Source organism: Cutibacterium avidum ATCC 25577, from assembly GCF_000227295.1.
GTDB lineage: Bacteria > Actinomycetota > Actinomycetes > Propionibacteriales > Propionibacteriaceae > Cutibacterium > Cutibacterium avidum.
This window is the reverse complement of record NZ_JH165054.1, coordinates 620,693-736,035: the sequence shown is the minus strand read 5'-3', so window position 1 is coordinate 736,035 and position 115,343 is coordinate 620,693. Positions and strand designations below refer to the sequence as shown.

Genomic DNA, 115,343 nt, shown 5'->3' with positions numbered 1-115,343 from the left:
CCCAGAATGACCTCTACCGGTTGGTGTCCTTCGTCCTCCAAGACCCGTACATGCAGCGTCGGTCCATTCGTGACGTCATCACCTTGGCTCGTCCCGACGCCACCGACGATCAGGTGCGCGAGGCTGCTCGTGCCGCCCACATCCTTGACGACATTGACGCCCTGCCGAAGGGTTTCGACACCGTCTTGGGGGAGGACACCGATTTCTCGGGTGGCCAGAAGCAGCGGTTGTCCATTGCTCGCGCCGTGCTCGCCGACGCCCCGATCCTCGTGCTGGACGAGGCGACGGCGGCCACCGATCCTGACTGCGAGGCGGAGATCCAGCAGGCCCTGGCCGCGCTGGCCCGGGGCCGCACCGTGCTCGCCATCGGTCACCACGCCGAGTCGGTGGCTGGCGCCGACGTCATCTGTGTCATGGAGAACGGTGGCATCGCAGCTTGTGGTTCGTCCGAGGAATTGGCGGATCAACCCTACTGGGCTCGTCTGTCGGCAGGACGAGTGATGAAAGGAGCCACCCGATGACCACGACCACAGATTCCCGCCTTTCTTGGGCGGGCGACATCCTGCTCCTGGACACCTTCCGACCCCTACTCACCGAGGAAGGAGCTGCCAAGTTTCGTCGTTCCCTGTGGCTGGCAGGTCTTCAGGGAGCCCTCGAGGGGGTTGGCCTGTTTGCCGTCATCCCGACGATCACGGCATTCGTCGAGGATGGGCCCTCGATGGGACTGACCTGGCAGGGCTGGGTGTGGGTGCTCGCGGCCTTGGCCGTCGCCGGGGCTGCCGTGACGTACTTCCAGTCGACGATCGGTTATCTCGCCGCGATGGACGTCATGGGCAAGCTCAGCGTGCGCATCGGTGACCAGGTGGCGAGCCTGCCACTGGGATGGTTCCGGTCGAATTTCCCCGGCCGCCTGTCCCGCCTTCTCACCCAAGGACTCATGCACCTGGGCGAGGGGTTGGCACATTTCACCGCCCCACTCGTGCGCGGTGCCGCGACGACCGTCGTCATGATGGTGCTCTCGTGGTTCTGGTCGTGGCAGTTGGGGCTGTCCCTGCTCATCTCGATGCCTGCGATGTATCTGATCATGATCGCGTCGCGGGCCTTGTGGCTGCGCGGCGAGTCGGCGGTCCAGCCGACCGAGCAGGAACTGGCTGCCCGCATCGTCGAGTTCTGCGAGACTCAGCCGGTGCTGAGGGCTGCCGGACGAGCCGAGGGCTATGAGCCGCTCCGGGATGCCCGTCGAGCCAATGAACGCGCTGCCCGTAAGTGTCTGGGGCTCGGTGTGACGGCGAACTTCCTCTCGGGTCTGGGGGCCCAGGTGGTCGCGGTCGTTCTTATCGTGCTGGCCGCTCGCATGGGCAACGACGGCACCCTCGCCCCGGTCGCGACGGTGGCTTTCGTCGGCGTCTCGCTGCGCTACGCCAAGGTGTTGGAGGACGTCGTCTCGGCAGCACTGTCCGTCGAGACTGCGCGCAAGCCGGTGAGCGAGGTGGACGAGATCCTCTCGGCGGAGGTGCTACCCAAGCCTGCGCACCCGGTCGAGCTCTCCGCTCCCGGGGAGGTGTCCCTCGAGGACGTCTCCTTTGGCTACGACAAGAATCATCCCGTCATCCATGACGTCACCTTTGCTGCTCCCGCTGGGGGATTGACGGCCATTGTCGGCCCCTCGGGGGCTGGCAAGACGACCCTGTTCCGGCTCATGGCGCGGTTCTGGGACGTCGACTTGGGGACGGTGCGTGTCGGCGGACTGGACGTGCGCGACCAGACGACCGAGCAGCTCATGAGTCAGCTCGCCATGGTCTTCCAGGACGTCTACCTCTACGACTCCACCCTGGCGGAGAACATTCGCATCGGTAACCCGGATGCCACTGACGAGCAGGTCTGGGAGGCAGGATCCTTGGCCGGGGTCGACGAGATCGCAGCTCGCCTGCCCGGTGGATGGGATGCCAGCGTCGGTGAGGGTGGTCGTCGTCTGTCGGGCGGTGAACGGCAACGGGTTTCGGTGGCTCGCGCCTTGCTGAAACGCGCCCCGATCCTGCTGTTCGACGAGGCCACCTCTGCGCTCGATCCCGAGAACGAGGCCCACGTCGAGGCCGCCCTGTCCCAGCTGCGCGAGTCCTCGACAATCCTCGTCATCGCCCACAAGCTCGACACCATCCGTTCGGCGGATCGCATCGTCGTCATCGACCGCAACGGTAGGGTTTGCCAGGTGGGAACCCATGACGACCTCATTGCCAGCGGCGGTGTCTACGCCGATCTGTGGCATGCCCGGGAGCGGGCCGAGGGGTGGTCGCTCGTGGGCCGTGAATGATCAGCAAACGGCCAGGGCGCAAGCCTGCGTTCACGCGACGTCAGGCGATTGACGCGGCCCTGGCCGAGGGCATCGAGACCTTCACCCTGAGGGCTGTCGCTGATCGTCTCGGGGTGAAGGCCACCGCCCTGTACCGGGAGTTCAGTTCTCGTCAGGAATTGCAGTTGGCCGCAATTGCGGAGATCGCGGTGGACATCGAGCCGGATCCCGACGTCTCCAATTGGCAGGACGCCCTACGTCAGGTTGTCGACCGCCAGTGGGCGTTGTGCGAGCGGTATCCAGAGGCTCCGCTGGTGCTCATGGCTCAGCCAGAGGCCTTCGGGGCAGCGATGCCTCGTATCGCGGCGATCGTGCAGAGACTGGCAGAGCTTGGTGTCCCCGGAGGGGTTGAGGGGGCTGCTTTCGCCTTCGACTTCGTCGGGGACACCACCTTGGAGACCTTTGTGTCGATCCAGCCCTATCTGACCGCTGATGAAGGAGGACGGACCGGCGTCGAGAGGATCGGGGAGATGACGGCAGGGCATCCGGATGTGTTCGGGGTGCAGTCGATGGGTGAGCGCGGCAACCTCGATCTCAAGGTTGAGTTCATCATCGCCGGCATGGAGCTCGGGCTGTTTCCCGGCTCGGTCGCACAGAAGTGATCGCATTCCCAGACCGCGAATCCTCCTGCAGCATCCCCATCCCGTGATCCCGCCTCGACAAGTCGAGGGCGACGACGGCCTGGTCTGGACTGATGGTATTCCTCAGGCGTGCAGATCGTCAGCGGTCTTGTCGGGTTGGACGCTCCACTCCGGTGGGACGTCGGCTCCGGACTTCTCGTCCTCCTCAGCCTTGGCGGCGGTCTCCTGGACGATGCCCGGAGTGTGGTGAACCGGGGCGTAGATGGCGTAGACCTGCATCGGCTCGTCGCCGGTGTTGATGACGTCGTGCCAGGTGCCGGCCGGGACCTGGACGGACCAGCCGTCGCTGACGTCCTGCTGGAAGTCGAGCTGATCCTCAGCCGGTCCCATGACGCAGCGACCCTTGCCGGAGTCCAGGCGCAGGAACTGATCGGTGTCGGGGTGGGCCTCCAGGCCGATGGACTCTCCCACCGGGATGGACATGAGCGTAACCTGCAGGTACTTACCGGTCCAGGCGGTGGTGCGGTAGTTCGTGTTCTCCTTCGTCGCGGTCTCGATGTCGAAGGCGTTCGGTTTGGGGCCGTTGTCGTTGATCTTCATGGTCAACGCTTCCTTTCCTGGTGAGATTCGTGCTGCGGGTGTGGGCCAGTGACCGGTCGCGCCGATCGGATTGGTATCTGCAAGGCAGTCATTGCCTCACAATCTCGATGGGTCCAGCCTATGTGGCCAGTGTGGCCAGACTATCCTGCCCACCCAACTGACGACATGTTCGACAATTCCAAGGGATCCAGGCCTCTCCAGAGGAGAGTACGTGCTGTGCCGGCCCACTTCGACATGGAGATCCACGGCGACGAGTTCCAGCCCGGCGTTCTCGCGGACAAGCAACCGGCGGTCTCCGACGTCCTGAGCACCTGGCGTGAGAGGTACAAAAGGCCGCCAGGGAGGAGTCTTGGCGCTGTGATCATGGCGAGGGCTAGGACTTCTTCTTCCGGGTGTCCCGGATCCCCTGGATGAGGATCGCGAGGATCCCGATCACCATGACCCACGCCATTTCCCCGACGGCGCCGTACCACGGCTGGACGAGGGCGGTGAGGGCGAGGACGATAAGAGCCCACGCGGCGAGGATGGGCGTCAGGATGAGCAAACGTGCAGCTCGCGTCTGGCCCGGTTTGCCTCCGCTGCGGGGGAACATTCGGTTCTCGCCAACCAGTTCCAGCAGGATCTCGCCGGGGATTCCGATGAGCAGGACTCCGACGAACATCCTCAGCGACCAGCGCCAACCGATGAAGATCGCCACGATCGCGAACGCCACAACCATGCAGACCGTGAACGCGACGGTGCCCGCAAGGATCCTCTCAGCGCGGGACGGTTCCTTCTCCTCGACGGTCATGACTTCCTCACACTCGCTCGCCAGCATCGTCACGCACGTGGCTGACGACCTGCTCCGACAAGGCCAAGTGTCCTCCAGGAAGGCTAACGACCAAACCGAGGGCTCCAGGCCGGACCGGGGATGCTGCAAGACATGTCAGCGGACATGGGGATCAGTTGCACCGAATCCGTCGCCTCCTATCTCGGTGAGGGTTCCGAGGCCGACGCTGGTTCCGATACGGATGATGAGGTCCATCCAGTCGATCATGATCCTTCCAAGATTCGGGCCGGGCGGTGCCAAGGGACAGTGAAATGTGTGGCATGTACCCGTTGGACAATGAAGGGGGGCAGGACACGCGGACGCGGATGCGCGAGTCTTGGGGTAAAGGCGCTCTGGCCAGCCCGAACAGCCTCAGCAAAAGGTGAGGTGGGACGACTCAATGGTCAGTGGTGCGGTGGAGGGCCTCTATTCTGACGCCATGTCCACACGTTCCTTGCCGGTTCTGATCGATTGCGACCCCGGGATTGACGATGCGTTCGCGCTGGCCTACCTGGCGTGCCGCGACGACGTCGAGACCGTCGGGGTGGTGACGACAGCTGGCAATGTCGGTCAGGACGACGTGCTGCGCAATGCCCTGGGGCTGACCGAGCTGCTCGGGATGGATGCCCCGGTGGCGCGTGGGGCGGACGCGCCCCTCGTCGAGCCGGTGATGACCGCCGAGGAGACCCATGGACCCCACGGTTTGGGGTATGCCCAGCTGGGGGACTGCGGACGTGACCCCGATGGGCGCAGCGGTGCGCAAATGTGGGTGGATCTTGCCCGGAAATACCCCGGCGAGCTGGTCGGCATCGTCACCGGGCCGCTGACGAACCTCGCGCTGGCGCTGCGGGAAGAACCGGAATTGCCGCAGTTGTTGCGGGGGCTGCACGTCATGGGTGGAGCGATCAATCATCGTGGCAACACCGGCCCGACGAGCGAGTGGAACATCGCGGTGGACCCGGAGGCCGGCCATGAGGTGTTCGAGGCATGGGGGAAGGCGTCCAAACGGGTGGTGCTTGGGGCGTTGCAGGCCACTGAGGTCATCCGTCTCGACGAGAGGGATCGTCGGGCCGTGGAGGAGCTAGGGGAACATCCGGTTGTGAAAGTCCTGGCCGACGCGCTGAGGTTCTACTTCGAGTTCCACGAGGCTGACGGGTTGGGATGGTGTGCATACTTGCACGACCCGCTCGTCGTCGCCAACGCGGTGACCGGGAGGTTTGCGACGACGCGGCCACTGGCCGTCGATGTCGAGCTGACCGGGACGCTCACCCGTGGTCAGACCGTGGGTGACGAGTTGGGGCGGTGGGGCAAGGAGCCCAACGTCGACCTGCTGTGTGACGTCGATGCCGAACGGTTTATTGAGCACCTCATCTCGACGTTGCGGGAGGGGCTGGGCGCCGGACGCTGAGATCAGGTGGCGTTTGGAACGAGCGGTCTGACGGGCCTCTGGTAAGAGCAGGCAGGATGCCTCATTGGACTACCTTGCAATGCAAGGTACAGTGTTATCCAAGCTACTTGGTTGAGGAGGAAAAGCGTGGCGGAACGACAACTGCGCAAGGGCGCGCTCGAACTCGTCGTCCTCGGGTTGCTGGCGAGCAAACCGTCCTACGGAGGGGAACTCGTGGACAGGCTCGAGAACGAGACGGATCTGGGCGTGTCCCAGGGGACGCTGTACCCGTTGCTCAACCGACTGCGTCGCGGTGATCTGGTTTCGACCGAGTGGCAGGAGTCGCCGTCAGGGCCTCCGCGCAAGATCTATCGCCTGACTGCCGCCGGTCGAGGCCACCTGACAGAGCTCATCGATGAGTGGTCGCGCATCGCAGCCGCCGTCGACCGTGTCACCAACGACAACCACAACACTTCTGGCAAGGAGAGATCATGAACCTCTGGACTCGAGACGATGATGGCGTGCGTAGCCTGTTCGGCATCCCCATCGGTGCGCCGTGGGGGAGCGGCTCCCGCATCGCGCTGCGCGGTTTCGAACCTGAGAACCCGCACCTGCTGGTGCCTCGAGCCGTGGGCATCGGATGGGATCTCAATCTGGGCGCCGTCGCCGTGCGCCTGGGGCTCATCCGCCCCGACGACTCCCTACCCGACCTCAACGAATACGTCCCCGAGAAACTTCGACGTGGTCTGGTGGCAGCGCCGTGGGTTGGGGCCGGTCTCGCCAGCAGCATGACACTCGGATTCGTCAAGGCTGACCGGGTGGCGACGTCGTGGTCCCTCGGTGGCAAACCCAACCGATATACGGGTGGTGTGATCGCAACCCTGATCACTGCCGGAGCCACCACGGCGGCAGCCCTCTACCCGCGCTGGGTCGGGAAGGAGGATGGAGCTGACATCGCGGCGACGGCCCAGGCCATGGGGATCCAGACCGTCATCATCATGGCCAATCTGGCTGCCCGCAAAGAGATTCGTCGTCCCGGGAGCCGTCAGCCCCTCGCGGTTGTCGGAGCAATGCTGGCGCCGGTCGTCATGGGTGGAGTGCTGGTCGGAACGGTCAAGGTCGCGCTGGACGGGGTCGCACAGGCACTCACACAAGGCGGGAAGGCGCGTCAGTTCGGGGAGTGAATGCGTCACATAGGATTCCACCGTGAAGTACCTCCGATCTGCGGCTGCGATCTCAGCATCCTGCTCATCGCAGTCGCGGTGGCGAGGTCCTTCAACTAGTTCATCCCGGTGGTCAACAACACCATGGTCGCCATCCTCGCCGTCGAGGTCATCACCGGAAAAGGGGCATGAAGAGAGCGGGCGACGGGAATCGAACCCGCGTGTCCAGCTTGGGAAGCTGGCGCTCTACCATTGAGCTACGCCCGCATGTCTCCCAGGGAGACTCGTCATAGCTTAGCGTACTTCGTCAGATCAGTGCGACTCACCCCGCCGGGCCAGTCAGTAATGCTGCGGAACGCGGCCGTAGATGACCGGGGCATCGAGGCGGCGGGTCTCGGGCGGCTTTGGACGCTGCGAATCCATCCACCGGCGCACCGACGGCAACCAGACGATGACACCGGCGGTGACGAGGAACGGCATTCCGATCCACGCCACCCAGTTCAGGGTCACGGCGGCACATCCGACCACGACGCCACCGATGGCGCCCCAGCGCACCCAGGGACGTCCTAGCCAGGTGTTGACCGCGAGGATTCCCGGCATGGCCACCATGCTCCCGGCGATGCACATCATCGCGGTCGCCAGCAGTACTGACGCCAACGATCCCGGTCTCGGATGGGTCCACGTCATGAGGTGGGTCGCCTGGATGAAGGTGCGCATGTGGATCGACTGCCACCACGCCACCAGGAGGGCAACTGCAGCAGCCACGGCTGCGACGTAGTACAGACCAGCTGCGATGTGCCCCAACGTGGCCGAGGTTTTCGCCTGAGTCTCCAGGTCCTCCGGGGGAGGAAGGGTGCCGATCGTCGCGGCACTGGTACGCACCGGCTGAGTCTCCTCTACGCGCGCCGACGCGTCTCCCGGCTCTGCATGGCGGGGCTGCGGGTCTGCGGGCTGTTCGATCACGATCCTCCTGACGGTGTGGCACCAAGCCTAACCGCACCTGGCGACGCAACCATGATCACGGATCGGGGACGTCGATCGGGAAGTCCTTGCATGACGACCGGCCCGATGTGGAAGCCGTCGTCGTGACGTGCATCGACGTCGTCGATCCAGTCGACATCATGGTGAGTACGGCTCCGGACTCGTCGCTCGCGTGGACCGTCGTGCCGTCCACCTGCTGCTCGAAGAATCCCACCTCGTCGAGGCGATCCTGCACGGAGTCGGCGATGTCACCCTCCCAGTGCGAGGCCTTGAGCAGAGGTTCCAGTCCCTCGTCAGTCGTCCACGTCACGGACCTGTATGCGCACTTCGACCCGGACGGCGTGAACCCGACCTTGCTGTCGTCCAGGCGCCAGGGATGCTCAGGATCACGGAAGGTCCCGGTGAGCTCGACGAGGACGCTCTCATACGTCACCGAGGCATTCTCGGCCGTCACCGAGGGGGTTTGGCGGGGGAGGGGGCAGACGACGTCGGCGCGCTTGCTGCCGGAGTGCTCGCCTGGCTCGGGGCATCCCCGTCCGAACAGCTGGTCATGGCGATGACGACCGCGCTTGCGACAGCGATGCGCACCGGAACTTCACGTGTCCTCACGGTCGATCATGGTAGGTGGTAGCTGTGAACCCAGCAATCAATCCACAGTCCTCGGACAGTCGCGAAATCCGCTTGTCAGGCGGATCTACCGAGTAAAGTGTGACGCTGTTCACGAAGGTTTCATCCACTCGTTGCCGAACCGTGGCCTGCTGTGGCCGTCACGTTGAGACCCCCCTTGGCGATGATCAAGCAGGCAAGGACCGTCTGCACACGTCAACCGTGAGGACATTCAAACATGGATTTCGTGTCACAGTCACGTACCAGGAATGCCGGCGCGTTCCTACTCGCGGCGGCCGTCACCGTCGCGTCGATGGCCGGTTTCGCGCCGGCCTCGCAGGCCGTACCGGAACCGAAGACCCTGCTCACCCCCGACACGACCTGGACCTACCTCGACGACGGCACCAAGCCGTCCGACGGTGCGGCCTGGGCCACCACCGGTTTCAAACCTGGATCCAACTGGAAGGCGGACGCCGGCAAGTTCGGCGCCAAGCGCGGCAAGCTCGCCCCACTCAGCGACGAGCACGCCCCGACCGTCCTGCTCAACCAGTACCTGCCCGGCACCGAGGACGACGTCCCGGGATTCTTCTTCCGCACCGAGGTCGACCTGACCGCTGACGAGGCCAGGAACACCGCCCTGTCCGGGGTCCTCAGCTACGACGACTCGGTCACCGTCTACGTCAACGGCAAGCGCATTGCTGGTGCTGACGACGAGGACGTCAAGAGCTGGAACTCCTACGGCGGCTCCAACAAGTCCGCCCCCAAGACCTTCAGCCTGGCTGAGGCCACCAACAAGGGCTCGCCCTTCGTCAAGGGCAAGAACATCATCGGTGTCGAGGTCCACAACGGCCGCGCCGAGAGCTCTGACGTGTGGTTCTCCGTTGACGAGGACGTCGTCCTGCAGCCTGCTGCCCAGGGCCCCAAGATCAAGGAACTGTCAATGCAGATCGGCAGCGACCAGCATGATCGCATCTTCACCTGGGTCTCCAACGAGGCTGAGCAGGAGCGTCTGCAACTTGCCGTCGCCCCGGCCAAGGAGGACGACGCCTTCCCGACCAAGCTTGTCGCCGACGTCCCCGCCACCACCTCCACCATCGACAAGGCGCAGTTCTCCGACTACGTCTTCCATCGCAGCGACGTCAAGGGTCTCAAGCCCAATACCAAGTACGTCTACCGCGCCGGATCCGAGCGTGGCTGGAGCAAGACCTACTCCTTCACCACCGACTCGATGGACCCGAACAAGGACTTCACCTTCCTCATGGTCGGTGACCCCCAGATCGGTGCCAGTGGTCGCTACACCAAGGACCCCAACATCCACGGTGACTGGTGGGTCAAGACCATGGAGCGCGCTGGGAAGGCCTACCCGAACTCGTCGATGCTGCTGTCCCTGGGCGACCAGATCAACGGGTTCACCGACTATGACGTCCTCGGAACCCAGTACGAGAACTTCTACCGTCCCGACATCCTGCGCACCCAGCCGCTGGTGACGACGATCGGTAACCACGACATCTCGCCGATCTACGAGAACTTCTTCGGACGCCCCAACGGAGACAAGAAGTACGGTGCCGGCAACTCCGAGCAGGCCAGCGGTGACTACTGGTTCAAGTTCAACGGCATCCTGTTCGTGAACATCAACTCCAACGACCTCAACTATGACGGCCCCAACGGCCACATCGAGTATCTGCGGAAGATCGACGCCGAGCACGGCAACGACTCCGACGTACGCTGGAAGTTCGTCATCCAGCACCACAACATGTTCTCCAACGCCTCGCACTCGCGGGACAAGGAGATTCCCGAGTGGCGCAAGCTGGTGCCGGTCGTCTCCGAACTCGGCTACGCCGGCGTCCTCAACGGCCATGATCACGTCTACACCCGCGCCCACCTCATCGACCCGAAGGTGAACCCTGTTGACGGTGATCGCACCGACGAGAAGGCCCTCAACGAGTACCACCCGCAGGACGGCGAGGGGTTCTACCTCACCGCCAACTCCGGCTCCGGTTCCAAGTTCTACGACGAGAAGCCGACCAGCTGGGACGACGTCTACAAGTACGTCGCCGTGCACAAGCAGACGATGACTCCGAACTACACTGCGGTCAAGGTCAACAACGACAAGATCACCTTCACCACCTACGCACAGGCTGTCCGCAGCGAGGGCCCGGTCGAGAAGGTTGACGAGATCACCCTCTACCAGGTCGACAGGAAGGCCCCGACCCTCAGGGGAGTCGAGGACACCATGATCGAGAAGGATGCCACCTTCGACCCGATGGCCGGCGTCAGCGCCACCGACAACCTTGACGGTGACATCGACTCCGCCAGCATCAAGGTGTCCGGAAACGTTGACCCGACCAAGGTCGGCACGTATCGGGTGACCTACCGCGTGACCGACAAGGCCGGGAACACTGCTACCGTCGTTCGCGACGTGACCGTGGTCGAGAAGGGCCAGACCCCGACCCCGCCCCCGTCCCCGAGTGGATCGGCCACACCTTCCCCGAGTGTCCCGGCCACCCCGATTCCCAGTCGTGTCGACAGCGTTCCGAGCGTTGCACCCACCCCTGCTCCCGCCAGCACTGTCGCTACTGGCGGTTCCACCGGCGAGGGGCCCCGTCCTGTCGCCCTGCCCCGGACAGGAGCGTGATCGATGACTGATGCGGTGTCGTGAGGGGATTCTCCTCATGTCCCGACCTACACCAAGGATGCGTGTGTAGCAGGCTCGGCCACCTCAGGGTGACCGGGCCTGTGCGTGTCTGACGAAAACCATCATGTCGGGAAGACCCTGGGCAATCCCACTGCTCGGCACCACTGCGGGCTGACAAATATCGTCAGCTCTGCGGGGCCCGGGCATCTGCAGGGCTGGGTCCGTTCCCGAGCTGACGGAAATCGTCACCGGTCTCAGCGGCGAGGCAGAAAGCCCTGCCCACGAACAGCCGCCCGGACCATCATGGTCCGGGCGGCTGTTCGTGGGCGTGAAGCTCAGCTCTCCTTCATGGTGCCGGTCTCGAGGAACCGGGTGTGCCACGAGTACGCCTCGCCGAGGAGCTGCGGGGTGTGCTTGAACTTGCAGTCACGCAGTGCACGCTCGTAGTAGTCCATCAGCATCGGACGGTAGTCCGGGTGGGCGCAGTTCTCGATGATCTTCGGGGCGCGCTGACGCGGTGCCAGACCACGCAGATCGGCGATGCCCTGCTCGGTGATGATGACCATGCCGTCGTGCTCAGTGTGGTCGACGTGAGAGACCATCGGGACGATCGCCGAGATGGCGCCGCCCTTGGCCGTCGACGGAGACACGAACGCCGAAATGTAGGCGTTGCGGGTGAAGTCGCCGGATCCGCCGATGCCGTTCATCATGCGCGAGCCCATGACGTGGGTCGAGTTCACGTTGCCATAAATATCGGCCTCGATCATGCCGTTGGCGCCGACGACACCGAGGCGGCGAATGACCTCGGGGTGGTTCGAGATCTCCTGGGGGCGCAGGATGATGTGATCGCGGTAGAAGGCCGCGTTCTCGTTCATCTTGTGCGCGTACTCGGGCGACAGCGAGAAAGCGGTGGCCGAGGCGACGTCGAGCTTCCCGGCATCGATGAGGTCGATCATGCCGTCCTGGATGACCTCGGTGTAGGAGGTCAGGTGCTCCAGGTCGGAGTGGAGAAGGCCGTCGAGAACGGCGTTCGGGATGTTGCCGACACCGGACTGCAGCGGCAGCAGGTTCTTCGGCATTCGCCCCTGCTTGACCTCGTTGTCGTAGAAGTCCAGAAGGTAGCCGGCGATCTTGCGGGAGTCGTCGTCAATCGGCTTGAACGGGGTGTTGCGGTCGGGGCCATCGGTCTCGATGATCGCCGCGACCTTGTTCTGGGGGACGTGGAGGAACTTGTCACCGATCCGGTCACCGGGGTGGGTGATCGGGATGGGCACTCGATTCGGAGGAAGCGCGAACCCACCGTAGATGTCGTGCATTCCCTCGAGGTCCTCGGACTGCCACGAGTTCACCTCGATGATGATCTTGTCGGCGACGTCACAGTACACGGCGTTGTTGCCGACCGAGGAGGTGAGGACGACGTCCCCATCCTCAGTGATTCGGGTGGCCTCAATGACGGCGTAGTCGACCTTTCCGAAAAAGCCCTGACGCACCATCATGCCCGACTCCGACAGGTGAATGTCGGTGTAGAAGGATGTGCCGTCGTTGATCTTGTTTCGCATCTGGGGATCGGACTGGTATGGCATGCGCCAGCCGATGCCATCGACGGAGGCGAGGGCGCCGTCGAGTTCGGGAGCGGTCGAGGCTCCGGTGAAGACGTTGACGGTGAACTTCTCGCCGCGATCGTGGGATTCCTTGATGCGCTTGGCCAGTGCGCTCGGAAGTGCCTTGGGGTAGCCCGACCCAGTGAATCCACCGAATCCGATCTGGTCACCGTCATTGATGAGCGCAGCCGCGTCGTCCGCGCTCATCACCTTCTGACGCAGGGCTGCGTTCGCAATCCGCTCTGACATCTGTCCTCCTGCCGCCGTGCGGCTGGTTGTCGGTGACGGTGCACGGCGCTACCCGTGAGCCGTCGAAGAAACACTGTTTCGTTCCCGTTGAATGCGGTCCGAAACGTTGACAACACTTTATATAGGGGTGCTTGGCGCGGGATGGGGCACCCCTGCTTTTGGGGTCGGAACGGCACTGTCGGTCCATGATGGCTGGCGCGCTCGCACGACTGTGCATGACACGCCTGAGACAGTCCGGTTGGACGTGCATCGGGCCTCTCCAACCGCAACCATGCTCACATTCTCGTGACGGTGATTGTCGTCGTTAGTACGAGGTCGGTGTCGGGGTCGAGGGGGACGGCATTGTCCTTGCAGACGCCGGTCTCGACGCACACGAAGTCGCGCCAGGCCTGAGCCGTCGGGTTGTCGCCGATTCCTGACGAGGAGCGTGGGTTCCAGATCACCGCGCTGGGGCAATTCGTCGTCGTCAGGTGAATTTCGCGTCCCCAGACCGGATCGACGAGGGTCGGGGCCGGCCCGATTCCCTGGATGACGGTGTCGGTGTCCGGGGCCATGACGAGCTCGTCGGCGTCGAAGGATCCCTTGTCACCGGTCGCGAAGTTGTGCCAGTCGGCACCGCGGACTCCCCGGACTCGCGCCTGGTCGGCGTCCCCGACGCGCAGGTAGGTGTGCCACATCCCCTCGACGACTCGGGGCTTCTCGTCGTGGTTGGTGAGAGTGAGCGTCATCTCCAGTGCGGTGTCGGTCATGACCACCTCGTGGCGAATGCCGATTGAGGCGGTCTCAGCGGTTCCGACGACGCGGAAGGGTTCCGCGACCGTCCCCTGGAAGTCGGTGCGGCGGGCCAGGCCGTGTTGGGGATCCTGGTCATTGTTCGGTCCGTGACCAAACCATGGGGCACACAACGGGACACCTCCCCGGATGACCGCGTCGGACTCGTCGGCGTGCTCGGCGTCGAACCAGATGACGGGCTTGCCGTCGGCCTGCCACGCCAGCACCTGGCAGCCGTGATCTGCGACCTGCCATGCGCCGTCATGAGCGGTGTGAAGGGTTCCGGGGAGGTTGGTCATGTCCCCATGATCGTGGTCATCGTTCCCACACTGCGCGAAGTGCGTCGATCCGCTCACAACGGATGGTGTTTCGTGCAGCCTCGACGGCGACGGGCTTGGCGCAGAAGGCGATGGCCAGCCCGGCTGCGGCGAACATATCGAGGTCGTTGGCGCCGTCTCCCACCGCGATCGTTCGCTCAAGATCTACCTCGCTCTTCTCGGCCCAACGACGCAGCCAGGTGGCCTTGGCGGCCCGATCGACGATGTCCCCGACAACCCGGCCAGTGAGGTGGTCGTCGACGATCTCGAGCTCGTTGGAGGCTGAGAAATCGGCGCCGATCTCCGCAGCAAGCGGATTGACCAAGGCCGTGAACCCTCCTGACACCAACCCGACGGCTGCGCCGACCTCGTGCGCCGCGGCCACCAGTTCCGCCGCACCCGGGGTGACGACGGTCGCCTTGCGCGCCTCCTCGAGGGCCCCGACGTGCAGACCCTCCAGACATTTGACGCGCTCGTGAAGGGACTCGGCGAAGTCGAGCGTTCCGGCCATCGCCCGGGCCGTCACCTCACTGATCTCCTCGGCCTTCCCTGCGCACTCGGCGAGCAGGTCGATGGCCTCGGTGCGCGTGACCGTCGAGTCGACGTCACAGACAATGAGACCGGGCGGCTCGACAGCCAGGGCGCCATGGGGATGCAGGACTCCGGCGCCGGTCTGGGCGGCGAGTTCGCGTACCTGTGTCATGTCGCCCTCGAAGGACATGGCGTACTCGAAGATGTGAGCGGCCCAGTCATTGGTGTGGATGCCGCGCATGCAGGCGGCGTCAGGCCACAGAGGGGTGCCGGGGGAGCGGAGGCTGGAGCGGTCGTCGCTGACGAGGATGACGCGGGAACTCATGGCACCACCGTAGGTGTGTTTCGGCCCGTTCGGTGCAGGTTCCGCTCCTCGGCATGATCGTCTACCCGCGGACGGTCCGCGTGACGGTGTACTGACGATTCCGCGCGACCTGGCGAGTCGGCCCGACCGTGCGCCGTAGATGGGATGCCCACGGCAGGTGATTGTTGTAGACACACCACAGGCTGCCGCCGGGGCGCAACACGCGAGCGGCGTCGGCCAGCATGGCCAGGGTCGGGGCGTGGTCCTGGGCGGTTCCGCGATGGAAGGGCGGATTGGTGACGACGACGTCGACGCTCTGGTCGGGCAGGACGGACAATCCGTCACACCAGTGGGTGACGATGTCGAGTCCGTTCGCCCTGGCGGTGAGACGAGTCGAGTCGACGGCCTGCCAGGAGACATCGGTGGCGTTGACGGTGGCGTCTGGGAGTCTGCGTGCCAGGTGAGCGGAGATGATGCCGTTGCCGCACCCCAGATCGACGACGTCGGTGTTGACGTCGGCCGCGATGGCGTCGAGGTGATCGAGGAGCAGGGACGTTCCGGCGTCGAGGCCGGTGGTGTGGAAGACGCCGCCGTGGGCTCGGATCGTCAGGCCGTTGACGGTGTTGGTGCGTGGCCATTCCCCAGTGACGGCCGGGTGCTCCCGAGGAGACGAGAAGTGCAGCACGCGGGCCTTGCGCACTCCGAGGCTGGCGTGGACGTCGTCGAACCAGCGGGCAGCGACGTCGTTCATGGACCGGGCCATGTGCTTGATGCGTCCGCCTGCGACGATGTGGGCATCGGGTCCGAGGAGTCGCCAGAGAGTACCGAGCAGTTCGTCGAGTTCGTCAAGACTGGAGGGCAGGCCCATCCACACCACCGGGGTGCTGCATTCCTTTGTCGTCAGAGGATTGAGGCGAAGACTCTCCGGGATTGCGGTGAGGTCGCGGCAGTCGTCAGACCACGCCGTGGTGTCTTCGCCGGATACTGGCACCAAGGAAGGGCGACCCAGCACCCACACAGCCGTGGCCAGCGGTGATTCGGCGACGATGAGTTCGTCAACGGGGTCCAGGGTGGCGGTGTCCATGGCGGCAGTCTCCCAGACCACGGGCACGGGACACAGCTGAGAGATCGACGCAACAGGTGTGCCGGAGGATGGTCATACCTGCGAATGACTACACGGAGCTGCCAGAAAACGGTCCAAACAGGCGATGGTGACGTTGACATGGGCATTTTTTGGCAGCTCCGTGTATCAAACCCGAGTACTCGATCGATACCGGCCCCACCCTAAGATGGCGACATGGCAGAGTCGCCCCTGGAAATTCACGTCATCGCCGATTCGACGGGTGAGACCGCCGTTCGGTTGGCCCGCGCCGCCCGCAGCCAGTTCGAGGGGGTCCACTGGCACATCGTGCGCCATCCCATGATCGGCACCGTCCCGGAAATGGTTGCGGCCCTAGAGGCCGTCAAGGAGTCCCATGACGCGGGGCAGTGGGTGTGCGTGGTGCACACCCTCGTGCTGCCCGACATGCGCCATATGGTCACCGATGCCTGCGAGGAGATGGGTATCCGCGAGGTCAACCTCATGGGCCCCATGCTCGACGCGATGGAAGAGGCTTCTGGTCTTGACGCCGACGCCGTCCCACGTCGTCCCGTGGGCGTTGAGGCCGACTACTTCACCCGTATCTCCGCCATGGAGTTCGCGGTTCGTAATGACGACGGCGCCATCCCCGATCGCCTGACCGAGGCGGACATCTGTCTGGTGGGCGTGAGCCGCTCGGGCAAGACACCGCTGTCGATCTACCTGGGTTACCTCGGCTACAAGACCGTCAATGTCCCGCTCGTCCCCGGGATCGCCCCGCCAGCCGAGTTGGCGGCGGTCGATCGTTGGCGCATCGTCGGCCTGACGATCGACGCCCAGCGGCTGCTGGAGATCCGTGGACGTCGGGTCCGCGGGTTGGGAGGTTTCGGCAACGAGGACGGTTACGCCGACCTCGCTGCGATCTACGACGAGCTGGACGAGGTTGGCAGGATCCAGCGACGACTGGGTTGCCCCATCATCGACACCACGGGCCTGGCCCTGGAAGAGTCTGCGACGAAGGTCATCGACATCGTCGACCAGCGAGCCAAGACGGCCGGGACGAGGTTGCGCAAGCCGGCAGGGTCCTATCGCACTAGACCTTGATCACCCGAGGATGATCGGGACGGCCAGCGGTTTTGGTCTGCTCCCAGGTCACGTCATTGATCACCAGTCTTCGGCGGAGCAGTGGGTGCTGACAGTGGCGGTTCCACTGGTATGGATGGCGTTGCCCCTTGTCTGTCTTAGATGGTGGTCTGTCTTAGATGGTGGTCTTGTCGGTCGTGGGAGGCATCGTGTCGCTGGCCGGGTACCAGAATCCGCGGCTCGAGGAAAACAGCCGGGAGGCATCTGCGGCAAAGGTGAGCGATATGTCACGCCCCGCTCCGGCGAACCCGGACGAGACATGAGTTACTTCGTCATCCTTGGTTGCTCCTACTCGTGAAAATGGGACGCGAGCGTGAGAGAATGATGACATCCGGCCCTATGGTGGGGCTGGGCCTCGGGCTCATTGCGCAGTCGCACGGGTCCGAACGCCGTGAATCGATGAACAGGCTGACACAGATCGAAGGAGATCAGTCATGACTGACCGTTACGTGTATGACTTGTCCGAGGGCAGCGCGGAGATGAAGCCGCTGCTCGGCGGCAAGGGCGCAGGAGTTGCCGAGATGACGCGTCTCGGCGTCCCGGTGCCCGACGGATTCACCGTCACCACTGAAGCCTGCGTGGACACCATGACGAGGAAGGGAGAGTGGCCGGAGGGCCTCGACTCCCAGGTGTGGGACGGACTTAAGCGTTTGGAGGAGCGCACCGGTCGTGGCCTGGGCGACGTGGACAAGCCCCTCCTGGTCTCGGTTCGCTCCGGCGCCGTCATCTCGATGCCCGGCATGATGGACACCATCCTCAACCTCGGTATTTCCGATGACACCGTCGAGGCCGTCGCCAAGGAGGCCGGCAACGAGCGCTTTGCCTGGGACTGCTACCGCCGCTTCATCCAGATGTATGGCGAGGTCGTCGAGGGCATCGACGCCCACGTCTACGAGGATGCCCTGACCGCTCTCAAGGAGGAGAGGGGCGTCGAGTCCGACACGGATCTGACTGCTGATGACCTCAAGGGCCTGGTCGACACCTTCAAGAAGCTGTCCAACGAACAGCTCGGAGGCAACTGGACGACGGATCCGCGCGAGCAGCTGATGCGCGCCGTCGACGCCGTCTTCCGTTCCTGGCTCAACCCGCGCGCCTTCGTCTACCGCAAGGCCAACAAGATTCCGGATGACCTCGGCACCGCCGTCAACGTCATGCAGATGGTGTTCGGCAACCGTGGTGACACCTCCGCCACCGGTGTCTGCTTCACCCGTAACCCCGCCACCGGCGCCAAGGAGCTCTACGGTGAGTTCCTCGTCAACGCTCAGGGCGAGGACGTCGTCGCCGGCATTCGCACCCCGCGCTCCCTCGCCGAGATGGAGGAAGTGCTGCCGGAGGCATACCGCGACCTCATCGACACCATGAAGAAGATGGAGTCGCACTACCGCGACATGCAGGACATGGAGTTCACCGTCGAGAACGGCAAGCTGTACCTGCTGCAGACCCGTAACGGCAAGCGCACCGCCGCTGCTGCTCTCAAGGTGGCCCGCGACCTCGTCGCCGAGGGCGTCATCACCAAGGAAGAGGCCCTCATGCGGATCGAGCCCGCTCAGCTCGATCAGCTGCTGCACGAGGCCATCGACCCGAACCACACCGAGCAGCCGGTCGCCGAGGGCCTGCCTGCCTCCCCGGGTGCCGCCGTTGGTGAGGCCGTCTTCGACGCCGACGTCGCTGCCGAGCGTGGCGCCAAGGGCGAGAAGGTCGTCCTCATCCGCTTCGAGACCACCCCTGATGACATCCACGGTGTCATCGTGAGCCAGGGCGTCCTGACCGCCCACGGTGGCATGACCTCCCACGCAGCCGTGGTCGCCCGTGGCATGGGCAAGCCCTGTGTCGCTGGTGCTCGCGGCATCAAGATCGATGCCAAGGCCGCCACCCTGACGATCGGTGACACCGTCATCCACGAGGGCGACATGATCACCCTCGACGGCTCGACCGGTGAGGTCTTCGCTGCGGGCCTGCCGCTCATCCCGCCGCAGATCAACGCCGACTTCGAGGAGGTCCTCTCCTGGGCCGACGAAATCCGTCATCTCGGCGTCGAGGCCAACGCCGACAACGCCACCGACGCAGCCAAGGCTCGTGAGCTGGGTGCTGAGGGCATCGGCCTGTGTCGTACCGAGCACATGTTCTTCGGTGCCGATCGTCTGCCTGCCATGCACGAGATGATCACCGCGGACACCCCGGAGGAGCGCCAGGCTGCCGTCGACAAGATCCTGCCGATGCAGCAGGATGACTTCGAGGGCATCTTCACGGCGATGAAGGGCCTGCCCGTCACCGTCCGTCTCCTCGATCCGCCGCTTCACGAATTCCTGCCGAACCTCGTCGAGCAGTCCCTCAAGGTCCAGAAGCTGGAGGATCAGGGCGCTGATCCGAACGAGCTCGACAAGGAGCGTCGTCTGCTCGCCCAGGTCAAGAAGCTGCACGAGCAGAACCCGATGCTCGGTACCCGTGGCTGCCGCCTCGGCATGCTGTATCCGGAGATTCCCGACATGCAGGCTCGCGCCATCATCCGCGCCGTCCTGGCGGTGCTCAAGAAGGAGGGGGAAACCGTCCAGATCAACATCATGATCCCGCTGGTCTTCACCCCGATCGAGCTCGAGACCCATCGCCGCATCGTCCAGCAGGCCATTGACGAGGAGTTCGAGGCCGCCGGCACCAAGGTCGACGTCAAGATCGGCACCATGATCGAGCTGCCGCGTGCCGCGCTGGTCGCCGACAAGATCGCCGAGGTTGCCGATTTCTTCAGCTTCGGCACCAACGACCTGACCCAGACCACCCTGGGCATCTCCCGTGACGATGCCGAGAACGGCTTCCTCACCGAGTACCTGCGTACCAAGGTCCTCAAGGACAACCCGTTCGCCTCGATCGACCAGGAGGGTGTCGGCCAGCTCGTCGCCGGGGCTGTCGAGAAGGGTCGCAAGACCAACCCGCAGTTGAACGTGGGTGTCTGTGGTGAGCACGGTGGTGATCCTGACTCGATCCACTTCTTCAACAAGACCGGGCTCGACTACGTGTCCTGCTCGCCGTTCCGTGTGCCGATCGCTCGGTTCGCCGCGGCCCAGGCCGTCATCTCCCAGAAGGAGAAGTGAGTCTGAGGGCTACATCACGTCACTGATGTGAAATTGCGGCCCCTCCACCGCGGTGGAGGGGCCGCAATATGTCCAATATGTCATTGCATACTCCTCAATCCGTGTGCGATCGGGGAGTTTTGTCGACTTCAACTCCATGTCCGCGGAATAATGGCCACAATCGTGCCTCGACCTCTGGAGGATCAATGTCCCAGACTTTCGGTGCTTGGCGTGCCACCTACACCCCTGGTTCCTGGGTGGTGCTGGCCGGGCCGAGCAGCCTCGTCATCATGCAGCCGGCTGCGCCGCGCCATTCCGGATTGGTGTCGTCCATCTGGCGGCAGGTGGCTGAGGCCGATGATCCCCAGTCGCTCGTGGAGACGTTGTCGATCATCGGGCTGGCGAAGATGCCGAGCCTGGGCTTGTTCTTCTGGGTCGACGGCGAGATGTACTCCATGGCCCGCGGTCAGGTTGTCGTCAAGGATGCCTCCACCGGTGAGGTCGTCAACCATGGCGACGGTCTGCTGACGTGGAGCGAGAAGAAGCTCGACCCATCGACCGTCGTCGTCGAGATGGAAGAGGCCGAGCAGAGGCTGTCCATGCCGTTGCTGCTGGGGGTTGCCCAGGCGAGCAAGATCATCATCGACGCGACCGGCAAGGTTGAGCCTTTCGTCGTTCGGGAGGGCGGCGAAGTTCACCGTCCGCGGGTGTTGGCGAGTTCCGACGACGCCCTCAAACCGTGGACCCCGGAGCCTGAGGAGCAGGGGGTCGACGATTCGGAGGCCACCGAGGAAGCTCGCGAGCTCACCGGTCAGGAGTGGCAGCCAGACGACGAGGATGCTCCCGGATTCGTCGAGGTTCCGGCGCCAGGCGAGGTTCCCGACTCGGTTGCCGCGCCGGAGCCGGTTGCTGAGTCCGCACTGACCGGAGTTCCGATTCCGGCTGAGCCTGTCGTGCCTGACGAGGACGTGGTGAGTGGTGGTGACGAGGTGGCCCCTGACGTCGAGGAGCCCGTGAGCCCCGTCCCGGCCCGAGCTGCCGAGCCGGAATCCGTCGAGACCGCGGTCGCTCGTGAGGACATTGCGCCAGTCCGCGCTCAGGACGACGGCCTGGGAGGCGATGACGAGGTACACACCGGTACTCAGCCGGTGGGAGTGCAGCCCGAGCCGGAGGGCGTCGTCTCCGCACTTGCTCCGGGGGCAGTACCCCAGCAGCCTCAGCAGACAGAGCAGTCGGAACAGCCCGTGCCTCCCGAGCAGTCTCAGAGCGACCCTCGGTACGACGGAGACTGGCGCGTCGCGTCGACCTCGACGATCCGTGGAGTGTCCTCGCCGTCAGATTCCGCGGCGGCCACCCTGGTTTCGACGACTGGAGAGGCCACCCACCTCAAGGGTGCAGTTCTCGTCGGGCGTGCCCCGCGGGCCGAGAATGGCGAGGAGATCATGCGTGTTCCGTCTCCTGGTCAGGACATCAGTCGTACTCACGTGAAGTTCGCTTTGGGGCAGTGGGGGATCGAGGTCACTGACATGCATTCCACGAACGGCACCGTCGTTCGCCGCATCGGCCAGGATCCGTTGCGATTGGAAAGTGGTGAGACGATCGACCTGGCCATCGGTGATGCCGTCGATCTGGGCGACGGCGTCGTCATCACCATTGAGGCCTATCAAGGCTGACAAATGAGCCACTAGCCATCAGGACCCCCGCGAGCAATCCGCAGGGGTCTTTTGTCATGGTCAGAACCGTAGGAAGGCGTAAGCCCGGTCAACCCGCGGATTCCATGCGTGACACCGTCATTCCGGCAGGGAGCAGGGGAGGAAGCATTCGGGTCATCGCGTTATAAATCTCGGTCAGGCGCGACGGCGACCGGCGCCGTCGGTTTCGAGGCCCGTCCGCTTGGAAGTGTCTTCTTCGCCCGGTTTGGCGATCAGACGGGCCGTAATGGGTCATGATCGCCATGCTGTTCCCGATGGGAACCGCGACCTTCTGAATTGGCCTCATCCTCAGCTACTACACCATTGGTATCTGGGCACCGATCATGCTGCTCATCCTGCGCATCATGCAGGGTTTCGGAGCGGGAGCTGAGCGTGGAAGGTGCGATGGCGTCATGAAGGTCCTTCTTCCCGATTCGATGATCTTGGATCCTCACCTTCCTGGCGGGGTCGAGGCGGTGGTGTACGACGCCAGCTCAGCGATTCCGGATGAGCATCTGGATGCTGAGGTGCTCGTCACCTGGGCGGTCCCGGCCCTCTCCGGGCGGCTCTATGACGACCCTGCTGGACGCCAATGTGCTCATCTGGGGGTTTGGAACGTCATCATCACACCTCACTCTGCCGGCGGACGTCCCCTGGGTGCCGACGAACTCATCATCAAGAACGTGACCGCACTGGCGTCTGGAGGCAATTTCGAAAACAAGCTGTGACGTCACTGAGTTCGTCCTCGGCGGATTAGTCTCCTAGTGTGATCCTTTGGGTCTACTCAGGATCAGGAAGGAAATCCGATGGGACACATTCTCGTTTTGTCGGGGGCTGGGCGTTACGCCGACGATATCCACGACTTCGACGCGACCTCCGAGGCCGTCTCCCAGATCTTGACCGAGCGTGGTCACCAGGTAGAGGTGAGGCGCTCTGAGCCGGAGGCCCTGGACCACCTCGCTGACGCGGATCTGCTCATCGTCAACACCGGTGGCGGCGATCCGGAGGAGGAATGGGACTACATTCCCGAATGGTCCCGCGCCCACAACAAGATTCTGGAGCACCACGAAGCTGGCAAGCCGATCCTCGGTCTGCACACCGCCTGCAACACCTTCTGTGACTGGGACCTGTGGCCGTCCGTTCTCGGGGGCAAGTGGGTGCTGGGGGTCAGCGGGCACCCGGAGCGTTCCTACGCCGTCTTCGAACCTGTACCCGAGGCTGCGGATCATCCCATCCTGCGCGGCGTCGAGCAGGTGGTCGTCTATGACGAGCGTTTCTCCGACCTGGACATCAACCCGCTTGCGACCCCGCTGCTCTTCCACGAGACGGGCGAGGAATTCCACGCAATGTGCTGGGTGATGGGCAACAACGTCGTCTACGACGGGCTGGGTCACTCGTCGAGGTCGTACTACTCGGCGTCACGACGTCAGTTGTTGTGCAACGAGGTGTCCTGGTTGCTGAACTGGAAGCGTCGCGAGGCTGCTGCGCAGGCCGCTGCACAGGTGAGCCCGGATCCCCAGACGGTCTGAGTCCGGACGAGAAGGAAGCCGGCGGTTATTCCCACCGTTCGCTCCTCCCGACGTCATTCCTTCTCGAAACCCAGTTGGAGCGCGTGAGTGGTCGGGTGGTGAACGGGCGCAACTGGCAGCTTCCGTAGCGCCGACACACCGCGTCTCCACGGTCCCGGGCATGACAGGGGCCGGATCTCACCGACCCGTCCCGGTCATCAGCGAGAACACGCCGCGAGCGTCGTCACTCCTTGGGGGCTCCGGCGAGGATCTTGGCGGTCGACGAGACGCCGAGACGGGTTGCCCCGGCCTCGACCATCGCGCAGGCCGTCTCGTAATCGCGGATGCCACCCGAAGCTTTGACCCCCAGGCGACCACCGACGGTGGCGGCCATGAGCTTAACGGCTTCGACACTCGCACCGCCCTTCGGGTGGAATCCCGTCGAGGTCTTGACGAAGTCGGCTCCGGCCCCCTCGGCGGCCTTGCACGCGCGAACGATCTCGTCATCGGTCAGCACGGCCGACTCGATGATGACCTTGAGGATCTTCGGATCCGGAACAGCCTGCTTGACGGCAGCGATGTCAGCGGTGACGTCCTCCCAACGTCCCTCCTTCACCATGCCGAGGTTGATGACCATGTCGACCTCGTCGGCGCCGGCGGCAATGACGTCATGGGCTTCGGCCGCCTTCACCGCGCTGGTGTGTTTGCCCGACGGGAACCCACACACCGCAGCCAGCTTCACGTCACCCATGTCGAGGTCCAGCGGCAGCATCGACGGCGACACGCACACCGACCAGGTACCGTACTCCTTGGCCTCGCCGACCAGCTTGGCGACGTCGTCGTGAGTGGCCTCCGGGGTCAGCAGGGTGTGATCGATCATGCCGGCCAGCTTGGTGGCAGACAGCGGGGCAGGGGACATGCCAACTCCTTCTCTGGAACAAGTGCATCCACCCTACCCGGACGCCTCGTCCTCAGGCGACCAATGGCAGGGTCAGGGTGACCGTCGTCCCCTTGTTCGTCGAATCCACCTTGGCGGTGCCCTGATGAGCAGCCATGACGGCTGCGACGATGGACATGCCCAATCCTGTTGATCCCTCCTTCGACGCAGTGCGGGACGCGTCTGCCCGGGAGAATCGCTCAAAGATCAGGGGACGCACCGATTCCGGAATACCCGGTCCGTTGTCGGCGATGGCGACAACGGCCTGCCCGTCGCGGGCAGTGACGGTGGTGTGCACCGTCACTCCTGCGGGTGTGTGCTTTCGGGCGTTCGACAGCACATTGACGACGACCTGCATGAGTCGGTCGGCATCAGCCATCACCGTGATTTCCTCGTTGGGTACGTCGAGGGTCCAGATGTGGTCCGACCCGGCTGCCTGGGCATCGGAGACCGCGTTGAGAACGACCTCGACCAGGTCGATGGGGGCCAGCTCAAGTTTCTGGTCATTGTCCAGACGAGCCAGCAGCAGCATGTCCTCGACGAGGGCACTCATCCTCGTCGCCTCGGACTCGATGCGATCCATCGCGAACTGGCTCTCGGGGCACATTTCGCCGCGCCGTCGTCTCGTCAGTTCGGCATAGCCACGGATGGATGCCAACGGATTGCGCAACTCGTGCGAGGCGTCGGCGACGAACTGACGCACCTTGACCTCGGACTGCTGACGAGACTCCAACGCGCCCTCGACATTGTTGAGCATGTGGTTGAGGGCATGACCCACCTGCCCCACCTCGCTGCGAGGATCAGTCAGTGCTGGATCGACTCGGATCGGCAGGTCGACCTCGCCGCTGCCGAGGTCCATCTCGGAGACCACCGTCGCCGTCGAGGCCAATTGGTTGAGGGGGCGCAGGGACTTGGTGACGACGGCTCGCGTCGCGAAGAATCCCACGGCCAATGCCAGGAGAGTGATGGTGACCTCGAGGGCCAACAACCTCTCGATGGCGTTGAGAAGTCGTGTCCGCGGCAGGGCGACGACGTAGGTGACATTGTCACGTGTCTCCGCCAGTGCGCGGTATTCGGTGCCATTGTTCCCGTTGAGGTCGTGGGGACGGCTGTCCTGACGCACGCCGAGCAGTTCACCGGCATCGGCGTTGCAGTACTTGGTGAGGACGGCACCTTCCGTCACGGTCGTCATGAGGCAGACGCCATCGGCCTTGACGGCGAAGATTGTGCCCGCCTGGATTCCCAGCACGTCACCGGCTGTCGGGCCAGGCAATCCGATGGGGTTCGCCTCCTCGCGGTGGGCCGCCGCCATCACCTGCTCGTCAAGGCCATCCGTGAGGATCCGATGTGTTCCCCAGATCGTCACCCCTCCCAGCACGACGGCCAACGCACTAATGATGGCGAGCACTCGGACGACGAGCTGACGCCCTAGCGTGTGCCGACCCATGGGATGATCCAGCCAGGTGTCGTGGATTGTCGACCTGACCTCCGGTGTCTCGTCGCAGCATGGATCCGGCGCATGGCTGTCTGTGGGTGAGCTGGGAGAGGTCACCTGGCCATTGTCACGCAGCAGGCCGGAGAACGTAACCCGCACCACGCATGGTGTGGATCATGGGATCGCGTCCCTTGTCGATCTTCTTGCGCAGGTAGGAGATGTACAGCTCGACGACGTTGGCCTGTCCACCGAAGTCGTAGTTCCACACCCGATCGAGGATCTGGGCCTTGGAGAGCACCCGTTTGGGATTACGCATGAGGTAACGCAGCAGCTCGAACTCAGTTGCCGTCAGGTGGATCTCCTCACCGGCACGGCGCACCTCGTGGGAGTCCTCGTCGAGGGTGAGGTCGCCGACGATCAGGGTGGAGTCGGACTTGGGCTCGGTTGCACCCGAGCGGCGCAGCAGAGCGCGCAACCGAGCGATGACCTCTTCCAGGGAGAAGGGCTTGGTGACGTAGTCGTCGCCGCCAGCGGTGAGCCCGGCAATGCGGTCGCCGACGGCGTCCTTGGCGGTGAGGAAGATGACCGGGACGTTGGGCTGATCCATGTGAATACGGCGCATGACCTCGAGGCCGTCGAAGTCGGGGAGCATCATGTCGAGGACGATGACGTCGGGGCGCGTGGCCTTCGCCTCGCGGACGGCGTGAACGCCGGAATCAGCGGTGGTGACGTCCCATCCCTCGTAACGCATGGCCATGGAGAGCAGCTCGGTGAGGCTGGGCTCGTCGTCGACAGCCAGAACACGGATGGGAGACCCGTCAGCTCGAGTAAGCCTGGGAGGTTGCGGTGGGATTGCCATGAATTAAGGGTTCCACGAAGGAAGTCCGTATCGGGTGTGTTGTGGCTGTGCTGTTCCTGTGAGCCGTATCGGAGACGAATGTGTGAAGCCTGGGGTGCGAGCATGTGTGTGATGGAGGGCGGGGTGAACTCTTCGTTAACATGAATGCGCGTTGACGCCCTGGTGTGGTTTCAAGGTTCCTGGTGGGATGCATGTACACAGAAAGCACACTTTGTCGTGGGCGCGCAGTGACGGTGAAATTGTTCACCTTGTCGTTGCTTGTGGGGATCCTGCCGCGCGAACGTGGGCTCACTGGGCGTAACGTATCGGGCGGCTGGAACTGCTCCCGGGTTCTGGTCGGTCGTCCGCCCCGCTCCGGTGAGGAGTGGGGGATCCCAGCTCGCCGTCCGGGGGCGCTACGGCCCGCACGAAGGATCTTGCATGAGTTCGACTCTGTTAATCGTGGTTATCGTCGTCGTGACGGCGCTGGCATTCGACTTCACCAACGGCTTCCATGACTCGGCCAACGCGATGGCGACGTCGGTGGCAACCGGAGCACTCAAGCCCAAGGTGGCCGTCATCATTGCGGCCGTCCTCAACGTCATTGGTGCCTGCCTGTCGACCGAGGTCGCCAAGACGATCTCCGGTGGCATCGTCAATGACCAACTCGTCACAGCCCCGATGGTCTTCGCCGGTCTGATCGGCGCGATCATCTGGAACCTCGCGACCTGGCTGTTCGGTCTGCCGTCCAGCTCCTCCCATGCTCTCTTCGGTGGCCTCATCGGTGCCGTCCTCGTCGAGGCTGGCATGAGCGGCATCCATGCCGGCAAGATCATGAGCAAGATCATCCTGCCGGCCCTGGTGGCACCGTTCGTCGCCGGAATTGCAGCTCTGCTGGCGACCTGGTTGGCGTATCGCATCACGGACCACACCGCCCATCACTCCTCGCGAATGTTCCTCAATGGTCAGCGGGTGTCGGCGTCGATGGTCGCCCTGGCTCATGGCACCTCCGATGGCCAGAAGACGATGGGCGTCATCACCTTGGTCCTCATCGCCGCTGGCTACCAGGCCTCGGGTACCGGTCCGGCATGGTGGGTCATCCTGGCCGCCGGCTGTGCCATTGGTCTTGGTACCTACTCCGGTGGCTGGCGCATCATGCGCACCATGGGCAAGGGTCTGTGTGACATCGAGTCCCCGCAGGGGTTCGCAGCCGAGACGGCGTCCACGGCCGCCATCCTGGCCTCCTCTCACCTGGGCTTCGCCCTGTCGACCACTCACGTCTGCTCCGGCTCGATCCTCGGCTCGGGAATCGGCCGCCGCACCGAGGTGCGCTGGGCCACCGCCGGGAAGATGGTCATCGCCTGGTTGGTCACCCTGCCGGCTGCCGCTCTCGTCGGTGCTATCACCTCGGCCATCGCCGATGCCAGCGCCTGGGGTGTCGTCATCGACCTCGTCCTGCTGGCCGTGATGGCCGCCGTCATCGTCCGTCAGGCCAACCATCACAAGGTTGACCACAACAACGTCAACGACTCCACTCAGGTCGGCGTCCGTAAGGGCTCGGCCATCGCCGGAGGGACTGCAGCATGAACATTGACTGGGCTTCACTCGGACTGGTGTCCATCGTCACGGTTGCGACCACCGTCCTCATCGTCTCCGTCGTCTCGGGCGGCGCACTGATGCTCGATCGTGCTCATGCGCGCACCGAGGCTGGAGGCGACGGGGCTGCTGGGCTCGTTGCTCTTGGGTGGACGGCCATCGTCATCGCAGGGCTCATCGTCCTGTATGGTCTCTATCTGCTCATTCCGTACTTCCACTGATCACTGGTCCGCGCTGACGAGTGCGGAGAAGGATGCCGGACGGTTTGCCGTCCGGTGTTTTTCATGTCTGGAGCGTTGTCGCCGGGAGCTGCTCGGGTTCGTTGTGGGGTGCCTTGGGGTGGTCGGCGCATTGTTCACGGGGCGGGAATAGATCTGCTCTGTCATGGGTTGAGTCTGGTGAACTCAATCTCATTCGAAAATGAGCTGACGTCAACTTGAGTGACAACGACTCAGGGTCTAGGGTTGAGTCGAAGTCGCTCAAGGGGATGCTTTCCCAGAACATTCGTCCATCAGGAGGAAATCAACCATGGCCCGTTCAGTCGGTATCGACCTCGGAACCACCAACTCGTGCGTCGCCGTCCTCGAGGGTGGCGAGCCCGCCGTCATCCCGAACGCCGAGGGTGCTCGTACCACCCCGTCGGTGGTCGCCTTCACCAATTCGGGTGAGACCCTCGTCGGCGAGGTCGCCAAGCGTCAGGCCGTCACCAACGTTGATCGCACCGTCCGTTCCGTCAAGCGCCATATGGGCGAGTCCTGGACGATGGGCGTCGACGACAAGACCTACAAGCCGCAGCAGATCAGCGCCTTCATCCTGCAGAAGTTGAAGAGGGATGCCGAGGCCTACCTCGGTGAGCCGGTTACCAACGCTGTCATCACCGTCCCGGCCTACTTCTCCGACGCCCAGCGGCAGGCCACCAAGGAGGCTGGCGAGATCGCCGGTCTGACCGTTGACCGCATCGTCAACGAGCCCACCGCTGCTGCCCTGGCCTACGGCCTCGACAAGGCCGACAAGGAGCAGACCGTCCTGGTCTTCGACCTCGGCGGCGGCACCTTCGACGTCTCCCTGCTCGACATCTCCGACGGTGTCTTCGAGGTGAAGGCCACCAACGGTGACAACCACCTCGGTGGTGACGACTGGGACCAGCGCATCGTTGACTGGCTGGTCACCCAGTTCAAGAACGCCAACGGCATCGACCTAGGCGCCGACAAGATGGCCAAGCAGCGTCTGCAGGAGGCTGCCGAGCGCGCCAAGATCGAGCTGTCGCAGGCCTCCGAGACCCACATCAACCTGCCGTACATCACCGCTGGTGCCGCTGGCCCGCTCCACCTCGACGAGAAGCTGACCCGAGCCGAGTTCCAGCGCCTGACCTCCGATCTCCTCGAGCGTTGCCGCACCCCGTTCAACGCCGTCATGAAGGATGCCGGCCTCAACGTCTCGCAGATTGACGAGGTCATCCTCGTTGGTGGTTCGACTCGTATGCCCGCCGTCTCCGAGCTCGTCAAGGAGCTCGCTGGCAAGGAGCCGCACAAGGGCGTCAACCCTGATGAGGTCGTGGCTCTCGGTGCCTCCCTGCAAGCCGGTGTGCTCAAGGGCGAGGTCAAGGACGTACTGCTTCTCGACGTCACCCCACTGAGCCTCGGTATCGAGACCAAGGGTGGTGTCATGACGAAGATCATCGAGCGCAACACCACCATCCCGACCAAGCGTTCCGAGGTGTTCACCACCGCCGAGGACAACCAGCCGTCGGTAATGATCCAGGTTTTCCAGGGTGAGCGCGAGTTCGTCCGCGACAACAAGCCGCTGGGCAACTTCGAGCTGACCGGTCTGATGCCCGCCCCGCGCGGCATCCCGCAGATCGAGGTGTCCTTCGACATCGACGCCAACGGCATCGTCCACGTTCACGCCAAGGACATGGCCACCGGCAAGGAGCAGTCCATGACTGTCACCGGCGGCTCCGCCCTGGGCAAGGACGAGATTGATCGGATGGTCAAGGAGGCCGAGGCCAACGCCGACGCCGACAAGAAGCGTCGCGAGGCTGTCGAGATGCGCAACGAGGCCGACGCCCTGGCCTTCCGCACCGAGAAGTTGCTCGACGAGAACGGTGACAAGATCCCTGAGGACACCAAGACCCCGGTGACCGAGGCCATCGCCAAGTTGAAGGAGACCCTCAAGGGCACCGACAACGACGACGAGGTCAAGGCCGCCATGGACGACCTGAATCAGAAGGCGTCGGCCATGGGCCAGGCGATTTACGCCGCTGCCCAGCAGGCCCAGGCCCAGAACTCGCAGGGTGAGGGCGCCGAGTCGGCCACCTCTGAGTCCGGCGACGACACCGTCGTGGACGCGGAGATCGTGGACGACGAGGACGACAAGAAGTGACCGGGGCCACGGCCTGACCCCAAACCCCGCATCGACCGCCGGGTCGCCAATCATGACGGCCCGGCGGTCGGCACCCACGTGGAGGAAGACAGATGACTGACAAGAACGTCAATCCCGATGACAACCAGGCCGACGACAACCAGGCTGGCGAGAACGTCGAGGAGCGTTTCGCCGACATCGTCGATGGCGTCGACATCGACGCCGACCAGCCGGCCGCTGACTCGCAGGCTCCTGAGGAGATGTCCCGGGAGGCCCAGCTCGAGGCCCTGCTGGCCGAACGCACCGAGGATCTGCAGCGTCTGCAGGCCGAGTACGTGAACTACAAGAGGCGCGTAGACCGTGACCGCGCACTGTCGCGACAGTCCGGCGTCGACAAGGTCATCACCGACCTCATGCCGGTCCTGGACTCGATCGCCATGGCTCGCCAGCACGGGGAGGTCGAGGGCGGCTTCAAGCTCGTCGTCGACGAGCTCGAGAAGGTGGCCAACACCCATGGTTTGAGCAGCTTCGGTGAGGTGGGTGACGCCTTCGACCCGAATCTCCACGAGGCTCTCATGCAGATGCCGATGGAGGGGGTCACCGTCACCTCCGTCAGCCAGGTGATGCAGCCCGGCTACAAGCTCGGTGATCGTGTCCTGCGTCCGGCGCGCGTGGCGGTCTCCGATCCGGACCCGAATTCCAAGCCCGGGGAGTCGAAGGATGAGGGGTCGGGGGAGCAGGCCCCCGAGGCTGACGGCGACTGAGACGACACACATCGAAGAAGGCGGCCATGATCGCAGACCGGAAGAACCCGCGATGATCAGGGAGGGAGGAACCAGATGAGTACCAAGGACTGGGCCGAGAAGGACTACTACAAGGTCCTCGGTGTCTCCAAGGACGCGAAGCCCGAGGAGATCAAGAAGGCGTTCCGCAAGATCGCCCGGGACAACCATCCCGACTCCCACCCCGGTGACAAGGCTGCCGAGGCTCGTTTCAAGGAGGCCTCCGAGGCCAACGACGTGCTGTCCAATGCCAAGAAGCGTAAGGAATACGACCAGGCTCGCAGCCTCTTCGGAACGGCCGGCCGATTCGGGTTCCCGCGTGGTGGCGCTCAACCGAACGTCAACGTCGAGGACTTCATTCGTACCGCCTCCAACGGCGACGGATTCGGAGACCTCTTCGGAAATCTCTTCGGGGCCACCGGTGGACGCCGCACCACGACCAGGGCGGCTCGTCGTGGTGCCGACGTCGAGGGGGAGACGACGATTTCCTTCGACGACGCCGTGTCCGGGACGACCGTCACCATGGACATGGTCTCCCAGGCCCCCTGCCAGGCGTGCCGGGGAACTGGTGCCAGGGCCGGAACCGTGCCGAGAGTGTGCTCGACCTGTCAGGGATCGGGTATGCACGCGACCTCGGCGGGTGGCGTCTTCGAGATGACTGAGCCCTGCCCGGATTGCCAAGGGCGAGGAATGGTTGTCGAGGATCCTTGCCAGGTGTGCCACGGATCGGGTCGCGCCAAGTCCACCAAGTCCATGCAGATCCGGATTCCTGCCGGCGTGGAGGACGGCCAGCGCATCCGCATCAAGGGCAAGGGTTCCCCGGGCGAGAACGGCGGCAGGGCCGGCGACCTGTACGTCAAGGTGACGGTGCGTCCGCACAAGGTCTTCGGACGTGACGGCAACAACCTCACCGTCGACGTGCCGGTGACCTTCCCGGAGGCTGCTCTCGGCGCCGAGGTCGAGGTGCCGACCCTGGCCGGAAGTACCGTTCGTCTGCGGATTCCCGCAGGGACGCCCAGCGGCCGGACCTTCCGGGTGCGTGGTCGTGGCGTGCCGCGCTCGGACGGCAACAAGGGAGACCTGCTCGCCACGGTCGAGATCGTCGTCCCCGAGAAGCTTGACGACGACGCGCGACATGCCTTGGAGGGGTTCCGTGACGCCGTCCGGCAACCCAACCCGCGGCCATGGGAGGTGAGGTGAGATGGCACGGAGCAGCAGGAAGCTGTCCGACGCCGTCGATCTGGCGGTGATCGACAAGGACGCCGCCATCTTCCCCATCTCGGTGGCCGCCGAGTTGGCCGGGATGCACCCGCAGACCCTGCGCACCTATGACCGGCTCGGGCTGGTCATCCCGGAGCGGACCCGTGGACGGGGTCGTCGGTACTCCATGCGTGATGTCGCCGCCCTGCGGATGGTTCAGCACCTGTCCCAGGAAGAGGGGATCAACCTCAACGGGATCAGGCGCATCCTCGAGATGGAGCGTCGTATCGAACAGTTGTCCGACCAGGTCGATCAGCTCACCGACACCGTGCGTGGAATGCAGGCTGCCAGGTTTCAGGGTAGTGAGGACGCGCGGGTGTTTACCGCCGAGTCCACCGGTCGGGTCCACATGGGTAGGACGGTCGTCCACGCCCAATTGGCATTGCCTGCGCACTGAGGCTGAGAGCCCTTGAGATGGTTGCGATCTCGCGCGGGCAGTCCATTCTGACCGCTGTGAATCCGCTGACAGCAGACCGAAATACCGCTGTGAGGGGGCAGACAACCCGTCATCGACGAGGCATGATGAGATCGTGAAGGGAATTCTCAGGATTCTCAGTGTCGTGATTGTCGCGGCCGTCGTGGTCGGGATCACCCTCGGATTGCGGCCTGTCAACCACGCAAATGGGTGGTCCTTTGACCGGCATCGTAAGCCGAGCGTGGCCACCTCATCAGCCCCGGCGTCCTTTGTTACGGGGCGGTCCGCTCCCGGACTGACGGGGCATGGCGGAACCCTCGGCACTGTCGGTCTTGGCGACTCCGTTCCGCAGGGAAGTGCGTGCCGCCAGTGCGTCACCTTCATCGAGCGGGTCGGCACAGACATGGCCCACCGAGCGAGCGTGCGAGCCTCCGTGGGTAACGAGTCGGTGTCGGGATACAAGACTACTGACGTCCTCACCCAGCTCGAGTCGCCTGGCACGAGGACCTTGCTCAAGAATGCTGATCTTGCCATCGTGACGATCGGGGCCAACGATTTTGACGTCGACAAGATCGTCGCCAGATGTGCCCACGCCGATGCGTCATGCGTCGAGGGTGACGTCGATGCGGTGACCGGACGGGTGCGCACCATCCTGGAACGCATCAAGGCCGGGATGGCGACGCCCGATGCCACCGTCGTCGTCACCGGGTACTGGAATGTCGGGATGGACGGCAAGGTAGGGCGTGAACAGGGCAAGGACTACGCCCATGTCACCAACACGATCACCAAGGTGTTCAACTCCCAGGTCGAGGACATCGCTGATGAGGCCGGGGTCGTCTATGTCGATGTGCGCACTCCGTTCAAGGGCGCCGACGGCACGCGGGACGACACCGAACTTCTCGCCGAGGACGGTGACCATCCGTCGCAGAAGGGTCACGCCGTGCTGGCCAAGGCTGTGGAGGCCGAGCTGCCCTGACGGCGGTGTTCCGTGTCGTCGTGGTGTGCGTCGGGACGAACCTGCGGCCGAGGTTGCCGATCAATACCGGGTTCGTCCATGCCGAGGTGGCACTGAAGGGCCTTGCCCCCCAGATCGCCAAGACCGAGCATGCAGAGGGGGAAGGGGCATCCCTTGCCGTCATCTCCTGTCAGTGTGAGACAACCCACATCTCACCCCGATCTTTGGGTGCTGGATCGTCCTATTCGTATTACCCTGAATAACAAGTAGCGTCGGCACCGAGGTCGACGCGCTGACAAGGGATCAAAGATGACAGAAACCATGCTTGCCGAACGTTTCCACGCTGCGGATCGGTCCATCACCCTCGAGGACATCCCGATCCCGCACCTGGGGGCCCTGCGGTATTTGCCACTCCGACCTGAGCCTCATCAGCGGCGCCTTCCCGGCCAGTCGTCCCGTTGTGACCCAGGGCCATGAGGCCTCCGGCACCATCGTCGAGCTCGGCGCCGGCGTCACCGGGTGGAAGGAGGGTGACCGCGTCATCCCGTCCGCTGGTCGTCCCTGCCTCAAGTGCCGCAAGTGTCGTCGTGGTGCCTTCACAGACTGCCTGAGCCTGAACCTGATGGCCTTCGCCTACGATGGCGCATGGGCCGAGTACCACGTCGCCCAGGCCTCCGGAATGACGAAGATCCCGGACAACGTCCCGATGGACCAGGCCGCCCTTCTCGCTGATGCCGTCTCCACCCCCTACGCCGCTGTCGTCCGTACTGGCAAGGTGCACATGGGCAACGCCGTCGCCGTCTGGGGAGTCGGTGGTGTCGGGACCCACCTCGTCCAGCTCGCCAAGCTGGCCGGTGGCGTCCCGTCATCGCCATTGACCTCAACGACGCAGTCCTCGAGCGCGCCAAGCGACTCGGTGCCGATCACACCCTGCGCAGCGACGACCCTGAGCTCATGCAGAAGATCGAGGACATCACCAACGGCCGCATGATCGACGTCGCCTTCGACGCCGTCGGCATCAAGCCCACCCTGCGCGCTTGCGTCGACTCCCTCGACGTCGACGGCAAGGCGGTCTCCGTCGGTCTCTCCTCCCAGGACATCGACGCCGGCCCGTTCCTGGACTTCAACCTGCACCGCAAACAGGTTCTCGGCCACCTTGGTTACAAGTCCCAGGACATCGCCATGCTGGCCGAGATGCTGTCGTACCACCGCCTCGACCTCTCGGAGTCGATCTCCAAGGTCATTCCGCTGTCGGAGGTCAAGAGCGGCATTGAGGAGCTGGAGTCCCATCAGGGCAACCCGATCCGTATCCTCGTCAAGCCCTGACGCCGTCCAGTCCTGAGGCAAGGTCCTCGGACACAACTCAACGCACACGTTCAGCGCACAGGCTCGACACACACTGGGTGCCGTCGCGATTCGTCGCGGCGGCACTCGTACGTATGAGACCACGGACGTTGCCGTGTGAGCCTGCAACGCCACGGGCGTGATCGTCTCTGTCCGAGCGGGGTCCTACAATCCAAGGATTGAACCCCGGACCTCCCGGGACTGCTGCGACGACGCATCCCGCCGTCGGGGCGGGAACGCCGGCACGACGTCAGGAGTTTCATGACAGTACTGACCGACTTTCTCGCCACGCATCAACTGCTGACGATCCTCATCGTCCTGGCTTCTGGTGCCCTGCTGGGCCAGATCAAGTTCGGCCCACTGAGATTCGGTGCTGCTGGTGCCCTCTTCATGGGGCTCGTCGTGGGTGCCCTCGACCCACGTTTCGGCCAGGACCTGGGCATGATCAAGGGCTTCGGCGTCGTGCTGTTCTGTTACACCGTCGGCCTGGCTGCTGGATCGACCTTCCTGTCCGACCTCAAACGTCAGTGGAGCCTCATGTTCGCCGGCATCGTCGGGCTTGCCGCCATGGCAGCCGCCGGGCTCGGGTTGGGACGATTGTTCGGACTGAGCCCGGCCCACGTCGCCGGCCTGTACGCCGGTGTCCTCACCTCACCGGCCATCGACGCCGCATCGACGGCCACCCACGGCGCCGGGGACACCCTCGTTGGCTATGCGTTGTCGTATCCGGTCGGGGTTGTCGTCGGGCTCGTCATGGTCGCCCTCGTCGCCAAGCGGCACTGGCCGGCCACCAAGGACAACACCTCCATGGCCGAGGCCGGGCTGACTTCGGTGTCAACGGTCGTCGATCGCGAGACCTCCATTCGCGAGACCCCAGGTTTCAACGACGACCAGATCCGGATGTCCTACCTGCTGCGCGACGGCGAGATGCGGCTGGCCACCCCGGACGACGACCTCCATGTCGGCGACCAGGTTCTCGTCGTCGGCAACCCTGACGACGTCAACCGTGCCGTCGAGCACTTGGGCCACATCTCTGATCGCGCCCTCACCGACGAGCGCCACGAGATTGACTTCCGCCGCTTCCTGGTGTCCAACCCTGCCCTGGTCGGGCACACCCTCGGCAGCATCGATGTGCGCGGCCGTACCAGTGGCAAGGTGACTCGGGTGCGTCGTGGCGACCTCGACATGTTGGCCCGCGATGACATCGTCCTGCAGCCGGGCGACCGCGTGCTGTGCGTGGTGCCGGCGAATCGTCTGTCCGACGCCGCCGACCTCTTCGGTGACTCCGAGGCCCGCGTCTCCCAGGTCGACGCCCTGTCCCTGGGGCTCGGCGCCGCCCTTGGTCTGCTGCTCGGGGCTCTCATGGTGGCCCTGCCCGGCGGCTTGCGCTTCGAGCTGGGAACCGCAGCCGGACCGCTCGTCATGGGTATGATCCTGGGGTCGGTGCATCGTACGGGTCCATTGCGGTGGCAGCTGCCACACGCCACCAACGCGATTCTGCGTCAGCTCGGTCTCATGATTTTCCTGGCCTGCGTCGGGCTGGCGTCCGGTCCCGCCTTCCTGTCCCAGGCCGCCAGCTGGACCGGTCTGGCAGTTATCGGCGTCTCAGCCGTCACCTTGGTCCTCGGTGGAGTGATCGTCATTGCTGCGGCCTGGTTCATGAAACTGTCGGCCCAGCGCGCCACCGGTGCCTTCGCCGGTTTCGTGGGCCAGCCGGCCATCCTCAGCTACGCCAACTCCTTGGTCAACGACGAGCGCATCGAGTCGGCCTACGGTGCCCTCTTCGCGCTGGGAACCATCGTCAAGATCCTCCTGGTGCAGGTCATCGTCCTGGTGTGAGTTCTTCCGGAACGGGGGCCGGTCGGTTGTGCAACCGTCCGGCCCCCGTCATGTCAGTGAGGGGACCTGATCAGCCCCGTGACTGATTGCGGCGACGAGACAGCCACCACCCCAGAGTCAGGACGGCCAGCCAGATCGGGCCGATCGCCACGGCGATCCGGAAGGGCGGCATGATCAGCATGACGACGACCATGAGCACCAGGAAGGCGATGACGATCCAGTTGGTCACCGGTGCTCCCGGCATCTGGAACTTGAGGTTTGCGCGGGTCTCGGGGGCCAGACGACGACGGAAGAGCATCTGGGTGATGATGATTGTCGCCCAGTTGATGATGGCGGAGATCGTGGCGATCGACATGATGTACATGAACGCCTGTTCCGGCAGCAGCCCGACGACGACCACCGCGATGGCCGTCACCGCGCTGGAGACCAGCACACCGACCCACGGGGAGCCGGCCCTGTTGACCTTGCCGAGAACCTTGGGGGCGTCACCCTGGTGGGCCAAGGCGTGCAGCATCCGACCGTTGGCGTAGAGGCCGGAGTTGTACGCCGACATCGCCGCGGTGAGCACGACGAGATTGAGAATGGCGGCCGCTCCCGGGATGCCGACGAGGTCGAAGATCTGGACGAAGGGGCTGGCGGTGCCGTCGATCTTGGTCCACGGGACGATGGCCAGCATGACGACGAGGGCGCCGACGTAGAAGATCAGGATCCGCCCGACGACCCGGTTGATGGCCTTCGGGATGGAACACTGCGGGTCCTCGGCCTCGCCTGCGGTGATGCCGATGAGTTCGGTGCCGCCGAAGGAGAACATGACGATGATGATGCCGGCGAGCATCCCGGTGACGCCGTAGGGCATGAACCCGCCGTTGCGCCACATGTTGCTGAATCCGGTCGCTGGGGTGGGGGGAGATCCGAGGAGGATGATCCACAGCCCCAGGATGATCATCGCGACGATGGCGACGACCTTGATGATGGCGAACCAGAACTCCACCTCGCCGTAGGCGCGCACGTGGAGCAGGTTGACAGTGGTGACGATGACGAGGAGAACCGCCGCTGACAGCCAGCGGGGCACGACCGGGAACCAGTAGTTGACGTAGATTCCGACCACCGAGAGCTCCGCCATCGACACGAAGATGTAGTTGAACCAGTAGTTCCAGCCGGAGATGAAGCCGGGCAGGTCCCCCCACCATCGGTGCGCGTACTCACTGAAGGCGCCCGACGTCGGGTGGTGGACGCTCATCTCGCCGAGGGCACGCATAATGAGGTAGATCACCGCGCCCCCCACTAGGTAACTGATGACGATGGCCGGGCCAGCGGCGGAGATCGAGTCGGCAGCTCCGTAGAACAGACCGGTTCCGATGGCGCCACCCAGGGCGATGAGCTGGATGTGTCGGTTTCTCAGACTGCGGTGCAGTTGCTGATCAGGTTCGGTCACGCCGGTGAGTTTAGGGGCGGGTCCGAGAAGGAGGCGGCGGTGATCGAGGGGTGAGCGTTCGTGCAGGCGAGAGGTCACGACGACGCCGAGGTGCCGATACTTGCCGGTCACCCCACGGAGCTGCCAGAAAATCGAGATGAAAACGTGTACATGCCTGATCCGGGCCACTTTTTGGCAGCTCCGTGGGGTGGTCCCGGAGTATCGATACCCTGACCAGGTGATCTTCAACCTCTCCGCCGTGTGCCTGATGCGAGGGCGAACCTGTCTCAACGTCCGAAAACGGGGAGCCGATCACGTCATCCTTCCCGGTGGCAAGATCGAGCCCGGCGAGACCCCTCTCGAGGCCGCCATCAGGGAGGCCCGGGAGGAGACCTGTCTGGTCCTCGATCCCGCAGACCTCACCCACCTGGGAACCTTCGACGCCCCTGCCGCTAACGGTGACGCCGACGGCATTCGCTGCGCGGTTTATGTGTGTGACTGGCAGGACTCCTGGCCCGAGCCCGTCCCCGACTCCGAGATCGTCGAGTACGAGTGGACCGACCTCGACCACTGCCACGATGACGCGAGACAGGCCCCGCTGCTGCTCGGCCGGGTCATCCCGGCCCTGCAACAGCGAGGCCTGCTGTGAACCTCACGGTGTCGCCAGCCCTTGAGCTCACTCCTCAGCCAGGGCGACGGCGGGCTTGATCTTCGCTCCCCGGCGACCGGGGATCACGGAGGCCAGCCATCCGGCCAGCACCGAGACGACGGCCACCACGAGCATCTGAACCCACGGCACGGAAGCCTGAACGGTCATGATCGAGCTGAAGAGGGCGTGGGATCCGGCGATGCCGTATCCGATACCCAGCGCGATACCGAGGATTGCCGCAATGCCCGAGAGGATGAGCGCCTCCGTGCCGAACATCGACCGCACCTGTTTCCGCGTCAGTCCGAGGGCGCGCAGCAACCCGATCTCGCGGGTGCGCTCCACCACCGACAGGCCAAGGGTGTTTGCGACGCCGACCATTGCGATGATGACCGAAATCACCAGCAGACCGACGATCATGCCGAGCAGGATGTTGATCACCTTGTCCATCTGGGCCTTCTGATCAGCGGTCGAGGCGACCGTCACTCCCTGGTGGGCCGACATGGACTTGGACAGGGCCTGGGTGGTCTTGGACTGATCGGTGCCGTCCTTGTAGCGGACCTGCAGCTGGGTGGGTTCGGCCTTCGGAGCCAGCTTGGTCATGACGTCCTGGGTGACGACGATGCCCTGCGTGTCCTGACCATGTCCGACCAGGGTCAGGTTGACCTTGTTGCCATTGACGGTGACGGTGATCTTGTCGCCGTCAGAGGCACCTGGCACGGAGCCCACGGCGTGGGTGCTGTCGAGCCCCTTGGTGGCGGAATCGTTGCGAACGACCTGGGAGAACTCCGATGAGACGCCCTGGATGGTGGTCTGCTTGGCATCCCCGCCGCCCTCAATGGTTCCGGTGGCTGTCGTCACAGTAGCGACCTTGGCGACTCCGTCGGTCTTCCTGGCGTCCTGAATGGTCGCCTTGTCGAGCGGACCCTGGGCTCGCACGGTGGCGTCGACGGGGAAGTGACCGTTCATGACCTTGTCGATGGAGGCCCGTCCGGTGGCAGCTCCCGTCGCGACGGTGGTGATGAGGGTGACGCCGATGAGCAGGGCAGACGTCGTCGTGGCGGTACGGCGCGGGTTGCGCTGAGTGTTCTCGACAGCCAACTCCCCCGGAACCCCGCCGAGATGGGCTGAGCCGACGGCTCGGCTCAGCCCGCCGATGAGGACGGGAGCCAGCACTAGCACGCCGGCAAAACTGACGAATCCACCGGCCACCCCGCACAGTACGGCGACATTGGTCTCCATGTCAGCGGTCGCGGAGACGACGACGAGGGCGGCACCGGCGATGAAGAGCAGGGCACCGAGCATGATGCGGACCCGACCGATCCTGCGGGTGGGCGTCTCGGTCATGGGCTGCAGAGCAGCGACCGGGGCGACCTTGGTGGCGCGACGTGCCGGTGATAGGGCGGCCAAGGTCGTCACGACGATTCCGACAATGAGTGGGATGATGCATGACATCACGGTGACGCTGACCGAAGCGTCGACAGGGGAGCCCGCAGCCTTGAGCCCCATGAGCATGAGCTGGGTGACGCCAATACCAAGAGCCGTTCCGACGGCCGATCCGATGAGGCCGGCGGTGAGGGCCTCGCCCACCACCGAGCGACGCACCTGCTTGCGGGTGGCACCGATACAGCGGGCCAAGGCCAGGGTGCGGGTGCGTTGGGCGACGAGGATGGTGAAGGTGTTGACGATCACCATCGCTGCGACGGCCAGGGCGATGACGGCGAAGGCACCCATGAAGGTCGTCATGGCCGCGAATCCGTCGGAGGCGTGCTCGGCCTGGTGGGCTCGCTCGTCGTCTGCGGTACGGACGGTGGCGGTACTGCCGACGGCCTTGGAGGCATCCTTGACGACCTCGGAGGCTGGGCGGTCGGAATTGACGTACAGGACGTCGGCACCTTCCTGACCACTGATGCCGGCCAGGGTGGCGGCAGGCAGGTAGATCTCCGGAGAGGTCGGGGTGCTCGTGGTCCGAGCATTCGGATTGAGCACGCCCACCACGGTCAGGTTGGTGGACTTCAGCTTCTTCTGAGACATGTCACTGACCGTGATTCGGGAGCCGACCGCGGCCTTGTTGTCCGCAGTGCTCTGGTTGACGGCGACTTCGTTCGGCCCCGTCGGGGCGCGTCCCTCGACCATGTCGGGGTGGGCTGGTATGAGGTGGCCGGAGACATAGGCGGACTGCCCGTTGTCGGTGCGCTGCAGGAAGACGTTGCGGGTGGCCTCGACCGAGGTCACACCATCGACCTTGGCGACCTTGTCAACGGTGGTCTGGGCAATGGTCTTGTCCTTGCCAGTCACGACTACGGCGGCATCCCCGACGGCTGCCGCCTGGGTCCGCAACGTGGAAGCCTTGATCGAATCCATCAACATCAGGGTGCTGGCCATGAAGGCCACCCCGATGATGACGGCGATCATCGTGGGAATGAGACGACGACGTTCATGAATCATGCCAACACCTCCTGCCCACGAGTGGTGGACACCTGGCCGTCAGCGACGGTGACGATGTCGTCGGCCCTGGCGGCGGTGTCGCGGTCGTGGGTGACCATGACGACGCTCTGGCCGAGGTCGTCGACGCAGTGGCGCAGGAAGTCGAGCAGGTCGTCGCTGGCCTCCGAGTCGAGGGCGCCGGTGGGCTCGTCGGCGACGATGACGTCCGGGCGGGTCACCAGGGCACGGGCGACGGCAACGCGCTGCTGCTGGCCGCCTGACAGCTCCGACGGCTTGTGGCGAAGACGCTCGGTGAGACCGAGCATTCCGGTGATGTGATCGAACCACTCCTTGTCGACCTTGCGGTGGGACAGCCGCAACGGCAGCATGATGTTGTCGGAGGCCGTCAGCGTCGGCATGAGGTTGAAGGACTGGAACACGAATCCGACGTGGTCGCGACGCAGCCGGGTGAGGGCGTCGTCGTCGAGGTGAGTGATCTCGGTGTCACCGATCCACACCCGTCCGGAGGTGGGGGAGTCCAGACCCGTCATGCAGTGCAGCAGGGTCGACTTGCCCGAACCCGACGCTCCCATGATGGCGGTGAAGCGCCCGGCCGGGATGTCGAGGGTCACGGAGCGCAGCGCCCGCACAAGGGTGGCTCCCGAGCCGTAGGTCTTGGTGAGGTCAAGGGTGCGGACCGCGCTGGGGGCGGTCGTCGAGGATGTGGTCGGCGCGGCCGGCGCTGAGGCAGACATGAGAACTCCTGTGTCGAGGTGCAACAACGCCTTTGACGCTATGGGCGTTGTCCCTCGTCACACATCAGTCCCGGGAACGGTTCCCGCTCTCCTACTGCAGGAGGACCCAGCTCGTCCGCAGAAGGACCGGGCTGAGGCCCCTCATGTCCGAAAGGTTAGCGGCCGGGCCGAACCAGTCCGGCGTCGTAGGCAGTGATGACCATGGAGACCCGGTCGCGCAGGTTGAGTTTGGACAGGATGTGCCCGACGTGGGTCTTGACGGTTGTCTCGGCCAGGTAGAGCCGCTCGGCGATCTCGGTGTTCGTCAGCCCCTCGCCGACGCAGGTGAGCACTTCGCGCTCCCGGTCGGACAGCGAATCTATGAGCTTGGGGTCGGTCATCGTCGGCGCACCCTCCCCCTGACGAGGGATGAAGCGTTCGATGAGACGACGGGTGGCCGACGGGGCGACGACCGAGTCGCCGTCACGAACCGCTCGGATGGCAGCCAGCAGTTCCGTCGGACCGGCGTCCTTGAGCATGAATCCGGACGCTCCGGCGCGCAGGGCAGCATGGACGTACTCGTCAAGGTCGAAGGTCGTCAAGACGAGGATCCTGGCCTCAGTGTGGGCGGCCATGATCTTCTCGGTGGCGCCCAGGCCGTCGAGGATGGGCATTCGGATGTCCATGAGGACGACGTCGGGGGACAGCTCATCGACGAGGGTGACGGCTTCGGCGCCGGTGTTGGCCTCGCCGACGACGGTCATGTCGGGCTGGGCGTCGAGGACCAGACGGAATCCGGCACGAACCATCTGCTGGTCATCGGCCAGGAGGAGTCGGATCGGGTCGGTCATGGCATGGTCCTTCGGGGCTCGGACTGACGATTACTGAATGATTGATGGGTGGGGATGACGCCGTGGACTCGGAACCCGTGGTCCGGGCGACTCCCCACCTCAAGGGTGCCACCCCAAGCGGACATACGTTCGCGCATTCCCACCAGGCCGTGCCCTGCCCCGTCGGCCCGCTCGATGCCAGTCACTCCGGCTCCTCGGCCGTCGTCGAGGATCTCCAGGGTGACGTCGTCGGGGTGATGGCTGACGATGACCTGGGCAGTGGCGGCAGGACCACCGTGCTTGAGGACGTTGGTGAGGGCTTCTTGGGCAACGCGGTAACAGGCCAGCTGGGCGCCCTGGGAGAGGGGTTCGTGGCATTCCGGGTCTCCTTCGACCCTGAGGTCGATGGACAGCGCTCCCTTCATCTCCTCGACCAGACGAGGAATGTCGTCAAGGCCCTGGGTGGGTGCGAGTTCGGGGTCGGAGTCGTCGTCGCGCAGCACCCCGACGAGACGGCGGGTCTCGTCGAGGGCGTGACGGGCGGTCGTGGCGATCGTGTCGAGAGCCTGGGCGCTGGCCGCCAGACGGGTCTCGGCGTCGCCGACCTCCTCGTGATGGGCGAGATAGGAGCCACCGTCGGCCTGCACCACGATGACCGACAGGGAGTGGGCGACGATGTCGTGCATGTCCCGGGCGATCTTGGCGCGTTCCTCCTGAGTGGCAAGACGGATGCCCTGGTCGCGTTCGCGTTCCAGGTCGATGGCGCGTTGGCGCAACGCCTCCATGGTCTGGCGACGATCCCGAGCCGCACTTCCGGCGAACCAGGCTGCCAGACAACATGCCATGCACCCGATCGCGATGATGCCGGAGCGCAGCAGCTTCGTATGCGTGTTCAGATCGGACCTGGGGTCGAATCCCCAACTCACCGCGGCGGCGCTCGGGGCGACGAAGCACAGTGCGAGCCAGAAGCTGCGCCGTGGTCTCTCGGTCTTCAGCGAGAGTTGGTACAGGATGATGGGTACCAGAACGTTCTGCGGCCACGGGTCGGTCGTCATCGCAAGCTGGACGAGGTGTGAGCCGACCAGTACTGCCGCCGTGATCTCCGGCCTGGTGCGGGCCCACACCCAGGAGGCTGCAACCGCTAGGACCAGCACGAGCATCCATATTTCATGGGCAGTGACATGGTCTTGCTGAGCCCAGGACATCACGGTGACCACAACGACGACGAAGGCGAACACCGAGTCGAGGATCATGGGGTGCGCGCGCAACCATCGATAGCCACGACGCAGACGTCCCGGGGGACGACGTGTGGGGACGGAAGTGCTGCTCACCGTTCTGACCCTACGGCCAGAACGGATGAGTCACATCCTTCCGTCGATGGATTTAAGGAGAATTCGACCGGCCGTGACCGTTCAGCTCTCTCCGAAAACATGGCCGTTGGCTGTGGCTCCGCTGGGAGGTCCGCGGCCGAGGGGACATGATTGCGGTGTGCAGAACCGTTCCCGACTGATACGCCTGATGGGCCCGGCCTTCGTCGCGGCCGTGGCGTATGTCGATCCCGGGAACGTCGCCGCGAACCTCTCGGCAGGGGCTGGCTATGGCTACCTGCTGGTGTGGGTGCTCGTCATCGCCAACGTCATGGCGATGCTGGTGCAATATCTGTCGGCCAAGTTGGGACTGGTCACGGGCCATTCCCTTCCTGAGCTCGTCGGGGACGCTCTACCACGTCGAAGCAGTCGGCTGGCCTTCTGGTTCCAGGCCGAGCTGGTCGCGGCTGCGACGGACCTGGCCGAGGTCATCGGTGGAGCAGTGGCCTTGGAGCTGCTATTCGGCCTACCGCTGCTCGTCGGAGGTCTCATCACTGGGGCGCTGTCCCTGGCGATCCTGGCAATCCCGTCTCGTCACGGGCAGCGTACTTTCGAGATCGTCATCATCGGGATGCTCGTGGTCGTCGCCATTGGCTTCACGGCAGGACTGGCCTTCTCGCCCCTGTCGTGGAGCGGGATTGCCTCCGGCATGGTTCCGAGGTTCGAAGGCACCGAAACGGTCATGTTGGCCACATCGATGCTGGGCGCCACCGTCATGCCACACGCGGTGTACATGCACTCCTCACTGGTGCGAGATCGTCACGGGGTGAATGATCGGCCGAGCCAGATCTCCAGACTTCTCAAGGCGACGCGATGGGACGTCGTGGTCTCCCTGGTGTTGGCCGGATCGGTGAACATCGCGATGCTGCTGCTGGCAGCGGCGAGCTTGCAGGGAGTCGAGGGGATTGACGGCATCGCCGAGGCCCACGCGGCCATCAGCTCCTCCCTGGGGTCGACGATCGGGGTCATCTTCGCCATCGGACTATTTGCGTCGGGGTTGGCCTCGACGTCGGTAGGTGCTTATGCCGGGGCTGAGATCATGGCAGGGCTGCTCCACATGAGAGTGCCCATGCTCGTCCGCCGACTCGTGACGATCATCCCGGCCCTCATCATCCTGGCGTCGGGAGCGAATCCGACCAGAGCCCTCGTCCTCAGCCAGGTCCTCCTGAGCATGGGGTTGCCGCTGGCCCTCGTGCCATTGGCGCGGTTCACGGGGGACCGACGCTTGGTGGGTCAATGGGCGAATGGTCGAGTCATGTCCGTCATCTCGTGGACGGTCGTCGTTGCGGTGTCAGCTCTCAACGTCGTCCTCGTCGTCGCGACGATCATGAGGTAAATGATCCCTGAGTGAGACTGTCTGGCGTCCTTCGTGAGATTGGTGACAAACTCAGGGCGTGACGACGCCGAACCCCACACCGAGTCCAACTCACGAACTGGCCACTGAGCTGGCGACCGCTTTCCGCGGACATCCTGCCGGCGTGGCAATCCTGACGACGATGGGTGCAGGTGGTCCGGAGGGGCTGACGGTGTCCTCCCTGGCATCAGTGTCAGTCGTGCCTGCCGTCGCCTCGGTGTCGATGGGTAATGGCTCGACGACCTTGGCGGCTCTGAAGGAGGGGTCTCGCGTCGTCGTCCACATGCTTGATGCGGACCGAACCGATCTGGCAGATGCGTTCGCGGTACCCGGTGCGGACCACTTCGTCGGAACTGAGTGGATACCCAGCACCGAGGGAGCGCCGCAACTGAGTGTCCCAGGTCCGGTTTTGCACGGTTTCGTCCAGGCGATGACCGATACCGGATCGGCCACGCTCATCGCCGTCACCGTTGATCGGATCGACATTGGAAACCGTCGCGCTCCCGGTTTGGTGAGGATGGCGCGAGGATGGCACGAAATACCTCGCTAGACTTTTTTGTCCCGCTTTTTCGGGTACGTTGGAAGACGCCATCGAAGTCGAAGGAGATGTCGCTATGACAGCTAATGATGCGTGCGCCCAGCAGACTGAACGTATGGGAACTGCGCCCGGATTCATTGCCGCTCTGGACCAGTCCGGAGGCTCCACACCGAAGGCTCTCAAGGCGTACGGGGTGGAGCCCGAGGTCTACGGCGACGACAAGGACAAGATGTTCGATCTGGTCCACGAGATGCGGACCAGGATCATCACCAGCCCGTCGTTCACCAGCGACCACATTCTTGCCGCGATTCTGTTCGAGATGACGATGGATCGTGAGATCGAGGGAATTCCCACCGGTGATTTTCTGTGGCAGAAGAAGGGCATCGTCCCCTTCCTCAAGATCGACAAGGGCTTGGCCGACGAGGAGTCCCACGTCCGCGTCATGAAGCCGATCCCCGGTCTTGACGAGCTCCTTCATCGCGCTGTCGAGGAGAAGCACATCTTCGGCACCAAGGAGCGCTCGGTCATTCTTGATGACGACAAGGACGGCATCAAGAAGATCGTCGATCAGCAGTTCGAGCTCGGTGAGCAGGTCCGCGCCGCTGGCTTGGTGCCGATCCTCGAGCCTGAGGTCGACATCCATGCACCGAACAAGCAGAAGGCGGAGGAGAGGCTGCACAACCTCATTCGTGAGCACATCGACGCTCTGCCTCTCGACGCCAGGATCATGCTGAAGCTGACGATTCCGACGACCGATGACCTGTACACCGATCTCATTGCGGATCCGAAGGTTCTCCGTGTCGTGGCTCTGTCCGGTGGCTACTCCCGTGAGGAGGCCAATGAGAAGCTGGCTCGTAACCACGGACTGATCGCGAGTTTCTCGCGTGCTCTCGCCGAGGGGCTGAGTCACGGCCAGTCCCAGGAGGAGTTCGACGAGACCCTCCGCAGCTCCATCGATTCGATATACGCTGCTTCGGTGTCCTGACCCTTCGTCGTATGACGGGCCTGCGAGGAACTCGCGGGCCCGTCGTCGTGTCATGGGATGGATGCCCCGCCTCGTCACGCAGAGTGGCTCCGGTTGGACGCAAACGGCTTCGGAACAGGGTGAACGGTGGTGTGGAGGGCTGTCTGCCTTGTAGAATGCTCCTGTGATCCCCAAACTCGTCGCGTTCGATCTGGACGACACCCTGGCCCCCTCGAAGACCCGTCTCCCTGAGCCCATGGCGCACATCATGTCGCGGCTGCTGGATCACACCAGCGTCTGTGTCATTTCCGGCGGTCAGTTCGGCCAGTTCCGTACTCAGGTCGTCGAGGCCCTTGATGACGTCAATGCCCCTCACCTGGATCGTCTCCACCTGCTGCCCGCCTGCGGCACCCAGTACTTCCGCTGTGTTGAAGGAGAATGGCAGCGTATCTACGTCGAGGCGCTGACCGAGGACGAGAAGTCCCGCGCCATCGATGCCGTCGAGACCTGCGCCCGTAACCTGGGGTTGTGGGAGGAGCGCGCCTGGGGGCCGAGGTTGGAGGATCGAGAATCCCAGATCACCTTCTCCGCCCTGGGCCAGCAGGCCCCCGTCGATGCCAAGAAGGCGTGGGATCCCAGCGGTGAGAAGAAGCTCAAGCTCCGCGAGGTCGTGGCGGCGAAGCTTCCGGACCTCGAGGTGCGCGCCGGCGGATCCACCTCCGTCGACATCACCCGCGTCGGCCGCGACAAGTCCTTCGGGATGGGCAAGTTGCTCGCTGTGACGGGCCTGTCCAAGGAGGACGTGCTCTTCTACGGGGATCGCCTCGACGAGCACGGTAACGACTACCCCGTCAAGGTCATGGGCATCCCGTGCGTCGCCGTCACGGATTGGCAGGACACGGCTGACAAACTCGAGAAATTATTGTCTGACTGACAAATTTCATACCTTCACGAAACTGCCTTTCGGCTGCCATGAAATGGTGTCATGACGCCACCTGAAGACCCCGTGTATCACGAAAAAAGGTTCATTTTCGTGATCCTCCCGACGATTTGGCATAAGAGTTCATCTTGGGGTCCGGTCCATGTCATCTGATCATCGAGATGATGACATCTCGGCTTCCTAGTGTCCTTCCCTGGTGCTGCCTGTGAGAGAGCGGCAATGAGACCTCGAGGAGGGGCGGGTGAACATCGGAGTCGACGAAGCCGTGCCGGTGGGCGCGTCGTCGTCTGGAATGGCGACGCCACCGTCGTCGGATCCAGTGCCGCAAACCAGGTCGACGGCCACCTCACAAATCACGTCCACGGCCACGCCACATCGAGTGCCCAGACGCCGCCCGAGCCGCAGAATGCGACGGGAGGCATTGCTCTTCCTGGCTTTCGTGGCCCCGAACGCGATCCTCATTGCACTGTTCGTCTACCGACCGTTCTTCCTGAACATCTACTACTCGGCTCTCGACTGGACCCTCGGTTCGGCCAATGCCACTTGGGTCGGGCTGCAGAACTACGTCGAGTTCTTCACTCGCGACGCGGGCACTGTCCTGACGACGACCCTCATCTTCACCGTCGCCACCGTTGGATTCTCCATGCTCATCGGCCTCGGGCTGGCCGTCGTCCTCAACCGTCAACTGGTGGGACGCAACGTCGCCCGAGCCGTCGTCTTCGCACCGTACGTCCTTTCCGGTGTGGGTATCGGCATGGTGTGGATGTTCATCTTCGACCCCGTCACCGGCGTCCTCTCCGCGGTTCTGCGGGGAATGCATCTTCCGGTGCCGCAGTGGTTCAACAACCCGCATCTGGCCCTGGTCATGGTCATCATCGTCTACGTCTGGAAGAACCTCGGCTACTGCGCGGTCATCTACCTGGCAGCCCTGCAGGGCATTCCGCGCGACCTGCTCGAGGCGGCAGCCCTCGACGGCGCCTCCCGTCGCCGCACCTTCCGCTCAGTGGTCTGGCCGTTGCTGTCCCCGACGACCTTCTTCCTCACCCTGACGACGATGTTGTCCTCCCTGCAGGCCTTCGACATCATCAAGATCATGACCCCGCTGGGTCAGGGCACCTCGACCCTCATGTACTCCTCGTACATCCAGGCTTTCGGGACGTACAACCGCGCCGGTTACTCGGCCGCTCAGTCGACGGTCCTCGTCGTCATCCTGCTCATCCTCACCGTCATCCAGATGCGCTTCCTCGAAAGGCGGGTGCACTACTCGTGAGCTTGAATGCAGCCGTTCGTCGCGCCGACATCCGCCGTTCCCACAAGGTCGACGAGTCGGTCGTGGGGGCCGAGTCCGGTGTCTCCAAGGCCTTCACGGGCTACTTGCCGATGATCCTGGCCGCCCTCATCGTCGTCCTGCCGCTGCTGTGGATGGTGCTGGGATCCTTCAAGACCCCGTCCGAGATCGTCGGCCAGGACGTCGTCTGGTGGCCTCATCACTGGAGTTTCGACGCCTACCGTCAGGCCTCCCGGACCATCGACTTCCCGCAGCTTTTCCTCAACACCGTGATCGTCACCGCCATTGGCGCGACGGTCAAGCTCGTCCTGGCCTGCACCAGCGCCTATGCCTTCGCCTTCCTGCACTTCCCGGGACGCAAGATCATCTTCATCCTGGTTCTCGTTGCCCTCATGGTTCCCGCCCAGGTCTCCCTGGTCCCGAACTACGTCCTCATCTCCCAGCTCGGGGGAGTGAACACCTATTGGGGCATCATTCTCCCCGGCCTGGGTACGGCCTTCGGGACGTTCCTGTTACGTCAGCACTTCCTGTCCTTGCCGGGCGAGGTGATGGAAGCTGCCGAGGTCGATGGTGCAGGCCACATGACCCGGCTGTTCAGGATGGTCATCCCGATGTCAGCTCCCGCGATCGCCACGGTCGGCCTGGTGACGATCGTCGACGAGTGGAACAACTACATCTGGCCGTTGGTCATCACCTCGGACACCTCACGGATGGTGCTCCCGGTGGGGCTCACCGCCTTGCAGGCCGTCGACTCCGACGCCGGCGTCTATCCGATCCTCATGGCTGGTGCCGTGTTCGTCATCCTCCCGGTCCTCCTCATCTTCGTCCTACTCCAGCGATACCTCGTCGCTGGACTCACCCAGGGCGCGGTCAAGTGACCTGCGTCCGCTGGTCCAGTGACGCTGCCGGTCTTCCTTCCGGCGCGAGTTCCCATCCATCCCCATTTCACGTTCGACTCGATCCACAAGGAGAGCATCACCGTGTCCGACCTCAACCCCATCAGCCGTCGTCGGCTGTTGACCATGGCGGCCCTCGGGGCCGGAACCCTGGGCCTGGCCGCGTGCTCGGGCCCCTCCGCCGTCAGCTCCTCCAGCAAGGGAGCCTCCAAGGCTGCCGAGAAGGTTGACTACGCCGACGTCAAGCCCGCCACCGACATCACCTTCTGGACCAACAATCCAGGCGGGTCCGGTGACGTCACCAAGAAGATCTGCGACGACTTCAAGGCGAAGGAAGGGATCTCCGTCAAGATTGTCCCGGCCGGCTCCTCCTATGAGGAGGTTGCGCAGAAGTTCCAGACCGCGCTGACCGGCAAGGACACCCCTGACGTCATCATCGGTTCCGACGTCTGGTGGTTCCGCTACTACATGCAGGACGCCATCGCTCCGCTGGACGACCTGCTCAAGGCTGCCAAGATTGACGTCTCGGCCTACCGCAAGGGGCTCATCGACGACTACCGCTACAAGGACAACCTGTACGCCCTGCCCTTCTCCCGCTCGACCCCGCTGTTCTACTACAACAAGAACCACTTCAAGGCCGCCGGTCTGCCCGACCGCGCTCCGAAGACCTGGGACGAGTGGAGGACCTGGGCCAAGAAGCTGCAGGACGCCAAGACCGGAGCTCAGCACGCCTACCAGTTCCCGTCGGTCACCGACTACGCCGGCTGGACCCTGCAGAACATCCTGTGGGGATACCGCGGTGGCTGGTCCAAGAAGGACTCCTTCGACATCATCTGTGACTCCGACGAGTCCATCAAGGCCCTGACGGTCGTTCGTGACGCGGTCCTCAAGGAGAAGTGGGCCGGAGTCTCCTCCAACGAGTCCACCGACGACATGGCTGCCGGCGCCTGCTCGGCCACCATCGGTTCCACCGGCTCGCTCGTCGGCGTCCAGAAGGCCGTCGGCAACAAGTTCGAGGTCGGCGTCGGGTTCCTGCCCGGTGGACCTGCCGTCGAGAAGCCGGTCTGCCCGACCGGTGGTGCCGGTGTGGCCATCTGCTCTCGCTCCAGCAAGGAGAAGCAGCTGGCCGCCGCCAAGTTCATCGGCTTCCTCACCAATGCCGAGAACACCGTCGATTTCTCCGCTGCCACCGGTTACATGCCGGTCTGCAACGATTCCGACACCTCCAAGCTGCTCAAGGAGAACCCGCTCATCGGTGAGGCCATCAAGCAGCTCGACGCCACCCGTCCGCAGGATTACGCGCGCGTCTTCCTGCCCGGTGGCGATCAGGAGATCGCCAAGGCCATCGCCTCGGTCATCCAGCAGGGTGCTGAGCTGAAGCCGGCCATGACCAAGCTGCGTTCCACCCTCGAGAACATCTACAACACTCAGGTGAAACCCCACCTGTGATCGCGTCTCGACGGCTTCTGAGGCCGCCGCTGTCGCAGCGATGACAATTGGCGACGCCGTGCTGTGAGGTGCGGCGTCGCCGTATTTTGTCGGTGACAAGGGGATTTGGTGGTTGTGACGAGGTGCGTTCCTCTGCTGTCGGCATAGTTGAGTCGATGGAGCTCAACCCTACTTGACTGCGCCGAATGAAGGTCCATACTTGAGTCATAGCAACTCAACTTCAGCGAGGCAGGTAATGGACACCAATCTCACCACAATGAGCCGTGACGCGGTCACCGCCGCCACTCGGCACGCGTTGGCCCACGGGAATCCGTCCGTGGAGCCCTCGCATCTTCTTCATGCTCTTTTCACCATCCCGGACAACACCGTCGGCCCCCTGGTGGCTGGCCTGGGCATCGATCCGCAACGGGTTGACGCCGTCGCAACTACCGCCATGCGCGCCCTGCCGTCGAGCTCGGGGGCATCCGTCGCCCAGCCGCAGCTCTCGGGTGCCCTTGCTCGGGTAATTGCCGACGCACAGAACCGTGCTGAGGCCATGGGTGACTCCTTCGTCGCCACCGAACACCTCCTTATCTCCCTGACGGCGGTTCCCTCCGACGTCCAGAGCGGTCTCGCGGGTCTCGGCCTCAAGCCCGATTCCCTGGCGTCCGCCTTCAACGAGGGGCGTGGTGACCGTCGCGTCACCTCCGAGGAGTCCGAGGGCGGAGAGTCCGCCTTGGCCAAGTACTCCGTCGATCTCACCGAGCGCGCTCGCTCCGGCAAGCTCGACCCAGTCATCGGTCGCGACCAGGAGATCCGTCGCGTCGTCCAGGTCCTGGCGCGACGTACCAAGAACAACCCGGTCCTCATCGGCGAGCCCGGTGTCGGCAAGACCGCCGTCGTCGAGGGGCTGGCCCAGCGAGTGGTGGCCGGGGACGTCCCCGACTCCCTGAAGGGTCGCCGGGTCGTCTCCCTGGACCTGTCCTCGATGGTCGCGGGCGCCAAGTACCGCGGCGAGTTCGAGGAACGTCTCAAGGCCGTCCTCAACGAGATCAAGGAGGCCGAGGGGCACGTCATCACCTTCATCGACGAGCTGCACACCGTCGTCGGTGCCGGAGCTTCTGGCGAAGGCGCGATGGACGCCGGCAATATGCTCAAGCCGATGCTGGCTCGCGGTGAGCTGCGGATGATCGGCGCGACCACCCTTGACGAGTACCGCGAGCACATCGAGAAGGACCCCGCCCTGGAGCGTCGTTTCCAGCAGGTCTTCGTCGGTGAGCCCTCGGTGGAGGACACCATCGCCATCCTGCGTGGTCTGCGGGAGCGCTACGAGGCCCATCACAAGGTACGGATCACCGACGGTGCCCTCGTCGCGGCCGCTAGCCTGTCCAACCGGTACATCACCGCGCGTCAGCTCCCTGACAAGGCCATTGACCTGATTGACGAGGCTGCCTCCCGTCTTCGCATGGAGATCGACTCCTCCCCGGAGGAGATCGACACCCTGCGTCGTGAGGTCGACCGCATGAAGATGGAGATCTTCGCCGTCGAGAAGGAGGAGGACCCGGCCAGCAAGCAGCGTCTGCAGAGGCTGCGCGCCGAGATGGCCGACAAGGAGGAGACCCTGCGTGGGCTCGAGACCCGCTGGGAGGCCGAGAAGGCCAGCCTCAACGAGGTCGGCGAGCTCAAGACCCGCATCGATCAGTTGCGCACCTCCGCCGAGAAGTACCAGCGTGAGGGTGACTTCGGCAAGGCCTCCGAGATCCTCTACGGCCAGATCCCGGCCCTGGAGAAGGAGGCTGAGGCGGCTGACAAGGCCGAGGAGAACGGCTCCCGGATGGTCTCCGAGGAGGTCGGCACCTCCGACATCGCCGAGGTCGTGTCCTCGTGGACCGGCATCCCCGTCGGTCGAATGATGCAGGGCGAGCAGGAGAAGTTGCTCCACATGGAGGAGCGCCTGCACGAACGCCTCATCGGCCAGGAGCGCGCCGTCAAGACGGTGTCGGACGCGGTGCGTCGTTCCCGGGCGGGCATCTCCGACCCGAACCGGCCCACCGGATCCTTCCTCTTCCTCGGACCGACCGGCGTCGGCAAGACCGAGCTGGCCAAGTCCCTGGCCCAGTTCCTCTTCGACGACGAGACCGCCATGGTCCGCATCGACATGAGCGAGTACATGGAGAAACACTCCGTCTCGCGCCTGGTCGGTGCCCCTCCGGGCTACGTCGGATACGAGGAGGGAGGTCAGCTCACCGAGGCCGTGCGGCGTCGTCCATACTCGGTCATCCTCCTCGACGAGGTGGAGAAGGCTCATCCGGACGTCTTCAACATTCTGCTGCAGGTGCTCGATGACGGCCGTCTCACCGACGGTCAGGGTCGTACGGTCGACTTCCGAAACACCATCCTGGTGCTGACGAGCAACCTCGGTAGCCAGTTCCTGTCGGATCCGAACCTCGATGACAAGGCCAAGCACGAGGCCGTCATGAATGCGGTGCGTGCGGCATTCCGTCCCGAGTTCCTGAACCGACTCGACGACGTCGTGATGTTCGACCCGCTCTCCCGTGAGGATCTTGCTCGGATCGTTGAGACGAGCCTGGCCAAGTTGAACTCGAGGCTCGCTGATCGCAGGATCACCGTCGAGACCACTGATGCTGCGAAGGAGTGGCTCGCGACTACGGGATTCGATCCGGTGTACGGTGCCCGACCGCTGCGTCGTCTGATACAGACCACCATCGAGGACCAGCTGGCCCGCAAGGTGCTCGCTGGCGAGGTGGTTGAGGGTGACACCGTGATCTTTGACGGCAACGAGGACAGGGACGGGATTGTCATCCTCTGAAGGTGAGCGTGACAATGTGACCGCGTCGTGACGGGTCAAGGTTCAGACCTCAACCTGCTCGGGTCCGATGTCGCTGGATCCTCCTTCTCGATCGGGCCCCCGGCCTGTGCCGGTTCATCGCCGGAGCAGGCATCGGTGGTGGGTACTCCGCGATTCACTCAACCGGGACCGTGCTACGATTCTGCTGCCGCTCCGGAAGCGCCCTGAGTCTCAGTCGACGTCCCCATCGACGTACATCCAGCGACCAGCGCGACGCTGAAAGCGTGAGACCTCGTGGAGGACGTCATCATGTCCGCCGGAGCGGTAGGTTGCCCGGAACTCCACGACCCCTGTGGTGTCGCCTGGATGGCCGTTCTCGGTCGCGAGGATGGTCAGACCAGTCCATTCGATACCGGTGGAATCGACGACGTTCGGTCTGGTGCGCGGATGCCACGTCGCCCACAGGTGGTTCCACTGACCCAGGACATTGGCGGTGTACCGCGATCTCATGAGGGCCACGGCCGTCTCGGCGCGACGGGGGTCGTCGAGCGCCGGGCGGCAGCACTGGTCGAGAGGGAGTCCTGATCCGCAGGGACATGATGGGGCCATGCCCCAAGCATCCCACCGTCCTGCGAGACGCCAGGAGCCGACCGACTACAGTCATGGCGTCCCCTCATGCGGGGCAGGTACGCGTCGTGGGCGCGCGAAAGGAGAATAATGTCGCACAGGATGATGGCCGGGGCGCTCTTGGCTGCTCTCATCGGGCTGGGCGCCGCAGGATGCTCCGGCACAGCCGGTGTCTACAACAACAGTGAGGATGCCACCAACGGATCGCGGTCCTCAGGCGGTGAGGGCACCCCTGAGGCCCACTCCGGTGCAACCCCGGACCAGAAGTGGACCCATTGCGCGCCCGGATCACGTTCGGCGGACATCGCCTCGATGAAGCCCGACACGAACACTCATCTGACGATCGGGGCCTTCAACGGCTGGGATGAGTCCTGGGCGACCTCCGGCCTCATCAAGCAGGTGCTCGAGAAGGACGGCTACACCGTCACCATCAAGGGATTTGATGCCGGCGTCGGATACCAGGCCACTGCCGGTGGGGGCATCGACCTCATCACCGATTCCTGGCTGCCGGTGACCCAGGCCGGATACATCCGCAAGTACGGCCCGAAGCTGGAGAACCTTGGATGCTGGTACGACAACGCGAAACTCACGATCGCCGTCAACAAGAACTCGCCAGCGCACTCGATCGCCGATCTGAAGACGATGGGCAACTCCTACGGCAACGTCATCTACAGCATCGAGCCGGGAGCCGAGATGACCAAGACCATTGCGAACCAGACGCTGCCGATGTACGGGCTGTCGAACATCACCCTCAAGACCTCCTCGACCCCGGCCATGCTGGCCCAACTCAAGAAGGCCACCAAGGCTGGTAACGACGTCGCCGTGACGCTGTGGCGACCGCACTGGGCCTACGACGCCTATCCGGTGCGCGATCTCGACGATCCCAAGAACGCCATCTCCAACGCCGAGCTCATCTACAGTTTCGGTCGACCCGGGTTCGAGAAGGACCATCCCAAGGCCGCCCAGCTCGTCCGAAACCTCGCGATCGATGACGCTCACCTGTCCAGCTTGGAACACCTCATGGTCGAGACCACGGACAGGGGCGGACAACAGGGCACCGCCATCGCGGCATGGATGAAGAACAACACCGACTGGGTGGATGACTGGCAGGCCGGAAGACTGGGGGATCGGTGAGCTGTCTCGTCCCGGATCGGGACACCCCAGGAGCGTGGATCGTCCGCGTCGGTGGGGCTGATCAGTCATGGATCGACCCTGACGATCCCACTCGGCTCGAGTTCGACTACATGGGACGTATCGCTGATCACCTTGACGTCCACCGTCCAGCGGGGGAGAGGATGCGCGTCATTCACGTCGGTGGGGCGGGAATGTGTCTGGCACGGTACGTGGCGTTCACCCGTCCGACGAGCCCGCAGATCGTCTGTGAGCCGGATACCGAGCTCACCGAGGAAGTGCGGCTCAAGGCCCCGCTTCCGCCTCGTTCCGGGATCAAGGTGCGGCCCGTCGACGGACGCTCTGGGATCGCCGCCATGCGCGAGGACTTCGCTGACGTCGTCATCCTGGATGCCTTTGACGGTGCGAGAGTGCCCGCTGACCTGGTCACCGTCGAGTTCTTCACCGACGTCCTGCGCATCCTGCACGCTGACGGCATCGTCGTGGCGAACCTGGCCGACTCGGCCCCTCTGACCTGGACTAAGAGGGTCGTCAGGGCCGCTGGCGACGTGTTCTCCAATGTCTGTCTGGCCGCAGAGTCGTCGACCCTCAAGGGACGTCGCTACGGCAACATCATCCTGGCGGGCTCGAACGGACCGCTGCACGAGCAGGAACTGGTGCGACGTTGCAGCGGGGCCGCCTTCCCCTTCCGGCTCATCAGCGGGGAAGCCCTGACGAAGCTTCTCGCAGACGCCGCACCGTTCCGTGACGACGACGTCGAGCCCTCTCCAGGGCCACCCCGAGGGGCGACCTTCTTCTCCTGAGACACCCGGACGGCTCTCCCCCGCGTCGGTTTCGGGTGACATGATGGCGGCATGGCCAATTCCGCCCCTGACAGCAAGCCTAAGTACGGCCATGTGCCCTCGTTGCCAGACATGCCATCAGCCATCGTCGTGGCACGGGTCATCGTCATCGGCTTCTCGGTGTTGTGGGCCCTCGTCGTCTGTGGCATGTGGGCAGCCGGGCGCAGCGAGAGTCAGACGACACTTGGTCCGGTCCTGACGTCGTTCGCCCTGGGCATGGATTCGGGAGGTTGGGTGCAGTACCTGCTCATCCCCCTGGCGGGTTGTGTTCTGACTGTGACTATGGGTCGTGGCCATGCCATCGACCGTTATCTGTTCACCGTGCTGTCCTTGGTGTGGATGTGGAGACTCTCGCGAGGCAACGAGTTCATGAGAGGTTTTGACGTCATCGGAGTCATGACGGTGGCTGCCGTCCTGGCGACGGTCTGGAGTGGTCCCGTCAACGCGTGGATCAAGGCCGTCGCGGAACGTGACAAGGTCATTGCCAACCCGCCGGAGGAAGGGTGGCTCGAACCAGGGCAGGGCCAGCCATGGCAGACCGCGGTGGGTGGCAGACGAGTTCGATGAGCGCGAGAGAGGGGCTGGTCAGCATGATGCTGGCCAGCCCCGCGTCACATTGTGAGCCGAGCGTCACTCGACGCGGGAACGTTCCGCCGACTGAGGTCGGCTGGCCTGGCCCTTGCGGCGGGCCTTGAGCCACTCGAAGACCATCGGCAGCACCGATACCACGATGATGAGGAGCAGAGCCGCCTCGAAGTTGTTGCGGATGACGGGGATCTGTCCCAGGAAGTAACCGGCCTGCACGGCGATGAGCACCCAGAGGACGCCGCCGATGGCGGTGTAGGTGATGAATTTGCGGAAGTTCATCCGGCCCACGCCAGCGATCATCGTGACGAAAGTACGGACGATCGGCACGAATCGGGCGAGGATGAGGGCCACCGACCCGTGCTTGCGGAAGAAGTCGTGGGTGGTGTCGACGTGCTTGGGTGAGAACACCTTGCCCATGAACCCCTCTCGCTCCCGGAAGAGCTTGGGGCCGACCACGTAACCGATCCAGTAACCGCAGATGTTTCCGGAAATGGCGCAGATGATGAGGACGAGGTTGACGACGACGAGGGTCGTTGCCGGGGACCCGTAATGGACCAGTGGGACGGAGGAGTTGACGCCCACGGCAGCAAACATTCCGAGGGCGAAAAGCAGAGAGTCTCCGGGCATGAAGAACACGGCCAGGCCGCATTCCACGAGGACGATCAGCGCGACGATCCACAGGGCTGCAGCACCGGCGCCCTGGATGATGGCCTGTGGGTCCATCCAGGCGGGGGTGAGCAGGGCAGGGAGGGTCATGAGGAGACTCGGCATGGGCCAAGACTATCTTTGGTTCGTGTGTGCCCCGACCGATGGCGGCCTCGCAGAGGCCCCCTCACTGCAGATTCCCGGTCAGAAGACGACCACAGTCGTAGGTGTCGGGCCGATGCCCGAACCATGGCCTGACGACCCAAGACTCGATCCTGAACTGTTGGCATCGGGGGATCGACGCAATGTCGTCGATCGTTATCGATACTGGACGATGGAGGCCATCGTCGCTGACCTCGACACCCGACGGTCCCGGTTGCACGTGGCCATCCAGAACTGGGAGCACGACTTCAACATCGGTTCCGTGGTGCGCACCGCAAACGCCTTCAACGTCGCGGCTGTGCACATTCTGGGACGACGACGCTGGAACCGACGCGGTGCGATGGTGACCGATCGGTACTTGCACGTCTATCACCACCCGGACGTCCCCACCTTCCTGGAGTGGCTTGACGAGCACGGCATCACCCCTGTCGGCGTGGACAACCTGCCCGGATCGGTGCCGCTGGAAACGGCAAGACTCCCGCAGGACTGTTGCCTGCTCTTCGGCTCCGAAGGCTCTGGACTGACCGACGAGGTCGTCGCAGGCTGCGACCAGTTGGTGGCCATCACCCAGTACGGGTCAACTCGTTCGATGAATGCCGGAGCCGCTGCCGCGATCGCCATGTACGCCTGGACGACCCAGTGGTGCGAGGCCCCAAACCCACCCACCGACTGAACAGGGAAACCGCGACCCCCTAGGCTCGTGCCATGAGCACACAACCCGCCGAGGACCCAGGACGACTGGTGGTGGCGTTCAATCCAGTGCCGAGTGCCTCCCGGGTTGCCCACCATCACGCGACGAGATTCCGCCTTGCCGTGCAAGCCCTCGTCGTCGTCATCATCGGTGGCCTGCTGTGGGCGTTGACGGCTGACGCCTTTGAACTGTCCACCGTGATGTGGATGTTCGGTGCCTGGGTGGTGCTGTTCCTGGTGCTCTTCGTCATTCAGAATCTGCGCCTGCATGCCGCGCGCAAGGATCTCCTTGACGTGGGGGAAGGGCCAGCCCTCATCGTCGACTCCGACGGTTTGAGCGTGCGACGGATACTGCGCACCGGGGAGGAGGACTTCGCCGCACCGACCATGGACGAGATCAGCTGGAAGGACATGGCGTCCATCAAGGTGGGTGGGTCGTCCATCGGATCGGGCCCCGGGCTCGTCGTCCATGCTGACGATGGCCGTCAGTGGGAAGTCCCGCTGTCCTGGCTGGATTGTCCGCCAACAGACATCGACGCCGCAGTCTCAACAGCGTCGGGCGGCCGGGTGTGCGTCGAGCAAGCAGGGGTTGACACCGCCGACTGATGTGCGTTGCGCAGCACCTTTGAGCGTGCTGGAGTTCCGGGCTGACATCACCCGGGTGGATGCGGAAGAATGAACTCTCGTCATCGCGAGTTCATACAGGAAGGCGCAATATGCCCATCGCAACACCCGAGGTCTATGGCGAGATGCTGGACCGTGCGAAGCAGAAGGGCTTCGCCTACCCGGCCATCAACGTGACCTCCTCGCAGACCCTCAATGCGGCCCTGCAGGGCTTCACCGAGGCCGGCTCCGACGGCATCGTCCAGATCTCCACCGGTGGCGCCGAGTACGCCTCCGGGCAGAAGGTCAAGGAGATGGTGACCGGTGCCGTGGCACTGGCCGAGTACGCCCGAGTCGTGGCCAAGGACTACCCGGTGAACATCGCTCTCCACACTGACCACTGCCAGAAGGAGAAGCTCGACAAGTACGTCAATCCGCTCATCGCCATCTCTCAGGAGCGGGTGGACCGCGGCGAGGACCCGCTGTTCAACTCCCACATGTGGGACGGCTCGGCCATCGAGGTCGAGGAGAACCTCCAGATCGCCGAGGAGCTGCTCACCCGCACCTCGAAGGCCAAGATCATCCTGGAGATCGAGGTCGGTGCCGTCGGTGGCGAGGAGGACGGCGTCACCGGGGAGATCAACGAGAAGCTCTACACCACCGTCGCCGACGGCATGCGTACCCTCGAGGTGTTGGGCACCGGGGAGAAGGGGCGTTATATCACCGCGCTGACTTTCGGCAACGTCCACGGCGCCTACAAGCCGGGCTTCGTCAAGCTGCGTCCCGAGATCCTCAAGGAGATCCAGGACGAGTGCGGCAAGAAGTATGGCCAGGACAAGCCCTTCGACCTGGTGTTCCACGGCGGATCGGGATCGACCGCCCAGGAGATCGCTGATGCGGTGTCGTACGGAGTCATCAAGATGAATGTCGACACCGACACCCAGTACGCGTTCTCCCGTCCTGTCGTTGAGCACATGTTCAAGAACTACGACGGCATGCTGAAGATCGACGGGGAGGTCGGTAACAAGAAGATGTACGACCCCCGTGCGTGGGGCAAGAAGGCCGAGGCCGGGATGGCTGCCCGGATCGTCGAGGCCTGCGAACAGCTCGGTTCGAAGGGAACCTCGCTGAGCGCCTGAGTATGCCTGTGCAGAATCCCGGCCAGTCCTATGGTGAGGATTGGCCGGGATTCTTGGGCTCATCGGTGCGATGGCAGTGGTGGAGGTGGAGTGTCGTTGGCCCGCACTGTTGCGTTCCAGTCGACGAGCCACTTTCCATCAACGGGGGTCATGATAACGGTCATGATTGGTTCTGCTGTCGAACGTGCATAGATGTCCGCTGACCTTGTTGGAAGAGGCCCATCAGAAATAAGGATTCCTTCGTTTGGTGCGGCTTTGTCATCGTGGTAGGCCTTGAAAATAGCTTGGCCCCACTCTTTGGCTTTCTTGGAATGACCATCCCAGCCGGTATTGGGTGCGACGAGGTCCTGAACGCGGCCGTTGTCAATAGCGTCAGGGGTTGATATGGCCTCGGCGAAGTAGGCCGCTATGGCGACATCACTTGGCTGAAGTTCGTCATCGTGATGCTGCACCAGAAGTGTGCCTCCAATCCCGGCAGCAGCGGACACGATAGCACATATCAGATACGTTAGAACAGCTTTGATGTTCATTGATCTCTCCGGTCAGTAGCTGAATTCATGTCAAGTGAAGTGCCCATATTGTCCGTCCCAGGTGGTTCTTTTTCCCAGTTGAATTAACTCTCTTTTGAAGCGCAAAAAATGGTATGTTGTGGGTGTTGGTGCTGTGATAGGTCAGGAGCGGCTGTTTTCCGCTTCTTCCTGTGACGATCATGCTATGAGACCACGCACCATTGTATCCGTATTGGACGACGTTTCCGTGCCACATGACGTGGGAGTCCTCGTTAACCCCCAGTTCGCGCAGCCGTGCCTGGAACTGGTCCGCGGGCAGCATGGTGTGGGGCAGCCCGGTCGACTGGTCGCTCATCGAGCCGTCCAGGTCGAAGGGAAGGGCGCCCGGGATGTGTGGCACCCCGGGTCGGCAGGGGGACACGTCGACGACGATGATGCGGTCGGCGTCGGGGCCTTCAAGCAGTTGGGCGAGGGCGTTCGGGCTGACCACGGGAGTGGGGCACAAGGTCTCGGCCATGGTTGCATTATGTCACCGCCGATTCCACCCAGTAACACCATGGCGGGCATTTGGTCAGTTGAACATGGTTCAAGTGTGGAAAAGGGACCCACCTGCCCCTAACGCACTCGGCAAGTGGAATCATGGAGCTATGAGTCCGCGAAAGATTGGCGTTACCGAGCTCGTGCTCCGCGACGCGCATCAGAGCCTGCTTGCCACCCGTATGTCCATGGAGGACATGGTCGACGCTTGCGCCGACATCGATGCTGCCGGCTACTGGTCCGTAGAGTGCTGGGGCGGAGCTACCTTCGATTCCTGCATCCGTTTCCTCAACGAAGACCCGTGGGAGAGGCTGCGGACCTTCCGCAAGCTGATGCCCAACTCACGCCTGCAGATGCTGCTGCGTGGGCAGAACCTGCTGGGTTACCGTCACTACAACGACGAGGTCGTCGACAAATTCGTCGAGAAGTCCGCCGAGAACGGCATGGACGTCTTCCGTGTCTTCGACGCCCTCAACGACCCGCGTAACCTCGAGCACGCCATGTCTGCCGTCAAGAAGACCGGCAAGCATGCTCAGGGCACCATCTGCTACACCACCTCCCCGATTCACACCCCGGAGAGCTTCATCAAGCAGGCCGATCGCCTGATCGACATGGGTGCCGATTCGATCGCCTTCAAGGACATGGCGGCCCTCCTCAAGCCGCAGCCCGCCTTTGACATCATCAAGGGCATCAAGGAGAACCACCCCGACGTGCAGATCAACCTGCACTGCCACTCCACCACGGGTGTCACCCTGGTTACCCTGCAGAAGGCCATCGAGGCTGGCGTCGACGTCGTCGACACCGCCATTTCCTCGATGTCGCTCGGTCCGGGCCACAACCCGACCGAGTCCCTCGTCGAAATGCTCGAGGGCACCGAGTACACCACTGACCTCGACATGGATCGCCTCCTCAAGATCCGTGACCACTTCAAGAAGGTTCGTCCGAAGTACAAGAAGTTCGAGTCGAAGACGCTGGTCAACACCAACATCTTCCAGTCCCAGATCCCGGGCGGAATGCTCTCCAACATGGAGTCCCAGCTCGAGGCGCAGGGGGCTGGCGACCGCATGGACGAGGTCATGAAGGAGGTGCCGCGCGTCCGCAAGGATGCCGGTTACCCGCCGCTGGTCACCCCGTCCTCCCAGATCGTCGGAACCCAGGCCGTGTTCAACGTCCTCATGGGCAATGGCGAGTACAAGAACCTCACCGCCGAGTTCGCCGACCTGATGCTCGGCTACTACGGCAAGCCGATTGGTGAGCTCAACCCCGACATCGTCGAGATGGCCAAGAAGCAGACCGGCAAGGAGTCGATCGACTGCCGTCCCGCCGACCTGCTCGAGCCCGAGTGGGATGAGCTGGTTGAGCAGGCCAAGGGCCTCGAGGGCTTCGACGGCACCGACGAGGACGTTCTCACCAACGCCCTGTTCCCGGGAGTCGCCCCGAAGTTCCTCAAGGAGCGTCCGGAGGGCCCGAAGAGCGTCGCGATGACCGAGGCACAGCTGAAGGCCGAGAAGGAAGGCACCGGCGCTGCCGGCATCGCCGGACCGGTCAACTACAACGTGACGGTCGGTGGCAACAGCCACCAGGTGACCGTCGAGCCTGCGTGAGGATGATCGCCAACCATGGCTGAGAAGAAACCAATCAAGCTGGCCGACACCATGGCCGGCCGAATCGAGCAGCTTGCCGACGAGCGCCACAATGTGGAGCTCGGAGGCGGCGAAGCTCGACTCGAGAAGCAGCGTGATAAGGGCAAGCAAACTGCCCGCGAGCGCATCGACAACCTCGTCGACGCCTACTCCTTCGACGAGGTGGGTGCGTTCCGCAAGCACCGCACCACCCTCTTCGGCATGGACAAGGCCGAGGTTCCCGCCGACGGTGTCGTCACCGGTCGCGCGACCATTCACGGTCGCCCGGTGCACGTCGCCTCCCAGGACTTCACCGTCATGGGTGGTTCCGCTGGTGAGACCCAGTCGACCAAGGTCGTCGAGACGATGGAGCAGTCCCTGCTGACCGGCACCCCGTTCCTGTTCTTCTACGACTCGGGCGGCGCCCGAATCCAGGAGGGCATTGACTCGCTGTCCGGCTACGGCAAGATGTTCTACGCGAACGTCAAGCTGTCGGGCGTCGTGCCGCAGATTGCCATCATCGCCGGCCCCTGCGCCGGTGGCGCCTCCTACTCCCCGGCTCTCACCGACTTCATCATCATGACGAAGAAGGCCCACATGTTCATCACGGGCCCCGGAGTCATCAAGTCGGTCACTGGCGAGGAGGTCACCGCTGACGACCTGGGTGGTGCCGACGCGCACATGTCCACCTCGGGCAACATCCACTTCGTGGCCGAGGACGACGACGCCGCGGTGCTCATCGCGCAGAAGCTGCTGAGCTTCCTGCCGCAGAACAACACCGAGGACGCCCAGATCTCCAATCCCAACAACGACGTCTCCCCGCAGCCCGAGCTGCGCGAGATCGTTCCGTTGGATGGCAAGAAGGGCTACGACGTCCGCGACGTCATCGCCAAGATCGTCGACTGGGGCGATTATCTCGAGGTGAAGGCTGGCTGGGCGACCAACATCGTCACCGCCTTTGCTCGTGTCAACGGTCGTACCGTCGGCATCGTGGCCAACCAGCCGAAGGTCATGTCGGGCTGCCTCGACATCAATGCCTCCGACAAGGCTGCCGAGTTCATCACCTTCTGCGACTCCTTCAACATTCCGTTGGTGCAGTTGGTTGACGTTCCTGGTTTCCTGCCTGGTGTCCAGCAGGAGTACGGCGGCATCATTCGCCATGGCGCGAAGATGCTGTACGCCTACTCCGAGGCCACCGTCCCGAAGATCACCGTGGTGCTGCGCAAGGCATACGGCGGTTCCTACCTGGCCATGTGTAACCGTGACCTGGGTGCCGACGCCGTCTACGCCTGGCCGAGCGCGGAGATCGCAGTGATGGGTGCTGATGGCGCAGCCAACGTCATCTTCCGTCGCCAGATCAAGGAATCTGAGGATCCCGCAGCCACTCGCGCCGCGAAGATCGAGGAGTACCGCAACGCCTTCAACACGCCTTACGTGGCTGCTGCTCGTGGACAGGTTGATGACGTGATCGATCCCGCCGACACCCGTCGCAAGATCATCGCCGCTCTGGAGACCTACGCCACCAAGCGTCAGTCCCGTCCGGCCAAGAAGCACGGCGTCATGCCGTGCTGAGTGAAGAAGGCTGATGGGAGGACAAGATGAGTGAGAACAATGAACTCGTCATCGAGACGCTGAACAAGCGACTCGCAGCGCTGGAGGCCGAGGTTTCCCGGCTCAAGAAGACGAGCAAGGACGTTCCTGAGGACGTGCTCGCCGTCATCTGCGCCGCCGTTTCGGCTTACCTGGGCAACGACGGAAAGGTTCAGGCCGTCCGTTTCGCCCCGAGTGAGACCTGGGTCCGTCAAGGACGCAGGGCTCAGCAGAACCATTCGATTCGTTGACCTGGAGAAACTGACATGAAGCTCAAGGTGACCGTCAATGGCGTCGCTTACGACGTTGACGTTGACGTTGACAAGACCCCTAATACGCCGATGGCGCCGATCCTCTTCGGAGGCGGCTCCGGTGGCCCGATGAAGGCGTCCGGTGGCGGCGCCGGCAAGGCTGGAGAGGGCGAGGTTCCCGCTCCGTTGGCTGGCACCGTTGCCAAGATCCTCGTGGCCGAGGGTGACGCCGTCAAGGCTGGTCAGGTTCTCCTGACCCTCGAGGCCATGAAGATGGAGACCGAGATCAATGCCCCGGCGGATGGAACCGTCAAGGGCATCCTGGTGGCTGTCGGTGACGCCGTCCAGGGTGGCCAGGGCCTGGTGGCTCTGGGCTGATCCCCCGCACAGACCACAGTGGCGCCGCACCTTCAGGTGCGGCGCCACTGTCATGTTTCCGTGGCCGCCATGTTCTCGTGGTTGTCATTGGCCGAGGGCACGAGGACGGCCTGCCTCCAGGAGGAGGCAGGCCGTCCGTGACTCAGATCACTTGAAGACGATCATCTTACGGCCGGTGGGGGTGTGGTTCCACAGCCACTTCAGGCCGGACATGTTGCGGATGTTGATGCAGCCGTGCGAGGCACCATTCCACCCACGACGGGAGAAGTCCGACGAGTAGTGGATGGCCTGACCACCGTGGAAGAACATCGAGTACGGCATCGGGGTCCCGTAGACACCCGACACGTGGTTCTTGTCCTTCCAGTACACGGTGTTGACGCCCTCAGCAGTGGGCTCGCTGGAGCGTCCGAAACGAGCGTCAAGGGTGATGAGGATGCGTCCGTTCTGGACCATCCACAACTTCCGCTGCTTCTTCGAGGCGCAGATGACGGTTCCCGTCATGCAGCGACGGTCGAGATGAGCACCCGAGTTGTTGATCGGGACGCTGACAGGTGCCGCGACGGGGCGGGAGGACACGGCAGTGGCCGGGATCCAGCTCTGCATGTTGTTGAACACGACCGGCATCCAACCGTTGCGATTCGGGCCGCGCCGGACGACGCGAGTGCCCTGGTGGGCCGTACCCATCGAGCGGAACGAGGTCGAGGCGCCAGCGCGCATCGTCTGGTCCTTCTTCATCCAGAAGGTTTGCGGACGGGTGGAGGTGACGGTGTTGCCTGGCAGCCAGCCCTGCTTGCCCTTGTAGAAGACCGGGGCCCAGCCATGGTGGTTCGGCCCACGGCGGACCATGACGGTCGTGGCATGGGTGCGTCCCATGGATCGGAAGGAGTTCGACGCGCCAGTACGCAGCTCGGTCTCGACGTAGATCCATTGAGTCTGGGGATGCCAGGTCGTCACCGTGTTGGCGGGGACCCAGCCCTGCGTGTTCTTGTACAGAACCGGGGCCCAGCCGTTGTAGTTGGGGCCACGACGAATCAGGGCGTGGGTGGGGGCAGTGCGTCCCATGGAGCGGAAGCTGGACGAGGCCCCGGTGCGCAGGTCTGCGGAGATGTAGGTCCACAAGGTCTGTGGCTTGTTGGTGGTCAGGGTATTGGTGGGGACCCATGCGTTGGTGCTTCCATGGCGTATCGGGGTCCAGCCGTTGCGCTCCTCGCCGTGGATGACGACCTGAGTGGTGGCCCGGATCTTGCCCATGGAGCGGAACTTGCTACTGGCGCCGGTGCGCAGATCGGTCGCGATGTAGATCCATGCTGTCTTCTCGATCTGGACCGCCCGCACAGCCGTGGAGACCGCCGCGTACGGGGTCGACTCGATGGAGGACTCCGGGGTGGCCGGTGAGCTCGGGGTTTCCGATACGGCCGCCGAGGGGGTCGCATCGGAAGAGGGAGTTGCCTCGGTCGAGGAGGTCTCCTCAGGAGCGGAAGTCGTCGCTGGGGTAATAGGGGTCTCAGATGCGTTAGTGGAGGACGCAGACTGCGGAGAGGAATCCGTGGCGGTGGGCGGGGCAGTGGGTTCCGCGTGAGCAGTACCGACGATCCCGGCGGACAAGGACAAGGCCAGTGCGGCTGCCAGACCGGCAGCGCGGGAGGACTGCATGGATCGAACACCTTTCGGGGATGTGGACGAGAAGATCGTACGCCATATCACCGATGACTCTGACTGCTTTCTGTTCGCTTTGTCGCCCCTTCGGCGGTGTTTTTCGCCATGACATGACGATGGCGCCGCAACTTCCCTAGTCAAGGGGAAACTGGGGCGCCATCGAAATGTGGTCAGGCTTTCGTCAACTGTTCTTCGCGCGGGTGCGAGCCTTGGCCCGCTCGTGGGCGTTCAGCTCGGTTTTGCGAATACGGACGACGTCCGGGGTGACTTCGAGACACTCATCCTCACGGCAGAACTCGAGCTGCTGTTCCATGGAGAGCTTGGTGGCCGGGATGAGGCGCTCCAGTTCGTCGCCGGTGGAGGAACGCACGTTGGTGAGGTGCTTCTCCTTGGTGGGGTTGACGTCCATGTCGTCGGGGCGGGAATTCTCGCCGACGACCATGCCCTCGTAGGTGTCGTCACCGGGGGAGACGAACATCGTGCCGCGCTCCTGCAGGTTGAACAGGGCGTAGGAGGTGACGACTCCCTGCCGGTCGGCGACCATCGAGCCACTCTGACGGGTGCGCAACTCGCCCACCCAGGGCTGGAAGTTCTCGAAGATCTGGTTCATGATGCCCTGACCCCGGGTCTGGGTCAGGAACTCGGTGCGGAAGCCGATGAGGCCACGAGCCGGCACGACGAACTCCATGCGCACCCAGCCGGAGCCGTGATTGACCATGTGCATCATCTGGCCCTTCCGCAGGCCCATCATCTGTGTGACGGCTCCCATGAATTCCTCGGGGGCATCGATGGTGACGCGCTCGAAGGGCTCGTGCAGCTTGCCGTCGATGGTCTTCGTGACGACCTGCGGCTTGCCGACGGTGAGCTCGAATCCCTCACGACGCATCTGCTCGACGAGGACGGCCAGCTGCAGCTCGCCGCGGCCCTGGACCTCCCACATGTCCGGACGGTCGGTGTCGGTCACCTTGATGGACACATTTCCAATGAGTTCCTGGTCGAGGCGAGCCTTGAGAAGACGAGCAGTGAGCTTGTCACCGGAACGGCCAGACAGCGGCGAGGTGTTGATGCCGATGGTCATCGACATCGACGGCTCGTCGACGTGGATAAGGGGCAGCGGATCGGGGTTCTCAGGATCCGAGAGGGTCTCACCAATGGTGATGTCAGGAATGCCGGCGATGGCGACGATGTCACCGGGGCCGGCCTTCTCGGCGGGGACGCGCTCGAGGGCCTCGGTCATGAGCAGCTCGGACAGCTTGACGTTCTGGACCGAGCCGTCGCGCTTGCACCAGGCCACCGTCTGTCCCTTGGAGATCTCACCGGAGACGACGCGGCACAGGGCCAGACGACCGAGGTAGGGGGAGGCGTCGAGGTTGGTGACGTGGGCGCGCAGCACCCCGTCCTCCTCGTAGGTGGGAGCAGGAATGTTCTGGAGGATGCAGTCGAACAGCGGCTGCAGGTCGGGGGAATCGGGCATCCCGCCGTCCTCGGGCTTGTTGAGGGAGGCCCGTCCGGCCTTGGCAGAGGCGTAGACGACCGGGACGTCGAGCAGGGAGACGTCATCGTCCTCGGAAAGATCCATGAAGAGGTCGTAGGTCTCCTCGACGACCTCGTCGATGCGAGCGTCGGAGCGGTCGACCTTGTTGAGGACGAGGATGAGTGGGAGTTTCTTGGCCAAGGCCTTGCGCAGCACGAAGCGGGTCTGGGGGAGGGGGCCCTCGGAGGCGTCGACGAGGAGGATGACGCCGTCGACCATCTCGAGGCCACGCTCGACCTCACCGCCGAAGTCAGCGTGTCCGGGGGTGTCGATGATGTTGAGGATGATCTCCTCGCCGTCGCTCATGACGTGCTTGACAGCGGTGTTCTTGGCGAGAATGGTGATGCCCTTCTCACGCTCAAGGTCCATCGAGTCCATGACGCGTTTCTCGACCTCGGCGCCCTCACGGAAGGCTCCCGACTGCCACAGCATCGCGTCGACCAACGTGGTCTTTCCATGGTCAACGTGGGCCACGATGGCGATGTTGCGCAGATCCTTGCGTACGGGCATGCAGAACTCCGGTTCAGATCGAGGATGTGGACACCGCGACGAGGCCGCGGGGCTTCGGCGGGCGAAAACGCGCCACCGTGAAGTGTAGGTCAGTGCAGGGTTGAGCTACGAATGAGCGAGTCAGCGCCACAGTTCGAAGCGCTGACGCGGTGGCTGGTGTGCTGATTTCTCGGCGGCAGTGTGATTGCCGTCACACCATTGAGAAGGTGGCACCTGTGCCTTGACCTGGTCGATGTGTTGGCCACATCCGGCCCAGGTCGTCCTACCACAGACGTCACATCTGACGGGTCGGCACATGGTGGTGATCCTTCCATTTGGCTGGAACAAGTTTATGTCACATGCCCTTGCAGGCGGCCTGAGCGAGCGCTTCGGCGCGTTTCGCCCTAGGCTTGGGAGTATGGCTGAGGAGCAGAACACCGATCCGACCGCAGAGATCGAGGAACAGGACCACGGCGTCCACTTGCCGCCTGACCCGGCCATCCGCAAGCTTGCCAAGCGGGGACGCGGTGAGTTCATGTCGGTCGTCAAGGAACATCCGTCCTCGACGTTGTGTTGGGCTCTCCTGGCTGAGGGGTCCCTGCTGTGCGGCACCGATGCTGCTGATGTCGCGGCCTATGCCTATGCACGTACCGGGCGTGATCTCGGCCTGGAGCAGCTGCGAGATGCCGGCTGGGACGGCGACGGCGTTGTTGACTGGGGCTACCTGCCGAACCAGGGGGTGTTCCGCTGTCTCCACGCCCTCGCAATGGCGGCTGAGAGGCTGGGATTTGGTGACGAGTCCGATGACGCCGACACATTGCTGCGCGAGTTGAGCGACGAGGCCTGGCGAGCGCTGCGTGGCGACGAGGTGCCCACCGATGGCGCTATCGACGTCGAGGTCGGCGAGGACGAGTCCGACGGCGATCAGGAGAACGATCACCAGGAGTGACCTTTCGCCGTCAAGGTGAGGTCATGAGATTGACATTGTGATCTGCCGCATTCATCCTTGATGTAGGACATCCAATGTCCAATGTAACGCGCGGGGCTGTCCCGACCAATCAATGGAGATGGGCGTATGAGCAACGTCGAGGCCACGGCGGCCAAGAAATCATGGCGTGACGAGCTGACCGGCACGCAGTGGAAGTCTTTCTGGGCAGCATGGATCGGATATTTGCTGGACGGATTCGACTTCGTCATGATCACTCTGGTCCTCACTGAAATTGGGCGCACCTTCAATGTCGGCGCGGCAGCGACGGCCACATTGGTTTCGGCCGCCTTCATCGCTCGGTGGTTCGGTGGTTTGCTGCTGGGAGCCATCGGTGACCGAGTGGGTCGTAAGGAGGCCATGGTCATATCGATCCTGCTGTACGCGGGCGGATCGGTCGTCTGTGCCATCGCCCCGGCGTTCTGGGTTATCTTCGTCGCCCGTGTCTGCATCGGCATGGGCATGGCTGGCGAGTACGGATCCTCGGCCACTTATGTCATTGAGTCGTGGCCTGTCCGCCTGCGCAACAAGGCTTCAGGATTCCTCATCTCCGGGTTCTCGGTCGGTGCTGGTGTGACGGCTCAGGTGTACGCCCTGATCGAGCACCTCACGCGGGGCACATCAGCAGAGCCATACACCTGGCGAATCCTCTTCGCACTGGGAATCATTCCGATCGTGTTGGCGCTATGGCTGCGGCGTGCTCTGCCGGAGGCCGCCGACTTCGCGAAGATGCGAGAGGAGCAGGCTGCCCGAGCTGCGGCTGGTGAAGTCGTCGAGAAGACGGACATGTTCACGATGCTCTTCGCCCGTAACCTGAAGCGCAGCATCATCAACATCGTGCTGGCTCTGGTCGCCTTCGGATGCCTCATCGTGATCTACCTGTTCAAGAGCGGAGTTCCGGGGTTTGTCCTGGCCCTGCTGTGGGTCATTGTTGCAGTCGTCATGGTGAGCTTCATGGTGCAGTTCGAGGGGCCGCGCTGGCCGACCGGCGTCGCAGTGATGATCACGGTGTTTGTCGCCTTCCTCTACTCGTGGCCGCTGCAGGCCCTGCTGCCGACCTACTACCGTCAGACTCTGGGGCTGGGCAGTGACACTGCGTCGAACCTCGTGACCGCAACCTCTTTCGGCGCCGCTGCTGGCTGCATCATGGCAGGGTTCATCGGTGACAAGTTCGGTACCCGGAAGGCCTACTGGACGTCTTTGCTCATCTCGGAGTTCCTTGTGCTGCCGGTCTTCCTCGTCAGCCGTGACATGGTGCACTCCTCGACGGTGTGGGTCGTCCTGCTGGGGGTCTTCATCTTCGTCCAGCAGATGTTCGGACAGGGCATCTCCGGGTTGCTGCCGAAGTTCATCTCCAACTACTTCCCGGTTGAGAAGCGGGCCGCTGGTCTGGGCTTCTCGTACAACGTGGGTGCCCTCGGCGGTGCCATTGCCCCGGTTCTCGGTATAGCGCTGGCGGGTGATCCGGCGACCGGCATCGGCGGCGCTCTGCCGTCCAGCTGGGGTCTGGGGTGGACGCTGTTCATCCTGTCCTTCGCCTTCACCGCAGTGATCATCATCCTTATTGCCATCAACTTCCCATACCGGATGCAGAAGTTGTTCCGCCCTGATCATGTCCGTTCCGCTGACCGGATGGATCACGTGGACGAGGAGTTCGCCGCATCCAATAACCCCGATGCCGTCGTGGCATCCTGATATGGAGGCATGTCATGAACATTCCAACGATCGTGGGCGCCTACGCAGCCATGCCGCAGGAGGTTCTGGATCAGGAGGCCCTGTACCGCGGCCTAGCCGCAGGTGGCTGGGTCGACGGGATCGAGATCCCGTATCGTGATGGCGTCGACGCCGACCCGCGCTGGCTGGCAGACCAGCTGCGCGGCCGGTTCACCCAGTGCGTCGTCACGGCTATTCCCGGGACGATGGGGCACCTGGCCAACGATCCTTACTTCGGGCTCGCCTCATCCGATGAGGAGGGTCGTCAGCGAGCAATGACGTGGATCGCTGGTTTGGTCGACGATGTGCGTTCCCTGCACGAGATGGTCGGCCACCCGGTTGTCCGCTTCGTCGAGCTCCATTCGGCACCCAGCAACCACGCCGAGCCAACCGCGCTCAAGGCTTCCCTGGTGGAGCTTTCCGGTCTCTTCGCAGATGCCGAGCTCATTCCCGTCATTGAGCACTGCGATGCTTCGGACGGAGTTGGCCCGGGGGAGAAGGAATTTCTCGGCCTGGATGACGAGATCACCGCGCTCTCCGGTATCGGAGTTCGGCTGACGGTCAACTGGGGACGAAGCGTTGTCGAGTCCCATGATCCAGATCTGCCGGCTCGCCAGGTCGATCGACTTGCCGATGCCGGCCTGCTCGGTGGAGTGATGGTCTCTGGTGCCGGTCCGGAAGTCACCCAGTACGGGCCGGCCTGGGGAGACGCGCATCTTCCCCTTCGAGATGACGAGCCGACCAGCCTGTTGACGACTGATCTCATCGGCTCCTTCATGACCGCTGCCCGAGGGGTGCAGTCCTACCAGGGCATCAAGGTCCAGACCCCCGTCGATGCCACCGTCGAGCAGCGACTGGCCATGATCACCTCCATCCATGACGCCATGGCGTCGGCATGACACTCACCACAACAATCGCGAACACCACGAAGGACACCACCATGACCACTCACTTCCATGGAGTCATTCCCCCCGTCGTCACCCCGTTGACCACCGACGGTGATCTCGACGTCGTCTCCTACGAGAAGCTCATCAATCGCCTCATCGAGCAAGGGGTTGACGGCCTGTTCATCCTCGGTTCCACCTCCGAGGTCGCCTTCTTCGACGACGAGATGCGCGGACGGGTCCTGGGAGAGGCCAAACGGATCATCGACGGACGGGTACCGCTGCTCGCCGGGGTCATCGACACCGAGACCCTGCGCGTCATCCGTCATATTCGTCAGGCCGAGGAGATCGGGGTCGACGCCGTCGTCGCCACCGCGCCGTTCTACGCGATCACCGGTCCGACCGAGATCGAGAACCACTTCCGCGCCCTGCACGAGGCCACCGAACTGCCGCTCTTCGTCTACGACATCCCGGTGTGCGTGCACGTCAAGGTGCCCGTCGATCTCATGATCAAACTGGGTCGTGAGGGTGTCATCGCTGGATGCAAGGACTCCTCTGCCGACGATGTCTCCTTCCGTCGCCTGGCCCTGGCCAACCGTGTCGCAGGTTCTCCGCTGGCCCTGTTCACCGGCCACGAGGTCGTCGTCGACGGAGCTTTCATGTCCGGTGCCGACGGTGTCGTCCCGGGTTTGGCGAACGTCGACGCGACCAACTACGTGAAGATGTACAAGGCCTATCGTGAGGGCGACTGGGAGACGGTCCGAACCGAGCAGGACAAGGCCACCGAGCTTATGGAGATCGCGTTCGTTCCGCAGGGAGTCGTCGGTCCGGCTGCTGGTGTGGGAGCCTTCAAGACGGCCATGCAGCTGTTGGGAACGATCGAGACCAACACCATGTGCGTGCCGCTGCCTACCCTCACGGGTGAGAATGTCGAGAGGGTCGCGGAAGTGCTGCGTCGAGTCGGCCAGCTCGCGTGATCATGTCCAGGACAAGTATCAATCCGAGGAGGACTCGATCATGAGCGCATTCACCGACAGGATCATTGCGTCGATGGCGGGAGGCCTCGTCGTCTCGTGCCAAGCCTACCCAGGAGAACCTCTCCGGCACCCGGAGACCATGGCGCAGATGGCCGCTGCTGTCGAGCTCGGGGGAGCAGTCGCTGTGCGAGCCCAGGGGCTCTCTGACGTCGCCGCAGTCAAGGGGCGCGTCAGCGTCCCGGTGGTCGGCATCTGGAAGGAGGGTGACGAGGGCATCTACATCACCCCGACCCTTCGTCACGCGCGCTGCGTGGCCGCTGCCGGGGCTGACATCGTCGCCCTCGACGGCACCCGGCGGGAGCGCGCCGACGGCCTGAGCCTGGCCCAGACCATCGCAGGTCTCAAGGATGAGTACGACGTCGTCGTCATGGCTGACTGTGGATCGGCTGACGACGGTTTCGCGGCGGCCGAGGCGGGGGCCGACCTCATCGGTACGACGCTGTCCGGCTACACCGGTGAACGCCCCAGGACGGACGGTCCTGATTACGAGGTCATCGAGACTCTCGTCACGGGGCTCGACGGTAGTCGTCCGGTCATTGCTGAAGGACGCATCCACACCCCTGAGCAGGCGCGACGGGCAATGGATCTGGGCGCCCATGCCGTCGTCGTGGGAACAGCGATCACCCACCCGACCTCGATCACGGGCTGGTTCCGCGAGGCTCTGAAGTAATGGGCCGTCACAGGGGGCTTGCCAGTAGGCAGGCCCCCTCGTCACGCTCCGGGCAAGGCGGTGCGTGGGCGTTACCGCTGGGTGGGCGCCCCGCCAAGCCGCTCCCGGATGGCATCGAAGTGATGCCACATGGCGTCACGGCTGACCTCAGGATCGTTGCCGACGACGCAGTCCGCGATGCGGTCGTGGGCGTCACGGGTGGCCTTGACGGTGTTGGTTGGCGGCAGTCGGAGATCGGCGAGGTTGAGGGAGTCCCAGAACACATCAATGAGCTCGCGAGCCAGCTGATTGTCCACACCGGCGTAGAGCGTCCGGTGGAATTGGCGATCTGCCGACGCGGAGTCCCTGGGGTCGTCCATGCGTGCTGCCAGAGCGTGCAGTTCGCGACCGATCGCTGCGCTGATGGAGCCGGTCACCTCGGCTGCCAACGAGCACTCCAGCAATGCGCGGACCTCCACCATCTCTCGCAACCCCGTGAGGTCCCTGTTCCCGGCGGTGTCGGCGCCGACCTGCTTGACGCCGCGATACACGAGCCCCGGACGAATCGTCGACGCGGAGGCTGTCGACAGGTAGGTGCCCAAGCCACGTCGGACCTCGAGGATTCCCAGCGCCCGCAATTCCCGCACCGCCTCACGAACAGTGCCGCGCGCCATACCGAACTGAGTCGCCAAATCCTGCTCGATCGGAATGGGATCTCCGGGGGTCAGGTCCGAGGAGAGAATCCACTCAAACATCCGCTGCGCCGCAGGGTTGAGGTTATCGGCCAGGTGGACGACATCCTTCGGGTCTGACATGCCGCTAATCATGTCATGACCTGCATGATCTTGGCACCGGATAACCTCCCTGGTCGACGCGGGCTCGCAAAAGGCGACAGAATGGGGACACAGCGACGTCAAAGTCGTCGTCAGAGTCAGGAGCGCGACATGAGTGAGCACGTTGTTTTCCGCGACATGCGGCCTGAAGACGTCAAGGTGATCACCTTCGGGGAACCAGGATCACTGATCGATCGCATTGATCGTCCCGACGTCGTCGCCCGGGTCGCCCTCCACGAGGACCGCATCGTCGGGTACGCGGTTTCCTGGCTCGCCGTGGTGCATCGTACCCGTCGTTTCATTGATGTGGAGATCCATCCTGATTCCCGTGGGCGTCGTATCGGCACCCGCCTGGTGCGCCAGATTCAGCAGCGGGTGAAGCGGCCCCTGGCCACCAAGGCCATTGTCGGCTCGGACGCCGAGAATTTCATCCTTTCCCTGGGCGGTGAGGTTTACGCTTCCTGCCCGCCATTCGAGTTGCCGCGTCGCCACTTCGGCCGGGCCATTGAATCCCTCGCAGAGGTCAGCGTCGGTCCGGGAGGTGCCATTTCGGGCTCCACCCTGGCCCCTGGTGTGCTCGAGACGCTCTGGGAACAGATCTACGTGTGGATGCACGAGTCATGGTCGCCGGTTGATGACAGCGAGGCCGCTCACGAGGCGCTGCGGCAGGAGCTCGAGGACCTCGACGCGGGCGCAACCCGGGTCGCCCTCATCGACGGTCAGCCGGCAGCCGTCGCCTTCGTCTTCGTCGACGAGAACCCGACGGTTGTGGCAGAGACCGTGCAGGCCGACACACCTGAAGGCGATGCCGCCGTCGCCTCGGCGATGTCGTCGGTTATCAGCTGGGCCGAGGACGCTGGTTACAAGCGCGTCAACTTTGATGGACACCGTGGTGATCCGCACTTCGGCCCGCTGGCGTCGCGTCTGCCTCTTGAGGGGGCAAGCCTCGATCTGTTGGAGATCCCGGTCCTGCCGGATGACGGCGAGGGGGCCATTGGTGAGGGCGGTGCGACCGTCGCCTGATCGACCGTGACGTATTGACGACGAAGGGCCACGTGGAGCGGAGAAAACCCCTTCGCTCCCCGGTCTGACGCCGTTGATGTCGTAGCGACCACGTAAAGTGTGCCTGGTTGCAGAGCTGCATGTGCCCCTGCAACCGGAGGCAACCCGCACACCGGTGCGAGGAAATGGAGGAACAGATGCCTGGAATCGTCGTCATGGGTACCCAGTGGGGTGACGAGGGCAAGGGCAAGGCCACCGACCAGATGTCCGAGCGCGTTGACTACTGCGTGCGGTACTCGGGAGGCAACAATGCTGGACACACCGTCGTCGTCGGTGCCGAGAAGTTCTTCATGCACCTGCTGCCGTCCGGTGTCCTCAACCCGAACTCCACTGCGGTCCTCGGTAACGGTGTCGTCCTCAACCTGGACGTGCTGGCTGATGAGATCGACACGCTGCGCAGCCGTGGTGTGGACATCCCGCACCCGCTCATCAGCGCCAACGCGCACCTCATTACCCCGTACCACCAGACCCTTGACAAGGTGACCGAGCGTTTCCTCGGAAAACGTCGCATCGGTACCACGGGACGTGGCATCGGGCCGGCCTACTCCGACAAGATCAACCGCATGGGCATCCGTGTCCAGGATCTGTTCGACGAGTCGATCCTGCGCCAGAAGGTGGAGGCCTCCCTGGATCAGAAGAACCAGATCCTGGTGAAGATCTACAACCGCCGCTCCATCGACCCGGAGCGCGTTGCGGACGGGCTGCTGGCTCATGCCGAGCGCATCCGTCCTTATGTCGTTGACGTCGCGCGCGTGCTCAACAAGGGTCTCGACGAGGGCAAGGTCGTGCTTTTCGAGGGAGCCCAGGCCCACCATCTCGACGTCGACTTCGGCACCTACCCGTACGTCACCTCGTCCAACCCCATCGCTGCAGGCGCCTGCACCGGTTCGGGAGTCGGGCCGACGCGCATCGATCGCATCGTCGGCATCGCCAAGGCCTACACCACCCGCGTTGGTGAGGGTCCGTTCCCGACCGAGCTGTTTGACGAGGACGGCGAGCGCCTGCGCCGTGAGGGCGGCGAGTACGGCGTGACGACGAAACGTCCGCGTCGCTGTGGTTGGTTCGACGCCCCGCTGGTGCAGCAGGCTGTCATGATCAACTCGGTGACGGACCTGTTCCTCACCAAGCTCGACGTGCTGTCCGGCTGGGATCGCATCCCGGTCTGTGTGGCCTACGAGGTCGAGGGCGAGCGCACCGACGTCATGCCCGTCACCCAGTCCGACCTGCATCACGCAAAGCCGGTCTACGAGTTCATGGATGGCTGGAGCGAGGATATCTCGAAGGCCCGTTCCTTCGAGGATCTGCCGCGCAACTGCCAGGCCTACGTGCGTCGTCTCGAGGAGCTCGTCGGTACACGGATCTCCGGTATCGGTGTTGGTGCCGGTCGTGACCAGTCCATCATGCTCAACGACCTCATCGACTGAGAGCTGACGATGCAGTGTTCCGCTCCGATGCCGGGGAGGAACAAGACCGATCGGGAAACGGTCGGGAGCACCCTCTACTCTTGAGGTCGTGTCCAGCATGACTGTTATCGTCCTCGGATCTGGTGGTCGCGAGCATGCCCTCGCTCTGGCATGCCACCGAGACCCACAGGTCGCTGCCGTCCATGCCGCCCCCGGTAACCCCGGAACGGCATCCTTCGCCACGAACCATCCCATCGACCCGTGCGACAAGGACGCCGTCGTCGCCCTTGCCCGCGAGGTTGCGGCCGACCTTGTCGTCGTCGGCCCGGAGGCCCCGTTGGTCGCGGGGGTGGCAGACGCCCTGCGCGACGCAGGGATCGATTGCTTCGGTCCGAGTGCCGAGGCTGCTCGGCTGGAAGGCTCGAAGGCCTTCGCCAAGGAGGTCATGGCTTCTGCCGGTGTTCCCACCGCCGCATCTCGATCCTGCGGTGACCTCGATTCGGTGGGTGCAGCCCTCGACGAATTCGGGGCTCCCCACGTCGTCAAGGATGATGGGCTCGCAGGTGGCAAGGGAGTTGTCGTCACCGAGGACCGTGACGAGGCCCTGGCCCATGCCGAGCAGTGCCTCAATTCTGGCCACCAGGTGGTCATCGAGGAGTACCTCGACGGCCCCGAGGTGAGCCTTTTCGCGATCTGTGACGGCGAGCGTGCTCTCCCCATGCAGCCGGCCCAGGACTTCAAGCGGGTTGGTGATGGCGGGGTCGGTCCCAACACTGGCGGAATGGGCGCGTACACGCCATTGCCATGGGCGTCTGACAACCTTGTCGAGACAGTGTCGAACACGGTGATCTCCCCGACACTGTCAGCCATGCGAGATCGCGGCACCCCGTTCATCGGTCTGCTGTACGTGGGGCTGGCCTTGACCTCTGACGGTCCGAAGGTCGTCGAGTTCAACGTTCGCTTCGGCGACCCGGAAACCGAGCCACTGCTCAGCATGCTGGAGTCCCCGTTGGCACAGATCATGCAGGCCGCCGCCCGCGGAGACGTGTCCGGAACAGATGGCTTGCGGTTCCGCCGCGGAGCTGCCGTCGGTGTCGTCATGGCGAGCGAGGGGTATCCTGCATCTCCGGTGAAGGGACGCCGAGTTGTCGCTCCGGTCGATGACGAGGACGTCCTGCACGCCGGAACTCGTATCGAGGGGGATGGGCTGGTCACCAGCGGTGGCCGCGTCCTCGTGGTGCTTGGCCATGGTGAGACCCTTGCCGGGGCCCGTACTGATGCCTACAGCAGGGTTAACCAGCTCGAGGTGAGTGGCGGGTTCCACCGCACTGACATTGCCCTTCACGCAGCTGAGCTCGAGGCCGTCGACGAGATGGCCGACGAACTCGCGCCCCAATCCGAGAACAATCCCAGCAACCCGACAGACGGGGAGAATTCATGAGCGTTCCCAACATCCTTGCCACCCGTTACGCCTCTTCGGCGATGCGCTCCATCTGGACGCCGGAGAACAAGATCCGTGCCGAGCGCAGGCTATGGCTGGCCGTCCTCGAGGCCCAGGCGGACCTCGGCGTCAGCTTTGGGGGCGACGATCCCGAGCAGGTGTTGGCTGACTACCAGGCTGTTCTCGACAACGTCGATCTGGACTCGATCGCCGAGCGTGAGGCCGTCACACGACACGACGTCAAGGCTCGGATCGAGGAGTTCAACGCCCTGGCCGGTCATGAGCACATCCACAAGGGCATGACGAGCCGCGACCTCACCGAGAACATCGAGCAGATGCAGGTGCTGGAGTCGCTGAAGTTGGTGCGCGACAAGATGGTCGCCACCCTGAACCAGCTGTCCCGACTGGCTGCCCAGTACTCGGATCAGCCGATCGCTGGTCGGTCCCACAACGTTGCTGCCCAGGTGACGACCCTGGGCAAGAGGTTCGCGACCACCATCGACGAGATGTTGGTGGCGTGGGAGCACGTCAACGAACTCATCGAGCGGTATCCGGCTCGCGGAATCAAGGGGCCGATGGGAACTTCCCAGGACATGCTCGACCTGCTCGGTGGGGATGACTCCAAGCTTGATGATCTCGAGCATCGGGTCGCCGATCACCTCGGCTTCAACCAGGTGCTGACCTCGACCGGCCAGATCTACCCGAGATCCCTGGACTTCGAGGTCATCTCGACGCTGGTGCAGGTGCTGTCGGGGCCGTCGAACCTGGCGACGTCAATCCGCCTGATGGCCGGCAACGAGCTCGTCACCGAGGGGTTCAAGCCTGGCCAGGTTGGGTCCTCGGCGATGCCGCACAAGATGAATGCCCGCTCCTGCGAGCGCGTCAACGGTTTCCTCGTCGTCCTGCGCGGATACCTCACCATGGTCACCGGTCTGGCCGGTGTGCAGTGGAACGAGGGCGACGTCTCCTGCTCCGTGGTGCGTCGCGTCGCTCTGTCGGATTCCTTCTACGCCATTGACGGGGCCTTCGAGACCTTCCTGACGATCCTCGGCGACTTCGGCGCCTTCCCGGCCGTCATCGAGGCCGAGTTGGAGCGTTACCTGCCCTTCCTGACGACGACGAAGGTCCTGATGGCTTGCGTCCGCGCTGGCGTCGGTCGCGAGGACGCTCACGAGGCCATCAAGGAGCACGCCGTGGCCGTCGCCCTGGAGATGCGTGAGACCGGCACGACCGAGAACGATCTCTTCGCCCGTCTGGCTGCCGACCCGCGGATCCCGCTGACCAAGGAGCAGTTGCGCGGCCTGGTCTCATCGCCGCTGGATCTCACTGGTGGGGCTCAGGACCAGGTCGAGGCGCTGTGCGCCAAGGTCGAGGACATCGTCCGGGAATACCCCGAGGCTGCCAGCTACCTGCCTGGTCTGGTGCTGTGACGCGGTGATCTGAGTACTACGGGAGGGCCGGCTCGCTGAGTCGGCCCTCCTTTCCACATCTGCGCCAGTTGTGCCTCACCTACGCCATAAAATCTGGCGCAGTTGACGAGCGGCAATGGGGGAGTGGGTTGGGTTCGGACCCTCAGTTCCCCAGACCATGGGAGCATAACGTCGCCCCATCGACGCCCAGCGGCTCGACGATGTCGCCGGGGAGATCCCGAAGGATGTTGATCAGGGTCAGGACTGATGGACGTGTCATGGCTGCAGGCCTGCCACACACCACGATGTCTCGGTGAGGTCGGGGTCGGGTGAACTCTCGGACGACGATGCGGGGGTCCTTCGGCTTGGGTGCCGACACCGCGCTGCGTGGCATCAACGTTCGTCCTGCCCCCACTGACACCAGCTCGCGGATGGTCGCGAGGGACCCTGCCGACAAGCCATTCGGTGGCATCGGGCCAGATGGGCTGCACACCTCGAGCACCTGGTCACGCAAACAGTGTCCCTCGGACATCAGGATGAGCCCATCGGTCGAGACGTCGTGGGGGTCGATCGGCCCCTTTTCGTGGGCCAGCTCGTCGTCAACCCCCGTCACCAGCAGGAACTCCTCCCGGAAGACCGGGATTGCCGTCAGGGTCTTGTCCTCGACCGGGGCAGCCACCACGGCGACGTCGAGATCCCCCTGATTGACGGCCTCCAGCAGTCTGGCAGTGCGTTTCTCCACCACATGGATGTTGACCCCCGGTTCGTACTGGTCGAACCGAGCGATGACGCGTGGCAGCAGGAACGGCCCCAGGGTGGGGAAGACCCCGACCTTGAGCTGGCGGGTCGTCCGCTCGGACTCCTCCAGGGCCAGGGTCCGGATGTCGTCAGCCAACACCAGCATTTCCCGGGCGGTCTGGGCGATACGCTCGCCCACTGGGGTGATCTCGATGCGTCGTCCCGCCCTGACGGCCAGCGGCACACCGAGCTCATTCTCGAGCCGGTGGATCTGGGTCGACAAGGTCGGTTGGCTGACGCCGCACGACGCCGCCGCCCGGCCGAAGTGGTGTTCTTCGGCCAGGGCGACGAGGTATCCCAGATCACGAAGGTTCACGCGGACTCAGTTCTGCGCGGGGTTCTGACGAATGAGGTGGTCGAAGGCCCCGAGAGCTGCCGTCGCGCCAGCACCCATCGAGATGATGATCTGCTTGTAGGGCTGGGTGGTGCAGTCACCGGCAGCGAAGACGCCGGGCACCGAGGTGCCACCGCGCTCGTCGATGACGACCTCTCCACGGCCAGTGCGCTCCACGGCGCCTTCCAGCCACTCGGTGTTGGGCAGCAGGCCGATCTGAACGAAGACGCCAGCCAGTTCGATGGTCTTGACCTCGCCGCTGGTGCGGTCCTCGTACTCCAGTCCCGTCACCTTGGAGCCGTCGCCCAGAATCTGAGTGGTGCGGGCCGATGTGATGACGTCGACGTTCGGCAGCGACTTGAGGGTGCGCAGCAGCACGTCGTCGGCCTTGAGAACGTCGAGGAACTCGACGACGGTGACGTGGTCGACGACGCCGGCCAGGTCGATCGCCGCCTCGATTCCGGAGTTTCCACCACCGATGACGGCGACCTTCTTGCCCTTGAACAGGGGGCCGTCGCAGTGTGGGCAGTAGGTGACACCCTTGGTGCGGTACTCCTCCTCACCGGGAACGCCGAGGTTGCGCCAGCGGGCACCAGTCGCGATGACGACCGAGCGGGCACGCAGGTCGCCGTCAGTCAGACGCACCGTCGTCATGCCGTCGTCAGTCTCCAGGGTGCTGGCGGTCTGACGCTCGATGACGTCGATGTCGTAGTCATTGACGTGGGCCCGCAGGGCGTCGGCCAGCTTCGGACCAGTGGTGTGAGGCACAGAGATGAGGTTGTCGATGGCCTCGGTGTCGAGTACCTGGCCGCCGACTCGAGACCCCACCATCGCCGTGCGAATACCCTTGCGGGCGGCGTAGACGGCAGCTGCGGCACCAGCAGGGCCAGCGCCAACGACGAGCACGTCGTACGGATCGCGCTCGGACAGGTTCTCCTTGGCTCCCTGAGCGGCGTTGGCGTCGAGACGTTCGAGGATCTCGGCCATGTCCATGCGGCCCGAGCCCCAGTCCTCGCCATCCAGGTAGATGGCCGGCACCGAGGCGATGCCCTTGGCCTCCACCTCGTCGGTGTGGGTGCCACCCTCGACGGCGGTGTGATGGATGTTCGGGTTGAGGACGGCCATCGCGTTGAGGGCCTGAACCACCGTCGGGCAGTTCTGGCAGGTCAGCGACATGTAGGTGACGAAGTGGTGCTCCTCCTTGACTGCCCGCACCGCGTCGATGAGGGACTGCTCCTCTTTGACCGGGTGGCCACCGACCTGGAGCAGGGCCAGCACCAAGGAGGTGAACTCGTGGCCCATCGGCAGACCGGCGAAGCGGATGTCGCTCTGGGAGCTTGGAGAGGTGATGGCGAAAGACGGGGTCCGCTCGTTGTCGACGGGGTCACCGACGCTCACCTTGTCCGACAGGGCAGCGATCTCGGCGAGCAATTCGTCCATCTGGGCCGACTTCGATGCCTTGGTGGCGTCGTCTCCCCGGTAGGGGGAGGGCACCAGGACGATGGGCTCACGCACCATCTCGAGGTAGGTCTTGAGCTGGGTGGTCAGGGCGTTGTCAAGCATGATTCTCCTGGGTGGGGAAGTAGGGGGATATGGACGTGCCGGCCCGGGGATCCGTCGCAGGGACGATCGCCCCTGCGGCAGGTGCTCGGGTCGGAGCTCAGATCTTGCCGACGAGGTCGATCGACGGGGCGAGGGTGTCAGCTCCCTCTTCCCACTTGGCGGGGCAGACCTCGCCTGGGTGGGTGTAGACGTACTGGGCGGCCTTGACCTTGCGGACCAGCTCGGTGGCGTTGCGGCCGATGCCCTCAGCGGTCAGCTCGTAGAACTGGATGACGCCGTCGGGATCGACGAGGAAGGTGGCGCGGTCGGCCTGCCCGGCTCCCTCGCGCTCGACGTCGAAGTTGCGGGTCAGCTGGAGGTTCGGGTCGCCGATCATCGTGTAGTTGACCTTGCCGACGGTGTCGGAGTCGGAGTGCCAGGCCTTGTGGACGAAGTGCGAGTCGGTGGACACCGAGAACACCTCGACGTCCATTGCCTGCAGCTCCTCGTAGTGGTCGGCGAGGTCACCCAGCTCGGTCGGGCAGACGAAGGTGAAGTCACCGGGGTAGAAGAAGAAGATGGCCCACTTGCCACTGATGTCGGCGTCGGAGACCTCAATGAAGTCCCCATTGCGAAAAGCGTTGGACTTGAAGGGGACGATCTTGGTGTTGATGAGACTCATGATGAGTCCTCTCTGGTCGACGAAGTGATAGTTCAACGCTATCACTGAAAGGCTCGCCATAGTCAATGCCTATGTTGGAGACGAATCAGGGCTCTCTCTGTGTCGTCAGGGCCCACAACCGTGGCATGATGCCCCCATGGTCACTCCGCACCTCGAACTCCCGTTGCTGGCTGAGGGCAAGGTCCGTCGCCTCTATCGCCTCCCCGATCAGCCGGGCCACCTCCTCATGGTTGCCACTGACCGGATCAGCGCTTACGACCACGTCCTGACCCCGGGGGTTCCCGGGAAGGGAGCCATCCTGACGAACGTGTCGTTGTGGTGGTTCGACCAACTGGCCGACATCGTCGACAACCATCTCGTCAGTCTGGATGTTCCCACTGAGGTCGCCGGACGAGCCATGATCGTCGAGGAATTGGAGATGTTCCCCGTTGAATGCGTGGTGCGTGGTTACCTGACGGGTTCCGGCTGGGCCGAATATCAGCGCAATCGCGCGGTGTGTGGAATCCGACTGCCTGAGGGGCTGCAAGATGGTTCCCGGCTCGAGGAGCCCATCTTCACCCCGGCGGCCAAGGCTCCCCAGGGCGAGCATGACGAGAACATCGACTACCTGCACCTGGTGAAACTCGTTGGTCCTGAGGTCGCCGCCCAACTGCACGACCTCTCGCTGCGGATCTACCAGCGAGCCGAGGAGATCGCCCGTGAGCGCGGCATCATCCTCGCCGACACCAAGTTCGAATTCGGCCGTCGCGCCGATGGCACCATCGTCCTCGCTGACGAGGTTCTCACCCCTGACTCCTCGCGGTTTTGGGACGCGGAGACCTGGCAGCCCGGTAAGGGTGCCGACTCTTTCGACAAGCAGTACGTGCGTGACTGGCTCACCAAGGAGTCGGGATGGGATCGGTCCAGCGATGAGGAGCCCCCGGCTCTGCCCGAGGAGGTCGTCGAGGCCACCAGCCGTCGCTATGAGGAGGCGTGGGCGCGTCTGACCGGCGGGCAGATGCCCCAGGATGAGACCGTCGCCGTCTCGAATGCTGAACAGTCGTCTGATTCCGTGCTTCCGCCGGAAGGTGGTGTGGGGCCTGTCCAGGGTGCGATGTCGATTCCCGTCGTTGCTCCCGATGCCAGTGTTCCTGGCGCAGTCGATGTCCCCAACGAGCCGGATCCCCGTAGTGCCGATAAGATTGGTGGCATGTCACGTGTAGTGGTGGAGGTCATGCCCAAGCCCGAGATTCTCGATCCCCAGGGCAAGGCCATCACGTCGGTGCTCGCCCGGCTCGGCCATGACAGCCTGACGGTGCGCCAGGGCAAGCGTTTCGAAATCACCGGTGAGGGGCTGGAGGATCGTCTCGACGAGATCCGTCAGGTCGCCTCCGAGCTGCTGGCCAACACCGTCATCGAGTCCTTCGACGTGCGCGTGGAGGACTGACGATGACACGTATCGGAGTCGTCACCTTCCCCGGAACCCTTGACGACCAGGATGCCGCAAGGGCTGTTCGCCTGGCTGGGGCTGAGCCCGTGCCGCTGTGGTACGCCTCGACGGATCTGGCCGGGGTTGACGCCGTCGTCCTTCCGGGAGGGTTCTCCTACGGCGACTATCTGCGCTCGGGCGCCCTGGCTGCAGCCTCGCCGGTGATGTCCTCCATTCGTGAAGCGGTGGACGCTGGTCTTCCTGTGCTCGGCATCTGCAACGGATTCCAGGTGCTCTGCGAGTCTCACCTGCTGCCTGGCACCCTGATGCGCAACGAGAAGCGGCGTTTCCACTGCTCAGTGCAGCAGCTTCAGGTCGCCAGCGTTGACACTGTGTGGACCTGCGCCTTCCGTCCCAGCCAGCGCATTCGCGTCGCCGCCAAGCATGGCGAGGGCAACTATGTTGCCGACAATGCGACCTTGGCAGCTCTGGAGGCCAACAACCAGGTCGTCTTCCGCTACACCGCCAACCCGAACGGCTCGGTCCACGACATTGCCGGTGTCACCAATGAGGCGGGAAACGTCGTCGGTCTGATGCCTCACCCGGAGCATTCCGTGGAGGAGCTCACCGGTGCCGGCACCGATGGGCTGGGATTCTTCCGGTCCCTGCTGACCTTCTTGTCAGCCCAGCTGTAAGCGGGGTGTCCGGGTTTCCCGGATATGTGTGACGGGGTGGTCCTCATGAGGTCACCCCGTCGTCGTGTCGTCAGAACTGTGCAGTCCTGGACGCTGTCGTCACCGAGCGACGTGGATGCGCTGGCCGAGCGGGGAATCAGGGCTGACGGCCGTCAGGGCTGCGGCCCCGTCGAGGCCCTCTCCGAGGGGTTCGACGATGCGCGCTCCCGGCATGGCCACGGAGATCTTCTCGACGATCGCCGCATGGATGAGGCGGGACCTCATGACGCCTCCCAGCAGGCCGACGGCAGGGCTGTCCTCGTCGGTCAGATGGGTCTGACGTAGTCCCGTGATGGATGAGTGAGCCAACTCGTGGGCCGCGCGCACGCAGATGTCACGGGCGACGTGATCGCCCTCTTCCGCAGCGGCAGTGACCTTGGTGGAGTAGGCGGCGATGTGCGAGACCATGAGGGGATCGGCGTGGAGTTCGAGGTAGGCGGCCTCGATGTCGTCGAAATCTCCGCCGATGGTCTCGCTGAGGACCGTCTGTTCGCCACGACCGTCGTGGGCGCGCATGACGGCGTCGAGGGCATGGCGGCCCAGCCAGAACGCCGATCCGGCATCGCCGATGACGTAACCCCAGCCGTCGACGCGGGCGACATCGTGGTGGCCGACGGCCAGCGTGATGACCCCGGTTCCCGCTGCCGTGACGACCCCCAGCTGGTCGCCCAGGGCGCCCAGGTAGGAGGTGATGGAGTCATGGGCCAGCAGCACCCGAGCGACGCCGTAGGGTTTGAGAGCTTCCAGGACGGGAGCGGGGTCTTCGTCGTCGCGGGCTCCCGACGACCCGATGGCCACCGTGCAGTCTGACCCGATGACCTCCGGGTGGGCTGTCACGACGTCAGCCATGACGGTCGCGAACTGCGGGGCGAGGGGCAGGGCAGTACGGACACCGGACGAGGTGACCATCCACCCTGGCCCCCAGGGGCCAGGCTCGCAGCGGACACGGGTACTGGACTGTCCGGCGTCCACGGCGAGGACGGGACAGGACTCACTGCGCACGGCATCACTCATGTCATCAGGGTATGGGCACACGGCGCCGCGTGCCCATCAGAGCACCTGGGATGATCACGATGTCCGACCGAATACGGCGAACGGGGGGCGAACAGGGAGTTCACGGCCCAGGGGGGAGCGAACGTCGCCGGTGTCTCAGTCGAGAGGCGCGAGTGCCCCGAGCACTTCGTTGAAGGCCTCGGTTGACGACGGGTGGGTCCAGATGCCGTCACGCAGCGTCTCGTCGCGGGCTCCCAGCCGCATGGCCAGACCGACGAGGTTGACCAGTTCCTGCGAATCAATGCACCACAGGGTCGCTCCCAGGACGGTGTGGTCGTCGGCATCGACGAGAACTCGAATGAGGCCTTCGGTTTGTCCGACGATCTTGGGTCGCGGCATGGCAGCGATCGTGGAGACGTTCTTGGACGCCACGAGCACGGAGCGGTCGGACTCCCGGGCTTGGCGCATCGTCATGCCGACCTGGGACAGCGGCGGGTCGAGGAAGGTCGTCGTCGGGACGGCCACTCGATCGTCGCGACGACGCGGCCCGTCGTGAAGGGTGTCCCACAGTACTCGGTTGTCATCGAGGGAGATATAAGTGAACTGCGGGCCGCCATTGACGTCACCGACCGCGTAGATCCCGTCGACACTGGTGCGCAGCTGAGTGTCAACGGTGATGTGGCCTCGTTCATCCGTGGCCACTCCGGCGGCCTCAAGATGAAGGTTCTCAGTGGCGGGGAGCCTGCCCGCTGCCACCAACACCGCATCGGCAGTGAAGGTGCGATCGCCAGTGGCGACGTCAATGTGGTGGCCTGTGTCATGAAAGGAGGTCGCGCGGGCATCCGTGACAATCGTGACCCCTTCGCTCTCCAACATGCTGCGCACACGCTCGGCGACGTCGGAATCGAGAGCCGGGGCGAAGGTGTCACCAGCCTCGAGCAGGGTGACCTGGGAACCGAATCGGGTGAACATCTGGGCAAACTCCAGGCCGATGAATCCGCCACCCACGACGACGAGCCGCGACGGCAGGGGATCGACGTGCCGGATCGTGGTGGAGTCATGGACGCGCGGGCCGTCGGCACCGGGAATCGGGAGGGTGGCTGGGTGAGATCCGGTGTTGACGATGATCGTTTCGGCGTGTACCGCGATCTCATCGGCTCCCCCAACCACCTTGACGTTGTGGGGTCCGGTGAAGCTGGCTTCCCCGTCGAGGAGAAGCACTTTGCCCTCCAGCATGGCGTGGTTGGCGTGATTCAGCTTGGCGATGAGGGCGTCTCGATCGGCGACGGCTGAGGTGAAGTAGGAGACGGGGTCGCGACCGTCCCGCTTGGATGCCGAGTCGATGAGGTCCTTGGTAGGTACGCATGCGACGTTGATGCAGCTGCCCCCGTACATCTGTGCTGATCTTTCGACGAGGGCGACGTTGCGTCCCTCCCCGGCGAGGCGTCCGGCGATGGTCTTACCTGCCTTGCCCCATCCGATGACCAGAACATCGACCGTGAGCTCTGTGTTCGACACTGGTACTCTTTACGGTGTGTACGCGATTGGTGGTCGGTGGCCCATCGCATCGCCGACTAATGCCATCATGTCACGGTGCTCGGCCCGGTCAGCCGCTTTTCGCGTAGCGCGCATGGATACCGATGCGTGCTGGTATGAATATCGGCTTCTTTTTCTGATGGCCATGGTGACGTGTTTTCTCAGGTAATAGAAATGACGCGGATGATCTTTGCTCCCTCGAATTGGGAAATCGATCGGAGAAGTGCCCATCTGGGTTTGTGCCGTGGCGATGGTGATGTGTTTTGCAACCGCGAGTGATTTGGACTCCAGATGACCTTTGGGCTTCCAGCAATCAGAGCGGCCTTTGGCCTCGGAGAATCGTTGTGCGTAAGTTTTGGACGAGGGAAGGTTGGGGGTGGCTGCCTGCGGGCTAGGCACGGATGCTATCCTCTAGCTTTGGAGCCGAGTGTTTTGTGTACTATCCGCGTTCGTGCGGATAATACAGAAACACGATAATCGTGATAACTAAAAGCATGTGGCTTGCAGCGCAGATAGGGGTTTATTCATGGATGAGCGGGTGCTGGATGCCCAGAGGTGGGTCAACGCGACGTATTCGGGCATTGCTGGCTATGACCGTTGCCCGGAGAATGGCAAAACGAATTGGGCGACGATGTACTCGCTCACGCAAGGCTTGCAGCACGAGTTGGGGATCCAGGAACTGTCGCATGCGTTCGGTCCGACCACAATGTCCAAGGTGGACGCCCGTGGTGGTGTCGGGCCGGGCGAACAGAACAAGAATATTGTCAACATCATTAAGTGCGCCTTTTACTGTAAAGGTTATCCCGGTGGGGATCTCGACGGGATCTGGAGAAGTTCACCTCCTTTTGGGCCGCAGCAGGATGCAGTGGCGGGTTCCTTGTACGCCATGACCGACAACATGGGTATTGGGAAGCAGGATAGACTGAATGCTAAACTGTTCAAGGCCTTGCTCACGATGGATGCTTACGTCCTAGTCGCCGGAGGTGATCCGGAAGTTCGTAAGATCCAGCAGTGGTTGAATGGCCGTTATTGGCGGCGTAGTTTTGCAACGCTTATCCCTACGGAGGGACATTATTCGCGTGATGTTCAAAAACTACTAATGAAGGCACTTCAATCTGAGTTTGGAATAGCAGATTCCTCGGTGAACGGGAATTTTGGGCCGGCCACCCGACAGCAGCTGGCAGCCCATATTTTGAAGCCTGGTGATAGTGGTGTTCTTGTCGAGTTGCTGTCTGCGGCTTGTGTCTTCAACGGTGCTGTTCCAAGAGGTAAAGGCATGGTTCATACAATGTTCAAGTCTACGTTTGATGACAAGTTGGCCAAGTATATTCAGGCATTTCAAGCATTCAGTTTGCTACCAGTTACCAATCGTGTGGACTACGCAACGTGGTGTCAATTATTGGTATCCACAGGTGACCCAAATCGCGCGGCGCATGCGTGTGATACTCGTTTCACGATCACGGAGTCGCTTGCGCATTCGCTGGTCAGATCGGGTTATAGGGTCGTAGGTAGGTATCTTGATGAACCTCCCGGCGGCAAGCTGGATAAAAAACTCAAAGATGGTGAACTCCATGCTATTTTTGCTGGCAACATGAGAGTGTTCCCCATTTGGCAGTACAATGCACGTGACCTGATTGATTTCTCCTTTGAATCTGGATGGGAACACGGAAATAAGGCACATGACCGCATGGTCTATTACGGTTTCAATCCAGGCGCCATTGTCTACTTCTCGGTGGACTATGACGCAACCGATCCTGAAATTGACAGCAATATTATTCCTTATTTTCGGGGAGTTCAGGCGGCCTTGGCTAGCCGAGGTCATGCCTATCGCGCTGGCGTCTACGGTTGTCGTAATGTCTGCTCGCGCGTCTCAGAGCAGACTTACACGGTAAGTTCATTTGTCTCAGGAATGTCGTGGGGCTTCTCCGGCAATCTCGGGTTCCCTCTTCCGTATAATTGGTCGTTCAACCAGATTCAGGAGGTTCGTTACTCTGCTGATTCTGGCAAGGAAATTGATTTGGACCGCGATGTGCACCGCGCACATATCGATCCGGGAATTGGCCCGGAGGGAGTGGGTGGGCATACACCGTCAAAACTGGAGGAGGTGCTGGCTAAAGTCGATCAACTCCACGAGATGGCGGCGAAATACGGTGGGGGCACCAGCGACGTCAATCTTATCAACAAACGGGTGCTGGAGTTTCTTCGACACCCGAAGTACACCCGTCTCTACAGAGGTTGGAGAGTCTTGCTCGGGGCTCCCGATGAGGACTGGCTTGCGGCAGCTACGAGCGAATTCCACTGGCGTCTGATCACGTTCACGGATCCTATTTACAATGAGACCGTATCAATGGATCATCTCGCCGCGACTGCCAACGCCGTCATGCTTATGGGCTGGGGCGACGAGAAAAATGCGAACCGAGGCGATTTCGGGGGCTGGGGTGGTGACCTCTCGACCTTCTACGCCGATTGGATGAACAATGAGAGGAGTTATGCATCGGGCTATGCGTTCTGTATGGATCGGCTTGCTCATCGCGGTGTCGAGTCGTCCTTCGGTTTCTCGGACATGATCGAAGATGTGGATGGATATCTTCTGGGTCGGGCAATCCGGGCCGGTAGGCCCTTCAAGACAGTGCTGAGAGAATACGTGACTGGCCAGGCAATCACGACCCGCTTCCGCGACTTCTACCAGCTGCGGTTCAACTCGTCGTCCGATTCTGTTGAGAAATCGGCTCGGGCTATGTTTTTCGATTCATCCGATCCGGTCCTGCACAAATTGCAAGTAGCGGCGGTAGAGGAACAGATCAACGAGAAAGCTCTGCTTCCGGGAGTACTGCCATCCAGCAAGCTATCCCCGTTCTTTGCAGGTTTCGCCAAGGTCGTCGGCCAGCTGGCGGCAAGCGCGTGAGAGGTTATGCGGCGATGACACGCAGTTCCCACAAGATCCCCCGTCGTGCCTTGCTGAGCGGTATGGCCGCAAGCGGGCTGACGGCCGTTCTGGCTTCTGAGGCCGCCGCCCTGCCCCCGGTTCCGTTGTCGCCCATCCAGCCTTCTCGCGTGCAACGATGGTCTGGGATGCGCAGCGCTAACGACTGGCCGATCGGTGCCGCTGCTGCTGCGCAGACGGTCGAGGGTGCAGGGATCGACGTGACTCTGACGACCGGTGCACCGTCGGTCGTGTTACTGCACGCTTTGAGGCGCATCAACTACGAACTTGTCTCATTGCGTCCCGGTGACGTGGCAGGGCTCCAGCATGACCGGAATGTTGCCTCACCGCAACGGTCCAACCTTCTATCCGGGACGGCCTTCCTTTTTCGTGAGAGTTTTCTCCCGTACGGGTCAACGGGTAATCTTTTCCCCGATGAGGTTGTTGTGCTGGAGGATATCGTTGCTGAGTCGCGAGGAGTCCTGGCTTGGGGTGGGCATCTCAGGGTGCCTGACCAGTCCTTGATCTACCTCGCGAAAGGTCCGACTTCACCCGAGGTGGGACGGTTGCAGAGTCATTTCGACATGGTCGATCACGTGGATGCGTCAGGGGGTGCTGGTACCATAGATGCGTATCTGCCGGAGCGGCGTGCGGTTGCTCGACGAGAACTGAGGAGGCGTCGATGAGGGGTCTTCGGTCCGGGGCCGTCATGACTGCGTGTGTGCTGTTCTGCTTCGGCTTGGCGGGTTGTAGCACGATCCAGTCTGAGACGGATGAGGATGTTGCTGGGCGAGCTGACTACGACCTGCCCGACGCGTTGCGCAAGGAGTTGGACTCGCATGGGCTCACCTCCCCGGCTGAACGTGCGGACGCCGCGCAGACATGGTTCAACGAGACCAACCCGCCGGATGTTAACGTCGTCGACTGGTGGGTTGTGCGTAGTCGTGAGGGGACCCGGTTTCGTGTCGACTTATACAGGCATATGGAGTCAGGCTCTCTGTTGCCACCTGACGGGGGCAAATCGGCATCCTCGGTCGCGTGTCGGGTGTACGACGTGGCCCATGGGGTGACGGTCCAGCAGGTCGATTGTCCAAAGGAATCGCTGGATGACCTACCCTGACACGGCTGCCCTTGCCCGCCGGCTCGTACCCGTCAACAGCGGACATGAGACACCCTGATCGGTTCGAGGTCCAGCTTCATCCAGAGGAACTGCTCGGTCTAGACGCCCATGGCACGCGCCACTGCCATACTCTGGTGGTGTGAGTACGAAGAATCTGACCCGCGAGGAAGCCCGCCGCCGCTCCGAGATCATCACTGTCGAGAGATACCACGTCCGCATCGACGTGCGTGGTGCTGACGCTGATGGGGCCACCCACTTCACCTCCAGCACCAGGGTGCGATTCTCGACCAAGGAGCCCGACACCTTCCTGGACTTGCTCGACGGCGAGATTGAGTCGGTCATCGTCAACGATGAGGAGGTCGAGCCGGAGTATGACGGCTCTCGTATCCAGCTTCACGGACTCCATACTCATCGTAAGAATCTCGTCGTCGTGACCGCCAAGCTGCCCTATCAACACACCGGCCAGGGTCTGCACCGCTTCGTTGACCCGGCTGACGGCAAGGTGTACCTCTACACCCACTTCGAGGCCGCTGATTCCCGACGTATGTACACGGTCTTCGAGCAGCCCGACCTCAAGGCCCACGTCGACTTCGATGTCCTCGCACCGCAGGGATGGCGCGTCATCTCCAACCAGGTCCATGAGGACACCCGCGAGGAGGAAGGCGGCATCCTGCACGACTTCGCCCTCACCCCGAGGATGTCGACCTACCTCACCGCCATCGCCGCTGGCCCGTACGTCCGATTCGAGGACGAATGGCACTCCCGCGACGGCTCGGAGTCCATCCCGCTGGGCATTCTCGCTCGCGCATCCTTGGCCGAGTACGTGGATCATGAGGAGATCTTCAAGATCACCAAGCAGGGCCTGGCCTTCTACCACGACGCCTTCGGTTACCCCTACCCGTGGGGCAAGTACGACCAGATCTTCGTGCCCGAGTACAACCTCGGCGCCATGGAGAATCCGGGCCTCGTGACCTTCACCGAGAACTACATCCACCGCGGCCCGGCCACTCGCTCCGAGCTTGCCGGTCGGACGAACACCATCCTCCACGAGATGGCTCACATGTGGTTCGGAGACCTCGTCACCCCCAAGTGGTGGGACGACCTGTGGCTCAAGGAGTCCTTCGCCGAGTACATGGGAGCCCATGCCTCGGTCAACGCCACCGAGTACCGCGAGGCCTGGACGAACTTCGCCGTCGGTCGCAAGGCCTGGGCCTACACCGCCGACCAGCAGTCGACGACGCACCCGATCGTCGCCGACATCGTCGATCTGGAGGCCGCCCGTCAGAACTTCGATGGCATCACCTACGCCAAGGGTGCGTCGGTGCTCAAGCAGCTCGTCGCCCACGTCGGCGTCGAGAAGTTCTTCAGCGCGGCACGCCACTACTTCCGCGAACTGGCCTTCTCCTCAGCCACTCTCGACGATCTCATCCGTCACCTCGAGAAGGCATGCGGTCGAGACCTGAGCTCCTGGGTGAACGCCTGGCTCAAGACCACCGGACCTGACGTTCTGCTGCCGGAACTCACCGTTCGTGACGGGGTCGTCCAGGAGCTCGCCGTGGTGCGTGACTCCATCGACGTGCGTACCGGCCGAGACGTCAGTCGTCCGCACACCCTGCGCGTCGGCCTGTACTCTCTGCAGGGAAACGATCTGGTGCGCACTGACCTCATCGATGTGACCTTGTCCTCGCCGCGTACTCCGGTGCGCGAGGCCGTCGGCAAGCCTGCCCCAGATCTCATCCTCATCAACGACGACGACCTCACCTACGCCAAGGTGCGTCTGGGGGCCACCGGGACGAAAACTGTGCTGACCCACCTGTCCGGCCTGTCGAAACCACTGGCCCGCGCGCTGGTCTGGTCGATGCTGTGGAATGCGGTTCGCGACGCCAAGCTCAAGGTTCAGGACTACCTCGACGCTGTCGCCTTGCACGGCCCCAAGGAGACTGAACCGGCCATCCTCACCACAGTGCTGCAGCAGCTGCGGATGGCGGTCGAGAACTACCTGCCTGATTCGGCTCGCGACAACGCGCGTCGAGCCGAGGCCGCTCGAGCATGGCAGGGACTTGACGAGTCCGAGCCCGGCAGCGACTTGCAGCGCATCTGGGCCCGCCACGCCCTGGCTCTGTCGGCAGCCGACCACGAGTCGGCTGGTCAGGTCCGCGGACTTCTCGACGGCAACGTCACGGATCTGGTTGTCGATCCTGAGCTGAGGTGGCAGGCCTGGACGGCCTTGGCCGCCCTGGGCCAGGCCAGCGTCGAGGACCTCGACGCCGAGCTGGAGCGTGATCGCACCAAGACCGGCGTCGCCCATCACATGGCCGCCATGACGGCCTGTCCCGACGATGCTGCCAAACAGGACGCCTACCGACGCCTGCGCACCCCCGGCGAGCTGTCCAACGAGCACTGCCTGGCCCTCCTCGACGGTCTGCGCACCCCGCTGGGAGCCGAGACCTTTGCGGGCCTCAACAGCTCCTACTTCGACGACCTCGAACAGATCTGGCAGGAGTTCCCGATCGAGATGGCCCAGCGTCTGGTCATCGGACTCTTCCCGGATGGTGACGTCGCCGAGGATGCCGATCATTGGTTGGCGCACCACCCCTCGGCCACGGGTGGCCTGACGCGGACGGTCAAGGAGCTTCGTGACGCGGCCTCTCGTGCGGAGACGGCCCGCGACTACAACAGCTGACGAGCCCCATCGCGCCTGACAGTGGCGGGTTGTTCAGCGGCGACGCTGCTTGACGACCCGCCACTGGCGTGCCAGTGCCTCCCGCCACGTCGGCACCGTCACGCCGTTATCGATCATGATCCGGTACAGACGGCGCTGGTTGACCTCCAGGCCGATGAGACCGATGGCGAAGATGATGAGCTGGGTGGACATGGCCCAGCGGAAGCCACTGAGGGTGTAGTGCCCGCCGGGACACAGTACCTCGAGAAGCAGACCGATGATCTCGATCTCCAGCAGGCCGAAGAAGAATCCGCCCGTGATGGCCACACCGGTCGCGGTGGCCAGCCGGTTGCCGGGCTGGAAGGTGCGAGCCACGTCGAACCCAACGCCCCCACCGGGCAGTGAGATGCCCAGGCAGGTGACGAGGACGTAGAGCATCCACAGCGGAGCGGGCCCTGGCCACACCAGGACGATCAGCCACGCCACCGTGGAGGCGGCGATCATGGCCTCGACGAGGGTGCCACGACGAATGGGGTGTCGGCTGGTCAGGATGCCCGCCGTTGGTCCGGCGATGGCATTGGCAATGACGTACACCGTCATGAGTGTCGAGGCAGTGGCCGTCGATCGGCCCTCGGCGTGGGTGAGGTAGGGCATCCCCCACATCAGCGAGAAGACGATGCCGGCGAAGTTCGACGACATGTGGGCCCAGAAGGCCAGCCTCGTCGAGGGATGCTTGACGACCTCGACAACTTGGTGGGGGAGTTGCTTGAGATTGGCGTCGGTGCGTTCCGGCTCGACTCCGGGCGGGGCGTCACGGATGAGAAGGACGGCCAGCACTGCGGCCAGTGCCGCCCCGGCCGCAGCGAGGAAGTAGCTCGAACGCCACCCGCTGGTCTCCACTATCGCCACCAGGCCGACGGCCGAGACAACCTGTCCGAACTGGCCCAACAGACCAGTGAGTTGAGTCATCAGCGGGATCTGACGAGTCGGGAACCAAGCAGGCACCAGACGCACCGCAGCACCGAAGATGAAGGCGTCGCCACATCCCACCAGGATGCGGGCGAGCATGGCACCTCCCACACTCCCTGCCAGGGCCATGACGACCTGGCCGACGGCCATGAGGACTGATCCAGCAGTGATGACGACTCTTGACCCCAACCGATCGACGGCCACACCGGCCGGAATCTGCAGAACGGCGTACACCGCGAGCTGGAGCACCATGAAAGTGGCGACGACGGACGCCGGGGCGTTGAAATGGTCTGCGGCCGTCAGCCCCATGACGCCCAGAGAGGTTCGCTGCATGACGGCAAACCCGTAGGCGATGACCGCGGTGATCCACACCACCCATGTCATGGCACCGCGGTGACGAGGGTTCGATGGGGCGGTACTCACGTGGCTCATGGTAAGACGTTCCGCCCTCCCCATGCGCTGAGTGAGCCGGCAATACGTGGTCGGGGCGGCAATGACGCCATCCAACGGCTAGATTTGTCCTGTGGCAGACACAGTTGAGAACGCCGTCAGCACCCCCGACGTCGAACAGCCCTGGGCCGAGTTGGGGTTGTCCGCCGACGAGTACCAGCGCATCCGGGAGATCCTGGGACGCCGCCCGACCGGCGGCGAGCTCGCCATGTACTCGGTGATGTGGTCGGAGCACTGCTCGTACAAGTCGTCCAAGAAGTACCTACGACGCTTCGGCAACCTGCCCCAGCGCACGCCGCTCGGCCCGCTGCTGGCAGGCATCGGTGACAACGCCGGCGTCGTCGACATCGGCAATGGGCTGGCCGTCACGTTCAAGGCGGAGTCCCACAACCATCCGTCCTATGTCGAGCCCCATCAGGGAGCAGCCACCGGAGTCGGCGGCATCGTTCGCGACATCATGGCCATGGGCGCTCGCCCGGTCGGCGTCATGAATGCCCTGGCCTTCGGGCCCCTCGACCGTCCCGACACCGCCCGAGTACTGCCCGGCGTCGTCTCCGGCATCGCCGACTACGGAAACTGCCTCGGTCTGCCGACGATCGGCGGCCAGACCCTCTTCGACCCCACCTACTACGGCAACCCGCTGGTCAACGCGCTGTGCGTCGGAGTGCTGCGTCACGAGGACCTACAGTTCGCCAAGGCCTCCGGTGTGGGAAACCTCGTCATCCTCTTCGGTGCTGCGACGGGTGGTGACGGCATCGGTGGTGCGTCGATCCTGGCCTCCGAGTCCTTCGCCGCCGAGGGGGAGTCCAAGCGGCCCAGCGTCCAGGTGGGCGACCCCTTCATGGAGAAGTTGCTCATCGAGTGCACCCTCGACCTGTTCAATGCCGGCGTCGTCGAGGCCCTGCAGGACTTCGGTGCGGCCGGTATCTCGTGCGCCACCTCGGAGCTGGCCAGTGCCGGCGATGGTGGCATGCACGTCGAGCTCGACCGCGTCCCGTTGCGCGACCCCAGCCTCGCCCCCGAGGAGATCCTCATGAGCGAGTCCCAGGAGCGGATGGCCGCCGTCGTGCGTCCGGACCAGCTCGACGAGTTCATGGAGATCTGCGAGCACTGGGGAGTGGCCGCCACCGTCATTGGCGAGGTCACTGACACCGGCCGTCTTCACATCGACTGGCACGGCGAGCGGATCGTCGACGTCGATCCGCGCACCGTCGCTCACGACGGTCCGGTCCTCGACATGCCCGCAGCTCGTCCGTGGTGGATCGACGAGCTCAACGGGAATGACGCCAACAACCTTCCGCGCGACAACTCTGGAGAGGGCCTGGCAGGTGCTCTGCTGGCTCTGGTTGGTTCTCCTCACCTGTGTGACCGCTCCTGGATCACCGACCAGTACGACCGCTTCGTGCGTGGCAACACGGTGTTGGCCCAGCCCAACGACGCCGGCATGATCCGCGTCGACGAGGAGACCAACCTCGGCATCGCGCTGTCCTTGGACGCCAATGGTCGTCAGACCACCCTCAACCCATACCTGGGTGCCCAGCTGGCTCTGTGCGAGGCCTACCGCAACGTCGCCGTCAGCGGCGCGACCCCGGTGGCCGTCACCGACTGCCTCAACTACGGATCCCCGTACGATCCCGACATCATGTGGCAGTTCGACGAGACCATCCTCGGTCTGGTCGACGGCTGCCGCGAGCTCGGTGTGCCGGTCACCGGTGGCAACGTCTCCTTGCACAACCGTACCGGTGACGAGTCCATCCGGCCCACCCCGCTCGTCGGTGTCCTCGGTGTCATTGACGACGTTCGCACCCGCATCCCCTCCGCCTTCGCCCATGACGGTGACGCTGTCCTGCTGCTCGGCACCACGAAGTGCGAGTTCGGTGGATCGGTCTACGACGACGTCATTCACGCCGGTCACCTCGGCGGCATGCCCCCGATGCCCGATCTGAACGCCGAGAAGGCCCTGGCCGCGGTCATGGTGGAGGCTGCCAGGCGCGGTCTGCTCTCCAGCGCTCACGACCTGTCCGACGGCGGCCTGGCCCAGGCTCTCGTGGAGAGCTGTCTGCTCAGCGGCCTCGGTGCCTCGGTCACCCTGCCCGAGGGGGAGCCCTCGGTGCTGCTCTTCTCGGAGTCCCCAGCTCGCGCCGTCGTCTCGTTGTCCGGTGCCGACTACCGTGAGTTCAAGGAGCTGTGCCAGGAGCACGGTGTGCCGACTGCCCGTATTGGCGAGGTCATTGATCACGGTGAGATCGAGGTTAACGGTCTGTTCAGCCTCCTCCTTGGCGAGATCGAACGAGCCTGGCGCAAGCCGATTCCGACTGCCATGGGGGAGTGACAGGAGTTTCCTGGCCCGGCTGACTCTGTGATTGAGCAGGTTTGACGGTTCCCTCGTTGTCATGGCGCACTTCCCGTGCGAAAAAGCGCGCCTTGCTGGATCGCCTTCAGACTCGTGGAACGTTGTGCACTGCCTCCATCAGCGCAGCCAACGGTGCAGCCGCTTTGAGGTTCTTCTCGCGCCACTCCTCGTCGGGCTGGGAAGCTGCGACGATTGCGCCGCCGGCACCGACCGTTACTCGCGACCCCGTTCGGACCACCGTCCGTATCACGATGCTGAGGTCGGCGGTGCGATCGAAGCCGAGATATCCCAGGATTCCCGAGTAGATTCCCCGGGCGCCGACCTCTAGACCGTCTAAGATCTCCACGGACCGTTCCTTCGGTGCCCCGGTCATCGATCCACCAGGGAAGGTCGCTCGCAGTACGTCGACCAATCCGACGTCCTCACGCAATCGTCCGCGCACCGTGGTCACCATCTGGTGCACCGTCGCATATGACTCGATCGCCATCAGACGTGGTACCTCCACCGTGCCTGGTTGGCACACGCGCGACAGGTCGTTGCGCACCAGATCAGCGATCATGAGATTCTCGGCGCGGTTTTTCGCGTCAGTGTGTAAATCGACAATTCCCCGGGCATCCTCCACCGGATCATCACAGCGGGCCATCGTCCCCTTGATCGGCTTGGATTCAGCGATGCCGTCGCGTACTCGCAGGAACCGTTCCGGGGATGAAGAGCACACCTCTACATGCGGGTCGGTAAACCGAAGATACGCCCCATAGGGGGCTGGGTTTCGACGCCGTAGTGCGCGGTACAACTGCCAGCCGTCCACGTCGCACTGGGAGGTCCACGTGTCGGTGAGACAGGCCTCGTACGAGTCACCGCGTGTTAGCGCCTGCTGGATTGCGGCAACACGGTCCTGGTAGCCCCCTCGGCTGAGCCGCCACGACCCTTCCACAGGCACGGTTAGCGGTGCGGGCCCTTCGCTGCTACCTGGTCGCTCCACCAGCGTCGCAGCCAGTGCGTCCAACAGATCAGCGGCCTCATTGCAGCCGGGCGTGTTACGGTCGTCCAAGGCTAGGAGGTGAGCGTGATGTCGGTAGTGGTCATACGCAATCCAGCTGGCCGGACGCATCCACATGGCATCGGGCAGTTCGCTGCAGTGCGCATTCGGGCCCAAGGTCAGCGCTTTGCACTCATAGCCCAGGAAACCGACATAACCACCTGCGAACGGGATGTTATCCAGTTCCGGGTCCCTCCGTGGTACTCCATCTGCAAGACGGCGTTCCAAGAAGTCCAGTACATTACCAGACTGGGTTCGCCCGTTGACCGTTAACGTGTTCGTGGCGACGTCGTAACTGACCAGTTCGGACGCCGCCCCCGACACCGTGCCCATGACACTCCAACGGCCGGTGTCGCCACGCGTGGTGGCCGAGTCCAACCAAAAGGCGTCACCGTCGGCAGCGAGGCGGCTGAAGGTGGCTTCTTCGTCGAGATCGATGTCCACCGCTTGGTGGTGGATTGTCCACCGTGCCGTAGTCCGGGGACACTTTCGTGACTGGATGTTGCGCGGTTCGCGTTTGTCGCGTACTTCGCTGTGTCGTGGCTGGCTGCCGATCGCCAGGAAGTTCGTCATTAACTGACATCCGACCTGCGTCATGACTGACTCTGGGTGGAATTGCACGCCCCAATGTGGCCGGTCGGCAACCTTGAACGCCATGATGGCGCCATCCTCGGCGCGAGCATGTTCGACGATCTGGTCACCCAACGTGGTCAAGCACAGTGAGTGGTACCGAGTCGCCTCGAAATCTTGCGGTAACCCGGCGAAGATTCCGCGCCTGGAGTGATGAATTCGGCTGACGATGCCGTGATGGGGCCGAATGGTCTGCAACTGGGCACCGTGACGTAACCCGAGGCCTTGGTGGCCCAGGCACACTCCGAGCAGGGGGAGTTTGTTGGAGGCGTCGATCACCTGGCCGGCGATCTTGAAATCCTTGTCGTTGTGCGGGGTGCCAGGTCCTGGCCCGATGACCACGTGGTCGAATTCGCCGTCAGCCAGTCGGCGGAGGATCCCTTCACGCTCGACCTCCTCAGTGCGGACCACCACTGGCTCGATCCCGCTGACTTCGGCCAACAGGTGTGCCAGGTTGAAGGTGAAGGAATCGTGGTTGTCGACCAGCAGGATCACGGGCCCTCCTCGGTGACATCCGCTGCAGTGCAAGAGCAATAGCACAAGGATAGGGGCCGCTTCCCGAGACGTGCTTGGCATCGTGGCGTGGTGGGGGAGGAGGACACGCTCATAATTTATGATGACTGTATCGTCAATATACGATCGGCTTACGCCCCGGGCGATAAAGGCAAGCAACCAGAAGAGCCTCGTCGCCGACGGATGGTCGTCAGTGAAGGGTGGGTGCAAGGGATCGCCCTCGTGATGATCCTGGGATTCACGGTGATGGGCATCCTCGCCTGTCACACCTATAACGACTCCATACCCATACCCAACAAGGTTGTCTCCACCACCGGAGAGGTGCTGTTTACCCATGACGACATCGTTGCCGGGCAGGAAGCCTTCAATAACCGAGGCCTCATGGAGTACGGGTCCATCATCCGCCACGGTGGGTACCTTGACCCCGACCTCACCGCTGACTATCTGCGTCGTTCCGCGACGTTGGCCCTGGACGCTCGAATCAAAGCTAGAGAGAATCAACCGCACCAGGCCAATATCAAGGACCCGGCACAAGCTAGGCACTTGACCGACTTTTTCGCGTGGACCGCCTGGGACGGCCGTGGATCGACCTGGCTACAGCTATTCGTACACAAACAACTGGCCGGCAGACCCGATCGTGGTGAACCGTCCAACGGCCGACATGGTCGTCTGGTCGGTGTCGTCCGCGAGGAGGTGGCGTTGGGTGTCACTTACATGGACCTCATCCTCTACTCAGCCGGTGGGGTGCTCGGTACCATGCACCACCTGTACTTCTCGTGCCCCCGAGCGCGCACATGGCCATCGGCACCTTCTTCTCGGCCGCGAAGGCCATCCCACTGACGTTCCTCACGGTCGAGGCGTGGGGATTCATGCAGCTTGGAGCCCGGCGTGAGTCGCGGTCGTCGACGCCGTTCCTGCCTCGCTGGACGGTGATGTTCCTTGACGATCCCGCCTCAGGAGATCATCACCCGCGACAATGTCCCGGCTTGTGTCAACCCCGTCGTCCCGTTCAACGTGACGGGACCTCATGGATGCTGTCATGAATGTGGAGAATTACGCGATAGCGAGGAGCCAGATTGCTCAGACGACGTTGTGAAGCGTCCTAGGCCGGGCGGATCTCGACACCTTCCTCGCCCATCGGGAGGAACTCAACACGGACCTCCGTGAGATCATCGAGGTGCAGACGCACTCGTGGGGGTGTCGATGTATCCATTGTGGAGATCAAGGACGTGGAGATCCCGGAGGCGATGCAGCGGGCCATGGCCCGTAAGGCGGAGGCAGAGAGGGAGTGGCGGGCGAAAGTCATCAACGCACGCGGCGAGATGCAGGCGTCCGGCGAGGTGCCGCAGGCAGCCGACGAACTCTCGAAGAGCCCGACCTCACTGCAGTTGCGGTATCTGCAGATGCCTCTTGAGCTGGGAGCCAATCAGAATTCGACGGTCGTGTTCCCATTGCCCATGGATATCCTCGCCCCCTCCTTCGCAAGGGTCACGGGAACTGACCGATGGGGGCTCCGGCCTTCGGGGCGGTCGGGTCCCACCTGCCTCCATGGGGGTCCTGACTGCCCGAGGTATGGAGCAGCCGGGTATGTAACCGCCTCATAATCCGACGGTGAGGCACGGAGGCGACCCTACACTTTGATCATGGATCTTTCTCATGCTCTCAAGAACCTGTCTGCCAAGGTTGATTCCGGTTTCGACGATGCTGTTGCGCAACTCACCCGTCACGTCGCGGTGCAGTCGATCAGTTCACAGAAACCCGACGATGTGAGGTCCGGAGCCGAATTCGTCGCAGCTGCCGCCAGGGAGGCTGGTGCCGCCGACGTCAACGTCATCACCGAGAATGACGGGCTGCCGGCTGTCATCGCTCACTGGCCTGCCCCCGAGGGCAAGCCCACCGTTCTGCTGTACTCCCACGGTGACGTCCAGCCAACCGGCAACCTCGACGAGTGGCACACCGACCCCTTCGTCGCCACCACCAGGGGAGAGCGTCTCTTCGGGCGTGGCACCGCTGACGACAAGGGTGGCGTCGCTGCCCACCTGGCTGCCATCCGTGCCTTCGACGGCAAGCCGCCGGTCGGCGTCATCCTCTTCGTCGAGGGTGAGGAGGAGATCGGCTCCCCCTCCATGGAGGCGATCATCGCCGGCCACAAGGAGGAGCTGGCCGCCGACGTCATCGTCATCGCCGACTCGGTCAACTGGACTCAGGGCGTGCCCTCCCTGACGACCACCCTGCGTGGCGTCGTCGACTGCGTCGTGGAGGTCTCCACCCTCGACCACGCGCTGCACTCCGGCCAGTTCGGTGGCATCGTCCCCGACGCCCTGACGACCCTGTGCCGTCTCATCGCGACCATGCATGACGAGACTGGTGAGGTTACCGTCGACGGTCTCAAGGGATTCGCCGGGCCGGAGCTGGACTACCCGGAGGATCGTCTGCGCGAGGAGACCGGTGTGCTGGACGGAGTCCAGTGGGTCGGTCGGGGACGCGCCGTAGAGAAGATGTGGACCAAGCCGTCGGTCACCGTCGTCGCCATCGACGCCACCCCGGTCAAGGACGCCATCAATATCCTGCCGGCAACCGCTCGCGCCAAGATCAGCCTGCGCGTCGCCCCTGGCCAGGACGCCGGCGAGGCCATGGAGGCTCTCGTCAAGCATCTGGAGACCCACGTCGAGTTCGGCGCCCACGTCAAGGTGACCCGTGGTCAGCTCGGTCAGCCGGGCATCGTTCCTTTCACCGGGAAGCGGGCCGAGATCGCCAACGAGGCATTCAAGCTGGCCTGGGGTCAGGAACCCGTCGAGATGGGTACCGGCGGCGCCATTCCCCTTGTGACCGATCTGCAGAATGCGTTCCCGCAGGCGACCGTCCTCGTGACGGCCGTCACCGATCCGGAGTCGCGCATGCATGGCATCGACGAGTCCCTGCACCTGGGTGACTTCCGCAAGGCCATCCTCACCGAGGCACTCATGCTCGCCGGCCTGGCGGAGTGAGCTGGCGCGAGTTCCACCGAAAGGCGTTCCCGCGTAGAATGGCCCTGCTGTCGGCTGTGCCGGTCAGCAGGGCCTGGGGCGTCCGACGGAACCATCTCTTGTCCGAGTGACGGTCACCGGGGCTCGCGTCAGAAGGGTGGGCAGACGCGGACAGCCAGTTGTTCCCGTCACAGAGAGGCCTGCCCATGTCGTCCGGCTCCGTGAGCTACCGAACTCTGTTCTCCCTGCCAGGCGGCACCTTCGTCACCGTCTCCGCCCTGGCTCGTCTGCCCCTGGCCATGAGCCAGTTGGGCACCCTGTTGCTCGTCTCCAGCCCGCAGGTGGCGGGACGACTGGGCCCTGGTGGTCTGGCCGCGGGCATCGTGGCCCTGGCCATCGCCGTCGGCTCTCCCATCTTCGGCGCCCTGACCGACCGTCACGGTCAGCGCACAGTGCTGCTGGTGCAGTCCGTGGTCGGTGGATTCGCTCTGATCGCCGAAGGAATGGCTGCCGAGATGGGAGCCACCTGGCCGATCGTGGCCACCATCGGAGGCGTCGCGGGATTCTTCATGCCTCAGATCGGCACCATGGCGAGAGTTCGCTGGCGGGCCATGGGAGCGGCGAATCCCAACATCGAGGCGGGGGTGCTGGAGACCTCCTTCGCGTGGGAGGGATCCGTTGACGAGGCCGCCTTCGCCCTCGGACCGGCCTTGGTCGGAATCCTCGCGGTGCTTGCGGGCCCCGTCCCTGGCCTCCTCGTCGCCGGTTCCATGTTGTTGGTGCTGGGCAGTTGGTTCGCCCTGGACCCGACGTCAAAGCTCGTCGAGGTGCACCGTGGCGGGACCGACCGTTCGGGGGTCTCGACCCCGTCGGAGCGTCGTGCTCCCGGCCCGTTGTTCACTGCTGGTGTGTTGGCCACCTGCGTCGGCATGATCTTCATGGGCATGGTCTTCGGGTCCGTCCAGACCGGAACCACCAGTCTTGCCACGGAGGCGGGGCGGCCTGGTCTGGCGGGCCTGCTGCACGCCCTGTTGTCGGTCGGCAGTGCGGCTGCCGGTCTGGCCCTGCCGAGGTTGGCCAGACGCCTCGACCTCGTCGCAAGGTGGAAGCTCTTCGCCCTGGGGCTGGCGGTGTTCGCAGCCCCGCTGCTCGTCGTCCATCACCTCGGCCCGCTGGTCCCGGCCCTGATCGTCCTCGGCATGGCTGCGGCACCGTACATGATCACCCTCTACAGCGTCGCGGAGCGATCGGCGTCCGCCGGACGGATCGGTACCGTCATGACCCTCATGGCGGCCGTGAACAGCCTCGGTTATGCCTTCGGGACAACGATGGCCGGACGCCTCGCCGACTGGGGAGGTGGCACCCAGGCTTACGCGGTGACCTTCGGTGTCGGTGTCGCGGCGACCCTGCTGGCCGTCCTGGTGGCCAGGAGGGTGACCCCGGTCAGGGGCTGAGTCCTGCTCTGACGGGTTGCCCCGACGCTCCTGAAACCTGTTCCACAGTCACCATCGGCCAGTGTGCGATACCGTGGCCTCGTGCCGCGCGCAGACGGAAGGCTTACCGCAGACCTCGATCCCCACGACCATGGACCCCAGGACGCCTGTGGCGTCATCGGGATCTATGCCCCTGGTGAGGAGGTGTCCAAACTCACCTATTTCGGCATGTACGCCCTGCAACACCGAGGCCAGGAATCCGCTGGCATGGCGGTGTCGGACGGTCGCCGAATGATGGTCTTCAAGGACATGGGACTGGTCTCCCAGGTCTTTGACGAGGCCACCCTCAACTCCCTCCGGGGCCACATGGCCGTCGGGCACACCCGATACTCGACGACAGGTGCGAGCGTCTGGGACAACGCCCAGCCGACCTTCCGCTCTCGTCAGGGTGGTGGCGGTCTCGCCCTGGCCCACAACGGTAACCTCACCAACACCGACGCCCTCGAGGCCCTCATCGTCGAGCGCGCGCCGAACACCGATGTTCCTCACAAGGACCGGATGGACTCCAGCAACGACACCTCGCTGGTCACCGCTCTCATGACGACCTACGACGGCACCCTCGAAGAGGTCGCCGCCCAGGTGCTGCCTCACCTCAAGGGTGCCTTCAGCCTCGTCTTCATGGATGACCACACCCTGTGTGCCGCCCGCGACCCGCAGGGAATCAGGCCGCTCGTGCTGGGCCGCCTCTCCAGCGGATGGGTGGTCGCCTCCGAAACTGCTGCCATTGACATCGTCGGCGGCACCTTCGTCCGCGAGATCGAGCCCGGCGAGATGATCGCCATCGATGCCGCCGGTCTTCGCACCAGTCACTTCGCCGAGGCCCGTCCCAAGGGCTGCATTTTCGAGTACGTCTACCTGGCCCGTCCTGACACCGTCATTGCCGGGCGACGCATTCACAACGTCCGCGTCAAGATCGGCAAGATCCTGGCCCAGGAACACCCCGTCGACGCCGACCTCGTCATCCCGGTACCCGAGTCCGGCACTCCGGCTGCCATCGGCTATGCCGACGAGTCCGGCATCCCCTACGGCATGGGTCTGGTCAAGAACTCCTATGTCGGCAGAACCTTCATCCAGCCCTCCCAGACCCTGCGCAACCTTGGCATCCGTCTCAAGCTCAACCCGCTGCGTGACGTCATCGAGGGACGCCGCATCGTCGTCGTCGACGACTCCATCGTGCGCGGTAACACCCAGCGACAGCTCGTCCGGATGTTGCGCGAGGCGGGAGCTGCCGAGGTGCACGTGCGCATCTCCTCCCCACCGGTGGAATGGCCCTGCTTCTACGGCATCGACTTCGCCACTCGTGCCCAGCTCATCGCCCCTGGTCTGGAAGTCGAGGACATCTGCCGATCCATCGGCGCTGATTCGCTGGGCTATGTCAGCCTGGAGGGTCTCGTCCGAGCCACCCACGTCGATGCCGACAACCTTTGCCGGGCCTGTTTCGACGGTGTCTACCCCGTGCAGGTGCCTGCATCCGCACGAGACGTCGTCGCCGATGCCACCCATACCGATCCCGATGAGGAGAAGCAGTGAGCAACGAGTCCGCCTACGCCCGTGCCGGCGTCGACATCGAGGCCGGTGAGCGTGCCGTCGACCTCATGAAGGCCCACGTGGCCGCCACTCGTCGTCCGGAGGTTCTCGGCGGCCTGGGCGGCTTCGCTGGTTTCTTCGACGCCTCCGCGCTGGGGAAGTACCGTCATCCGGTGCTGGCCACCTCCACCGACGGTGTCGGTACCAAGGTCGCCATCGCCCAGGCCATGGACGTCCACGACACCATCGGCTTCGACCTGGTCGGCATGCTCGTCGACGATCTCGTCGTGGTGGGCGCGGAGCCGTGGTTCGTCACCGACTACATCGCCTGTGGTCGCGTCGATCCGAACCGGATCGCGAATGTCGTCAAGGGCATCGCTGCTGCTTGCGCCAAGGCGGGCTGCTCACTGCTCGGCGGCGAGACGGCCGAGCATCCCGGCCTGCTGGCCCCCGAGGAGTACGACGTCGCAGGTGCCACCACCGGGGCCGTCGAGTACGACGAGATCCTCGGCCCGCAGCGGGTCCAGGAGGGTGACGCCCTGCTGGCGGTGGCCTCCTCGGGGCTGCACTCCAACGGCTACTCGCTGGTCCGCAAGGTGTTGCTGGCTGACGCCGGTTGGACCCTTGATCGTCACGTCGACGAACTGGGACGCACCCTCGGCGAGGAATTGCTGGAGCCCACCACCGTCTATGCATCCGACCTGCTGGCCCTCGTCCGTCAGGTCGAGGTGCACGCGATGAGCCACGTCACAGGTGGGGGACTGGCCAACAACCTCGCCCGCGTCCTTCCCGACGACCTCGTCGCGACTGTTGACCGGTCGACATGGACTCCTGCTCCGATCTTCACCCTCGTCCAGCAGGTGGGCGACGTCTCGCAACCTGATATCGAGGCAACTCTCAACATGGGCGTCGGAATGGTCGTCGTCATGCCAGAGGCGAACATCTCCGAAGCGATCGAGGTGCTTGCCGGTCGCGGTCTTTCCGCATGGCAATGCGGTCATGTTTCCCGTCGTGGCGGACCCGACGAACCGGGGGCGGTGCTGGTTTCGAGCCATTCTCGCAGTTAGGCCGTTCGCCCGGAAATGAATCTTGTGGTGGCCCACTTTGGTACCGGGGTCATCGCTCGGGTAGCCTGTGCCCCACGACAGTTGATGATTTTGGGCGGCAAAGCCGCTATTGATGAAGCGAGGGGGTCGACCCACATGGGGCGCGGCCGTGCAAAGGCGAAACAGACCAAGGTTGCCCGCGATCTGAAGTATCGCTCGGTGAACATGGATCTCGAGTCACTGGAGCGAGAGCTAAGAGGCGACAATCGTCAGCAGGAAGATCCTCATGACGAGGACGGCCTGTCTGACGAGTATGCCGATCTTGCCGAGAAGTACGCCCACTACGGCGAGGACGACTGAGCCGGTAACGCGGCCATGAGGTGGCTCAACGACCCCCTGATCGACGGGTTTGAATATGCCCGGATCGGGCTCCCACACGCAGCCAAGTCCGTCGGAGACCCCGACGGACTCCTGACTGCCTGTGTGGTGCGTCGTCGTGAGCCACGTCATGGCCGCGCAATGCTGTACGTCCACGGCTGGTCAGACTGCTTCTACCAAGCCCACCTTGCCAAGACGGTGGAGGGCTGGGGATATGACTTCCTCGGTCTCGACTTGCGTCGGTATGGACGGAATCTTGTCCCTGGCCAGATGGCTGGTTGGGTGCGTGATCTCGCCGAGTACGACGAGGAAATCAACGCAGCGGTGTCATTGCTGCGCGCTGACCACGACTCGGTGACGATGATGGGCCACTCCACCGGAGGGCTCACCGTACCTTTGTGGGTCTCACGCCACCCGGGACGTGTCGACGGGGTCATCCTCAACTCCCCGTGGATCGATCTGCAGGGGTCATTCCTCGCCAGGGCTCTGGCTGGACCGCTGGCCCGGTCAGTGCGCATCGCGGAGCCCACCACTGTGCTGCCCATTCCATCACGAGACAACTTCGGCCGCACCATCCGTCGTGAATTTGGCGGTGAATGGGATGTTCCCGAGGTGAAGGACCCGTCCTGGGCGCCATTCGTCATTCGTGCCGGCTGGTTGGCTGCCATTCTTGACGGCCATCAGGCGGTGGCCCAAGGGCTTCACATAGACGTCCCGATGTTGGTGCTGATCTCGGATCGCAGCGACCTGTCCGCGACCTGGAAGCCGTCCATGAGGTCAGCCGACACCGTTCTCGACGTCGAGAGGTTGGCCCGTGCCTCGGTCAATCTGGGACGCCATCTCACCTTGGTCCGTGTCCGGGGTGGGCTGCACGACGTGGTGCTTTCCGCGCCGTCAGTGCGGGCCAACGTTTTTGCGGAGATGGAGCGGTGGGTGGGCGCATATTTAGCGTGAAATCTCACATCCACCAGTTTCTTGAGCGTCGTTAACATTTTTGTGTCAAACTTCCCTTGCTGGGCACCGTCGTCCAGCAGGTGCAGATCAACTCCGCGGCACTGAGGCCGGGGGATGGGGTCTGACCGAACCACACGGAGGTTTGGAATGTACGCGAAGAAGATCGCAGCCCTTGCGACGGCATCGATGCTCGTCCTGGCCGGCTGCAGCTCGACCACGACTGACGAGAGCGGGAGCAAGGAGTCGACGACGACGTCCTCGTCAACCCCGAAGGCAGGCGGAGCCGGCGGCGAGGTCGGCGTGTTCACCTGGTGGGCCGACGGCTCCGAGGCGAAGGGTCTCGACGCCCTCGAGAAGATGTTCGCCGAGAAGTATCCGAACGACAAGTTCAAGAATCTGGCCGTCGCGGGCGGATCTGGCTCGAACGCCAAGGCCAAGCTGGCTTCCGACCTCAAGAACGGCAACCCTCCGGGCTCCTTCCAGGGCCACGCCGGTGCTGAGCTGACCGACTACATCGACAACGAGCAGATCGAGCCTGTTGACGGCATTATCAAGGAGCTCGGTGGGGAGTCGGTCTTTCCGAAGACCCTCACCGATCGTCTGACCGTTGACGGCCACATCTATTCGGTGCCGGTCGACATCCATCGCGCCAATGTCGTGTGGGCCAACTCAGTTCTGCTCAAGAAGGCTGGCATCACCAAGACCCCGACGGACGTCAAGGGCTGGATTGCCGACATGGAGAAGGTCAAGGCCTCCGGCGTCGCCACCCCGCTGTCCGTTGGTGGCACCTGGACCCAGACCGAGCTCTTCGAATCCATCCTGGCTGCCGATCTGGGTGCCGACGGCTACAACAAGCTGTTCACCCCGGACGGCAAGTGGGACAGCCCCGAGGTCAAGACCGCCATCGAGGATTACAAGAAGGTCCTCACCTTCACCAACACCGCCTCCGACGGTGACGACTGGCCGGCCGCGACCGACATGGTTGCTTCTGGGAAGGCGGCCTACAACGTCATGGGTGACTGGGCCGTCGCCGAGTTCGACATGAAGGGCAAGAAGTACGGCACCGACTACACCGCCTTCGCGGTGCCTGGCAAGGAGATCGTCTACGACTTCCTGGCCGACTCCTTCACCCTGCCGACCGGCACCAAGAACTCCGAGGCCACCAAGGACTGGTTGCGCTTCGTCGGTTCCGCCGAGGCCCAGGAGTCCTTCAACAAGATCAAGGGATCCATCCCGGCCCGTACCGACGTCAAGCCGGACGGATTCAGCAAGTACCAGCAGGACGCCATGAAGGACTTCAAGGACCTGCCGATCGTCTCCTCGATCGCCCACGGTGCTGCTGTCTCGTTGGCCTGGAGCTCCGAGATCAACACCGCGATGAGCAAGTTCTACCAGGACAAGAACACCGACAACCTGGCCTCCTCGCTGGCGGCCGCACACAACAAGTACGGCAAGTGACCGTCTGATTCCGGCGCGACTGGTGTGGGGCTCGTGCTGGCCGGCCCCACACCACGCCGGAGGCGCTGCTCCTGACATCTCGTCGTGCTGGTGGTGAGACGGCGTCAGGAGTTCGTGCACGCCTTCAGGGCACTCTGTCGTAGTTGTCACCCCCAGAATCCGGGAGATTTCATCATGAAAAGAGTGAGACGCTGGCTTCCGAGCTTTCTCCTCGTACTGCCGTCAATCATCCTCGTCGGTATCTTCGTCTACGGCTTCATCGGAAAGACCGTCTTCACTTCGCTGGTTCGGGTCAAGACCAAGTCGGGACGCATCAAGGCGCCCGGTGGCTGGGAGAACTACTCCCAGTTGTTGGCCGACGGTCGCTACCAGCACGCCATGTGGAACCTCTTGGTCCTGACGGTGGTCTTCGTTGCCGGAACCATGGTCTTCGGCCTCTTGTGGGCTCTCCTGTTGGAAAAGGGCGTCACCGGTGAGGGCTTCTTCCGGTCGGTGTTCCTGTTCCCGATGGCCGTCTCATTCGTGGCTGCCGGCGTCATCTGGCGGTGGTTGCTCTCCCCGGCCAAAGATGGTCAAGCCACCGGTCTCAACCAGCTCTTCGTCCATCTGGGGATGCCCGGCTTGCAGTCGTCGTGGTACTCATCCGGGAAGTTCAACATGGCTGCCATGGCCGTCCCAGCGATCTGGCAGCTATCGGGCTACATCATGGCTCTCTTCCTGGCTGGGTTCCGTGGTATCTCCGAGGACCAGCGTGAGGCGGCACGGGTCGACGGAGCCTCCGAGTTCAAGCTCTACTGGAATGTGCTGTTCCCGCAGCTCTCGCCGATCGCCCTGAGCGCCCTCATCATCGTTGGGCACATGTCGATGAAGATGTTCGACCTCATCTACGCCATTGCCGGCCAGAGCTCCTACACGGCTGAGGTGCCTGCCACCTTGATGTGGACCCAGATGTTCCAGCTCAACAACCCGACGGCAGCCGCCGCCAACGCGACGATCCTGTTGGTCATCGTGGCTGTGGTCGTCGTGCCTTACCTGATCTACACCAACCGCACTGAGAGGGGAGGACGCTGATGACCACCACAGTGCTTCCGGGCGAGGCCAGCGTGCCTCCCAATGCCACCTTGCCCGGTGACGCCCTGACCGACATGCCGAAGCGTCGTCGCCGTCGCACCCCTGCCCAGAAGACCATGGGTGCGGTCCGCTACGTCCTTCTGGTGTTCTTCGCAGTACTTGTTCTCACTCCCGCCTACGCCCTGCTCGTGACGAGCTTCAAGACGCCATCTGGCTACGATCAGTCAACGGCGTGGAAGTTGCCTCGAGTGTGGTCCGTGGGCGGCTGGCAGGCCGCTTGGGACGCCCTGGCTCCTGCCATGGGACGGTCCCTCGTCATGGCTGTGCTGGCAGCCATCCTCTCGGCCATTCTGGGATCCCTGAATGGTTACGTCTTCGCGAAGTGGAAGTTCCCTGGATCCCACGTCATCTTCGTGCTCTTCCTGTTCGGAATGTTCATTCCCTACCAGGCCATCATGATCCCGTTGTCGGGCATGATGCTGGACATTCAGCAGGGAGCTCCGTGGTTCGCCGGTATTCCCACCCTGATCTTGTGTCACATTGTCTACGGCATCCCGATCTGCACGCTGATCTTCCGCAACTACTACGCCACCGCAGTGCCCTCGGAGATCATTGAGGCGGCTCGTGTGGACGGTGCCGCCACGATCTCGACCTACGCCAAGATCGTCCTTCCGGTGTCGATTCCCGGCTTCGTCGTGACCCTCATCTGGCAGTTCACCAGCGCATGGAATGACTTCCTCTTCGCGCTGTTCCTGACGAACCAGAACAATGGTCCGGTCACCTTCGGTCTGAACGCCCTGGCGTCCGGGCAGAACCCGAACTACCCGCAGATCATGGCTGGCGTGCTCGTCGCCTGCCTGCCGACCCTGCTGGTGTACATCGCTCTGGGCAAGTACTTCGTGTCCGGTCTCATGAGTGGATCGGTGAAGTGATTCGCTGACGCATCCTCCTGGGGATGTGACGAAGGGCAGGCGAGATTGTCGCCTGCCCCTTTCGAGTTGTTGAACGTGCACGTTCCATGACTCGCGGTCTCTCCGGGCTGTCGAACCTTGAATGGGGCCATCAGCGCTGGTTCTGAAGCGGTAGCGGTAGACGCTCTTGGCCACGAGTTCGGGATCGGACCCTGCCGAGGACTTCGAATGCTGGAGGTCAGAGACGACGCTGGGGGAAGAGCGACGTAGTAGTTACACAGAACCGATGAGATTCACCGTCGTCGAGGTTCCTGAGCCGCTTTCGTGGACGATATTGAACCCGCTGGGCGCAATGCGCGACGGGATTGGCGCCGAGGATCCTGGCAGGGAAGCCGTGAGGCCACAGAGTCAGTCAAGATATGACTTGTATGAAAGACCAGGCGGAAGCTGAGCGGTCTGCAGCATTACAGAACGTTCTTTGGGGTGGCCGGGACCGGGGTCGAACCGGTGACCTTTCACTTTTCAGGCGAACGCTGCTACCAACTGAGCTACCCGGCCATCGCGTCCATGCAAAGGTCTCATGAACACGAAAGCGGTGATGAACTCATCACCGCTTCAGCGACCCCGATGGGACTTGAACCCACGACCTCCGCCGTGACAGGGCGGCGCGCTAACCAACTGCGCTACGGGGCCTTGGCTCTTTCGAGTCCTGACCGCTGCCTCAGGCAGCTCGAAAAATATAGCAAGGTTTTGGGGTGGAAGGGAAATCGAGTCTGGAATTGAGGCTCAAAGACGCTGTGACTAGGGGTGTTACTTTCTCTCTGCGACGCTGTCCGCAATGCTGTCTTGTTCACTCTGAGTGAACATAACGAGATGCTTTCGGGGTGGAGATGGTGCGGAATGGACTTCGAACAGTGAGTGTCCAGACGGTGTCGAGGACTTCGACACTCTAGGAGACGAGGGGGATGGGGTGCGATGGGGAGTGTGGTCACGTGAGAAGGCGTCCGTAGAGCATGAAAAGGCCCTGTACCGAATTCGGTACAGGGCTCTGGACGTATCCCGGACGGGATTCGAACCCGCGTTGCCGCCTTGAAAGGGCGGTGTCCTAGGCCTCTGGACGACCGGGACTCAGCGGATGCGGACCAATGGCGACCGCCGAACTAGACCATCATATCTAGGTCACATCACAGGCGAGAAATCGGCGGTTCGAAATTCTGACCGCCGGGGTCTCCGGCAAGCCAGAAATTACACACGCCGGCAACTCCTTTGAGGGTTGCCGGCGTTGCGGTGGTTCAGTCGAGGATGTTCGAATTAATGCGAAGTGGGTACAACGAGGAGTAGATGGAGGTGAGGCGTACTCCAGCACGTGGGTTCGCTGCTTCCACTATCTGCCCGTTACCGACGTAGATGGCGACGTGACCGCCGCCTGGCTTGGCAAAGAGGTCTCCTGGCTGGATCTCGTCCAAGGAAATGCGATGGCCACGCGCGATCTGCGACCCTGAGTAGTGAGGCAGATAGATTCCAGCCTGCTGGTACGCCTTCAACACCAGGCCGGAACAATCGAAGCCGATTGGACCCTCGCCTCCCCAGATGTAGGCCTTACCCACCTGTGCCTTGGCGTAGTTGACAATGGCGGCCCGGGCGCTACTGGGTGAAACTGAAGGGCTGGGTGTGGGTG

96 protein-coding genes, 4 tRNA genes and 4 pseudogenes (1 of these 104 cut by a window edge) are annotated in these 115,343 nt (G+C 63.6%); 67 read left to right on the top strand and 37 right to left on the bottom strand.

What is annotated here, in order from left to right; genetic code table 11:
* The 3 genes in view from HMPREF9153_RS03330 to HMPREF9153_RS03320 are tightly spaced (each overlapping or abutting the next) and all read left to right on the top strand, a layout consistent with a single transcriptional unit that may run on beyond the window.
* On the top strand, positions 1-521 hold the 3' portion of the coding sequence (locus tag HMPREF9153_RS03330; RefSeq protein WP_004809368.1) for an ABC transporter ATP-binding protein. 1,300 nt of this gene lie to the left of the window's left edge; the window shows 521 of its 1,821 coding nt (coding positions 1,301-1,821); its start codon lies off the left edge, out of view; the stop codon is at positions 519-521.
* A complete protein-coding gene (locus HMPREF9153_RS03325; RefSeq protein ID WP_004809366.1) occupies positions 518-2,311 on the top strand; it encodes an ABC transporter ATP-binding protein in 1,794 nt (597 codons plus the stop codon). Before HMPREF9153_RS03330 ends, HMPREF9153_RS03325 begins: the two co-directional genes overlap by 4 nt.
* Positions 2,308-2,952 (top strand): TetR/AcrR family transcriptional regulator, encoded by a 645-nt coding sequence (locus HMPREF9153_RS03320; protein ID WP_002520710.1) that lies wholly within the window; start codon positions 2,308-2,310, stop codon positions 2,950-2,952. The genes HMPREF9153_RS03325 and HMPREF9153_RS03320 overlap by 4 nt, the downstream gene beginning before the upstream one ends.
* Before the next feature lie 102 nt (positions 2,953-3,054).
* Here HMPREF9153_RS03320 and HMPREF9153_RS03315 read toward each other — a convergent pair whose 3' ends face one another.
* Positions 3,055-3,531, bottom strand: a complete 477-nt coding sequence (locus HMPREF9153_RS03315; protein WP_002514506.1) for a cupin domain-containing protein — start codon at positions 3,529-3,531, stop codon at positions 3,055-3,057.
* 234 nt (positions 3,532-3,765) lie between these two features.
* Here HMPREF9153_RS03315 and HMPREF9153_RS11750 point away from each other — a divergent pair.
* Positions 3,766-3,903, top strand: a pseudogene (locus HMPREF9153_RS11750) (thioredoxin); the annotation flags it as partial.
* A gap of 1 nt (position 3,904) precedes the next feature.
* On the opposite strand, the gene HMPREF9153_RS03310 reads toward HMPREF9153_RS11750, so the two are convergent.
* Positions 3,905-4,354 carry a hypothetical protein gene (locus HMPREF9153_RS03310; RefSeq protein WP_171023425.1) on the bottom strand — a complete coding sequence of 150 codons (450 nt, stop codon included), beginning with the start codon at positions 4,352-4,354 and terminating at the stop codon, positions 3,905-3,907.
* Between the two features lie 385 nt (positions 4,355-4,739).
* Between HMPREF9153_RS03310 and HMPREF9153_RS03305 the strand changes: the two genes are divergently transcribed.
* The 3 genes from HMPREF9153_RS03305 (at position 4,740) to HMPREF9153_RS03295 (ending at position 6,910) form a co-directional block, all read left to right on the top strand.
* A complete protein-coding gene (locus HMPREF9153_RS03305; RefSeq protein ID WP_004809352.1) occupies positions 4,740-5,747 on the top strand; it encodes a nucleoside hydrolase in 1,008 nt (335 codons plus the stop codon).
* Between the two features lie 126 nt (positions 5,748-5,873).
* A complete protein-coding gene (locus HMPREF9153_RS03300) occupies positions 5,874-6,221 on the top strand; it encodes a PadR family transcriptional regulator (protein ID WP_004809351.1) in 348 nt (115 codons plus the stop codon).
* Positions 6,218-6,910, top strand: a complete 693-nt coding sequence (locus HMPREF9153_RS03295) for a DUF5808 domain-containing protein (RefSeq protein WP_004809349.1) — start codon at positions 6,218-6,220, stop codon at positions 6,908-6,910. Before HMPREF9153_RS03300 ends, HMPREF9153_RS03295 begins: the two co-directional genes overlap by 4 nt.
* Before the next feature lie 175 nt (positions 6,911-7,085).
* On the opposite strand, the gene HMPREF9153_RS03290 is transcribed toward HMPREF9153_RS03295, so the two are convergent.
* The 3 genes from HMPREF9153_RS03290 to HMPREF9153_RS03280 form a co-directional block, all read right to left on the bottom strand.
* Positions 7,086-7,156 (bottom strand) — tRNA-Gly (locus HMPREF9153_RS03290).
* A 72-nt stretch (positions 7,157-7,228) separates the two neighbouring features.
* The gene (locus HMPREF9153_RS03285) at positions 7,229-7,852 is read right to left on the bottom strand and encodes a hypothetical protein (protein WP_004809348.1); all 624 of its coding nucleotides are present in this window, start codon (positions 7,850-7,852) and stop codon (positions 7,229-7,231) included.
* 55 nt (positions 7,853-7,907) lie between these two features.
* Entirely contained in the window at positions 7,908-8,303 is a 396-nt protein-coding gene (locus HMPREF9153_RS03280) for a hypothetical protein (protein ID WP_138237400.1), read from the bottom strand.
* A 411-nt stretch (positions 8,304-8,714) separates the two neighbouring features.
* Here HMPREF9153_RS03280 and HMPREF9153_RS03275 point away from each other — a divergent pair, with 411 nt between their 5' ends.
* Positions 8,715-11,111, top strand: a complete 2,397-nt coding sequence (locus HMPREF9153_RS03275) for an immunoglobulin-like domain-containing protein (RefSeq protein ID WP_004809341.1) — start codon at positions 8,715-8,717, stop codon at positions 11,109-11,111.
* A 335-nt stretch (positions 11,112-11,446) separates the two neighbouring features.
* Here the strand turns inward: HMPREF9153_RS03275 and scpC are convergent, their stop codons facing one another.
* The 4 genes from scpC to HMPREF9153_RS03255 form a co-directional block, all read right to left on the bottom strand.
* On the bottom strand, positions 11,447-12,961 hold the full coding sequence (gene scpC / locus HMPREF9153_RS03270) for a succinyl-CoA:acetate CoA-transferase ScpC (protein ID WP_004809339.1): 1,515 nt from the start codon (positions 12,959-12,961) through the stop codon (positions 11,447-11,449).
* Positions 12,962-13,236: 275 nt separating this feature from the next.
* On the bottom strand, positions 13,237-14,031 hold the full coding sequence (locus HMPREF9153_RS03265; protein ID WP_004809337.1) for an aldose epimerase family protein: 795 nt from the start codon (positions 14,029-14,031) through the stop codon (positions 13,237-13,239).
* A gap of 16 nt (positions 14,032-14,047) precedes the next feature.
* A complete protein-coding gene (serB, locus tag HMPREF9153_RS03260; RefSeq protein ID WP_004809335.1) occupies positions 14,048-14,905 on the bottom strand; it encodes a phosphoserine phosphatase SerB in 858 nt (285 codons plus the stop codon).
* Positions 14,906-14,966: 61 nt separating this feature from the next.
* Entirely contained in the window at positions 14,967-15,968 is a 1,002-nt protein-coding gene (locus HMPREF9153_RS03255; RefSeq protein WP_004809333.1) for a class I SAM-dependent methyltransferase, read from the bottom strand.
* Between the two features lie 213 nt (positions 15,969-16,181).
* On the opposite strand from HMPREF9153_RS03255, the gene HMPREF9153_RS03250 reads away from it, so the two are divergent.
* From HMPREF9153_RS03250 to HMPREF9153_RS03230, 5 genes are all read left to right on the top strand, one after another.
* Positions 16,182-17,066 carry a pyruvate, water dikinase regulatory protein gene (locus tag HMPREF9153_RS03250; protein ID WP_004809331.1) on the top strand — a complete coding sequence of 295 codons (885 nt, stop codon included), beginning with the start codon at positions 16,182-16,184 and terminating at the stop codon, positions 17,064-17,066.
* A gap of 473 nt (positions 17,067-17,539) precedes the next feature.
* Entirely contained in the window at positions 17,540-20,191 is a 2,652-nt protein-coding gene (ppdK, locus tag HMPREF9153_RS03245; RefSeq protein WP_004809326.1) for a pyruvate, phosphate dikinase, read from the top strand.
* Between the two features lie 185 nt (positions 20,192-20,376).
* A complete protein-coding gene (locus HMPREF9153_RS03240) occupies positions 20,377-21,843 on the top strand; it encodes an FHA domain-containing protein (protein ID WP_004809324.1) in 1,467 nt (488 codons plus the stop codon).
* Positions 21,844-22,274: 431 nt separating this feature from the next.
* Positions 22,275-22,589, top strand: coding sequence for a phosphoglycerate dehydrogenase (locus HMPREF9153_RS03235; RefSeq protein ID WP_237726238.1), 315 nt, complete (start codon positions 22,275-22,277; stop codon positions 22,587-22,589).
* 78 nt (positions 22,590-22,667) lie between these two features.
* The gene (locus HMPREF9153_RS03230) at positions 22,668-23,390 is read left to right on the top strand and encodes a ThuA domain-containing protein (RefSeq protein WP_004809320.1); all 723 of its coding nucleotides are present in this window, start codon (positions 22,668-22,670) and stop codon (positions 23,388-23,390) included.
* 223 nt (positions 23,391-23,613) lie between these two features.
* Here the strand turns inward: HMPREF9153_RS03230 and deoC are convergent, their stop codons facing one another.
* The 3 genes from deoC to HMPREF9153_RS03215 all read right to left on the bottom strand — a co-directional run bounded on the left by deoC (position 23,614) and on the right by HMPREF9153_RS03215 (position 26,600).
* On the bottom strand, positions 23,614-24,288 hold the full coding sequence (deoC, locus tag HMPREF9153_RS03225; protein ID WP_004809318.1) for a deoxyribose-phosphate aldolase: 675 nt from the start codon (positions 24,286-24,288) through the stop codon (positions 23,614-23,616).
* A gap of 52 nt (positions 24,289-24,340) precedes the next feature.
* The gene (locus tag HMPREF9153_RS03220; protein ID WP_004809317.1) at positions 24,341-25,753 is read right to left on the bottom strand and encodes a sensor histidine kinase; all 1,413 of its coding nucleotides are present in this window, start codon (positions 25,751-25,753) and stop codon (positions 24,341-24,343) included.
* A gap of 115 nt (positions 25,754-25,868) precedes the next feature.
* Positions 25,869-26,600 (bottom strand): response regulator transcription factor, encoded by a 732-nt coding sequence (locus HMPREF9153_RS03215; RefSeq protein WP_004809315.1) that lies wholly within the window; start codon positions 26,598-26,600, stop codon positions 25,869-25,871.
* Positions 26,601-27,020: 420 nt separating this feature from the next.
* Between HMPREF9153_RS03215 and HMPREF9153_RS03210 the strand changes: the two genes are divergently transcribed.
* From HMPREF9153_RS03210 to HMPREF9153_RS03165, 9 genes and pseudogenes are all read left to right on the top strand, one after another.
* Positions 27,021-28,166, top strand: coding sequence for an inorganic phosphate transporter (locus HMPREF9153_RS03210; RefSeq protein ID WP_004809313.1), 1,146 nt, complete (start codon positions 27,021-27,023; stop codon positions 28,164-28,166).
* Positions 28,163-28,396: a hypothetical protein gene (locus HMPREF9153_RS03205; RefSeq protein ID WP_004809312.1), complete on the top strand. Its 234-nt coding sequence runs from the start codon at positions 28,163-28,165 to the stop codon at positions 28,394-28,396. Before HMPREF9153_RS03210 ends, HMPREF9153_RS03205 begins: the two co-directional genes overlap by 4 nt.
* A gap of 307 nt (positions 28,397-28,703) precedes the next feature.
* A complete protein-coding gene (gene dnaK, locus HMPREF9153_RS03200; RefSeq protein WP_004809310.1) occupies positions 28,704-30,557 on the top strand; it encodes a molecular chaperone DnaK in 1,854 nt (617 codons plus the stop codon).
* 92 nt (positions 30,558-30,649) lie between these two features.
* The gene (gene grpE / locus HMPREF9153_RS03195) at positions 30,650-31,300 is read left to right on the top strand and encodes a nucleotide exchange factor GrpE (protein WP_004809308.1); all 651 of its coding nucleotides are present in this window, start codon (positions 30,650-30,652) and stop codon (positions 31,298-31,300) included.
* A gap of 75 nt (positions 31,301-31,375) precedes the next feature.
* On the top strand, positions 31,376-32,518 hold the full coding sequence (dnaJ, locus tag HMPREF9153_RS03190; RefSeq protein WP_004809305.1) for a molecular chaperone DnaJ: 1,143 nt from the start codon (positions 31,376-31,378) through the stop codon (positions 32,516-32,518).
* A 1-nt stretch (position 32,519) separates the two neighbouring features.
* A complete protein-coding gene (locus HMPREF9153_RS03185) occupies positions 32,520-32,975 on the top strand; it encodes a heat shock protein transcriptional repressor HspR (RefSeq protein WP_004809304.1) in 456 nt (151 codons plus the stop codon).
* Between the two features lie 133 nt (positions 32,976-33,108).
* Positions 33,109-33,969 carry an SGNH/GDSL hydrolase family protein gene (locus HMPREF9153_RS03180; RefSeq protein WP_004809303.1) on the top strand — a complete coding sequence of 287 codons (861 nt, stop codon included), beginning with the start codon at positions 33,109-33,111 and terminating at the stop codon, positions 33,967-33,969.
* A 288-nt stretch (positions 33,970-34,257) separates the two neighbouring features.
* A pseudogene (locus tag HMPREF9153_RS03170) lies at positions 34,258-35,274 on the top strand (zinc-binding dehydrogenase).
* 279 nt (positions 35,275-35,553) lie between these two features.
* The gene (locus tag HMPREF9153_RS03165; protein WP_004809297.1) at positions 35,554-37,131 is read left to right on the top strand and encodes an aspartate:alanine exchanger family transporter; all 1,578 of its coding nucleotides are present in this window, start codon (positions 35,554-35,556) and stop codon (positions 37,129-37,131) included.
* Positions 37,132-37,201: 70 nt separating this feature from the next.
* Here the strand turns inward: HMPREF9153_RS03165 and HMPREF9153_RS03160 are convergent, their stop codons facing one another.
* The gene (locus tag HMPREF9153_RS03160; RefSeq protein ID WP_036979981.1) at positions 37,202-38,566 is read right to left on the bottom strand and encodes an amino acid permease; all 1,365 of its coding nucleotides are present in this window, start codon (positions 38,564-38,566) and stop codon (positions 37,202-37,204) included.
* Positions 38,567-38,813: 247 nt separating this feature from the next.
* Between HMPREF9153_RS03160 and HMPREF9153_RS03155 the strand changes: the two genes are divergently transcribed.
* On the top strand, positions 38,814-39,194 hold the full coding sequence (locus HMPREF9153_RS03155) for an NUDIX hydrolase (protein ID WP_050796908.1): 381 nt from the start codon (positions 38,814-38,816) through the stop codon (positions 39,192-39,194).
* A gap of 27 nt (positions 39,195-39,221) precedes the next feature.
* On the opposite strand, the gene HMPREF9153_RS03150 is transcribed toward HMPREF9153_RS03155, so the two are convergent.
* The 4 genes from HMPREF9153_RS03150 to HMPREF9153_RS03135 all read right to left on the bottom strand — a co-directional run bounded on the left by HMPREF9153_RS03150 (position 39,222) and on the right by HMPREF9153_RS03135 (position 44,435).
* Entirely contained in the window at positions 39,222-41,639 is a 2,418-nt protein-coding gene (locus tag HMPREF9153_RS03150; RefSeq protein ID WP_004809288.1) for an ABC transporter permease, read from the bottom strand.
* Positions 41,636-42,373: an ABC transporter ATP-binding protein gene (locus tag HMPREF9153_RS03145; RefSeq protein ID WP_036979573.1), complete on the bottom strand. Its 738-nt coding sequence runs from the start codon at positions 42,371-42,373 to the stop codon at positions 41,636-41,638. The genes HMPREF9153_RS03150 and HMPREF9153_RS03145 overlap by 4 nt, the downstream gene beginning before the upstream one ends.
* 155 nt (positions 42,374-42,528) lie before the next feature.
* Positions 42,529-43,203: a response regulator gene (locus tag HMPREF9153_RS03140; protein ID WP_004809284.1), complete on the bottom strand. Its 675-nt coding sequence runs from the start codon at positions 43,201-43,203 to the stop codon at positions 42,529-42,531.
* Positions 43,200-44,435 (bottom strand): sensor histidine kinase, encoded by a 1,236-nt coding sequence (locus tag HMPREF9153_RS03135; protein WP_004809281.1) that lies wholly within the window; start codon positions 44,433-44,435, stop codon positions 43,200-43,202. The genes HMPREF9153_RS03140 and HMPREF9153_RS03135 overlap by 4 nt, the downstream gene beginning before the upstream one ends.
* Positions 44,436-44,700: 265 nt before the next feature.
* On the opposite strand from HMPREF9153_RS03135, the gene HMPREF9153_RS03130 reads away from it, so the two are divergent.
* From HMPREF9153_RS03130 to clpB, 8 genes are all read left to right on the top strand, one after another.
* On the top strand, positions 44,701-45,885 hold the full coding sequence (locus tag HMPREF9153_RS03130; protein WP_036979978.1) for an Nramp family divalent metal transporter: 1,185 nt from the start codon (positions 44,701-44,703) through the stop codon (positions 45,883-45,885).
* Positions 45,886-45,943: 58 nt separating this feature from the next.
* Positions 45,944-46,453: a flavin reductase gene (locus tag HMPREF9153_RS03125; protein ID WP_004809278.1), complete on the top strand. Its 510-nt coding sequence runs from the start codon at positions 45,944-45,946 to the stop codon at positions 46,451-46,453.
* Between the two features lie 28 nt (positions 46,454-46,481).
* The gene (locus tag HMPREF9153_RS03120; protein ID WP_004809276.1) at positions 46,482-47,426 is read left to right on the top strand and encodes a fructose bisphosphate aldolase; all 945 of its coding nucleotides are present in this window, start codon (positions 46,482-46,484) and stop codon (positions 47,424-47,426) included.
* 163 nt (positions 47,427-47,589) lie between these two features.
* Positions 47,590-48,339 (top strand): HAD-IIB family hydrolase, encoded by a 750-nt coding sequence (locus HMPREF9153_RS03115; protein ID WP_004809274.1) that lies wholly within the window; start codon positions 47,590-47,592, stop codon positions 48,337-48,339.
* Positions 48,340-48,751: 412 nt separating this feature from the next.
* A complete protein-coding gene (locus tag HMPREF9153_RS03110; protein ID WP_016666212.1) occupies positions 48,752-49,615 on the top strand; it encodes a carbohydrate ABC transporter permease in 864 nt (287 codons plus the stop codon).
* Positions 49,612-50,511, top strand: coding sequence for a carbohydrate ABC transporter permease (locus HMPREF9153_RS03105; RefSeq protein ID WP_004809270.1), 900 nt, complete (start codon positions 49,612-49,614; stop codon positions 50,509-50,511). Before HMPREF9153_RS03110 ends, HMPREF9153_RS03105 begins: the two co-directional genes overlap by 4 nt.
* Positions 50,512-50,613: 102 nt before the next feature.
* Complete coding sequence (locus HMPREF9153_RS03100) at positions 50,614-51,978, top strand: ABC transporter substrate-binding protein (RefSeq protein WP_016666211.1); 1,365 nt, start codon at positions 50,614-50,616, stop codon at positions 51,976-51,978.
* Between the two features lie 235 nt (positions 51,979-52,213).
* Positions 52,214-54,787, top strand: coding sequence for an ATP-dependent chaperone ClpB (gene clpB, locus HMPREF9153_RS03095; protein ID WP_004809267.1), 2,574 nt, complete (start codon positions 52,214-52,216; stop codon positions 54,785-54,787).
* 210 nt (positions 54,788-54,997) lie between these two features.
* On the opposite strand, the gene HMPREF9153_RS03090 is transcribed toward clpB, so the two are convergent.
* Complete coding sequence (locus tag HMPREF9153_RS03090) at positions 54,998-55,375, bottom strand: YchJ family protein (RefSeq protein WP_256998261.1); 378 nt, start codon at positions 55,373-55,375, stop codon at positions 54,998-55,000.
* Positions 55,376-55,483: 108 nt separating this feature from the next.
* Between HMPREF9153_RS03090 and HMPREF9153_RS03085 the strand changes: the two genes are divergently transcribed.
* The 3 genes from HMPREF9153_RS03085 (at position 55,484) to HMPREF9153_RS03075 (ending at position 57,933) form a co-directional block, all read left to right on the top strand.
* Positions 55,484-56,527 (top strand): glycine betaine ABC transporter substrate-binding protein, encoded by a 1,044-nt coding sequence (locus tag HMPREF9153_RS03085; RefSeq protein ID WP_016666208.1) that lies wholly within the window; start codon positions 55,484-55,486, stop codon positions 56,525-56,527.
* On the top strand, positions 56,524-57,327 hold the full coding sequence (locus tag HMPREF9153_RS03080; protein ID WP_004809260.1) for a spermidine synthase: 804 nt from the start codon (positions 56,524-56,526) through the stop codon (positions 57,325-57,327). The genes HMPREF9153_RS03085 and HMPREF9153_RS03080 overlap by 4 nt, the downstream gene beginning before the upstream one ends.
* A gap of 111 nt (positions 57,328-57,438) precedes the next feature.
* On the top strand, positions 57,439-57,933 hold the full coding sequence (locus HMPREF9153_RS03075) for a hypothetical protein (RefSeq protein ID WP_174266651.1): 495 nt from the start codon (positions 57,439-57,441) through the stop codon (positions 57,931-57,933).
* Positions 57,934-57,996: 63 nt separating this feature from the next.
* Here HMPREF9153_RS03075 and HMPREF9153_RS03070 read toward each other — a convergent pair whose 3' ends face one another.
* Positions 57,997-58,725, bottom strand: coding sequence for a DedA family protein (locus tag HMPREF9153_RS03070; RefSeq protein WP_004809255.1), 729 nt, complete (start codon positions 58,723-58,725; stop codon positions 57,997-57,999).
* Between the two features lie 112 nt (positions 58,726-58,837).
* On the opposite strand from HMPREF9153_RS03070, the gene HMPREF9153_RS03065 reads away from it, so the two are divergent.
* From HMPREF9153_RS03065 to fbaA, 3 genes are all read left to right on the top strand, one after another.
* Positions 58,838-59,434 carry a TrmH family RNA methyltransferase gene (locus HMPREF9153_RS03065; RefSeq protein WP_174266631.1) on the top strand — a complete coding sequence of 199 codons (597 nt, stop codon included), beginning with the start codon at positions 58,838-58,840 and terminating at the stop codon, positions 59,432-59,434.
* Positions 59,435-59,574: 140 nt separating this feature from the next.
* Positions 59,575-60,057 carry a hypothetical protein gene (locus HMPREF9153_RS03060; protein WP_036979970.1) on the top strand — a complete coding sequence of 161 codons (483 nt, stop codon included), beginning with the start codon at positions 59,575-59,577 and terminating at the stop codon, positions 60,055-60,057.
* Between the two features lie 110 nt (positions 60,058-60,167).
* Positions 60,168-61,193 (top strand): class II fructose-bisphosphate aldolase, encoded by a 1,026-nt coding sequence (fbaA, locus tag HMPREF9153_RS03055; protein ID WP_004809248.1) that lies wholly within the window; start codon positions 60,168-60,170, stop codon positions 61,191-61,193.
* Between the two features lie 59 nt (positions 61,194-61,252).
* Here the strand turns inward: fbaA and HMPREF9153_RS11745 are convergent, their stop codons facing one another.
* Entirely contained in the window at positions 61,253-61,684 is a 432-nt protein-coding gene (locus tag HMPREF9153_RS11745) for a hypothetical protein (protein WP_060801307.1), read from the bottom strand.
* Positions 61,685-61,748: 64 nt separating this feature from the next.
* Positions 61,749-62,219, bottom strand: coding sequence for an amidase domain-containing protein (locus tag HMPREF9153_RS12570; protein WP_004809247.1), 471 nt, complete (start codon positions 62,217-62,219; stop codon positions 61,749-61,751).
* Between the two features lie 130 nt (positions 62,220-62,349).
* Here HMPREF9153_RS12570 and HMPREF9153_RS03045 point away from each other — a divergent pair, with 130 nt between their 5' ends.
* Genes HMPREF9153_RS03045 through HMPREF9153_RS03030 form a run of 4 tightly spaced genes read left to right on the top strand, consistent with a single transcriptional unit; the run spans position 62,350 to position 66,080 of the window.
* A complete protein-coding gene (locus HMPREF9153_RS03045; protein WP_004809245.1) occupies positions 62,350-63,843 on the top strand; it encodes a methylmalonyl-CoA carboxytransferase subunit 5S in 1,494 nt (497 codons plus the stop codon).
* 15 nt (positions 63,844-63,858) lie between these two features.
* Positions 63,859-65,433: an acyl-CoA carboxylase subunit beta gene (locus tag HMPREF9153_RS03040; RefSeq protein WP_004809243.1), complete on the top strand. Its 1,575-nt coding sequence runs from the start codon at positions 63,859-63,861 to the stop codon at positions 65,431-65,433.
* Between the two features lie 26 nt (positions 65,434-65,459).
* Positions 65,460-65,702 carry a hypothetical protein gene (locus HMPREF9153_RS03035; RefSeq protein ID WP_004809241.1) on the top strand — a complete coding sequence of 81 codons (243 nt, stop codon included), beginning with the start codon at positions 65,460-65,462 and terminating at the stop codon, positions 65,700-65,702.
* 15 nt (positions 65,703-65,717) lie between these two features.
* Positions 65,718-66,080: a biotin/lipoyl-containing protein gene (locus HMPREF9153_RS03030; RefSeq protein ID WP_004809238.1), complete on the top strand. Its 363-nt coding sequence runs from the start codon at positions 65,718-65,720 to the stop codon at positions 66,078-66,080.
* Positions 66,081-66,227: 147 nt separating this feature from the next.
* On the opposite strand, the gene HMPREF9153_RS03025 is transcribed toward HMPREF9153_RS03030, so the two are convergent.
* The 3 genes from HMPREF9153_RS03025 to HMPREF9153_RS13015 all read right to left on the bottom strand — a co-directional run bounded on the left by HMPREF9153_RS03025 (position 66,228) and on the right by HMPREF9153_RS13015 (position 70,077).
* Positions 66,228-66,581 carry a L,D-transpeptidase gene (locus tag HMPREF9153_RS03025; RefSeq protein ID WP_036902046.1) on the bottom strand — a complete coding sequence of 118 codons (354 nt, stop codon included), beginning with the start codon at positions 66,579-66,581 and terminating at the stop codon, positions 66,228-66,230.
* Positions 66,582-67,917: 1,336 nt separating this feature from the next.
* Positions 67,918-69,780: a translational GTPase TypA gene (gene typA, locus HMPREF9153_RS03015; protein WP_004809234.1), complete on the bottom strand. Its 1,863-nt coding sequence runs from the start codon at positions 69,778-69,780 to the stop codon at positions 67,918-67,920.
* A gap of 120 nt (positions 69,781-69,900) precedes the next feature.
* Complete coding sequence (locus HMPREF9153_RS13015) at positions 69,901-70,077, bottom strand: DUF8730 family Cys-rich protein (protein WP_004809232.1); 177 nt, start codon at positions 70,075-70,077, stop codon at positions 69,901-69,903.
* 100 nt (positions 70,078-70,177) lie between these two features.
* Between HMPREF9153_RS13015 and HMPREF9153_RS03010 the strand changes: the two genes are divergently transcribed.
* The 5 genes from HMPREF9153_RS03010 (at position 70,178) to HMPREF9153_RS02990 (ending at position 75,048) form a co-directional block, all read left to right on the top strand.
* Positions 70,178-70,708, top strand: coding sequence for a DUF3151 family protein (locus HMPREF9153_RS03010; RefSeq protein ID WP_021107935.1), 531 nt, complete (start codon positions 70,178-70,180; stop codon positions 70,706-70,708).
* 126 nt (positions 70,709-70,834) lie between these two features.
* On the top strand, positions 70,835-72,439 hold the full coding sequence (locus HMPREF9153_RS03005; RefSeq protein WP_004809227.1) for an MFS transporter: 1,605 nt from the start codon (positions 70,835-70,837) through the stop codon (positions 72,437-72,439).
* Positions 72,440-72,453: 14 nt separating this feature from the next.
* Positions 72,454-73,356, top strand: coding sequence for a DUF4862 family protein (locus tag HMPREF9153_RS03000; protein ID WP_004809226.1), 903 nt, complete (start codon positions 72,454-72,456; stop codon positions 73,354-73,356).
* Positions 73,353-74,318 carry a dihydrodipicolinate synthase family protein gene (locus tag HMPREF9153_RS02995; protein ID WP_004809224.1) on the top strand — a complete coding sequence of 322 codons (966 nt, stop codon included), beginning with the start codon at positions 73,353-73,355 and terminating at the stop codon, positions 74,316-74,318. The genes HMPREF9153_RS03000 and HMPREF9153_RS02995 overlap by 4 nt, the downstream gene beginning before the upstream one ends.
* Positions 74,319-74,358: 40 nt before the next feature.
* Entirely contained in the window at positions 74,359-75,048 is a 690-nt protein-coding gene (locus HMPREF9153_RS02990; protein WP_015582080.1) for an N-acetylmannosamine-6-phosphate 2-epimerase, read from the top strand.
* A gap of 71 nt (positions 75,049-75,119) precedes the next feature.
* Here the strand turns inward: HMPREF9153_RS02990 and HMPREF9153_RS02985 are convergent, their stop codons facing one another.
* Positions 75,120-75,854, bottom strand: a complete 735-nt coding sequence (locus tag HMPREF9153_RS02985; RefSeq protein WP_004809219.1) for a FadR/GntR family transcriptional regulator — start codon at positions 75,852-75,854, stop codon at positions 75,120-75,122.
* Between the two features lie 69 nt (positions 75,855-75,923).
* Here HMPREF9153_RS02985 and HMPREF9153_RS02980 point away from each other — a divergent pair, with 69 nt between their 5' ends.
* The 4 genes from HMPREF9153_RS02980 (at position 75,924) to purB (ending at position 81,196) form a co-directional block, all read left to right on the top strand.
* Positions 75,924-76,883: a GNAT family N-acetyltransferase gene (locus tag HMPREF9153_RS02980; protein ID WP_004809217.1), complete on the top strand. Its 960-nt coding sequence runs from the start codon at positions 75,924-75,926 to the stop codon at positions 76,881-76,883.
* Positions 76,884-77,047: 164 nt separating this feature from the next.
* Positions 77,048-78,346 carry an adenylosuccinate synthase gene (locus HMPREF9153_RS02975; RefSeq protein WP_080564852.1) on the top strand — a complete coding sequence of 433 codons (1,299 nt, stop codon included), beginning with the start codon at positions 77,048-77,050 and terminating at the stop codon, positions 78,344-78,346.
* 97 nt (positions 78,347-78,443) lie between these two features.
* Entirely contained in the window at positions 78,444-79,766 is a 1,323-nt protein-coding gene (gene purD, locus HMPREF9153_RS02970) for a phosphoribosylamine--glycine ligase (RefSeq protein WP_004809212.1), read from the top strand.
* Positions 79,763-81,196 carry an adenylosuccinate lyase gene (purB, locus tag HMPREF9153_RS02965; RefSeq protein WP_004809210.1) on the top strand — a complete coding sequence of 478 codons (1,434 nt, stop codon included), beginning with the start codon at positions 79,763-79,765 and terminating at the stop codon, positions 81,194-81,196. Before purD ends, purB begins: the two co-directional genes overlap by 4 nt.
* A 142-nt stretch (positions 81,197-81,338) precedes the next feature.
* On the opposite strand, the gene HMPREF9153_RS02960 is transcribed toward purB, so the two are convergent.
* The 3 genes from HMPREF9153_RS02960 to ahpC form a co-directional block, all read right to left on the bottom strand.
* Positions 81,339-82,289 carry a LysR substrate-binding domain-containing protein gene (locus HMPREF9153_RS02960; protein WP_004809209.1) on the bottom strand — a complete coding sequence of 317 codons (951 nt, stop codon included), beginning with the start codon at positions 82,287-82,289 and terminating at the stop codon, positions 81,339-81,341.
* 6 nt (positions 82,290-82,295) lie between these two features.
* The gene (gene ahpF, locus HMPREF9153_RS02955; protein WP_004809208.1) at positions 82,296-83,870 is read right to left on the bottom strand and encodes an alkyl hydroperoxide reductase subunit F; all 1,575 of its coding nucleotides are present in this window, start codon (positions 83,868-83,870) and stop codon (positions 82,296-82,298) included.
* Between the two features lie 97 nt (positions 83,871-83,967).
* Entirely contained in the window at positions 83,968-84,531 is a 564-nt protein-coding gene (ahpC, locus tag HMPREF9153_RS02950) for an alkyl hydroperoxide reductase subunit C (protein ID WP_036979967.1), read from the bottom strand.
* 136 nt (positions 84,532-84,667) lie between these two features.
* Between ahpC and HMPREF9153_RS02945 the strand changes: the two genes are divergently transcribed.
* Positions 84,668-85,957 carry a phosphoribosylaminoimidazolesuccinocarboxamide synthase gene (locus HMPREF9153_RS02945; protein ID WP_004809205.1) on the top strand — a complete coding sequence of 430 codons (1,290 nt, stop codon included), beginning with the start codon at positions 84,668-84,670 and terminating at the stop codon, positions 85,955-85,957.
* Between the two features lie 2 nt (positions 85,958-85,959).
* Positions 85,960-86,634 (top strand): phosphoribosylformylglycinamidine synthase subunit PurQ, encoded by a 675-nt coding sequence (purQ, locus tag HMPREF9153_RS02940; RefSeq protein WP_004809203.1) that lies wholly within the window; start codon positions 85,960-85,962, stop codon positions 86,632-86,634.
* A 99-nt stretch (positions 86,635-86,733) separates the two neighbouring features.
* Here purQ and HMPREF9153_RS02935 read toward each other — a convergent pair whose 3' ends face one another.
* The 3 genes from HMPREF9153_RS02935 to HMPREF9153_RS12120 form a co-directional block, all read right to left on the bottom strand.
* A complete protein-coding gene (locus tag HMPREF9153_RS02935; RefSeq protein ID WP_036979568.1) occupies positions 86,734-87,687 on the bottom strand; it encodes an N-acetylglucosamine kinase in 954 nt (317 codons plus the stop codon).
* Between the two features lie 135 nt (positions 87,688-87,822).
* Positions 87,823-89,184: a dihydrolipoyl dehydrogenase family protein gene (locus tag HMPREF9153_RS02930; protein WP_004809198.1), complete on the bottom strand. Its 1,362-nt coding sequence runs from the start codon at positions 89,182-89,184 to the stop codon at positions 87,823-87,825.
* 9 nt (positions 89,185-89,193) lie between these two features.
* Positions 89,194-89,601, bottom strand: coding sequence for a hypothetical protein (locus tag HMPREF9153_RS12120; RefSeq protein WP_154647464.1), 408 nt, complete (start codon positions 89,599-89,601; stop codon positions 89,194-89,196).
* A gap of 127 nt (positions 89,602-89,728) precedes the next feature.
* Here HMPREF9153_RS12120 and HMPREF9153_RS02925 point away from each other — a divergent pair, with 127 nt between their 5' ends.
* From HMPREF9153_RS02925 to pepN, 3 genes are all read left to right on the top strand, one after another.
* Positions 89,729-92,107, top strand: coding sequence for a glycoside hydrolase domain-containing protein (locus tag HMPREF9153_RS02925; RefSeq protein WP_004809196.1), 2,379 nt, complete (start codon positions 89,729-89,731; stop codon positions 92,105-92,107).
* 700 nt (positions 92,108-92,807) lie between these two features.
* A complete protein-coding gene (locus tag HMPREF9153_RS02915) occupies positions 92,808-93,245 on the top strand; it encodes a hypothetical protein (protein ID WP_004809191.1) in 438 nt (145 codons plus the stop codon).
* Between the two features lie 139 nt (positions 93,246-93,384).
* Positions 93,385-95,928 (top strand): aminopeptidase N, encoded by a 2,544-nt coding sequence (gene pepN / locus HMPREF9153_RS02910; RefSeq protein ID WP_004809190.1) that lies wholly within the window; start codon positions 93,385-93,387, stop codon positions 95,926-95,928.
* 33 nt (positions 95,929-95,961) lie between these two features.
* Here pepN and HMPREF9153_RS02905 read toward each other — a convergent pair whose 3' ends face one another.
* On the bottom strand, positions 95,962-97,260 hold the full coding sequence (locus HMPREF9153_RS02905; protein WP_036910141.1) for an MFS transporter: 1,299 nt from the start codon (positions 97,258-97,260) through the stop codon (positions 95,962-95,964).
* A gap of 139 nt (positions 97,261-97,399) precedes the next feature.
* Between HMPREF9153_RS02905 and purL the strand changes: the two genes are divergently transcribed.
* On the top strand, positions 97,400-99,658 hold the full coding sequence (gene purL, locus HMPREF9153_RS02900; RefSeq protein ID WP_004809185.1) for a phosphoribosylformylglycinamidine synthase subunit PurL: 2,259 nt from the start codon (positions 97,400-97,402) through the stop codon (positions 99,656-99,658).
* Positions 99,659-99,764: 106 nt separating this feature from the next.
* On the opposite strand, the gene pabB is transcribed toward purL, so the two are convergent.
* On the bottom strand, positions 99,765-101,843 hold the full coding sequence (pabB, locus tag HMPREF9153_RS02895; RefSeq protein ID WP_004809183.1) for an aminodeoxychorismate synthase component I: 2,079 nt from the start codon (positions 101,841-101,843) through the stop codon (positions 99,765-99,767).
* A 201-nt stretch (positions 101,844-102,044) separates the two neighbouring features.
* Between pabB and HMPREF9153_RS02890 the strand changes: the two are divergent.
* The 11 genes and pseudogenes from HMPREF9153_RS02890 to HMPREF9153_RS02840 all read left to right on the top strand — a co-directional run.
* A pseudogene (locus HMPREF9153_RS02890) lies at positions 102,045-102,546 on the top strand (hypothetical protein); the annotation flags it as partial.
* Positions 102,547-102,797: 251 nt separating this feature from the next.
* A pseudogene (locus HMPREF9153_RS12395) lies at positions 102,798-103,362 on the top strand (SPFH domain-containing protein); the annotation flags it as partial.
* A 142-nt stretch (positions 103,363-103,504) separates the two neighbouring features.
* Complete coding sequence (locus tag HMPREF9153_RS02880) at positions 103,505-104,848, top strand: dipeptidase (RefSeq protein ID WP_023031930.1); 1,344 nt, start codon at positions 103,505-103,507, stop codon at positions 104,846-104,848.
* A 185-nt stretch (positions 104,849-105,033) separates the two neighbouring features.
* Positions 105,034-106,281 (top strand): MFS transporter, encoded by a 1,248-nt coding sequence (locus HMPREF9153_RS02875; protein WP_004809172.1) that lies wholly within the window; start codon positions 105,034-105,036, stop codon positions 106,279-106,281.
* Between the two features lie 81 nt (positions 106,282-106,362).
* On the top strand, positions 106,363-107,850 hold the full coding sequence (gene purF, locus HMPREF9153_RS02870) for an amidophosphoribosyltransferase (protein ID WP_004809169.1): 1,488 nt from the start codon (positions 106,363-106,365) through the stop codon (positions 107,848-107,850).
* Positions 107,847-108,914 (top strand): phosphoribosylformylglycinamidine cyclo-ligase, encoded by a 1,068-nt coding sequence (gene purM, locus HMPREF9153_RS02865; RefSeq protein WP_004809168.1) that lies wholly within the window; start codon positions 107,847-107,849, stop codon positions 108,912-108,914. The genes purF and purM overlap by 4 nt, the downstream gene beginning before the upstream one ends.
* A 135-nt stretch (positions 108,915-109,049) precedes the next feature.
* Positions 109,050-109,253: a DUF3073 domain-containing protein gene (locus HMPREF9153_RS02860; RefSeq protein WP_023033181.1), complete on the top strand. Its 204-nt coding sequence runs from the start codon at positions 109,050-109,052 to the stop codon at positions 109,251-109,253.
* Positions 109,254-109,268: 15 nt separating this feature from the next.
* On the top strand, positions 109,269-110,225 hold the full coding sequence (locus HMPREF9153_RS02855) for an alpha/beta hydrolase (RefSeq protein WP_004809165.1): 957 nt from the start codon (positions 109,269-109,271) through the stop codon (positions 110,223-110,225).
* Positions 110,226-110,372: 147 nt separating this feature from the next.
* Entirely contained in the window at positions 110,373-111,683 is a 1,311-nt protein-coding gene (locus HMPREF9153_RS02850; RefSeq protein WP_004809162.1) for an ABC transporter substrate-binding protein, read from the top strand.
* Positions 111,684-111,857: 174 nt separating this feature from the next.
* Positions 111,858-112,754: a carbohydrate ABC transporter permease gene (locus HMPREF9153_RS02845; RefSeq protein WP_004809160.1), complete on the top strand. Its 897-nt coding sequence runs from the start codon at positions 111,858-111,860 to the stop codon at positions 112,752-112,754.
* Positions 112,754-113,686, top strand: a complete 933-nt coding sequence (locus HMPREF9153_RS02840) for a carbohydrate ABC transporter permease (RefSeq protein WP_004809158.1) — start codon at positions 112,754-112,756, stop codon at positions 113,684-113,686. Before HMPREF9153_RS02845 ends, HMPREF9153_RS02840 begins: the two co-directional genes overlap by 1 nt.
* Before the next feature lie 463 nt (positions 113,687-114,149).
* On the opposite strand, the gene HMPREF9153_RS02835 is transcribed toward HMPREF9153_RS02840, so the two are convergent.
* The 4 genes from HMPREF9153_RS02835 to HMPREF9153_RS02820 all read right to left on the bottom strand — a co-directional run.
* A tRNA-Phe gene (locus HMPREF9153_RS02835) sits at positions 114,150-114,223 on the bottom strand.
* Between the two features lie 61 nt (positions 114,224-114,284).
* Positions 114,285-114,358: transfer RNA gene (locus HMPREF9153_RS02830), tRNA-Asp, on the bottom strand.
* A 362-nt stretch (positions 114,359-114,720) separates the two neighbouring features.
* Positions 114,721-114,793 (bottom strand) — tRNA-Glu (locus HMPREF9153_RS02825).
* Positions 114,794-114,957: 164 nt separating this feature from the next.
* On the bottom strand, positions 114,958-115,343 hold a 386-nt coding region (locus tag HMPREF9153_RS02820; RefSeq protein ID WP_004809156.1), incomplete at its 5' end, for a C40 family peptidase.

What these genes read in the sequence shown, in the direction of transcription:
- HMPREF9153_RS03325 (WP_004809366.1), top strand. Translation starts at nt 518, where the DNA reads ATGACCACGACCACAGATTCCCGCCTTTCTTGGGCGGGCGACATCCTG.
- HMPREF9153_RS03320 (WP_002520710.1), top strand. Translation starts at nt 2,308, where the DNA reads ATGATCAGCAAACGGCCAGGGCGCAAGCCTGCGTTCACGCGACGTCAG.
- HMPREF9153_RS03315 (WP_002514506.1), bottom strand. Translation starts at nt 3,531, where the DNA reads ATGAAGATCAACGACAACGGCCCCAAACCGAACGCCTTCGACATCGAG.
- HMPREF9153_RS03305 (WP_004809352.1), top strand. Translation starts at nt 4,740, where the DNA reads ATGGTCAGTGGTGCGGTGGAGGGCCTCTATTCTGACGCCATGTCCACA.
- HMPREF9153_RS03295 (WP_004809349.1), top strand. Translation starts at nt 6,218, where the DNA reads ATGAACCTCTGGACTCGAGACGATGATGGCGTGCGTAGCCTGTTCGGC.
- HMPREF9153_RS03275 (WP_004809341.1), top strand. Translation starts at nt 8,715, where the DNA reads ATGGATTTCGTGTCACAGTCACGTACCAGGAATGCCGGCGCGTTCCTA.
- scpC (WP_004809339.1), bottom strand. Translation starts at nt 12,961, where the DNA reads ATGTCAGAGCGGATTGCGAACGCAGCCCTGCGTCAGAAGGTGATGAGC.
- HMPREF9153_RS03265 (WP_004809337.1), bottom strand. Translation starts at nt 14,031, where the DNA reads ATGACCAACCTCCCCGGAACCCTTCACACCGCTCATGACGGCGCATGG.
- serB (WP_004809335.1), bottom strand. Translation starts at nt 14,905, where the DNA reads ATGAGTTCCCGCGTCATCCTCGTCAGCGACGACCGCTCCAGCCTCCGC.
- HMPREF9153_RS03255 (WP_004809333.1), bottom strand. Translation starts at nt 15,968, where the DNA reads ATGGACACCGCCACCCTGGACCCCGTTGACGAACTCATCGTCGCCGAA.
- HMPREF9153_RS03250 (WP_004809331.1), top strand. Translation starts at nt 16,182, where the DNA reads ATGGCAGAGTCGCCCCTGGAAATTCACGTCATCGCCGATTCGACGGGT.
- ppdK (WP_004809326.1), top strand. Translation starts at nt 17,540, where the DNA reads ATGACTGACCGTTACGTGTATGACTTGTCCGAGGGCAGCGCGGAGATG.
- HMPREF9153_RS03240 (WP_004809324.1), top strand. Translation starts at nt 20,377, where the DNA reads ATGTCCCAGACTTTCGGTGCTTGGCGTGCCACCTACACCCCTGGTTCC.
- HMPREF9153_RS03235 (WP_237726238.1), top strand. Translation starts at nt 22,275, where the DNA reads ATGAAGGTCCTTCTTCCCGATTCGATGATCTTGGATCCTCACCTTCCT.
- HMPREF9153_RS03230 (WP_004809320.1), top strand. Translation starts at nt 22,668, where the DNA reads ATGGGACACATTCTCGTTTTGTCGGGGGCTGGGCGTTACGCCGACGAT.
- deoC (WP_004809318.1), bottom strand. Translation starts at nt 24,288, where the DNA reads ATGTCCCCTGCCCCGCTGTCTGCCACCAAGCTGGCCGGCATGATCGAT.
- HMPREF9153_RS03220 (WP_004809317.1), bottom strand. Translation starts at nt 25,753, where the DNA reads ATGGGTCGGCACACGCTAGGGCGTCAGCTCGTCGTCCGAGTGCTCGCC.
- HMPREF9153_RS03215 (WP_004809315.1), bottom strand. Translation starts at nt 26,600, where the DNA reads ATGGCAATCCCACCGCAACCTCCCAGGCTTACTCGAGCTGACGGGTCT.
- HMPREF9153_RS03210 (WP_004809313.1), top strand. Translation starts at nt 27,021, where the DNA reads ATGAGTTCGACTCTGTTAATCGTGGTTATCGTCGTCGTGACGGCGCTG.
- HMPREF9153_RS03205 (WP_004809312.1), top strand. Translation starts at nt 28,163, where the DNA reads ATGAACATTGACTGGGCTTCACTCGGACTGGTGTCCATCGTCACGGTT.
- dnaK (WP_004809310.1), top strand. Translation starts at nt 28,704, where the DNA reads ATGGCCCGTTCAGTCGGTATCGACCTCGGAACCACCAACTCGTGCGTC.
- grpE (WP_004809308.1), top strand. Translation starts at nt 30,650, where the DNA reads ATGACTGACAAGAACGTCAATCCCGATGACAACCAGGCCGACGACAAC.
- dnaJ (WP_004809305.1), top strand. Translation starts at nt 31,376, where the DNA reads ATGAGTACCAAGGACTGGGCCGAGAAGGACTACTACAAGGTCCTCGGT.
- HMPREF9153_RS03185 (WP_004809304.1), top strand. Translation starts at nt 32,520, where the DNA reads ATGGCACGGAGCAGCAGGAAGCTGTCCGACGCCGTCGATCTGGCGGTG.
- HMPREF9153_RS03165 (WP_004809297.1), top strand. Translation starts at nt 35,554, where the DNA reads ATGACAGTACTGACCGACTTTCTCGCCACGCATCAACTGCTGACGATC.
- HMPREF9153_RS03155 (WP_050796908.1), top strand. Translation starts at nt 38,814, where the DNA reads ATGCGAGGGCGAACCTGTCTCAACGTCCGAAAACGGGGAGCCGATCAC.
- HMPREF9153_RS03150 (WP_004809288.1), bottom strand. Translation starts at nt 41,639, where the DNA reads ATGATTCATGAACGTCGTCGTCTCATTCCCACGATGATCGCCGTCATC.
- HMPREF9153_RS03145 (WP_036979573.1), bottom strand. Translation starts at nt 42,373, where the DNA reads ATGTCTGCCTCAGCGCCGGCCGCGCCGACCACATCCTCGACGACCGCC.
- HMPREF9153_RS03140 (WP_004809284.1), bottom strand. Translation starts at nt 43,203, where the DNA reads ATGACCGACCCGATCCGACTCCTCCTGGCCGATGACCAGCAGATGGTT.
- HMPREF9153_RS03135 (WP_004809281.1), bottom strand. Translation starts at nt 44,435, where the DNA reads ATGATCCTCGACTCGGTGTTCGCCTTCGTCGTCGTTGTGGTCACCGTG.
- HMPREF9153_RS03130 (WP_036979978.1), top strand. Translation starts at nt 44,701, where the DNA reads ATGGGCCCGGCCTTCGTCGCGGCCGTGGCGTATGTCGATCCCGGGAAC.
- HMPREF9153_RS03110 (WP_016666212.1), top strand. Translation starts at nt 48,752, where the DNA reads ATGCGACGGGAGGCATTGCTCTTCCTGGCTTTCGTGGCCCCGAACGCG.
- clpB (WP_004809267.1), top strand. Translation starts at nt 52,214, where the DNA reads ATGGACACCAATCTCACCACAATGAGCCGTGACGCGGTCACCGCCGCC.
- HMPREF9153_RS03090 (WP_256998261.1), bottom strand. Translation starts at nt 55,375, where the DNA reads ATGGCCCCATCATGTCCCTGCGGATCAGGACTCCCTCTCGACCAGTGC.
- HMPREF9153_RS03085 (WP_016666208.1), top strand. Translation starts at nt 55,484, where the DNA reads ATGTCGCACAGGATGATGGCCGGGGCGCTCTTGGCTGCTCTCATCGGG.
- HMPREF9153_RS03075 (WP_174266651.1), top strand. Translation starts at nt 57,439, where the DNA reads ATGCCATCAGCCATCGTCGTGGCACGGGTCATCGTCATCGGCTTCTCG.
- HMPREF9153_RS03070 (WP_004809255.1), bottom strand. Translation starts at nt 58,725, where the DNA reads ATGCCGAGTCTCCTCATGACCCTCCCTGCCCTGCTCACCCCCGCCTGG.
- HMPREF9153_RS03065 (WP_174266631.1), top strand. Translation starts at nt 58,838, where the DNA reads ATGCCCGAACCATGGCCTGACGACCCAAGACTCGATCCTGAACTGTTG.
- fbaA (WP_004809248.1), top strand. Translation starts at nt 60,168, where the DNA reads ATGCCCATCGCAACACCCGAGGTCTATGGCGAGATGCTGGACCGTGCG.
- HMPREF9153_RS12570 (WP_004809247.1), bottom strand. Translation starts at nt 62,219, where the DNA reads ATGGCCGAGACCTTGTGCCCCACTCCCGTGGTCAGCCCGAACGCCCTC.
- HMPREF9153_RS03045 (WP_004809245.1), top strand. Translation starts at nt 62,350, where the DNA reads ATGAGTCCGCGAAAGATTGGCGTTACCGAGCTCGTGCTCCGCGACGCG.
- HMPREF9153_RS03040 (WP_004809243.1), top strand. Translation starts at nt 63,859, where the DNA reads ATGGCTGAGAAGAAACCAATCAAGCTGGCCGACACCATGGCCGGCCGA.
- HMPREF9153_RS03035 (WP_004809241.1), top strand. Translation starts at nt 65,460, where the DNA reads ATGAGTGAGAACAATGAACTCGTCATCGAGACGCTGAACAAGCGACTC.
- HMPREF9153_RS03030 (WP_004809238.1), top strand. Translation starts at nt 65,718, where the DNA reads ATGAAGCTCAAGGTGACCGTCAATGGCGTCGCTTACGACGTTGACGTT.
- HMPREF9153_RS03025 (WP_036902046.1), bottom strand. Translation starts at nt 66,581, where the DNA reads ATGACGGGAACCGTCATCTGCGCCTCGAAGAAGCAGCGGAAGTTGTGG.
- typA (WP_004809234.1), bottom strand. Translation starts at nt 69,780, where the DNA reads ATGCCCGTACGCAAGGATCTGCGCAACATCGCCATCGTGGCCCACGTT.
- HMPREF9153_RS13015 (WP_004809232.1), bottom strand. Translation starts at nt 70,077, where the DNA reads ATGTGCCGACCCGTCAGATGTGACGTCTGTGGTAGGACGACCTGGGCC.
- HMPREF9153_RS03010 (WP_021107935.1), top strand. Translation starts at nt 70,178, where the DNA reads ATGGCTGAGGAGCAGAACACCGATCCGACCGCAGAGATCGAGGAACAG.
- HMPREF9153_RS03005 (WP_004809227.1), top strand. Translation starts at nt 70,835, where the DNA reads ATGAGCAACGTCGAGGCCACGGCGGCCAAGAAATCATGGCGTGACGAG.
- HMPREF9153_RS03000 (WP_004809226.1), top strand. Translation starts at nt 72,454, where the DNA reads ATGAACATTCCAACGATCGTGGGCGCCTACGCAGCCATGCCGCAGGAG.
- HMPREF9153_RS02995 (WP_004809224.1), top strand. Translation starts at nt 73,353, where the DNA reads ATGACACTCACCACAACAATCGCGAACACCACGAAGGACACCACCATG.
- HMPREF9153_RS02990 (WP_015582080.1), top strand. Translation starts at nt 74,359, where the DNA reads ATGAGCGCATTCACCGACAGGATCATTGCGTCGATGGCGGGAGGCCTC.
- HMPREF9153_RS02985 (WP_004809219.1), bottom strand. Translation starts at nt 75,854, where the DNA reads ATGATTAGCGGCATGTCAGACCCGAAGGATGTCGTCCACCTGGCCGAT.
- HMPREF9153_RS02980 (WP_004809217.1), top strand. Translation starts at nt 75,924, where the DNA reads ATGGGGACACAGCGACGTCAAAGTCGTCGTCAGAGTCAGGAGCGCGAC.
- HMPREF9153_RS02975 (WP_080564852.1), top strand. Translation starts at nt 77,048, where the DNA reads ATGGAGGAACAGATGCCTGGAATCGTCGTCATGGGTACCCAGTGGGGT.
- purD (WP_004809212.1), top strand. Translation starts at nt 78,444, where the DNA reads ATGACTGTTATCGTCCTCGGATCTGGTGGTCGCGAGCATGCCCTCGCT.
- purB (WP_004809210.1), top strand. Translation starts at nt 79,763, where the DNA reads ATGAGCGTTCCCAACATCCTTGCCACCCGTTACGCCTCTTCGGCGATG.
- ahpF (WP_004809208.1), bottom strand. Translation starts at nt 83,870, where the DNA reads ATGCTTGACAACGCCCTGACCACCCAGCTCAAGACCTACCTCGAGATG.
- ahpC (WP_036979967.1), bottom strand. Translation starts at nt 84,531, where the DNA reads ATGAGTCTCATCAACACCAAGATCGTCCCCTTCAAGTCCAACGCTTTT.
- HMPREF9153_RS02945 (WP_004809205.1), top strand. Translation starts at nt 84,668, where the DNA reads ATGGTCACTCCGCACCTCGAACTCCCGTTGCTGGCTGAGGGCAAGGTC.
- purQ (WP_004809203.1), top strand. Translation starts at nt 85,960, where the DNA reads ATGACACGTATCGGAGTCGTCACCTTCCCCGGAACCCTTGACGACCAG.
- HMPREF9153_RS02935 (WP_036979568.1), bottom strand. Translation starts at nt 87,687, where the DNA reads ATGAGTGATGCCGTGCGCAGTGAGTCCTGTCCCGTCCTCGCCGTGGAC.
- HMPREF9153_RS02925 (WP_004809196.1), top strand. Translation starts at nt 89,729, where the DNA reads ATGGATGAGCGGGTGCTGGATGCCCAGAGGTGGGTCAACGCGACGTAT.
- HMPREF9153_RS02915 (WP_004809191.1), top strand. Translation starts at nt 92,808, where the DNA reads ATGAGGGGTCTTCGGTCCGGGGCCGTCATGACTGCGTGTGTGCTGTTC.
- HMPREF9153_RS02905 (WP_036910141.1), bottom strand. Translation starts at nt 97,260, where the DNA reads ATGACATGGGTGGTGTGGATCACCGCGGTCATCGCCTACGGGTTTGCC.
- HMPREF9153_RS02880 (WP_023031930.1), top strand. Translation starts at nt 103,505, where the DNA reads ATGGATCTTTCTCATGCTCTCAAGAACCTGTCTGCCAAGGTTGATTCC.
- HMPREF9153_RS02875 (WP_004809172.1), top strand. Translation starts at nt 105,034, where the DNA reads ATGTCGTCCGGCTCCGTGAGCTACCGAACTCTGTTCTCCCTGCCAGGC.
- HMPREF9153_RS02860 (WP_023033181.1), top strand. Translation starts at nt 109,050, where the DNA reads ATGGGGCGCGGCCGTGCAAAGGCGAAACAGACCAAGGTTGCCCGCGAT.
- HMPREF9153_RS02855 (WP_004809165.1), top strand. Translation starts at nt 109,269, where the DNA reads ATGAGGTGGCTCAACGACCCCCTGATCGACGGGTTTGAATATGCCCGG.
- HMPREF9153_RS02850 (WP_004809162.1), top strand. Translation starts at nt 110,373, where the DNA reads ATGTACGCGAAGAAGATCGCAGCCCTTGCGACGGCATCGATGCTCGTC.
- HMPREF9153_RS02845 (WP_004809160.1), top strand. Translation starts at nt 111,858, where the DNA reads ATGAAAAGAGTGAGACGCTGGCTTCCGAGCTTTCTCCTCGTACTGCCG.
- HMPREF9153_RS02840 (WP_004809158.1), top strand. Translation starts at nt 112,754, where the DNA reads ATGACCACCACAGTGCTTCCGGGCGAGGCCAGCGTGCCTCCCAATGCC.